The sequence below is a fragment of the Rhodococcus sp. Leaf225 genome (genome assembly GCF_001426145.1).
Taxonomy (GTDB): Bacteria; Actinomycetota; Actinomycetes; order Mycobacteriales; family Mycobacteriaceae; genus Rhodococcoides.
In genome coordinates, this window is the sequence record NZ_LMRN01000012.1 from 294 (window position 1) to 81,107 (window position 80,814).

The 80,814-nt window shown below is 69.3% G+C and carries 74 protein-coding genes, 1 tRNA gene, 1 pseudogene and 1 riboswitch; of the genes and pseudogenes, 55 read left to right on the top strand and 21 right to left on the bottom strand.

The genetic code is table 11. The annotated features are described in order from the left end of the window. The first annotated feature begins 132 nt into the window (after positions 1-132). From ASG69_RS22120 to ASG69_RS09860, 24 genes are all read left to right on the top strand, one after another. On the top strand, positions 133-1,152 hold the full coding sequence (locus tag ASG69_RS22120) for a hypothetical protein (RefSeq protein ID WP_373425223.1): 1,020 nt from the start codon (positions 133-135) through the stop codon (positions 1,150-1,152). Continuing rightward, complete coding sequence (locus tag ASG69_RS09750) at positions 1,149-2,153, top strand: HAD-IIA family hydrolase (RefSeq protein WP_056444384.1); 1,005 nt, start codon at positions 1,149-1,151, stop codon at positions 2,151-2,153. Before ASG69_RS22120 ends, ASG69_RS09750 begins: the two co-directional genes overlap by 4 nt. Positions 2,154-2,212: 59 nt before the next feature. Further along, on the top strand, positions 2,213-2,467 hold the full coding sequence (locus ASG69_RS09755) for a hypothetical protein (protein ID WP_082544496.1): 255 nt from the start codon (positions 2,213-2,215) through the stop codon (positions 2,465-2,467). 1 nt (position 2,468) lies between these two features. Beyond that, on the top strand, positions 2,469-3,302 hold the full coding sequence (locus ASG69_RS09760) for a TlyA family RNA methyltransferase (RefSeq protein WP_056444390.1): 834 nt from the start codon (positions 2,469-2,471) through the stop codon (positions 3,300-3,302). After that, complete coding sequence (locus ASG69_RS09765; RefSeq protein ID WP_027505467.1) at positions 3,299-4,243, top strand: NAD kinase; 945 nt, start codon at positions 3,299-3,301, stop codon at positions 4,241-4,243. The genes ASG69_RS09760 and ASG69_RS09765 overlap by 4 nt, the downstream gene beginning before the upstream one ends. Before the next feature lie 5 nt (positions 4,244-4,248). Further along, entirely contained in the window at positions 4,249-6,018 is a 1,770-nt protein-coding gene (recN, locus tag ASG69_RS09770) for a DNA repair protein RecN (RefSeq protein ID WP_056444393.1), read from the top strand. A gap of 94 nt (positions 6,019-6,112) precedes the next feature. Further along, on the top strand, positions 6,113-7,297 hold the full coding sequence (gene steA / locus ASG69_RS09775) for a putative cytokinetic ring protein SteA (RefSeq protein WP_027505465.1): 1,185 nt from the start codon (positions 6,113-6,115) through the stop codon (positions 7,295-7,297). Beyond that, on the top strand, positions 7,294-8,241 hold the full coding sequence (locus ASG69_RS09780; protein ID WP_027505464.1) for a copper transporter: 948 nt from the start codon (positions 7,294-7,296) through the stop codon (positions 8,239-8,241). Before steA ends, ASG69_RS09780 begins: the two co-directional genes overlap by 4 nt. Positions 8,242-8,391: 150 nt before the next feature. Continuing rightward, positions 8,392-10,128 (top strand): CTP synthase, encoded by a 1,737-nt coding sequence (locus ASG69_RS09785; protein WP_056444396.1) that lies wholly within the window; start codon positions 8,392-8,394, stop codon positions 10,126-10,128. Further along, entirely contained in the window at positions 10,125-10,763 is a 639-nt protein-coding gene (locus tag ASG69_RS09790; RefSeq protein WP_056444399.1) for an NUDIX domain-containing protein, read from the top strand. The genes ASG69_RS09785 and ASG69_RS09790 overlap by 4 nt, the downstream gene beginning before the upstream one ends. Next, complete coding sequence (gene xerD, locus ASG69_RS09795; RefSeq protein WP_056444402.1) at positions 10,753-11,679, top strand: site-specific tyrosine recombinase XerD; 927 nt, start codon at positions 10,753-10,755, stop codon at positions 11,677-11,679. The genes ASG69_RS09790 and xerD overlap by 11 nt, the downstream gene beginning before the upstream one ends. Before the next feature lie 106 nt (positions 11,680-11,785). Beyond that, on the top strand, positions 11,786-12,685 hold the full coding sequence (locus tag ASG69_RS09800) for a ParA family protein (protein ID WP_051613290.1): 900 nt from the start codon (positions 11,786-11,788) through the stop codon (positions 12,683-12,685). Beyond that, a complete protein-coding gene (locus ASG69_RS09805; RefSeq protein ID WP_056444405.1) occupies positions 12,682-13,530 on the top strand; it encodes a segregation and condensation protein A in 849 nt (282 codons plus the stop codon). The genes ASG69_RS09800 and ASG69_RS09805 overlap by 4 nt, the downstream gene beginning before the upstream one ends. Further along, the gene (scpB, locus tag ASG69_RS09810) at positions 13,527-14,201 is read left to right on the top strand and encodes an SMC-Scp complex subunit ScpB (RefSeq protein WP_051613243.1); all 675 of its coding nucleotides are present in this window, start codon (positions 13,527-13,529) and stop codon (positions 14,199-14,201) included. Before ASG69_RS09805 ends, scpB begins: the two co-directional genes overlap by 4 nt. 9 nt (positions 14,202-14,210) lie before the next feature. After that, positions 14,211-15,248 (top strand): pseudouridine synthase, encoded by a 1,038-nt coding sequence (locus ASG69_RS09815; protein ID WP_081821205.1) that lies wholly within the window; start codon positions 14,211-14,213, stop codon positions 15,246-15,248. 29 nt (positions 15,249-15,277) lie between these two features. After that, positions 15,278-15,970: a (d)CMP kinase gene (gene cmk, locus ASG69_RS09820; protein WP_056445100.1), complete on the top strand. Its 693-nt coding sequence runs from the start codon at positions 15,278-15,280 to the stop codon at positions 15,968-15,970. After that, complete coding sequence (der, locus tag ASG69_RS09825) at positions 15,967-17,412, top strand: ribosome biogenesis GTPase Der (protein ID WP_056444408.1); 1,446 nt, start codon at positions 15,967-15,969, stop codon at positions 17,410-17,412. The genes cmk and der overlap by 4 nt, the downstream gene beginning before the upstream one ends. A 106-nt stretch (positions 17,413-17,518) precedes the next feature. Beyond that, positions 17,519-17,592, top strand: a tRNA-Pro gene (locus ASG69_RS09830). Between the two features lie 187 nt (positions 17,593-17,779). Next, complete coding sequence (locus ASG69_RS09835) at positions 17,780-18,382, top strand: TetR/AcrR family transcriptional regulator (protein ID WP_162246763.1); 603 nt, start codon at positions 17,780-17,782, stop codon at positions 18,380-18,382. A gap of 83 nt (positions 18,383-18,465) precedes the next feature. Further along, positions 18,466-18,834 carry a hypothetical protein gene (locus ASG69_RS22760; protein ID WP_056444414.1) on the top strand — a complete coding sequence of 123 codons (369 nt, stop codon included), beginning with the start codon at positions 18,466-18,468 and terminating at the stop codon, positions 18,832-18,834. Continuing rightward, positions 18,827-20,338 carry a sensor histidine kinase gene (locus ASG69_RS09845; protein WP_056445102.1) on the top strand — a complete coding sequence of 504 codons (1,512 nt, stop codon included), beginning with the start codon at positions 18,827-18,829 and terminating at the stop codon, positions 20,336-20,338. Before ASG69_RS22760 ends, ASG69_RS09845 begins: the two co-directional genes overlap by 8 nt. After that, positions 20,335-20,994, top strand: a complete 660-nt coding sequence (locus tag ASG69_RS09850) for a response regulator transcription factor (RefSeq protein ID WP_056444417.1) — start codon at positions 20,335-20,337, stop codon at positions 20,992-20,994. Before ASG69_RS09845 ends, ASG69_RS09850 begins: the two co-directional genes overlap by 4 nt. Beyond that, on the top strand, positions 20,991-22,496 hold the full coding sequence (locus ASG69_RS09855) for an SLC13 family permease (protein WP_056444421.1): 1,506 nt from the start codon (positions 20,991-20,993) through the stop codon (positions 22,494-22,496). The genes ASG69_RS09850 and ASG69_RS09855 overlap by 4 nt, the downstream gene beginning before the upstream one ends. Before the next feature lie 28 nt (positions 22,497-22,524). Next, positions 22,525-23,745, top strand: a complete 1,221-nt coding sequence (locus ASG69_RS09860) for a glycerate kinase family protein (RefSeq protein ID WP_056444424.1) — start codon at positions 22,525-22,527, stop codon at positions 23,743-23,745. A gap of 18 nt (positions 23,746-23,763) precedes the next feature. Here the strand turns inward: ASG69_RS09860 and ASG69_RS09865 are convergent, their stop codons facing one another. Beyond that, positions 23,764-24,549, bottom strand: a complete 786-nt coding sequence (locus ASG69_RS09865) for a hypothetical protein (protein ID WP_056444429.1) — start codon at positions 24,547-24,549, stop codon at positions 23,764-23,766. Between the two features lie 234 nt (positions 24,550-24,783). On the opposite strand from ASG69_RS09865, the gene ASG69_RS09870 reads away from it, so the two are divergent. Beyond that, positions 24,784-25,080 carry a DUF3263 domain-containing protein gene (locus ASG69_RS09870; RefSeq protein ID WP_156380489.1) on the top strand — a complete coding sequence of 99 codons (297 nt, stop codon included), beginning with the start codon at positions 24,784-24,786 and terminating at the stop codon, positions 25,078-25,080. Positions 25,081-25,173: 93 nt separating this feature from the next. Here ASG69_RS09870 and ASG69_RS09875 read toward each other — a convergent pair whose 3' ends face one another. Continuing rightward, positions 25,174-27,009, bottom strand: a complete 1,836-nt coding sequence (locus ASG69_RS09875; RefSeq protein WP_056444431.1) for an NAD(P)/FAD-dependent oxidoreductase — start codon at positions 27,007-27,009, stop codon at positions 25,174-25,176. Between the two features lie 193 nt (positions 27,010-27,202). On the opposite strand from ASG69_RS09875, the gene ASG69_RS09880 reads away from it, so the two are divergent. The 11 genes from ASG69_RS09880 to gcvP all read left to right on the top strand — a co-directional run bounded on the left by ASG69_RS09880 (position 27,203) and on the right by gcvP (position 37,693). Beyond that, complete coding sequence (locus tag ASG69_RS09880; protein WP_056074975.1) at positions 27,203-28,249, top strand: 2,3-butanediol dehydrogenase; 1,047 nt, start codon at positions 27,203-27,205, stop codon at positions 28,247-28,249. Further along, positions 28,236-28,472 carry an SDR family oxidoreductase gene (locus ASG69_RS22125; protein WP_268788566.1) on the top strand — a complete coding sequence of 79 codons (237 nt, stop codon included), beginning with the start codon at positions 28,236-28,238 and terminating at the stop codon, positions 28,470-28,472. Before ASG69_RS09880 ends, ASG69_RS22125 begins: the two co-directional genes overlap by 14 nt. 58 nt (positions 28,473-28,530) lie before the next feature. After that, positions 28,531-29,835, top strand: a complete 1,305-nt coding sequence (locus ASG69_RS09885) for a GAF domain-containing protein (RefSeq protein WP_056444434.1) — start codon at positions 28,531-28,533, stop codon at positions 29,833-29,835. Positions 29,836-29,854: 19 nt separating this feature from the next. After that, positions 29,855-30,463, top strand: coding sequence for an NUDIX hydrolase (locus ASG69_RS09890; RefSeq protein ID WP_056444437.1), 609 nt, complete (start codon positions 29,855-29,857; stop codon positions 30,461-30,463). Positions 30,464-30,509: 46 nt separating this feature from the next. After that, positions 30,510-31,130, top strand: a complete 621-nt coding sequence (locus tag ASG69_RS09895; protein WP_056444439.1) for a CDP-alcohol phosphatidyltransferase family protein — start codon at positions 30,510-30,512, stop codon at positions 31,128-31,130. A 109-nt stretch (positions 31,131-31,239) separates the two neighbouring features. Continuing rightward, positions 31,240-31,644 carry a glycine cleavage system protein GcvH gene (gene gcvH / locus ASG69_RS09900; RefSeq protein WP_027505442.1) on the top strand — a complete coding sequence of 135 codons (405 nt, stop codon included), beginning with the start codon at positions 31,240-31,242 and terminating at the stop codon, positions 31,642-31,644. 185 nt (positions 31,645-31,829) lie between these two features. Next, positions 31,830-32,330 carry a glycogen accumulation regulator GarA gene (gene garA, locus ASG69_RS09905; protein WP_027505441.1) on the top strand — a complete coding sequence of 167 codons (501 nt, stop codon included), beginning with the start codon at positions 31,830-31,832 and terminating at the stop codon, positions 32,328-32,330. Next, complete coding sequence (gene ftsR, locus ASG69_RS09910; RefSeq protein ID WP_027505440.1) at positions 32,330-33,073, top strand: transcriptional regulator FtsR; 744 nt, start codon at positions 32,330-32,332, stop codon at positions 33,071-33,073. The genes garA and ftsR overlap by 1 nt, the downstream gene beginning before the upstream one ends. A gap of 124 nt (positions 33,074-33,197) precedes the next feature. Continuing rightward, positions 33,198-33,671, top strand: a complete 474-nt coding sequence (locus ASG69_RS09915) for a bifunctional nuclease family protein (RefSeq protein ID WP_027505439.1) — start codon at positions 33,198-33,200, stop codon at positions 33,669-33,671. 264 nt (positions 33,672-33,935) lie between these two features. Beyond that, the gene (locus ASG69_RS09920; RefSeq protein ID WP_231476295.1) at positions 33,936-34,508 is read left to right on the top strand and encodes a MerR family transcriptional regulator; all 573 of its coding nucleotides are present in this window, start codon (positions 33,936-33,938) and stop codon (positions 34,506-34,508) included. A gap of 36 nt (positions 34,509-34,544) precedes the next feature. After that, positions 34,545-34,663: riboswitch (glycine riboswitch) on the top strand. Between the two features lie 168 nt (positions 34,664-34,831). Beyond that, on the top strand, positions 34,832-37,693 hold the full coding sequence (gene gcvP, locus ASG69_RS09925; RefSeq protein ID WP_056445108.1) for an aminomethyl-transferring glycine dehydrogenase: 2,862 nt from the start codon (positions 34,832-34,834) through the stop codon (positions 37,691-37,693). An 18-nt stretch (positions 37,694-37,711) separates the two neighbouring features. On the opposite strand, the gene ASG69_RS09930 is transcribed toward gcvP, so the two are convergent. The 3 genes from ASG69_RS09930 to ASG69_RS09940 all read right to left on the bottom strand — a co-directional run bounded on the left by ASG69_RS09930 (position 37,712) and on the right by ASG69_RS09940 (position 42,887). Next, on the bottom strand, positions 37,712-38,854 hold the full coding sequence (locus ASG69_RS09930) for a metallophosphoesterase (protein WP_056445111.1): 1,143 nt from the start codon (positions 38,852-38,854) through the stop codon (positions 37,712-37,714). 31 nt (positions 38,855-38,885) lie between these two features. Beyond that, positions 38,886-40,616, bottom strand: a complete 1,731-nt coding sequence (locus ASG69_RS09935; RefSeq protein ID WP_235578913.1) for a VWA domain-containing protein — start codon at positions 40,614-40,616, stop codon at positions 38,886-38,888. Between the two features lie 90 nt (positions 40,617-40,706). Continuing rightward, complete coding sequence (locus tag ASG69_RS09940; protein WP_056444444.1) at positions 40,707-42,887, bottom strand: malate synthase G; 2,181 nt, start codon at positions 42,885-42,887, stop codon at positions 40,707-40,709. A gap of 152 nt (positions 42,888-43,039) precedes the next feature. Here ASG69_RS09940 and ASG69_RS09945 point away from each other — a divergent pair, with 152 nt between their 5' ends. After that, complete coding sequence (locus ASG69_RS09945) at positions 43,040-43,915, top strand: aldo/keto reductase (RefSeq protein WP_056444447.1); 876 nt, start codon at positions 43,040-43,042, stop codon at positions 43,913-43,915. Positions 43,916-43,924: 9 nt separating this feature from the next. On the opposite strand, the gene ASG69_RS09950 is transcribed toward ASG69_RS09945, so the two are convergent. From ASG69_RS09950 to ASG69_RS09990, 9 genes are all read right to left on the bottom strand, one after another. Beyond that, positions 43,925-44,818 (bottom strand): 3-methyladenine DNA glycosylase, encoded by an 894-nt coding sequence (locus ASG69_RS09950; protein WP_373428293.1) that lies wholly within the window; start codon positions 44,816-44,818, stop codon positions 43,925-43,927. After that, positions 44,815-45,903, bottom strand: a complete 1,089-nt coding sequence (locus tag ASG69_RS09955; RefSeq protein ID WP_056444450.1) for a hemolysin family protein — start codon at positions 45,901-45,903, stop codon at positions 44,815-44,817. Before ASG69_RS09955 ends, ASG69_RS09950 begins: the two co-directional genes overlap by 4 nt. Beyond that, a complete protein-coding gene (locus ASG69_RS09960; protein ID WP_056445121.1) occupies positions 45,896-47,293 on the bottom strand; it encodes a hemolysin family protein in 1,398 nt (465 codons plus the stop codon). Before ASG69_RS09960 ends, ASG69_RS09955 begins: the two co-directional genes overlap by 8 nt. Before the next feature lie 356 nt (positions 47,294-47,649). Further along, positions 47,650-49,086: a GuaB1 family IMP dehydrogenase-related protein gene (locus tag ASG69_RS09965; RefSeq protein ID WP_056444452.1), complete on the bottom strand. Its 1,437-nt coding sequence runs from the start codon at positions 49,084-49,086 to the stop codon at positions 47,650-47,652. 58 nt (positions 49,087-49,144) lie between these two features. Further along, the gene (locus ASG69_RS09970) at positions 49,145-50,008 is read right to left on the bottom strand and encodes a DMT family transporter (protein WP_231476281.1); all 864 of its coding nucleotides are present in this window, start codon (positions 50,006-50,008) and stop codon (positions 49,145-49,147) included. A gap of 8 nt (positions 50,009-50,016) precedes the next feature. Beyond that, on the bottom strand, positions 50,017-51,465 hold the full coding sequence (gene gndA / locus ASG69_RS09975) for an NADP-dependent phosphogluconate dehydrogenase (protein ID WP_056444455.1): 1,449 nt from the start codon (positions 51,463-51,465) through the stop codon (positions 50,017-50,019). Between the two features lie 64 nt (positions 51,466-51,529). Beyond that, positions 51,530-53,071, bottom strand: a complete 1,542-nt coding sequence (locus tag ASG69_RS09980) for a DEAD/DEAH box helicase (RefSeq protein WP_051613283.1) — start codon at positions 53,069-53,071, stop codon at positions 51,530-51,532. Positions 53,072-53,355: 284 nt separating this feature from the next. Then, on the bottom strand, positions 53,356-54,309 hold the full coding sequence (locus tag ASG69_RS09985; RefSeq protein ID WP_027505428.1) for a M56 family metallopeptidase: 954 nt from the start codon (positions 54,307-54,309) through the stop codon (positions 53,356-53,358). A 42-nt stretch (positions 54,310-54,351) separates the two neighbouring features. Beyond that, the gene (locus ASG69_RS09990; protein ID WP_027505427.1) at positions 54,352-54,741 is read right to left on the bottom strand and encodes a BlaI/MecI/CopY family transcriptional regulator; all 390 of its coding nucleotides are present in this window, start codon (positions 54,739-54,741) and stop codon (positions 54,352-54,354) included. A gap of 130 nt (positions 54,742-54,871) precedes the next feature. Between ASG69_RS09990 and ASG69_RS09995 the strand changes: the two genes are divergently transcribed. Then, entirely contained in the window at positions 54,872-56,170 is a 1,299-nt protein-coding gene (locus ASG69_RS09995) for an alpha/beta hydrolase (RefSeq protein WP_056445124.1), read from the top strand. Positions 56,171-56,229: 59 nt separating this feature from the next. Then, positions 56,230-58,770, top strand: a complete 2,541-nt coding sequence (locus ASG69_RS10000) for a bifunctional lysylphosphatidylglycerol flippase/synthetase MprF (protein WP_414891611.1) — start codon at positions 56,230-56,232, stop codon at positions 58,768-58,770. 3 nt (positions 58,771-58,773) lie between these two features. On the opposite strand, the gene ASG69_RS10005 is transcribed toward ASG69_RS10000, so the two are convergent. The 3 genes from ASG69_RS10005 to ASG69_RS22130 form a co-directional block, all read right to left on the bottom strand. Next, positions 58,774-59,631 carry an ABC transporter ATP-binding protein gene (locus tag ASG69_RS10005; RefSeq protein WP_056444458.1) on the bottom strand — a complete coding sequence of 286 codons (858 nt, stop codon included), beginning with the start codon at positions 59,629-59,631 and terminating at the stop codon, positions 58,774-58,776. Continuing rightward, on the bottom strand, positions 59,628-60,656 hold the full coding sequence (locus ASG69_RS10010) for a FecCD family ABC transporter permease (protein ID WP_081821226.1): 1,029 nt from the start codon (positions 60,654-60,656) through the stop codon (positions 59,628-59,630). The genes ASG69_RS10005 and ASG69_RS10010 overlap by 4 nt, the downstream gene beginning before the upstream one ends. A gap of 65 nt (positions 60,657-60,721) precedes the next feature. Beyond that, positions 60,722-62,257, bottom strand: a complete 1,536-nt coding sequence (locus tag ASG69_RS22130; protein WP_082544459.1) for a FecCD family ABC transporter permease — start codon at positions 62,255-62,257, stop codon at positions 60,722-60,724. A 172-nt stretch (positions 62,258-62,429) separates the two neighbouring features. Between ASG69_RS22130 and ASG69_RS10020 the strand changes: the two genes are divergently transcribed. The 8 genes from ASG69_RS10020 (at position 62,430) to ASG69_RS10055 (ending at position 68,338) form a co-directional block, all read left to right on the top strand. Further along, positions 62,430-63,143 carry a hypothetical protein gene (locus ASG69_RS10020; protein WP_156380490.1) on the top strand — a complete coding sequence of 238 codons (714 nt, stop codon included), beginning with the start codon at positions 62,430-62,432 and terminating at the stop codon, positions 63,141-63,143. A gap of 159 nt (positions 63,144-63,302) precedes the next feature. Beyond that, complete coding sequence (locus ASG69_RS10025; protein WP_027505420.1) at positions 63,303-63,740, top strand: PaaI family thioesterase; 438 nt, start codon at positions 63,303-63,305, stop codon at positions 63,738-63,740. A gap of 81 nt (positions 63,741-63,821) precedes the next feature. Then, on the top strand, positions 63,822-64,124 hold the full coding sequence (locus ASG69_RS10030) for an urease subunit gamma (RefSeq protein ID WP_027505419.1): 303 nt from the start codon (positions 63,822-63,824) through the stop codon (positions 64,122-64,124). Positions 64,125-64,134: 10 nt separating this feature from the next. Continuing rightward, entirely contained in the window at positions 64,135-64,467 is a 333-nt protein-coding gene (locus tag ASG69_RS10035) for an urease subunit beta (protein WP_027505418.1), read from the top strand. After that, positions 64,467-66,188 carry an urease subunit alpha gene (locus tag ASG69_RS10040; RefSeq protein WP_027505417.1) on the top strand — a complete coding sequence of 574 codons (1,722 nt, stop codon included), beginning with the start codon at positions 64,467-64,469 and terminating at the stop codon, positions 66,186-66,188. The genes ASG69_RS10035 and ASG69_RS10040 overlap by 1 nt, the downstream gene beginning before the upstream one ends. Beyond that, positions 66,188-66,850 carry an urease accessory protein UreF gene (locus tag ASG69_RS10045; RefSeq protein ID WP_056444460.1) on the top strand — a complete coding sequence of 221 codons (663 nt, stop codon included), beginning with the start codon at positions 66,188-66,190 and terminating at the stop codon, positions 66,848-66,850. Before ASG69_RS10040 ends, ASG69_RS10045 begins: the two co-directional genes overlap by 1 nt. 26 nt (positions 66,851-66,876) lie before the next feature. Then, the gene (ureG, locus tag ASG69_RS10050; RefSeq protein ID WP_027505415.1) at positions 66,877-67,557 is read left to right on the top strand and encodes an urease accessory protein UreG; all 681 of its coding nucleotides are present in this window, start codon (positions 66,877-66,879) and stop codon (positions 67,555-67,557) included. 1 nt (position 67,558) lies between these two features. Beyond that, positions 67,559-68,338 carry an urease accessory protein UreD gene (locus tag ASG69_RS10055; RefSeq protein ID WP_321163704.1) on the top strand — a complete coding sequence of 260 codons (780 nt, stop codon included), beginning with the start codon at positions 67,559-67,561 and terminating at the stop codon, positions 68,336-68,338. Between the two features lie 169 nt (positions 68,339-68,507). Here the strand turns inward: ASG69_RS10055 and ASG69_RS10060 are convergent. Together ASG69_RS10060 and ASG69_RS10065 are read right to left on the bottom strand one after the other, a co-directional pair. After that, positions 68,508-69,846, bottom strand: a pseudogene (locus ASG69_RS10060) (NAD(P)/FAD-dependent oxidoreductase); the annotation flags it as partial. A gap of 78 nt (positions 69,847-69,924) precedes the next feature. Further along, entirely contained in the window at positions 69,925-70,860 is a 936-nt protein-coding gene (locus tag ASG69_RS10065; protein WP_056444463.1) for an NADP-dependent oxidoreductase, read from the bottom strand. A gap of 105 nt (positions 70,861-70,965) precedes the next feature. Between ASG69_RS10065 and ASG69_RS10070 the strand changes: the two genes are divergently transcribed. Then, complete coding sequence (locus ASG69_RS10070; protein WP_056445133.1) at positions 70,966-71,841, top strand: LLM class F420-dependent oxidoreductase; 876 nt, start codon at positions 70,966-70,968, stop codon at positions 71,839-71,841. A 1-nt stretch (position 71,842) separates the two neighbouring features. Then, positions 71,843-72,520, top strand: coding sequence for an SDR family NAD(P)-dependent oxidoreductase (locus ASG69_RS10075; protein ID WP_056444466.1), 678 nt, complete (start codon positions 71,843-71,845; stop codon positions 72,518-72,520). Positions 72,521-72,526: 6 nt separating this feature from the next. On the opposite strand, the gene ASG69_RS10080 is transcribed toward ASG69_RS10075, so the two are convergent. Next, positions 72,527-73,531 carry an AraC family transcriptional regulator gene (locus ASG69_RS10080; protein ID WP_056444469.1) on the bottom strand — a complete coding sequence of 335 codons (1,005 nt, stop codon included), beginning with the start codon at positions 73,529-73,531 and terminating at the stop codon, positions 72,527-72,529. A gap of 90 nt (positions 73,532-73,621) precedes the next feature. Here ASG69_RS10080 and ASG69_RS10085 point away from each other — a divergent pair, with 90 nt between their 5' ends. Next, complete coding sequence (locus ASG69_RS10085; protein ID WP_056444472.1) at positions 73,622-75,151, top strand: flavin-containing monooxygenase; 1,530 nt, start codon at positions 73,622-73,624, stop codon at positions 75,149-75,151. A 72-nt stretch (positions 75,152-75,223) separates the two neighbouring features. Beyond that, a complete protein-coding gene (locus ASG69_RS10090) occupies positions 75,224-75,943 on the top strand; it encodes a Clp protease N-terminal domain-containing protein (protein ID WP_056444475.1) in 720 nt (239 codons plus the stop codon). A gap of 17 nt (positions 75,944-75,960) precedes the next feature. Here the strand turns inward: ASG69_RS10090 and ASG69_RS10095 are convergent, their stop codons facing one another. Continuing rightward, complete coding sequence (locus tag ASG69_RS10095; protein WP_037185420.1) at positions 75,961-76,785, bottom strand: SDR family NAD(P)-dependent oxidoreductase; 825 nt, start codon at positions 76,783-76,785, stop codon at positions 75,961-75,963. Positions 76,786-76,911: 126 nt separating this feature from the next. Here ASG69_RS10095 and ASG69_RS10100 point away from each other — a divergent pair, with 126 nt between their 5' ends. The 4 genes from ASG69_RS10100 to ASG69_RS10115 are packed head-to-tail and all read left to right on the top strand — an operon-like array spanning position 76,912 to position 80,782. Then, positions 76,912-77,406, top strand: coding sequence for an SRPBCC family protein (locus tag ASG69_RS10100; protein WP_056444477.1), 495 nt, complete (start codon positions 76,912-76,914; stop codon positions 77,404-77,406). 27 nt (positions 77,407-77,433) lie between these two features. Beyond that, the gene (locus ASG69_RS10105; protein WP_056444480.1) at positions 77,434-78,348 is read left to right on the top strand and encodes a TIGR03620 family F420-dependent LLM class oxidoreductase; all 915 of its coding nucleotides are present in this window, start codon (positions 77,434-77,436) and stop codon (positions 78,346-78,348) included. A 56-nt stretch (positions 78,349-78,404) separates the two neighbouring features. Then, positions 78,405-79,394 (top strand): ABC transporter substrate-binding protein, encoded by a 990-nt coding sequence (locus ASG69_RS10110; protein WP_056444483.1) that lies wholly within the window; start codon positions 78,405-78,407, stop codon positions 79,392-79,394. 59 nt (positions 79,395-79,453) lie between these two features. Beyond that, entirely contained in the window at positions 79,454-80,782 is a 1,329-nt protein-coding gene (locus ASG69_RS10115) for a lipase family protein (RefSeq protein ID WP_056444486.1), read from the top strand. The last annotated feature ends 32 nt before the right edge of the window (positions 80,783-80,814 follow it).

Genomic DNA, 80,814 nt, shown 5'->3' on the forward strand with positions numbered 1-80,814 from the left:
TCCGTTCCGAAAGGGGACCCATTCATATGGGTCCCCTTTCGTGTTTCTGCACTCCGATCGTGAGTGCGGCATGATGACACCACCGGTGACGAGCGGGAGAGCTCGGTCGCCGATCGATCGAAAGGAACCACCGTGCCGGAAGAGCCGTCATCGGAAGGTCGTACGTCCGATTCGGACCGCCGGCCGCCCGCGCGCGACAACCGGGCACCTCGCCGCGACAGCGCGGGGGAACGCGGGTCGTTCCGATCATCGGCCCCTCGCTCCGGTGACCGTTCCGGGAGCCAGGACGAACGTCGCCACACCGGCGACCGTGGGCGCTCCGGGGATCGATCGACGTCCGGCGACCGTCGGCAGGGTTCCGGCAGGGGCCAGGCACCCGACCGCACTCGAGGACAGGGTGCACCTCCCCGTCGTCGCGGCGGTGAAGGGAGCGCAGGTCCGCGCGCCGGCGGTGGGCGAGGCCCTGATTCTCGCGCTCCTCGTCCGGTCGAGCCCGATCTGCCGGACGACGTCGACGCGAAAGATCTCGAACCCGGGGTCCGTCGAGACCTGTTGAGCCTCGACAAGAGCAACGCGGAAGCTGTTGCACGACACATGGTCATGGTCAGTCAGCTGATCGGAGACGATCCCGCCGCAGCACTGCTGCACGCGCGAGCGGCGCGGCAGCGTGCCGGCCGCATCGCCGTGGTCCGAGAGACGGCCGGCATCGCCGCGTATCACGCAGGAGAGTGGGCGGAGGCTCTGTCCGAGCTCCGCGCCGCCCGCCGTATGGCCGGTGGGCCAGGCCTGCTGTCCGTCATGGCTGATTGTGAGCGGGGCCTCGGTCGGCCGGAGCGCGCCATCGAGCTCGGACGCAGCGACGAGGCTCGCCAGCTGACGGGTGACGATGCGTCCGAACTGCGCATCGTCGTCGCGGGTGCCCGCATGGACATGGGGCAGTACGACCAGGCGGTGGTGACGCTGCAGACTCCGGATCTCGAGGGAGATCGCACGGGGTCGGCTGCAGCACGGCTGTACTACGCCTACGCCGACGCTCTCGTGGCCGCCGGTCGAGCGGACGACGGGGTGCAGTGGTTCCTCCGTGCCGCCGCCGCCGACGTCGAGGGTGAGACGGACGCCGAGGACCGAGTCGACGAACTGACCGGTCAGTGACCCGTCTGACCGACGCTCACGACGCCCTGCTGCTCGATCTCGACGGGACTCTGTACCGGGGTCCCGATCCGATCGACGGTGCCGTCGACATTCTCCGCGAGTGCTCCTCTCAGCTCTGCTACGTCACCAACAACGCCAGTCGGTCTCCCGCTCAGGTGGCCGAGCACCTACGCGATCTCGGTTTCCGTGCGCCCGACGAGTCGGTGGTGACGAGTTCCCAGGCGGCGGGGCGGCTTCTCGCTGGTCTCCTGCCCGCAGGTGCGTCCGTGCTGGTCGTCGGAACCGAGGCCCTCGAGGCAGAGGTGTCCGCCGCCGGCCTGGTGCCGGTTCGTACAGCGGACCCCACTCCGGCCGCGGTCGTCCAGGGACATTCCCCCGAGACGGGGTGGGCGAACATCGCCGAGGCGACCTACGCGGTCCGTGCCGGCGCACGCTGGGTGGCCACGAATGCCGACACCAGCCTGCCGACGCCTCGCGGTCTCGGGCCGGGAAACGGTGCCATGGTCGCGGCGGTCGCCGCAGCGACGGGGGCCACCCCGATCGTGGCGGGCAAGCCCGAGGCACCTCTCATGAAGGACGCGCTCGAGCGCAGCGGGTCGACCACGCCGCTGGTGGTGGGTGACCGTCTGGACACGGACATCGCGGGAGCCAACGAGGTGGGTGTGCCGTCACTCCTCGTGCTCACCGGAGTGAGCACCGTGCACGACGTGCTCACTGCCGTCCCGCACGAGCGCCCCACGTACCTTGCGTCGTCCCTGTCGGCTCTGCTCGAGGAGCCGGCCGCGTCTCTCGTTCCCTCCGAGCCTTCCGACACCTGGTCGGTGTCGCTGTCCGGTTCCGTGCTGCGAGTCGAGACCACGGGCGACGTCGACGCCGACGGCGACCTCTGGATCGAGGCACTGCGCGAAGTTCTCCCCGCGGTCTGGGCGCTCGGCGGCTTCGACACCGTCGAGGGCGCGTCCGGTGCGGCTGCGGATGTCGTCGCGCGGTGGACCGCCTGACACTGACGGTCACCACCGCCGACCGACGTCGTCGGGGGTATCGGCTAGCGTTGTCCGCGATGAGCACGCCCGTTCCCCGCCCCGGTCAGCACTTGCCGTCGCACTCCGATGTCGAGGGCACGTCCGTCGATCCCGACGCCGTCGTCTCGGCTGTCGACGCGCTGGTCGCCGAGGCGGACGTGGCGGCGTCGGCGCCGTTCGGCGAGGGTACGGACGACCCGCACGGCCTGGTCACGCTGACGCAGCAGGCCCGCATCCTCGACCGCGCGCACGAGGTACTCGTCGACGCGCTCGAGTCCGTGGACAAGAACTGACATGGCTCGTCGCGCTCGGGTGGACGCCGAACTCGTCCGCCGCGGTCTGGCCCGATCTCGGGACCACGCCTCGGAGCTCATCTCGGACGGTCGAGTGCTGATCGCCGGCACCGTGGCCACGAAGCCCGCCACCGCGGTCGAGCCCGGCACGGCGCTACGGGTCACCGAGGTCTCCGACGAGGTGTCGTGGGCCTCTCGAGGTGCACACAAGCTACTGGGCGCGCTCGCCGCCTTCGAGCCACGCGGTGTCACGGTGGAGGGCGCGCGGTGTCTCGACGCGGGTGCGTCCACCGGTGGGTTCACCGACGTGCTGTTGTCCAAGGGTGCACGCGAGGTCGTGGCGGTCGACGTCGGCTACGGACAGTTGGTGTGGCGGCTACGGACCGACGAGCGGGTGCGAGTCCTCGACCGTACGAACGTCCGTGGCATCGATGCCGAGGCCATCGGCGGGCCGGTCGACCTCGTGGTCGCCGACCTGTCCTTCATCTCGTTGGCTCTCGTACTCCCGGCGTTCGCCGCGTGTGCCCGTCCGGGTGCCAGCATCCTCCCGATGGTCAAGCCCCAGTTCGAGGTCGGCAAGGATCGCGTCGGTGCAGGGGGAGTGGTCCGCGATCCCGCCCTGCGCGCAGATGCGGTGCTGGGAGTCGCGCGCGCCGCGGCCGACCTGGGCCTGGTCACGTCCGGTGTGGAGCCGAGCCCACTGCCCGGTCCGTCCGGCAACGTCGAGTACTTCCTGTGGCTCACCGTTCCGGGTCCGGACGACGATCCCAGCACAGCCCAGTCGACGTCCGTCGAGCAACTGGTGTCCGACGCCGTGGAGAAGGGGCCTCAGTGAGCGAGTCGACCGTGCCCGAGCGCACCATCCTGCTCGTCGCGCATCCGGGTCGCCCGGACATCGAGCAGACGGCTCTGCGCGCGGCGAAGGTGTTCCACGATCACGGGATCGCCCTGCGCGTGCTCGTCGACGAGCACGACACGTCGCGGTTGGAGTCGACGTCGGGGATCGACGCGCTCTCCACACCGCAGTCCGACGTCTCCGTCGTGGAGTTCGGTCCGTCGGCGGCGGTGGGCTGCGAGCTCGTCCTGGTCCTCGGCGGCGACGGAACCTTCCTGCGCGCTGCGGAACTCGCGCGGGTGGCGTCCATCCCGGTGCTCGGCGTGAACCTGGGACGCATCGGATTCCTCGCCGAGGCGGAGGCCGACGATCTCGAGGAGACCCTGGCCATCGTGGTGCGCCGCGAGTACCGCATCGAACCGCGGATGACGCTGGACATCACCGTGCACGTCGACGGCGAGATCATCGAACGTGGGTGGGCGCTGAACGAGGCCAGTATCGAGAACGGGTCGCGGCTCGGGGTGCTCGAGGTGGTGCTCGAGGTGGACGACCGTCCGGTGTCCTCGTTCGGGTGCGACGGTGTTCTGCTGTCGACCCCCACCGGGTCCACCGCCTATGCGTTCTCGGCCGGTGGTCCGGTCGTGTGGCCGGAGCTCGAGGCGATCCTCGTCATCCCCAGTAACGCCCACGCGCTGTTCGCGCGGCCGCTGGTGACCAGTCCCGAGTCACACATCGCCATCGAGACCTTCGACGGTGGACACGACGCGGTGGTCTTCTGCGACGGCAGGCGCACCCTGCGCCTGCCCGCCGGTGCTCGCGTCGAGGTGGTGCGAGGATGTGAGCCGATCAAGTGGATCCGGCTCGACTCCGCGCCGTTCGCCGATCGACTCGTACACAAGTTCGCCTTGCCGGTCACCGGCTGGCGGGGGAGGGTGACGTAACCGACGTGTTGTCCGAAATTCGTATCGACGGCCTGGGAGTCATCGCCGAGGCGACGGCGTCGTTCTCGGAGGGTCTGACGGTGCTCACCGGTGAGACCGGTGCCGGCAAGACGATGGTCGTCACCAGCCTGCATCTGCTCTCCGGCGCGCGCGCGGACGCCGGGCGTGTCCGTGTCGGCGCCGACCGCGCGGTGGTCGAGGGTCGTTTCACCACCGACCACGTCACCGACAAGGTCCGCGGCGACGTGGAGCAGTTGCTCGAGTCCACCGGCGGTCGGCGCGACGAGGACGACAGCATCATCGCCCTCCGGACGGTCGGCAGCGACGGCCGATCACGTGCTCATCTCGGCGGCCGCAGTGTGCCCGCAGGCGTCCTGTCGGAGTTCACCGGATCGTTGCTCACGGTGCACGGACAGAACGATCAATTGCGTCTGCAACGCAGTGATCAGCAGTTGGCCGCTCTGGACCGCTTCGCTGCGGACGCCATCGGGCCGCTGCTCGAGACGTACCGCACTCGCCGCTCGCAGTGGGTCGCTGCGGTGACCGAACTGCGGGAGCGGACGGAGAAGGCTCGCGAACTCGCGCGCGAGGCGGACCAGCTCACGTTCGCCCTGAACGAGATCGACGCGGTCGCACCGGCACCGCACGAGGACACCGACATCGCGGCGACCGTCCGGCGGCTCAGCGATCTCGACTCGCTCCGCGATGCGGCGTCCGCCGCGCACACGGCGCTCACCGGTGGCGACGACCCCGGCGACGTGTCCGTTATGGCGCTGTTGGGCGAGGCCCGCGATCGACTCGCCTCGACCGACGACGAGATTCTCTCGGCCGTCGGCCCACGACTCGCCGAGGCTATCGCGGTGGTGACCGACGTCGGAGCCGAGCTCACCTCGTACCTCGAGGATCTGCCCGCCGATCCGGAGTCACTGGACACGCTGCTCTCGCGTCAAGCGGAGCTCAAGAGTCTGACTCGCAAGTACGCCGCCGACGTGGACGGAGTGCTCGCGTGGGCGGAGGACGCACGAACCCGCCTGACGGGACTGGACGTCTCCGCCGACGCCGTGGCAGCGCTGACCGAGCGCGTCTCCACCACCGGTGCAGCGACCGCCGAGGTCGCACGCAAGCTGTCGGCCGCGCGGGTGAAGGCTGCGGCGAAACTGTCCAAGGCGGTCAGCGCCGAACTCGCCGGCCTGGCGATGGGCAAGGCCAAGCTGGACGTCGAGGTGCGCCCCCGCGCTGCGGGTGCGGACGATCGGTCGGCGCTGTCCGTCGACGGAACCGCGCTGCACGCCGGGTCGACCGGCACCGACGAGATCGAGTTCCGTCTGTCCGCGCACAGCGGTGCGCAGTCGCTGCCGCTCAACAAGAGCGCGTCCGGCGGAGAGCTCTCCCGCGTGATGTTGGCGCTCGAGGTGGTCCTCGCGCGATCGGATGCCGGAGCGACCATGGTCTTCGACGAGGTCGATGCCGGCGTGGGTGGTCGCGCCGCCGTGGAGATCGGCAAGCGGCTGGCACGCCTGGCCAGGACGCATCAGGTCATCGTCGTGACGCACCTCCCGCAGGTCGCGGCGTTCGCCGACACGCACCTGGTGGTGAACAAGACCGACGGAAAACGTGGCGGCCCCAACAGTGGTGTGCGCACTTTGACGGATTCCGAGCGTGTCGTGGAACTCGCGCGCATGCTCGCCGGGCTCGACGACACCGAGACCGGCCGGGCACATGCCGAGGAGCTGTTGCGCACCGCGACGGCGGAACGGGAGTCCGCGACCGCCTGAGAGCGATGTGCTGGTGTGACTGATGTGAATGATGTGGTAGTTGTTTCGGCGCGCCTCCGCCGATGCTGCCGTGTTGTTGTCCATCATCGTGTGCATGAAGATGCCGGCTCTGCTCTCGCGTAGTCATGACTCACTTCCCGGAGTCACGGGAATCGCTCGGGTCGATCGCTCCACGGCCAAGCTCCTGCGCCGTGTCGGTCCCGGAGACATCGTCGTTCTCGACGAACTCGACCTCGACCGGATCACCGCCGACCTGCTGGTACAGGCCGGCGTGACGGCCGTGGTCAACGCCTCCGCCTCGATCTCGGGGCGCTACCCCAATCTCGGTCCGGAGGTGCTCGTCGCCAACGGCATCGAGCTCATCGACGAGGTGGGCTCCGACGTCTTCAAGAAGGTCAAGGACGGTTCGAAGATCCGCCTGCACGACGGCAACGTGTACGCCGGGGAGCGACGTCTCGCCACCGGCACCGAGCAGTCCGAGGCCGACATCTCCGACCGCATGATCGAGGCCAAGTCTGGTCTGATCGATCACCTGGAAGCGTTCTCGGGCAACACGATCGAGTTCATCCGCACCGAGTCGCCGCTGCTGATCGACGGCGTCGGAGTGCCCGAGGTGGACGTCGACATGAACGGTCGTCACGTCGTGGTCGTCGCCGAGGGCACCGACCACGTGGCCGATCTCAAGTCGCTCAAGCCGTTCATCAAGGAGTACTCGCCGATCCTCATCGGTGTCGGCGCCGGCGCCGACACGCTGTCGGAGGCGGGATACCGCCCCGACCTGATCGTCGGCGACCCGGACGACGTGAGCAGCCGCACGCTGAAGTCCGGCGCCGAGGTGGTGCTCCCCGCCGATTCCGACGGCCACGCCAAAGGCCTCGAGCGCATCCAGGACCTGGGCATCGGAGCCATGACGTTCCCGGCCACGGGCACCCCGGCGGACCTCGCACTCCTGCTCGCCGACCACCACGGCGCCTCACTCATCGTCACGGTCGGATGTGCCGCGTCGCTCGACGAGTTCTTCGACGCCAGCAAGCGCGCGGACACACCGTCGACGTTCATGACCCGACTCAAGGTCGGTCCGAAACTGGTGGACGCCAAGGCCATGGCGACGTTGTACCGCAGCCGGGTCTCCGGTGGCGCGGTGGCGCTGCTCGTCCTCGCAGCCCTCATCGCCGTCATCGCGGCGCTCGTCGTGACCAACGGCAGCGGTGCGACTCTGGACTGGGCGATCGAGACCTGGAACAGCTTCGCCCTGTGGGTGCAGGGGCTGCTTCAGTGATTTCGCTTCGTCAGCACACCATCTCGTTGATCGCGGTGTTCCTGGCGCTCGCGGTCGGAGTCGTCCTCGGCTCCGGCCTGCTGTCCGGTCGAGTGCTGTCCGGACTGCGCGACGACCGGGACGATCTGCAGACCGAGGTGAACGACCTGCAGTCGGCGAACAACGCACTCGGTGAGCAACTCAACGCCGCCGACGGTTTCGACGCGGCCGTCGCGACCCGGGTGGTCGCGGGAGCGCTGGCCGACCGCACCGTCGTGCTGGTCACCACGCCCGACGCAGACCCCGCCGACGTGGAGGGTGTGCAGCGCACCATCGCCGACGCGGGCGGGTCGGTGACCGGACGAGTGGGGCTCACCGAGGCGTTCGTGTCCGCCGCCAGCGGCGACGATCTCCGCACGCGCCTCACCAACGTGGTTCCCGCAGGCGCGCAACTGCGTACGGGATCGGTGGATCAGGGCAGCCTCGCCGGCGATCTGCTCGGTACGGTGCTGTTGCTGAACGCACAGACCGCCCAACCGCAGAGCACGCCGGAGGAACTGGGCCTGGCCCTCGACACCCTGCGCGGCGGCGGCTTCATCACGTACGACGACGGTGCCGTGGCACCGGCACAGCTCGCGGTGGTGGTCTCCGGACAGGCCGCCGACTCGGGTGAGGACGGCAACCGCGGCGCGATCGTGGCTCGCTTCGCCGGCGCTCTGGACGGACGCGGAGCCGGAACCGTGCTCGCGGGCCGTGCCGGTTCGGCCGAGGGCAGCGGTCCCATCGCGGTGGTGCGGTCGGATTCCGCCCTCGCAGCCGGGACCAGCACCGTCGACGACGTCGATCGCACGTCGGGGCGCATCACCGTCGCCTTGGCACTCGGTGAGCAGCTCGCCGGTGGTACGGGTCGGTACGGAACGGGTCCTGCCGCGACGGCCGTGACGGTCGGGGCGACCCCGAGCTAGGTACTCAAGCCGTCGTCGCCCGCGTGGTGTCGACCGAACTCGCGTGAAGGTGTTACCGTGAAGTCCCGTGGGTCGGCCAGGTTCCGAACCACTCGATGTTGAGCGATTCGCTCGCTGTCACCATCGGGTCGCACCGTCACGGGAGTCTCTTTGCAGTCACGCATTCACACGCGGGCCGACATCAAGCACATCTTCGTCAGCGGCGGCGTCGCGTCGTCGCTCGGCAAGGGGCTCACGGCCTCGAGCCTCGGTCAGCTTCTCACCTCACGTGGCCTTCGCGTCACGATGCAGAAGCTCGATCCCTACCTCAACGTCGATCCCGGAACGATGAACCCGTTCCAGCACGGCGAGGTCTTCGTCACCGAGGACGGCGCGGAGACCGACCTCGACGTCGGCCACTACGAGCGGTTCCTCGATCGGGATCTCTCCGGATACGCCAACGTGACCACCGGCCAGGTGTACTCCACGGTGATCGCCAAGGAGCGTCGCGGCGAGTACCTCGGCGACACCGTCCAGGTCATCCCGCACATCACCGACGAGATCAAGGCCCGCATCCTCGCGATGCGCGGACCGGATCTGCAGGGCCAGGAGCCCGACGTCGTCATCACCGAGATCGGTGGCACCGTCGGCGACATCGAGTCGCAGCCCTTCCTCGAAGCGGCGCGTCAGGTCCGCCACGACGTGGGCCGGGAGAACGTCTTCTTCCTCCACGTCTCGCTCGTTCCGTTCCTCGCGCCCTCGGGTGAGCTCAAGACCAAGCCGACGCAGCACTCGGTGGCGGCGTTGCGCAGCATCGGTATTCAGCCCGACGCGCTGATCCTGCGATCCGACCGCGACGTGCCGCAGGCCCTCAAGGCGAAGATCGCGCTCATGTGCGACGTGGACGTCGACGGGTGCATCTCCACCCCCGACGCGCCCTCCATCTACGACATCCCGCGCGTGCTGCACGGCGAGGGTCTCGACGCGTATGTCGTGCGGCAGCTCGGACTGCCGTTCCGGGACGTCGACTGGACCGTGTGGGGAACCCTCCTCGAGCGAGTGCACCAGCCTCGCGAGACGGTGCGCGTCGCCCTGGTCGGCAAGTACGTCGATCTGCCCGACGCCTACCTGTCGGTGACCGAGGCGCTGCGGGCCGGCGGTTTCGCCAACCGCGCGAAGGTCGAACTCGTGTGGGTGCAGTCCGACGACTGCGACACCGCGGCCGGCGCCAAGCTGGCGCTCGCCGACATCGACGCCGTGGTGATTCCCGGCGGCTTCGGCATCCGCGGTATCGAGGGCAAGCTCGGCGCGATCACCCACGCCCGGACGCACAAGATCCCGACGCTCGGGCTCTGCCTGGGTCTGCAGTGCATGGTCATCGAGGCGGCGCGGTCCGTCGGTCTCACCGATGCGAACTCGGCCGAGTTCGAGCCCGAGACGACACAGCCGGTCATCTCGACGATGGCGGACCAGGAGCAGGCGGTCGCCGGCGAGGCGGACCTGGGCGGCACGATGCGCCTCGGGGCCTACCCCGCCACGCTCACCAAGGGGTCGGTGGTGTCGCAGGCCTACGGCAGCGAGTCCGTCTCCGAGCGTCACCGCCATCGCTACGAGGTCAACAACAGCTACCGCGACCGCATCGCGGAGAGTGGACTGCAGTTCAGCGGCACGTCCCCGGACGGCCACCTGGTCGAGTTCGTCGAACTGCCGCGGAGCGCGCATCCGTTCTTCGTCGGCACGCAGGCGCATCCCGAACTCAAGAGCCGGCCGACGCGGCCGCACCCGCTCTTCGCGTCGCTGATCTCCGCTGCGCTCTCGTACAAGTCCGAGGAGCGGCTGCCCGTCGACGTCCACGGTGACGAGTCCGTCACGGCGCAGCCGGCCGAACCCGCCGCGACGAAGGCCTGACCATGGCCGATCGTCACGAGTTCGAGATCCTCGAATCGTCCGTCGAGTACCAGGGTGCGATTCTCGCGCTCCGGCTCGACCAGGTGACGATGCCCGGCGGTCGTCGGGCCGAACGTGAGGTCGTCGAGCATCACGGTGCGGTCGCCGTGGTCGCGCTGGACGACGACGAGCGCATCGTGCTGATCAGCCAGTACCGGCATCCTCTGGGGCGTCGCCTGCTCGAGCTTCCCGCGGGTCTGTTGGACGAGCCGGGGGAGGATCCCGTCGAGGCCGCGAAGCGTGAGCTGACCGAGGAGACGGGGCTCGCCGCGGCGTCCTTGTCGTTGCTGGTCGACGTGGCGGCGTCACCCGGGTTCACGGACGAGACCGTGCGGATCTACCTGGCCGACGAGGTGACCGAGGTCGATCGACCGGAGGCTCACGACGAGGAAGCCGACATCGAGCTCGTCCGCGTCCCGGTGGACGAGGCGGTGTCGCGCGTGTTCAGCGGCGAGATCGTGAACGCGTCGGCGGTGGCGGGAATCCTGGCGCTGGCGGCGGTGCGGTCACGCTCGGTTCCGTTGCGGCCGAGCGATGCACCCTGGCGTGATCGACCCACCGCGTTCGAGAAGCGCAAGGGCGCGCATGGCAGCTGACTCGCCGGGCGAGGTGATCGCGACCTATCTCGATCACCTCGCCGTCGAGCGCGGGTCAGCTCGCAACACCATCACCTCGTACCGCCGCGACCTCTCGCGCTACGCCAGCCATCTGGGTGAACTCGACCGGAACAGTCTCCGCGACGTCACCGAGGTGGACGTCGCGGAGTTCGTGACGGCCCTCCGGTCCGGCAACGAGCTGTTCCCGCCGCTCGCGGCGAGCAGCGCCGCGCGCACGGTCATCGCGGTTCGCGGAGTCCACCGCTTCGCGCTGGCCGAGGGCATCGTCGACGTCGACGTCGCTGCCGGGGTCAAACCGCCGGCGCCGGGCCGCCGGCTCCCGAAGTCGCTCTCCGTCGAGCAGGTGTTCGCGCTCCTCGATGCCGTCGCCGGGGAGGCCGCGGACACCCCGCGCGGTCTTCGCGACCGGGCGCTGCTCGAGCTCCTCTACTCCACCGGTGCGCGCATCTCCGAGGCCGTGGGACTCGACGTCGACGACATCGACTCCGACTCGCGGTCCGTGGTCCTGCACGGCAAGGGCGGCAAGGAGCGCATCGTGCCCATCGGCCGTCCCGCACTCGACGCCGTCGACGCGTACCTCGTCCGTGGTCGACCCGCACTGGTGTCACAGGGCACGCCCGCGCTTCTGCTGAACGTGCGGGGCGGCCGGTTGTCACGCCAGAGCGCGTGGCAGGTCCTGCAGACCGCGGCGAAGCGCGCCGGGATCGGAGCCAGCGTCTCCCCGCACACGTTGCGGCACTCCTTCGCGACCCACCTGCTCGACGGCGGCGCGGACGTACGTGTGGTGCAGGAACTTCTGGGTCACGCCTCGGTGACCACCACGCAGATCTACACACTGGTCACCGTCACGACGTTGCGCGAAGTGTGGGCCGAGGCGCATCCGCGCGCACGGTAGCGTGTCCGCACGAAGCTGCACCCGACACGCGGTAGCGTTCAGGGGAACTGCAGCACGAGGTGAGGATGGAGGTCCGGTGGTGTCAGCGGCGCACGACGACGGAGCACTGTTCCGCACTCGTCAGCCCGAACCGGAACATCCGACCCTGGCCCACCCGTCGGGCATGGGTCCGACGGGGCGCCCGTATCGCGACATCCCGGATCCGCAGCCGCTGTCCTCGCACGGACCGGCGACGGTCATCGCGATGTGCAACCAGAAGGGCGGCGTCGGCAAGACCACGTCGACCATCAATCTGGGTGCGTCGCTGGCCGAGTACGGACGCCGAGTCCTGCTGGTCGACCTCGATCCGCAGGGCGCGCTCTCCGCGGGTCTCGGTGTGCCACACCACGAGTTGGACCTCACGGTGCACAACCTGCTGGTGGAGCCGCGGGTAGCGATCGACGACGTCCTCATGCGTACGCGGGTGGACGGGATGGACCTGCTCCCCAGCAACATCGATCTCTCCGCGGCCGAGATCCAACTGGTCACCGAGGTCGGCCGCGAACAGACTTTGGGACGCGTGCTGCACCCGATCCTCGATCGCTACGACTACGTCCTCATCGACTGCCAGCCGTCGCTCGGCCTGTTGACGGTCAATGCCCTCGCGTGCGCCGATTCCGTGCTCATCCCGATGGAGTGCGAGTACTTCAGTCTGCGCGGACTCGCGTTGCTCAACGACACCGTCGACAAGGTGCGCGATCGTCTCAATCCGCGGCTGAAGCTCGAGGGCATCGTGGTCACGATGTTCGACGCCCGCACGCTGCACTCGCGAGAGGTCATGAATCGCGTGGTCGAGGTGTTCGGCGACGTCGTCTTCGACACCGTCATCACGCGCACCGTGCGTTTCCCGGAGACGAGCGTCGCCGGCGAGCCGATCACCACGTGGGCGCCGAAGTCCGCGGGTGCCGACGCGTACCGGTCGTTGGCCCGCGAGGTCATCCACCGGGACACCGCACCCCAGTCTTGACCGACGGGACGGTCGTGACGGACACGACGGTCGGGGACGCGCCGACGCCCACCGGATTCCAAGTGCGGCTCACCAACTTCGAAGGCCCGTTCGACCTGTTGCTGACCCTGATCGGACAGCACCGACTCGACGTCACCGAGGTCGCACTGCACACCGTCACCGACGACTTCATCGCGTACACCCGCGCGATGGGCGCGGAGATGGGTCTCGACCAGACCACCGAGTTCCTGGTGGTCGCGGCGACCCTGCTGGACCTCAAGGCCGCCCGCCTCCTGCCGTCGGGCGAGGTGGACGACGCCGAGGACCTGGCGCTGCTCGAGGTGCGGGACCTGCTGTTCGCCCGGCTGCTGCAGTATCGGGCCTACAAACAGGCGGCTCAGTTGTTCGGCGAACTGGAGAACGCCGCGCTGCGGCGCTATCCGCGATCGGTCTCGCTCGAGGACTCGTTCGCGTCGCTGCTGCCGGAGGTGTTGCTCGGTGTGGATCCGCGCCGCTTCGCCGAGATCGCCGCGGCGGCGTTCACCCCGCGCGAGGTGCCGACGGTCGGTCTCGGCCATCTCCACGCGTCCGCGGTGTCGGTCCCGGAACACGCGCGGGCGATCCTGGCGATGCTGCGCGACCGCGGAGTGGGTGAGTGGGCGACGTTCGCCGACCTGGTCCGCGACTGCGAGGTCACCGTCGAGGTGGTCGCACGGTTCCTCGCGCTGCTCGAGCTGTATCGCGAGAAGGTCGTCGCGTTCGAACAACCCGAGGCGCTGGGCGATCTCGCGGTCACCTGGACCGGCGACGACGACGCTGCCGACATCGACCGGATGGACGTCTCGAGGATGGAGGACTACGGATGACAGCGAGCGAGGACGCTCCCGACGCCCTGTCGGACGCCGAGGTGCGCGCGGCGCTCGAGTCGGTGCTGCTCGTCGTCGACACCCCGGCATCCGTCCCGCAGCTCGCCTCCGCCCTGGACTGTGACGAAACGCGCATCCGGCAGGCGCTGACCGCCATGGCCGCCGACCTCACCGCCCGCGGCAGTGGCATCGACCTGCGGTTCGCCGGCGACGGGTGGCGTTTCTACACCCGCACCGAGTACGCGCCCTATGTCGAACGGCTCCTCCTCGACGGTGCGCGGTCCAAGCTCACCCGAGCGGCACTGGAAACCCTCGCTGTGATCGCCTATCGTCAACCGGTTACCCGCGCACGAGTCAGTGCTGTGCGCGGAGTGAACGTGGACGGCGTGATGCGCACTCTCCTCGCGAGAGGTCTCATCGCCGAGGCGGGTCCCGACCCGGACTCTGCGGCGACGCAGTACGTCACCACGGAAATGTTCCTCGAACGGTTGGGGTTGGCGTCACTGTCCGACCTCCCCGAACTTGCTCCGCTGCTTCCGGGCGTGGACATGATCGACGACATCAGCGACAGCATGGACTCCGATCCGCGGGTCCTGCGTGCCGAGCGTCGACGAGAGAACACCGAGTCGAACTCGACCACCGAGTTCGGCACCGACACCACAGACGAATAGGTAAGAAACGTGAACGACTCCGCTCGCCGTGATGGCACACCGGACCGGGACGGCGCATCCGACGCCTCCACTCCCGAACGACAGAAGAAGCGCCCCAACAAGAAGGTCGCCGCTGCTGCGTACAGCAAGCGCACCGAGAGCCGTAAGCCCGGCGGCAAGTCCGGGTACCCCCGGGTGGCTCCCAAGAACAGCGGCTCCAAGCCCGGCAAGTCGCCGAAGCCGGAGCGCAAGACGACGGCTGCTCCGACCATCAGCAACGCCAAGCCCGCCCGCCACCAGCACACCGACGGCCCGCGGCCGCACGTGGCTCCTGAGGACGGTGTGCGCTTGCAGAAGGTGCTCGCCCAGGCAGGTGTCGCGTCGCGTCGCGCCGCCGAGCAGCTCATCGACGAGGGACGCGTCGAGGTCGACGGCCGCATCGTCACCGAGCAGGGTGTCCGCGTCGACCCCGAGGTCGCGGTCGTGCGGGTGGACGGCACCCGTGTCGTCATCAAGGCCGATCTGGTCCACATCGCGCTGAACAAGCCGCGCGGATGGCAGTCCACGATGTCGGACGACCTCGGTCGGCCCTGCATCGGCGACATCGTCTCGGAGCGGGTCCAGGCAGGACAGCGGCTCTTCCACGTCGGCCGACTCGATGCCGACACCGAAGGCTTGATCCTGCTCACCAACGACGGCGATCTGGCCCACCGGCTGATGCATCCCTCCTTCGAGGTGTCCAAGACGTACCTCGCCACGGTGCAGGGTGTCCTGGACCGCGACGCGGGCAAGAAGCTGCGTTCCGGAGTCGAACTCGACGACGGACCGGCGAAGGTGGACTCCTACGCGGTGCTCGACGTGAACGAGGGCAAGACGCTCGTGAAGGTCGTGCTGCACGAGGGTCGCAAGCACATCGTGCGCCGACTGTTCGACTCGGTCGGGTTCCCGGTGAAACGCCTGGTGCGCACCGACATCGGGGCCGTCGCCCTCGGCGACCAGCGCCCCGGCACGCTGCGGGTGCTCGGTCGCGGCGAGGTCGGCAGTCTGTACGGGGCGGTCGGCCTGTGACCGCGTCGGAGGATCGACTGATCGTCGCGATGGACGGCCCGTCCGGTACCGGCAAGTCGTCCGTCTCCCGCCTGTTGGCGACCCGGCTCGGTGCGTCCTACCTCGACACCGGTGCGATGTACCGCGCGGCGACGGCATGGGTGCTGACGAACGACGTCGATCCCGGAGACGCGGACGCCGTCGCTGCGCTCACCGAGTCCATCGACCTCTCCATCGGCACCGATCCCACGGGGGAGCGGGTCGAGGTGTCGGGCGAGGACGTCACCGGTCCGATCCGCGGGTCCGCCGTGACGGCGGCCGTCTCCGCGGTGTCCGCCGTTCCCGCAGTGCGCGAGAAACTCGTTGCGCTGCAACGAGAGATCGCGGACTCTGCCGGTCGGATCGTCGTGGAGGGTCGCGACATCGGCACCGTCGTCCTCACCGACGCACACATCAAGATCTATCTGACCGCGTCCGCGGAGACGCGCGCCACGCGTCGTAACGACCAGAACATCGCCGAGGGCCGCGGGGACGACTACGACGCCGTGCTCGCCGACGTCCAGCGTCGGGACCACGCGGACTCCACACGTGCCACGTCCCCGCTGCGTCCCGCGGACGATGCGGTCACCGTGGACACCAGCGACCTCGACAGGGACGCGGTGATCGACGAACTGATGCGTCTGGTCACGGAGCGTCTGGACATCGGGCGTCCGACTCATGCCCCGGAAGGAGCACGCTCATGAGCGACAACACATTCGACACGCTCGACGCGACCGAGGTCTACGCCTCGGACGGCATCTGGTCCGAGGAGTCGGACTGGGAGGACATCGACTTCGAGGGTGACGGCGAGGCCGAGGCCGAGGTCGCCGTTCCCACCCTCGCCGTCGTCGGTCGGCCCAACGTCGGCAAGTCCACGCTCGTCAACCGCATCATCGGCCGCCGCGAGGCCGTGGTGGAGGACGTTCCCGGCGTCACCCGCGACCGTGTCTCGTACGAGGCCAACTGGTCCGGACGTCGATTCATGGTGCAGGACACCGGCGGTTGGGAGCCCGACGCCAAGGGGATGCAGCAGTCGATCGCCCGGCAGGCCGAGATGGCGATGCAGACGGCGGACGCCATCCTGCTCGTCGTCGACGCCGTCGTCGGTGCGACGGCGACGGACGAGGCCGTGGCACGAGTCCTGCGTCGGTCGAAGACGCCGGTCATCCTGGTGGCCAACAAGGTCGACGACGAGCGCACGGAATCCGAAGCGGCACTGCTGTGGTCGCTGGGTCTCGGTGAGCCCCGTCCGGTCAGTGCGACGCACGGCCGCGGTACCGGCGATCTGCTCGACGACGTCCTGGCAGTCCTGCCCGAGACGCCCCGCGAGGGAACCGGTGTCGCCGGCCCTCGTCGTGTCGCCCTGGTCGGCAAGCCGAACGTGGGCAAGTCCAGCCTGCTGAACAAGCTCACCGGTGACGAGCGATCGGTCGTGCACGACGTCGCCGGCACCACCGTCGATCCGGTCGACTCACTGGTGGAACTGGGCGGCAAGGTGTGGCGTTTCGTCGACACCGCGGGGTTGCGCAAACGCGTCAGTCACGCCAGCGGCGCCGAGTTCTACGCCTCGCTCCGCACCAAGGGCGCCATCGACGCGGCCGAGGTCGCGATCCTGCTGCTCGACGCGTCCGAGGTCATCTCCGAGCAGGACCTGCGGGTGCTCTCGATGGTCGCCGACGCCGGCCGCGCACTGGTCATCGCGTTCAACAAGTGGGACCTCGTCGACGACGACCGTCGTGGCCAGCTCGAGAAGGAGATCGACCGGGACCTGATGCGCGTGCCGTGGGCGCAGCGCGTCAACGTCTCGGCCAAGACCGGTCGTGCGGTGCAGAAGCTCGTGCCCGCTCTGGAGACGTCGCTCGCGTCGTGGGACAAGCGCATCTCGACCGGTCAGCTGAACTCCTGGCTCAAGGAGGTCGTGGCCGCGACGCCGCCGCCGATGCGTGGTGGTCGACTGCCCCGCGTCATGTTCGCCACGCAGGCGAGCACGCGCCCGCCGACGTTCGTGCTGTTCACCACCGGTTTCCTCGAGGCCGGGTACCGCCGGTTCCTCGAGCGCCGACTGCGTGAGGAGTTCAACTTCGACGGCAGTCCGGTGCGGATCTCGGTGCGTATCCGGGAGAAGCGGGACCGCAAGAAGAAGTAGGCGACTGCCCCGGTGGTGCTGCTGAGGCGATTGGCGTCCAGCGTCGCCACTGGGGTAGTGTTTGCTCGTTCCCTTCGGGGCACACACGATCCCTTTCGAGGGATCGCGGGCTGTGGCGCAGCTTGGTAGCGCACCTGACTGGGGGTCAGGTGGTCGCAGGTTCAAATCCTGTCAGCCCGACACAGAAATGGCTCCGGACCGTTGTCCGGGGCCATTTTTCATGTTCGCGTCCGGTGTGGCGGGCGCACCGCACGTCGCGGAGGCCGCGCCCGTGGTCGTCGACTTCCTCGGCAGCTCAGAGAGCCTGCCGTGGGACAATGACGGGTGTACATCACCCGTCAGGAGAGCGCGAAGGAGGGCAGCGGCGGTGTCTTCCTCCCCGGCGATGAGTCGTCGAGAACGGAACAAGCAGGACAAGCTCGACCGCATCACCACGGCGGCACGCGACCTCTTCGCCGAGTACGGCGTGAGTGAGGTGACCACACAACAGGTCGCCGACCGCGCCGACGTGGGAACCGGAACCGTCTTCCTGTACGCGAAGAACAAGGGTGAACTGCTTCTTCTGGTGCAGAACTCGGATTATGCGCGCGCGCTCGAGCGGGGCATCGCCGCGGCCGCCCACGTCGTGGACCCGGTCGAGGCCGTCATGGCCGTCCTCAGGCCGGTCGTCGAGTGCAACCGCAAGCAGATCGAGAACGGCCGGACCTATCAGCGAGAGGTCGTGTTCGGTGACGACACGGAACCTCATCGTCGTGAAGCGTTGTCACTCGCCGCGCGGACCGAGGCGGTCGTCGCGGAGATTCTCGGCCGCGACGACGACGCGACGCACCACTCGGACCGGCAGGTGCAGGCCCACATCGTCTCCGCCATCCTGTTTCTCAGCATGGCTCTGACGGCGAACGCGACCAAGAGTGTCGCGGACGTGGCGGCAGAGATCGAGATGCAGATCGGCGTCCTGCTCGGCCGTTGACGCCACTCGCGGCGTGTCGAACATGAAGGAACCTTCATCGTCGTCTCATGGGACGGTCATGGACCCCCGGCATAGTTGCTGTCATGCGCTCCTCCCGCCCACTCGCCGCGGCCGCCGTCCTGGTGGCCATCGCGTGCGTTCTCGTCGCCGGGGTCCTGGTGACGCAATCACCGGCGCCACGCCTCGACCCCTCGCCCGTCGTGGTGAGTGTGGCGCCGGAGCCGACGCCCGAGGTGATCGCTCCCACACTTGATGTCCCGTCTGCCTCTCCCGCGCCCGCGCCGGCCGCTCCCGCTCCGATCACACCGCCGCCAGTTCAGGCCCCAGTGCAGGCACCGCCGATCGTCGACTTCTCCGAGGACGACGCGGACGACGGCGATGACGGCGCCGACGGCGCCGACGACGTCGACGACGTCGACGACGTCGACGGCGGTGACGACGATGATGAGTGACGCCGCCGGTGTCTCGGCTCGCCGTGGATCGGCACTTCCGGCACGGTGGAAGATCACCGCCTGGATCATGTTGACGACCCTTCTTCTGTTGGTGGTCGTGCTGGTGACCGCCCGCAATCTGCTGTTGCGCGACGTCGACGTGCGCGCCAACGGGGACGTCGCGCAGGAAGCCGAGGAGTTCCGGACCTTCGCGTCCGAGGGGGTCGATCCCACGACGACGCAGCCGTTCGTCTCGGTGGAGCGGCTTCTCGAGGTGTACCTCGCCCGGCAGTCGGCCGGCACGGGTGAAGTGATGTTCGGCGTCGTGGGCGACTCGGTACTGACTCAGCCCGGCGTCGATGTGCCGACCGTGCTCGCACCGGGGTCACCGATCCTGACGACGGTCGTGCAGTCGGCCGAACCCGCCGGAGTGCTGGACACCGACAACGGCGAGATGCGGTGGGGGCACGTCGTCATCGACGACGCGACCGGCCGCGCCGGCACGTTCGTCGTCACGGCGTTCACCGGTGCGAACCGTGATCTCGTCGATCGGACCATGCGAACCATGGCAGTGGTCGGCGCCGTCGGACTGCTGCTGACGACTGGAATCGCGTATCTCGTCGCCGGTCGCATTCTCGCTCCCGTCCGCACGGTGCGCACGGTCGCGGCCGAGATCGGGGAGACGGATCTGACCGCGCGCGTCCCGGTCCACGGGCGCGACGACATCTCCGATCTCGCCGAGACGTTCAATGCGATGCTCGACCGGCTGGAGCAGGCGTACGTCACCCAGCGACAGTTCGTCGACGATGCCGGACACGAACTGCGCACGCCGATCACGATCGTCCGGGGGCATCTCGAGCTCATGTCGGAGGACCCGGAGGAGCGGCGGCGTACGTTGGCGCTCGTCGACAGCGAGCTCGCCCGCATGGGGCGGATCGTCAGCGATCTGCTCATGTTGGCCAAGGCCGAGCAGCCCGATTTCGTCGTGCCCGCCCCCGTCGATGCGGCGCAACTCGTCCTCGATATTGAGTCGAAGGTGCAGACGCTCGGCGATCGGCAGTGGTTGCTGATGCAGGTCGCGGAGGGCTCGTGTGTTCTGGACGCCCAGCGCGTCACGCAGGCCATGGTCCAGCTCGCGGCCAACGCCGTCGGACACACCGAGGACGGGAGCCGCATCCGGCTCGGATCGACCTTCCACGACGACGGGGACGCTCGACGGTTGTCGCTGTGGATCGCCGACGACGGGCCCGGTGTCCGCCCCGAGGACGCGCCCGTCATCTTCGACCGTTTCCAACGCGGATCGCCCGCCGACCGGACGTCACCGGCAGCGCGGTCGGGAGCCGGCCTCGGACTCGCCATCGTCCGTGCCATCGCCGACGCCCACGGCGGCTCCGCCTGGGTGCGCAGTGTGCACGGCGAGGGGGCGACGTTCGGCCTCGACCTCCCGGCTCCGGGCCATAGCCCGCGGTCCGAGACCGGCCCGGCGCTCACGACAGACGATGCACTCACGAAGGAGATCCGATGAGCCGAATCCTGATCGCGGAGGACGACATCCACATCGCCTCCTTCGTCGGCAAGGGTCTGCGGGCCGCCGGGTACACCACCGAGCACGTCGCCGACGGCGAGACCGCGCTCATGATGGCGCGTGGCGGTGGCTTCGACATGGTGGTGCTCGACATCGGCCTGCCGGCGATGGACGGGTTCACGGTGCTCCGACAGTTGCGCGGCGAGGGTGTGTCGACACCCGTGGTGGTCCTGACCGCTCGGGACAGCGTGCGCGACACCGTTGCCGGGCTCGAGGGCGGCGCCAACGACTACATGACCAAGCCCTTCCAGTTCGCCGAGCTCCTCGCACGGGTACGCCTGCGGTTGCAGGACGACACCGCAGGTTCGGCGGACAACTCGCTGACCTCGGGGGACCTTCGTCTCGATCTGCGGTCACGCCGTGTGCACGTGGGGGAGTCGGTCGTCGATCTGACGGCGCGCGAGTTCGCTCTGCTCGAGACGTTCCTGCGCCACCCCGACCAGGTGCTGTCCCGTGAGCAGATCCTCGGGCAGGTGTGGGGATACGACTTCGATCCGGCCTCGAACGTGGTCGACGTCTACGTGCGTGCGTTGCGCGCGAAGATCGGCGCCGAGCGCGTGGAGACCGTGCGCGGGATGGGATACCGCGTCCGATGACCGTCACCGAGTTCGCGACGACGCCGCCCGGGCGGCGTACTCCCACCAGTCCTGTCCCGACCCGGACGCCGCGGCGAGTTCCGACGCCGTCGCCGCGGACCCTCGTCAGTGCCGTCATTCTCGCGGTGCTCGCCGTCGGTGTCGTCCTGGCAGGAGTGGCCGGCGATCTGACCGCACACGGGACCATCACGGTGCTGGTCTTCCTCGTCGCGGTGTGGATGTGGATCTTCTCGCCCCTCGACGACACCCACGTCGCTCTGGGCGCCGCTCTGACGTTGGTGATCCTGGGTCCCGTGTCCACCGAGACCTTCACGCGCACACTGGGTGACACCGTGATCTGGCTGTTGGTCGGGTCGTTCGTCATCGCCGCGGCGGTGACGGCCAGCGGCCTGTCCGCTCGGGTTGCGGCACGCGTGCTGTCGGTCGCCCGGTCGCCGCGGCAGCTCGTCCATCTGGTCACCCTCGTGCTGCTCCTGACGACCTTCGCGATCCCGTCGACGTCGGGCCGGGCTGCGCTCGCGCTGCCGGTGTTCCTCGCTCTGGCGACCGTTCTGCGTGAACGGCCCCGAGTGGTGCTGACGCTGTCCCTGGTCTTCCCCGCGGTGATCCTCTGCTCCGCGGTCGGGTCGCTGCTGGGGGCCGGCGCGCACCTCATCACCAGCGAGATCGTGCGCACGACGACCGGATCGGGCATCGGGTTCCTGCAGTGGGCGATCCTCGGACTGCCGCTCGCGATCGTGTGGTCGCATCTCGCGGCGGAGATCGCGCTGTCCCTGTTCACCGATCGAGCGGAGCGACGCCGACCGCTCTCGGTGACACGCGACGCGTTCGGCGGGTCCGCCGGACCACTCACCGTCCCGCAGAAGCGTGTCCTGCTCGTCCTGGTCGCCGTCGTGACCCTGTGGTGCACCGAGCCGGTGCACGGTGTCGAACCGGCCATCGTCGCGATGATCGGCGCACTGCTCGCGTCGGCACCGTTCGTCGGGGCCACCACGCTGCCTGCTGCCGTCCGCACCATCCCGTGGAGCCTGCTGCTCTTCATGGCCGGAACACTGTGTCTCGGAGTGGCGCTGACCACGACGGGTGCCGCCGAGTGGTTCGCCGACCTGGTCTTCGGGCCCATCAGCGCGCTCGGGTCGTCCGCCGCGACCGTGTTCGTGGTCGTACTGGTGCTGGTGTCGCTGCTGTCCCACCTCGTGGTCCAGTCACGGTCCGCCCGCTCCGCGGTGCTCGTCCCCGTCGTCGTCGCCACTGCGCCGGTGCTCGGCATCGATCCCGCCGCGGCGGCGTTCGCTTCCACCGCTGCCGCCGGCTTTTGCCTCACCCTCACCAGTTCGGCCAAACCGGTGGCGATGTTCGCCGCGAGCGACTCCGTCCCGGGGTTCTCGGCAGGCCACCTTCTCCGCCTGTCCGCCGCAGTCGCCCCGGTGTCCGTCGCTCTCGTTCTCGTCTGCTCGGTATGGCTGTGGCCTGCCCTCGGTCTTCCGCTGTACCTGCCCTGACTGCTCCCACCCCTATCTCAGGAGAACCATGTCCACACGAGTTCCCCAGCGCATCCTCGTCGCCCCCAGCGGTTTCAAGGAGAGCCTCTGCGCCGAGTCCGTCGCGTCCGCCATCGCATCGGGGGTGCGGCGCGCACTACCCGGAGTTCGGGTCGACACCGCGCCCATCGCCGACGGCGGTGAGGGAACGGCACGCACACTGGCGGCCGCGACGCGCGGCACCGTCCACGAGACGACGGTCGTCGGACCGGTGGGGGAGCCGGTGCCCTCGCACTGGGCCCGACTCGGTGGCTCCGAGCGCTCCGTCGCCGTGGTGGAGATGGCGGCTGCGGCGGGGCTCTCCCTCGTACCGCACGATCGGCGCGATCCCGGCGCGACCACCACCTACGGTGTCGGCCAGCTCATGGCCGCGGCGCTCGACGCGGGCGCGGACACGATCCTGGTGGGTTGCGGCGATTCCGGCACCTGCGACGGGGGAGCCGGGGCACTGCAGGCGCTCGGCGCCAGGATCCTCGACGTGCAGGGCCATGAGATCGGCCGCGGCGGTCGAGAACTGATCCGGGCGCACCACCTCGATCTGACGGCGCTGCATCCCCGTCTCACCGAGGTCGACGTCGTGCTCGCGTGCAATCCGCACAACGTACTGTGCGGACCCAGCGGTGTCGCCCGCGTGTTCGGACCGCAGAAGGGGGCGTCCCCGGATCAGGTGGACGAACTCGCCGCCGCCCTGGACAACTGGGCGCGCGTCCTCGAGCAGGACGGTGTGGCCACCGGCGATGTGGCGACCGGAGCGGGCACGGGAGCGTCGGGCGGACTGGGTGCAGGACTCGCGGCCGGGGTCGGGGCGCAGTTGCGGTCCCGCTTCGATGCGTTGCTGGACTCGGGCCTGTCGGGAATCGACCTCGACCGCCGAATCCGCAAGGCGGACCTCGTCATCACTGCCGAAGGGTCCATCGACTTCCAGACCCCGCGTGGCAAGGTACCGGCGGAGGTGGCGCGGCGCTGCCAGCAGTTCGGCGTGCCGGTGATCGCGTTGGCGGGATCACTCGGTCGCGGAGCGCCGGCGGTGCACGACGTGGGCATCGCCGCCATCGCGTCCATCATCACGGTGCCGATGCCGTTGTCCGAGGCGGTCGCGAACGGCGAGCGGTTGCTCACCGACGCCGCCGAACGGACCATGCGCATGATCCTGCTCGGTGGTGCGGTCTCCGCTCGATCCGGTAATCGGAGTCGTAAGAAGTCGGCGTGAGGCCGGTCGATGTCGGTGTCAGCGAATGCCGAGGATGGCGTCCAGCAGCGACGGAACACTCGGCGCGGTCACGATCGTCGGGGTCGCCAGATCGAACGCCCCCAGCGCGGTGAGTACGTCGTCGCTCTGGGTCGCCGGGCCGCCGTAGGTGTTGGCCGCGACCGTGAAGTCGTCGCCGATGGAGGCCGAGGCGACGACGCTGGACCCGTCGTCCGCCCAGCCCCACTTCGTTCCGGTGGCGGCGGCGAGCCGACCGGTGCCCCAGTCCTGGACCGTGCCGTCGGCCGCGACCGGTAGCGCCGTGGTCATCCACGTGAGGACGGGGCTGCCGGGATCGGTGCGCTTCTTGGTGTCGAGGAAGCGCACGGTGTCGGCCGTGCTGGTGTAGGAGTCGCCCCAGAAGCTGCCTCGCGAGGTCGCGGTCAGTCCGTACTCGCGCGCCGCGGCGTCGATGGCGCCGGGGTACTTGCTGTCGAGCAGCGAGGCGGCCCAGTCGTCGCTCACCTGGATCATGCGAGCGGCGAGGTCGCGGTCCTCCGCGGACGAATCACCCTGTCGGAGCACGTGATCCGCCAGGTAGAGCTTGACCGTGGAGAGTCCCGGCCGTGCCTCGTTCTCGTTGGCAGTGCCGACGTGGACGCCCGTGGAGAGCGAGGTGTACGACAGGGAGGTCCGCTCCGGGACGCCGGAGAAGTCGCCCGGTGCGGGCGCGGCGCTCGCGGGGGCCGCGAGGGCGGTGACCAGTGCGACGCCCACTGCGGCGGTCGCGAACCAGGTGGCCGGTCGTCTGTGTCGAACGTTCATCGTGCTGCCCCTCCGGCGGTCGTGCCGCCGACGAACGACGAACACCGTCGAATCTATTGCCTCCGCTACCGGAACGGTGGACGACGCCGCGGTGGCGTGGTGGGGATCACATACCCGCGCGGCCCGGTGATCACGCTGTCCCGGAGTGAACAGCCGCTGAGAAATTGCTGTGACTCGTCGGCATGTTCACCGATCCGTCACCGCAGTGTCGGATCGATGGGCAATACTCGCGTCGTGACACGCACACCCTTCCCCGCAGCCTCCCGGTCGACGACGCCCGGCGCAGCACCCCTGTCCACCGATCCGACGGATCCGTCGGAGACCGACCTCGCGATGGTCGCCTTCCTGCGGCGGTGGTACGTCTACGGCGGCGGCCGCGCCGAGGACATCCTGGTGGAGTTCGGACTCACGCCCCACGAGTTCTTCGGTCGTGTGAAGGTGTTGCTGGAGAACGGCGTTCGGGTCACCGACCGCGCGCTGGTCGAGCCCATGCTCGCCGTCTGCCGGAAGCGGCTCTGGCTCGGTCAGTGACGACCGGCCTCACACCGACCGTGAAGTGACGTTCTCTCGCTCCGACGACCGCCGTGTGCGTGTCGAGGGACACGCACACGGCGCACGCGTCTGTCAGCGCAGGTGATGGACCTCCTGCAGCCCGTACACGGGGGTGTCCAGGCCTTCGTACCGAGCCTTCAGCTGTAGGCCGAGGTAGAGCGAGTAGTGCCGCGACTGGTGCAGGTTGCCGCCGTGGAACCACAGGTTGTCCTGCTGCGTCGGCTTCCACATGTTGCGCTGCTCGCCCTCCCACGGGCCGGGGTCCTTGGTGGTGTCGGAACCGAGACCCCAGCACTTGCCCACCTTGTCGGCCGTCTCCTGGTCCACCAGGTCGGCCACCCAGCCGTTCATCGATCCGTAGCCCGTCGCGTACACGACGAGATCGGCCTCGAGTTCCGTCCCGTCGGACAGCACCACCGAGTTCTCCGTCAGGTGGTCGACCTGGCCGCCGACGAGGTGGATGCTGCCGTCCGCCACCAGCTCCGAGGCGCCGACATCGATGTAGTAGCCGGAGCCGCGCCGCAGGTACTTCATGAAGAGTCCGGAGCCGTCGTCTCCGAAGTCGTGCTGGAAGCCGGCCTTCTCGAGGCGGTCGTAGAAGTCCCTGTCCTTCTCGGCGATCTGCTGGTACACCGGGATCTGGAACTCGTGCATGATGCGGTACGGCAGTGAGGCGAAGGTGAGATCCGCTTTCTGCGTGGTCATTCCGGATTCGACGGCGCGCTCGGAGTACAGGTCGCCCAGCGCGATCTCGCACAGCGAGTCGGACTTGACGATGTGAGTGGACGATCGCTGGAGCATCGTGACGTCGGCGCCCGTCTCGAACAGCGCCTTGCAGATGTCGTGCGCCGAGTTGTTCGAGCCCACCACCACGACCTTCTTGCCGACGTAGGCGTCCGGACCGGGATGCTGACTCGAGTGATGCTGCTCGCCTCGGAAGACGTCCATTCCCGGGAAGTCGGGGATGGAGGCCTTGCCGGACATGCCCGTCGCCATCACCAGCTGCTTCGGTCGCAGCGTCACCTCCTCGCCGTCACGATCGACCACCACGGTCCATTCCCCGGCCGCCTCGTCGAAGGTCGCCGACAGGGCGGTCGTCTTCGTCCAGTACGGCACCTCCATGACCTTCGTGTACATCTCCAGCCAGTCGCCGATCTTGTCCTTCGGGGCGAACACCGGCCAGTTGTCCGGGAACGGCAGGTAGGGGAGGTGGTCGTACCAGACCGGATCGTGGAGGCACAGCGACTTGTAGCGTCCTCGCCACTGATCACCGGGGCGCTCGCCGCGATCGACGACGATGGCCGGGACGCCCATCTGACGCAGGCGAGCGCCCAGAGCGATGCCACCCTGACCGCCGCCGACGACGAGGGCGTAGGGCTGGATGCCGTATCCCAGTTCCTTCTCCTCCGCCTCGCGTCGCTCGGCCCAGGTCTTCGTCTCCTTGTTCGAGCCGTGCACAGCCCCCATCGGTCGCGCGTGCCCGCGCGGTTCCTCGTACCCCTTCAGTTCCTGCATCGTCGTCAGCAAGGTCCAGGCGAGCGACTCACCGGACTCCGCGTCGGTGCGTAGCCGCAGATGTCCCTTGCCGCGTGCCGTCGCGGTCTCGAACTCGATCCATGCGGAGGTGACACCGTCGGCCTCGTCGGGTGTCTCGGTCGTGCGGAAACCCTGCGGACCGACGTCGGCGAGCCGTGCCGTCAGCATGTCGGCGATACCGTCGCGTCCCTCCACCGTCTTGAGGTTCCAGGTGAACGTCACCAGGTCGCGCCAGAAGCTGTCGACGGCGAACATCGCGACGACTCGATCGATGTCCCGCGCAGCGAGCCCCGCTTCGAAATCGGCCAACCATGCGTCGACCCGCTGCTGCGGCGAGATGCTCTGCGTGGGTGGCTCGAGGGTCTGGGTCATGACAACTCCGTCTTCGTCGTTCCGTGGTCGTGCTCGTGTGATGCACAGCACACGCCGTGGACGCGGTCCGAGGAAGAGTTGCAGCGGGTTGCAGTCGCAGGTGCAACCGACTGCAACCCTGTCGTGCTGTGCCGCGTGTCACATAGAACGGTGATCACGGCCGTCGCTGGGACGGCCGGTGAGGAGTCGAACGATGCGCGCAGCGGTGTACCACGGGCCCGGCAAGGTCGAGATCGCCGATGTCCCGGAGCCCCACCCGGGACCGGATCAAGTGAAGATCGCCGTCGGTGCCAACGGCATCTGCGGTACCGACCTGCACGAGTACTACGCCGGTCCGATCTTCATTCCCACCGAGCCGCACGCCCTGACCGGTCAGCAGATGCCGCTGATTCTCGGACACGAGTTCTCCGGCACCATCACCGAGCTCGGCGCGGGAGTGACGGGATGGTCGATCGGCGACCGTGTCGCCATCGAACCGCTGTACCGCTGCGGGCACTGTGGTCCGTGTCGAGCCGGCAACTACAACGTGTGCCAGTCGATCGGCTTCCACGGACTGATGTCCGACGGCGGTATGGCCGAGTACACGGTGGTGCCGACCGACATGCTGCACGCGCTGCCGGACTCCGTGTCCCTCGATCTGGGTGCGCTGGTGGAGCCGATGTCGGTGGCCTACCACGCGGCGACTCTGGGTGAGGTGCGCGAAGGCGACACCGCGATGGTGTTCGGGGCGGGACCGATCGGCATCGGACTCTGGTTCGCGCTGCGCGGCAAGGGGCTCGACGACATCCTCGTGGTGGAGCCGTCCGCGACCCGGCGGGCAGCGATCGAGGCGCTCGGTGCACGCACTCTCGACCCCACGTCCGTCGACGTCCCCGCTTTGGTGGCCGACGAGACCGACGGGCGCGGCGCCGACGCCGTGTACGACGCGGCCGGTGTCGCGCCGGCGGTGGCGACCGCGCTGGCGTGCGTCGGGTCCCGCAAGCCGATGGTCAGCGTGGCCATCTACGAGAAGCCGCTCACCACACCGCTTCTCGATCTGGTGATGAAGGAGGCCCGCATCCAGGGGTCGCTCTGCTACACCTCCGCCGACTACGACGCCGTCATCGCTCTGATGGCCGACGGCGTGTACGACCCCACCGGGTGGGTGTCGCGCATCGGGATGGACGCGGTGATCGACGACGGCTTCGAGGCACTGCATGCCGGCACGAAGATGAAGGTTCTCGTCGATCCGTCGCTCTGACCTCCGTCCCGGACGTCCACCATCACATGAAGGAGACACTCATGAGCATCGACGGACAGGTCGCACGGGCGCGACCTACGAGAAGTTCGTGGGCGGTATCGCGTCGGGCCGAGCCGAGACTCCCGACGACGTCGCGGGATACGTGTCCTACCTCGCCGGGCCCGACGCGGCGTACATGACCGGTCAGGCCGGTCTCATCGACGGCGGACTCGTCTACCGATGACCGATCGGGACAGACCCGGGGATGACGCGCACTGTGATGTGGAGCACAATCGGTGTCGATGACTCGAACCTCCGAACCCGAGCCCGCCGTCGCGGCAGGTGAGGACCCACGTCGGTACGCACAGCTGCTGTCCGCCGTGTACGACGCGACCATGTCGGGTGCCCGCGCGCCCGCTCGCCCCCGCGACGTCATCGGTGACTCGTGGCAGCGCGTGATGAACCTGGGTGTCGATCCGGAGAACCGCGGACCCGCCGATGCTGTCGACGCCGCGGCACTCGAGCAGATGCGTCGGGACTCGGGGCTCGTGGAGATCCTGCCGGAGTTGACCGGGAGCCTGCGTTCGGTTCTGCAGGACTCCGACAACCTACTGGTGGTCGCGGACCGGCTCGGGCGGGTGCTGTGGCGCAGCGGGGCACCCTCGGTGCTCGAACGCGCCGATCGGCTCGGCTTCGTCGAGGGGGCCGACTGGGCCGAGGACAGTGTGGGAACCAATGCCATCGGCACGGCACTGGTCTCGCGCTCGGCGGTGCAGATCTTCTCCGCCGAGCACTTCGTGCGCACTCACCACGCGTGGACCTGCGCGAGCAGTCCCATCAAGGATCCGCGTACCGGCCGGGTGCTGGGTCTCGTCGACGTCAGCGGACCCGCGAGTTCGGTGCACCCGACCACGCTGGCGCTGATCGATGCCGTGTCTCGACTCGCCGAAGCTCAACTGCGTGAACAGCATCGACGCACGCTCGACAACCTGCGCTCGGTGGCGGCGCCGATGCTGGCTCGGTCGGAGACGCCCGCGCTGGCCGTCGACGGGCACGGGTGGGTCGCGGCGGTGGCGTCGGTCCCGGTGCGCAATCGGGTGCTGCTCCCCGATGAGGTGGCGCCGGGCCGACTGTGGGTACCGACGCTCGGCGTGTGCGATCTGGAGCCGCTGCCCGGTGGCTGGATGGTGCGACCGGCGTCCTCGCAACGCGACGGAGTGGTCGACGGGGAGTCGACGCCGACGAACATCCGCATCGACGTGTCCGACCCCTCGCGCACCGTGGTCGAGGTGTCGAGTCCCTTCGGAACCTGGTCCCACGAGCCGACACCTCGGCACGCGGAGATCCTCTTCCTGCTCGCCGCGAGGAGAGACGGGCGCACCGCGGCAGAACTTGCGACGGAACTGTTCGGCGACAACGGCCGTGCCATCACGGTCCGGGCCGAGATGTCACGGCTGCGCAAGGCCTTCGCCGGCGTGGTGCTCGCGCAGCCGTACCGGATCGACGAGTCCGCTGTCGTGGAGCTGGCCCTTCCGGCGGATCGCTCGCGCATCCTGCCGTACTCGGCGGCGCCGGCCGTGCGCGCGCTGCGCGCACCGGCCCGGTGAGCCTGGCTACTGTCGCCTGATGGACACGCGCCTCGAACGTGCAGAGATCGTGCGGACGCTGGGCGGTTTCGAGAGTCGGCTCATCGAGGGCGGTGACGAACGGCGGGCATCGGTCGTGGTGGCCGTCGGCGGGGAGCCCGGCGATCGGCACGTGCTGCTGACGAAGCGGCCCTCCCGGATGCGCGCGCATCCGGGCCAGTTCGCGTTGCCTGGCGGGCATGTCGACGACGGCGAGACACCGGTCGATGCCGCCCTGCGCGAACTCGACGAGGAGGTCGGCATCCGAGTCGGCCCGGACTCCGTGCTCGGGACGCTCGACGACTATCGGACCCGCTCCGGCTACGTCATCCGTCCGTTCGTGGTGTGGATCGCGGACTGGACCGGGGACGCGGTGCCAAATCCTGACGAGGTGGAGTTCCTCTACCGCGTCACCGCGGACGAGCTCGACGTCGACGCCCGGTTCGTGTCGATCGCCGAGTCGCCGCGACCGGTGGTGCAGTGGCCTTTCCGCTCGAGCCTGGTGCACGCGCCCACGGGCGCGGTGGTGCACCAGTTCCGCGAGGTGGTGCTCGGTGGGCGGCACACCCGCGTGCACGACTACGAGCAGCCGGTCTTCGCCTGGCGGTAGCGGCTCGTCGGGTCCGGACGGCGCGCCCGTGTGGAAAGCTCGGGGGATGACCGATCCGGCGTCCGACAGCCCTCGCGACGTGGTCGCCGGTGTCGTCGGCGATCGCATCCTGACGGTGCCCAATGCTCTGAGTGTCGTTCGTCTGCTCGGGGTGCCGGTGTTCCTGTGGTTGTTGCTGGGGGAGCAGGCGTACGGCTGGGCGCTGCTGCTGCTCCTGCTCAGCGGGGCCACGGACTGGTTGGACGGCAAGCTCGCCCGGCTGCTCGACCAGTCGTCGGCCCTGGGTGCTCTGCTCGACCCGTTCGTCGATCGCCTGTACGTCGTCACCACACTCGTGGGGTTCGCCCTCGCGGGCATCCTCCCGTGGTGGGTGGCCGTGGTCCTGATCGCGCGGGACGGCATCCTCGCACTCACCCTGCTGCTCTACCGGCGGCGGGGACTCGCTCCGCCCGAAGTGATCTACCTCGGCAAGGCCGCGACGTTCGTCCTGATGAGCGCCCTGCCGTTCCTCCTCGCCGCGCGGGTGGACTGGGTCGGCGCCGACGTGATCGCGGTTCCCGCACAGGCCCTGCTGGTGTGGGGGACCGCGCTGTACCTCTACACGGGCGCGCTGTACCTCGGCCTGGCGCTCGGTCCGGTCCGACGCCTCCCGCTCACCGCACGATGAGCCGGGGAGCGCCCGCCTTGCGGAGGCGGAAAGCTCGCCAATACGCTCAGCGCGAGTGCGGTTCTCCTCGTCCGCACCGCGACAACGCCTGCGAAAGGACCCGGTTCACGTGAGCCAGACCGATATCCCCACCGAGTTGCGGTACACGGCCGAGCACGAATGGGTCCAGCGGACCGGCCCCACCACCGTGCGCGTGGGCGTCACCGACTACGCACAGTCGCAGCTCGGCGACGTCGTCTTCGTTCAGCTGCCCACCGAGGACGATGCGGTGTCGGCCGGTGAGTCGCTCGGCGAGGTGGAGTCCACCAAGAGCGTCTCCGACATCTACGCCCCGCTGTCGGCCAAAGTGGTTGCGGTGAACGGTGAACTGGACGGCGACCCCGAACTGGTGAACAGCGATCCGTACGGCGCCGGCTGGCTCGTGGACCTGTCCGTCGACTCCGAGAGCGATCTCGACGACGCCCTCGAGGCGATGATGGACGCCGAGGGGTACGCGTCGATCACGACCACGTAACAGCCGTGCCCGGCGGGCGGGCAAGCACGCCCGGGCGACGGTGTGTGCAAGGTACGGTCGGTAAGGTCCTCACGTGGTTCGGCGGCACCCCGGTCGGGGAACCGCGGAACCGTCAGACAAGCGTGACAAGAGAATGTGCTGAATCGCCTCGTGGGTGAGGGGCGATCAGATCGAGGAGGAGAAACGTGAGCGATAACGGCAACGACGGCGTCTACGGAGAGTCCCCCGCGGAGACCACCTCGGTCTTCCGAGCGGACTTCCTGAACGAGATCGATTCCGCAGCGGCGCCCCAGGGCTCCTCCGACGCACCGGTCTCCGGGGTCGAGGGTCTGCCCGTCGGTTCCGCCCTGCTCGTCGTCAAGCGGGGCCCCAACGCGGGCTCGCGCTTCCTGCTGGACCAGCCCACGACGTCCGCGGGACGCCACCCGGACAGCGACATCTTCCTCGACGACGTGACCGTGAGCCGTCGCCACGCGGAGTTCCGTCAGGACGACGAGGACTTCCAGGTCGTCGACGTCGGCAGCCTCAACGGCACCTACGTCAACCGTGAGCCCGTGGACTCCGCCGTTCTGGCGAACGGCGACGAGGTGCAGATCGGCAAGTTCCGCCTCGTGTTCCTGACCGGTCCGAAGGGCCAGTCCGCAGGCGGTCAGCTCGGCGAGACGTCTGCCGGCGCAGGTAGCTGATGACGGCAGTCGGACAGCAGTCCGGTGGCGGCATGTCGATCGGGTCCGTACTCGATCGACTGCGCCCGGACTTCCCCGACGTCACCATTTCGAAGATCCGTTTTCTCGAGGCCGAGGGACTGATCTCCCCGGAACGAACGGCGTCGGGTTACCGGAGGTTCTCCGTCGAGGACTGCGAGCGCCTGCGCTACGTCCTCACGGCGCAGCGTGATCACTACCTTCCGCTGAAGGTCATCAAGGAGCAGTTGGACGCGCTGGACAACGGCATCCGTTCCGTGGGTCCCGACGGTGTCGCCGCGGCGCCCAAGGGGCCTCGTGTCCTGGCTCTGGCGCCCGGAAGTGTCTCGCCCACCGAGTTTCTCGGGGAGCGGCGCGTTCGGATGAGTCGTGCCGACCTGCTCGAGCGTGCGGGCGTGGACGAGCCGTTCCTGCTCGAACTGCAGAAGAGCGGCCTCGTCTCGGCGGGTCCGGCCGGCTTCTACGACGAGGAAGCCGTGGTGCTCGTGCGCACGGCATGGGCGATGGCGCAGTACGGGCTCGAGGTGCGGCATCTGCGCGCGTTCAAGCTCGCCGCGGACCGCGAGGCGAACCTGCTGGCTCAGGTTGCCGGGCCGGTGGCACTGGGTCGTGACGCGGGCGCGCGCGACCGCGCCGAGGAGCTCGTCCGGGAGCTGGCCGCGTTGTCGCTGTCGCTCCACACGTCGTTGGTCAAGTCCGCGGTTCACGGGATACTGGACAAGTAGCCCCGAGGGCGTGCGTCGGCCGCTCGCACGGCCGGTCGTCGGCGCCGCGGGTCAATACACTGGAGAGCACGTCCGCCCCGTCGAGTGCGCGGGCGACGAGTCACAGCAGCTGGGAGGCGGCGCAATGGGCGAGATGCGCGTGATCGGTATCCGGGTGGAGCAGCCACAGAATCAACCTGTTCTGCTGTTGCGCGAGTCGGACGGGGAACGGTACCTGCCGATCTGGATCGGTCAGACGGAAGCCACGGCGATCGCACTGGAGCAGCAGGGCGTGCAACCGCCGCGTCCGCTGACCCACGATCTCATCGGTGACATCGTCACGGCCCTGGGGCGATCGTTGAAGGAGGTTCGCATCGTCGATCTCCAGGAGGGCACCTTCTACGCCGACCTGGTCTTCGACCAGGACGTGCGCGTCTCGGCACGCCCGTCGGACTCGGTCGCCATCGCCCTGCGAGCCGGCGTCCCCATCTTCGCGGAGGAGCCCGTCCTGGCCGAAGCGGGTCTGGTGATGCCGGACGAGCGCGAGGACGAGGTGGAGAAGTTCAAGGAATTCCTGGACACCATCTCGCCGGACGACTTCAAGGCGACCGACGGTTAGATAACGATCGAGTCTCACCCTTGAGTTGAGGTTGAGGCTTACCGCGTGGCGCGTTGCCTCACGGCTCCGCGGTCCATAGCGTTCGGGTCGATGAAGGACGTGCCGCTCACCGCGGCGAGGGCGTATTCTCGACCTCGCCGAGCGTCACGGATGTCATCGTCGTTCTCACCGCGCATGCCGAACAGGTTCGCGGACGAGGACTCCAGGCGGACCATCCGAGAGGGAGAGAAACACGTGGCAGATCAGCCGCAGGAGCCGGAGCAGATGAGCCTGCTGGCATCGAACGACGTGGACGAGGTGCAACCCGGTCTCTTCCCCGACGATTCGGTTCCGGACGAGTTGGTCGGCTACCGCGTTCCCAGTGCGTGCCAGATCGCCGGCATCACCTATCGGCAGCTCGACTACTGGGCCCGCACCGGCCTCGTGGTGCCGTCCATCCGCGGCGCGGCAGGATCCGGTAGCCAGCGGCTGTACTCCTTCAAGGACATCCTGGTCCTCAAGATCGTCAAGCGGCTCCTGGACACCGGCATCTCGCTCCAGAACATCCGTGTCGCCGTCGACCACCTCCGTCGTCGTGGCGTGGCGGATCTGGCCCGCATCACGCTGTTCTCGGACGGCACCACCGTCTACGAGTGCACGTCCGCCGAAGAGGTCGTCGACCTGCTGCAGGGCGGACAGGGCGTCTTCGGGATCGCGGTCAGCGGAGCCATGCGTGAACTGACCGGCGCCATCGCCGACTTCCCCGCCGAGCGTGCCGACGGCGGCGAGAGCCAGCCGACGCCCGAGGACGAGCTCGCCTCCCGCCGCAAGAATCGCGCGAGCCGCAAGACCGGCTGACCCGCCGACGCGCACTCCCATATACTGAGGAAGCGTCGACGCCGCACGGGAGAGCTTCGCCGGGACACGGTCCGTCACAGGACCGAGCCCGACGAGCGCCGAAGGAGCAGCACCTCTCCGTCAATCTCTCAGGCACCCGGGACCGTGCGGGCTCCGACGCCTCTGGAAAGTGGTGGAATCGTCCACCCGCCCACGGGGAAAGGCGCCGCACGCGGCGGCCGAATCTCTCAGGCGCCCGGTGGTCTCGGGCATCACGACAGAGGGAGAGGGGCGTCCCTCCCTGCGTGTGGGGCGTGCACCTCGCCACCACCACGGGAGATCACGTGACCGCCGAACCCCGCTCGACCTCCGGACTCCGTACCTTCGTCGACCGCCACATCGGGCCCGACACGGAGCAGACCGCGCGACTTCTCGACGTCATCGGTGTGGCGAGCCTGGACGATCTCGCTGCCGCCGCGGTTCCCGCCGACATACTCGACGCGGCCGTCGACGGCATCGCGGACGGTCTGGACGCTCTGCCCGCGCCGGTCTCCGAGCACGAGGCACTCGCCGAACTGGCCGCGCTGGCCGCGAGCAACACCGTCGCGACGTCCATGATCGGCCAGGGTTACAGCGCCACGCTCACCCCGCCCGTCCTGGTGCGCAACATCCTCGAGAACCCGGCCTGGTACACCGCGTACACGCCGTACCAGCCCGAGATCAGCCAGGGCCGACTCGAGGCACTGCTCAACTTCCAGACCATGGTGTCCGACCTGACGGGTATGGACATCGCCAACTCCTCGATGCTCGACGAGGGCACCGCCGCGGCGGAGGCCATGACGCTGCTGCGCCGTGCCGGCAAGTCGAAGTCGGCCCGCCTGGTCCTCGACACCGACCTGTTCCCGCAGACCCGCGCCGTCATCGCGACGCGCGCGGAGCCGCTCGGCATCGAGCTCGTCGACGCCGACCTCGCGGCGGGCCTGCCCGAGGGCGAGTTCTTCGGTGTCGTGTCGCAGACGCCGGGAGCATCGGGCCGCATCGTCGACCTCACGTCGGTGATCGCCGAGGCGCACGATCGGGGCGCCCTCGTGGCCGTCGGCGCGGACCTCCTCGCCGCCACTCTCGTCACCTCGCCCGGCGAGCAGGGGGCCGACGCGTGCTTCGGCACGTCGCAGCGGTTCGGCGTCCCGATGGGCTTCGGTGGACCCCATGCGGGATACCTGGCCGTGCGCACCTCCCACGCTCGTCAGTTGCCGGGCCGCCTCGTCGGCGTCTCCGTCGACGCCGACGGATCGCCCGCCTACCGCCTGGCTCTGCAGACACGTGAGCAGCACATCCGCCGCGAGAAGGCGACGTCCAACATCTGCACCGCGCAGGTGCTCCTCGCCGTCGTCGCCGCGATGTACGCGAGCTACCACGGTGCCGACGGGCTCACCGCCATCGCGCGGCGCGTCGCCGGCCACGCGGCCTCGCTGGGTGCCGCGCTGCGCGCCGGTGGCGTCACCGTGGTGCACGAGAACTACTTCGACACCGTCCTCGCCCGCGTACCCGGCCGCGCGGCCGAGGTGGTCGCCGCCGCGAAGACGACCGCCGCGATCAACCTCCGCTTCGTCGACGACGACCACGTCGGCATCTCCTGCGACGAGGCCACGATCGACGCTCATGTGGAGGCCGTGCTGCAGGCCTTCGGTGTCGAGCCGGCCTCCGGCTCCGCGCCGATCGCCGTTCCCGACGCCCTCTCCCGTACGTCGGAGTTCCTGACGCACCCGGCGTTCACGCGGTACCGCACCGAGACCGCCATGCTCCGGTACCTCCGCGCGCTGTCCGACAAGGACATCGCCCTCGACCGCAGCATGATCCCGTTGGGCTCGTGCACCATGAAGCTCAACGCCACCGCGGAGATGGAGCCCATCACGTGGCCGGGCTTCAACGCCCTGCACCCCTTCGCACCCGCGGACGATGCTCCCGGCATGGCGCGCATCATCAGCGACCTCGAGGAGTGGCTCGTCGCGGTCACCGGCTACGACGCGGTGTCCCTGCAGCCGAACGCGGGCAGCCAGGGCGAGTACGCAGGCCTGCTGGCGATCCGCAACTATCACCGCAGCCGCGGGGACGACGCACGCACCATCTGCCTCATCCCGTCCAGCGCCCACGGCACCAACGCGGCGTCCGCCGTGATGGCCGGGATGAAGGTCGTGGTGGTGGCGTGCCGCACCAACGGTGACGTGGACGTCGACGACCTGCGCGCCAAGGTGGCCGAGCACGCCGAGTCGCTGGCCGCCATCATGATCACCTACCCCTCGACGCACGGCGTCTACGAACACGAGATCGGCGACATCTGCGCCGCGGTGCACGACGCGGGTGGCCAGGTGTACGTCGACGGCGCGAACCTCAACGCTCTGGTCGGCGTGGCGCGCCCCGGTCGCTTCGGCGGCGACGTCAGCCACCTGAACCTGCACAAGACGTTCTGCATCCCGCACGGCGGCGGCGGCCCCGGCGTCGGTCCGATCGGCGTCCGGTCCCACCTCGCGCAGTTCCTGCCCGGACACCCGTTCGTGGAGGGTCTCGGTGAGACCGGTGCGATCTCGGCCGCACCGTACGGTTCGGCGTCCATCCTGCCGATCACGTGGGCCTACATCCGCATGATGGGTGCCGCCGGTCTACGGCGCGCGACCCTCACCGCGATCGCTTCGGCGAACTACATCGCCCGCCGACTCGACGAGTACTTCCCGGTGCTCTACACCGGCGATCGCTCGATGGTCGCGCACGAGTGCATCCTCGATCTGCGGCCCATCACGAAGCGGACCGGGGTGACGGTCGACGATGTCGCGAAGCGGTTGGCGGACTACGGTTTCCACGCACCGACGATGAGCTTCCCGGTGTCGGGCACCCTCATGATCGAGCCGACCGAGAGCGAGAATCTCGACGAGATCGACGCCTTCGTCGACGCCATGATCGCCATCCGCGCGGAGATCGAACGAGTGGCGTCGGGGGAGTGGACCGTGGACGACAACCCGCTCCGGGGCGCGCCGCACACGGCGCACTGCCTCGTCACGGACTGGACGCACCCGTACTCGCGCGAGGAGGCCGTCTACCCGGCCGGCACCTCGCGCGCCAAGGTGTGGCCGTCGGTGCGGCGGATCGACGGCGCACACGGCGATCGCAACCTCGTGTGCTCCTGCCCGCCGATCGAGGCCTTCGCCTGACCCACTGACGCGATGTGATCAGCGCGCCGTCCGGAGCTCCAGCAGAGAGATCTCGGGCGGCGCGCCGATGCGTACCGGGGGACCCCAGGCGCCGGCGCCGCGGGTGGTGTACAGCGTGGTGTCGCCGATGGTGTCGAGGCCCTGGACCGAGGGCTGTTGCAGCGGTACGAGATACACGATCGGCCAGATCTGTCCGCCGTGAGTGTGGCCGGAGACCTGCATGTCCACACCGAGATCGGACGCCTGCGTCGCCTGCTTGGGCTGGTGCGCCGAGAGCAGCTGGAAACGGGCCGGGTCGGTGCCCTCGAGGGCTGCCGCCAGATCCGGCTCGTACGGTTCCGGCGCCGTGAGGTCCTCGATGCCTACCAGGTCGATCGTGTCGACGCCGCGGGTGAGCGGGACCGTCTCGTTGCGCAGGACCCGCAGTCCCAGCGAGTCGTACAGGTCGAGCCACGCGCCGCCGTCGCCCGCGTAGAACTCGTGGTTGCCGCTGGTGACCACGACACCCAGCGGCGCCGACAGTTCGCTCAGCGGAGCCAGTGCCGGGCCCACGAGGTCCACGGTTCCGTCGACGAGGTCCCCGGCGATGATGACGAGATCCGGCTTCTCGGCCATGAGGGTGTCGACGACCCCCTGCACGAACGCCTCGCCGCGCGCCGGGCCGACGTGCAGGTCGGACACGAGTCCCACCCGCACACCGTCGAACGACGCGGGCAGTGCTGCGAGTTCGACTGTCGTCCGGGTCACCTTCGGGGTGGCGGCCGCGACGACTCCGTACGCGACAGCCACCACGGTGCCGAGGACGAGAACGGCGGTGGCGGGACGCACGAAGGTGCGCCGTGCGGACACCCCGTCGCGGTGGGCGACACGCGCTCCGATCCGCACCACCAGGGCGCCCACGGCGATCAGCAGGGAACCGAGGCAGAGGTACAGGAGTGCGGCGAGCCAGGTCAGACCCGGGTACGCGACGTAGCGGGCCCACGAGGGATCCAGTACCTCACCGCTGCCGATCCCGACCACCGCGGCGGCCCAGAACACCACGAGAACGGCATTTGCGGAGAGGCGCGCGGCGCCGGTGAGTCCGGTGGCCACCACCAGACGGCGGTGCAGGACGAACGTCACGATCGCCAGGAGCACGGCGAACGTCAGCATGCGAATCACGGGGAAGCCCTTCGGCATTCGGTGGAGATCGTCACCGGTCGGAGGACAATCGGTCGAGCGTGGCGGTGAGTGTGGGGTCGGAGGAGGACACCTCGACGAGGTCGCCTCCGGTCTGGCCCGCGAGGCTGCGCAGCGTCGCGATGTCCGAGTTCTGGGTCAGCGACACCACGTCGATGCGGACCGGACGCGCAGGGTCCGACGCGGCCGCGATCGACTGGAGGAAGGACGCGGCGGAGATCGAGGTGTCGTCGTTCGGGCCGTCGGTGACGAGAAGAACCGAGTTGGTCCCGTCGCCCGACCAGTTCTGCACCGCCGATTCGTAGGCCGCCTGCACGGAGGCGTAGGTCGAGGTGGCGGTGGCGGGAGACAGACCGGCGAGAGAGCTGTCCAGTGCGGCGCGGGACTCGGAGTTCGCCTCCGTGAGCGGTACCTCCACCCGGTACGGCCGTGATCCGTCCAGTGCCCGGCTGTACGTCCACAGGCCGATCCGGCTGGTGTCGGGAACCGCGCCGATCACCTGACGCAGGGCGGACGTCACGTTGGTCAGGCGCGTGGCGGACCCGTCGATCGACTCCATCGATCCCGACACGTCGAGCAGGACGGTGGTGCTCGACGGGCGGGTGGGTGACGCGAGGGTGTCGAGCACCGCCGTGCGCGCCGCCGGCTCGGGCGATGCGGCGGGCTGACCGATCGCCGGGAACGTCAGTCCCGCCACCGACGGAGGTGTCGCCTCGGTGGTTCCGTCGGCGGTGGGAACGCGGAATCCCTGTCGCAGGAACGCCTGCTGCTGATCGGCTCCGCGGGCGAACTCCGCGAACGCGGCCGCAGCCGCGCGTCCGGTCGCATCACCGTCCGAGAGCACCACTGCAGGATGGTCGGCACTCGGCGTCGAACCGGCCGGGCGGAAGGCGGCCAGCTGCTGGCCCTCCGTGATCCGGCCGTACAACTGCTGTTCGGTGACCGGGACGGCGTGGACCGGGGCGGCCGCGGGGTCGCCGCCCTGCACCATCGCATCGAGAGCGGCCGCAGCATCGGCGGGCGGTGTGGGAGACGCGTCCGTCGCCGCGCGGGAGAGCGCGGAGACCGCCGACACGACGGGCGCGGACGCAGCCTGATCGGCGGTCAACGACGCGGTGGAGGCGGTGGGATCGACGACCGCCGCAGCCACCGACACCAGAGCCGCGGTGGTGGTCGACCCCGCCGGCAGTGCCGGTCGCAGGGATCCCCAGCCCACGGCGCCGATGGCGTCGAGCGACCCGGGGGTGGCGGCGAGACGAGGCAGGTCGGCCCACCCCACGGCCGCCGCTCCCAGGGTGTCGGCGAGCGTCGGCGCGACGCCGAGGACGACGGGACTGGTGGCGAGAGACCGGGGGGTGCTGTCGACCCGCCGCGCGTCGATCAGCGGCGCCGCATCCGCCGAAGTCGCCGGGATCCACAGCGACGGACGAGGACCGGCCGCCGCGTCGGACGGATCGGCCGCGAGGGCCGCTGCCGCGACGTCCGACGCCGTCTCGGTCACCGTCGTGGTGACGCAGTGATCGCGCACCACCGGCGCCGTGGCGTCCCACGCCGCGGCGACCGTACGCACGGCGTCGGCGATGTCGGGATCGGCCGTGACGGCCAGCACGGCGTCACCCTCCACACAGGCCTTCGCGGCCTGCTCACCCTCGTCGGTGATGCGATCGCGCAGGGCGAACCAGCCCAGGACGGCCGCGACGAGCAGCACGAGAACGACGACGACCACGACGGGTCCGCGGCTCACACCGCGACGAACACCCGACGTGGACGCGGTGCGACGATGCTCTCCCACCCTCGGGACCCGTCCTCTCTCGTGCTGCTCCCGGCCTCCCCGTCAGGATGCCTGGTTCGCTGCCTTGTACTCGCGACGGCGCGCGTGGAGGATCGGCTCCGTGTACCCGTTCGGCTGCCGGGTTCCCTCGAGGATGAGGTCCTTGGCGGCGTTGAAGGCGATGTTGGAATCCGAGTTCTCGGCGAGCGGTCGGTAGGTCGGGTCGTCGGCGTTCTGCCGATCGACCACCGGCGCCATGCGCGTCAGCGAGGCGACGACGTCCTGCTCGGTCACGATGCCGTGACGGACCCAGTTGGCCAGCAACTGGCTCGAGATGCGCAGCGTCGCACGGTCCTCCATGAGCGCGACGTCCTCGATGTCCGGAACCTTGGAGCAGCCGACGCCGTGGTCGATCCACCGGACGACGTATCCCAGGATCGACTGGCAGTTGTTGTCGAGCTCACGCTGCTTGTCCTCGTCGCTCCAGGAGGTGTCGGCGGCCAGTGGGATCTCGAGGATGTCGTCGACCGTGGCGCGGCGAGCCTTCGCGATCTCCTCCTGGCGGGCGAAGACGTCGACCTGGTGGTAATGGGTGGCGTGCAGCGTGGCCGCGGTGGGCGACGGGACCCACGCGGTGTTCGCACCCGCGCGCGGGTGACCGATCTTCTGCTCGAGCATGTCGTGCATGAGATCGGGCATCGCCCACATTCCCTTGCCGATCTGCGCCTTGCCCTCGAGGCCCGCCGCGAGACCGGTGTCGACGTTCCAGTCCTCGTAGGCGGCGATCCACTTCTGCTTCTTCATCTCGGCCTTGCGCACGACGGCTCCGGCCTCCATGGAGGTGTGGATCTCGTCGCCGGTCCGGTCGAGGAAGCCGGTGTTGATGAACACGACGCGTTCCTTCGCCGCGAGGATGCAGGCCGCGAGGTTGACCGTCGTGCGACGCTCCTCGTCCATGATGCCGACCTTGAGGGTGTTGCGGGGGAGGCCCACGACGTCCTCGACCCGCGCGAACAGCTCGTTCGTGAAGGCGACCTCGTCGGGACCGTGCATCTTGGGCTTCACGATGTAGAGCGAGCCGGTGCGGCTGTTGCTCAGCGCGACGTCGTCTCGCAGGCTGTGCTTGCCCGTCAGGGACGTCATGACGGCATCGAGAATGCCTTCGGGGATCTCGTTGCCGTCCTTGTCGAGGATCGCATCGGTGGTCATCAGGTGCCCGACGTTGCGGACGAACAGAAGCGACCGGCCGTGCAGCACGAGTTCGGAGCCGTCCAGAGCGGTGTAGACGCGATCCGGATTCATGGTGCGGGTGAAAGTCTTCCCGTTCTTCGACACCTCCTCGGCGAGATCGCCGCGCATCAGACCGAGCCAGTTGTGGTAGCCGAGCACCTTGTCGTCGGCGTCCACGGCGGCGACGGAGTCCTCGAAGTCCATGATCGCGGTGACCGCGGACTCGAGCAGCACGTCCTTCACGCCCGCGGCGTCGGTGCTGCCGATGGGACTCTCGGCGTCGATCTGCAGTTCGAAGTGCAAGCCGTTGTGGACGAACAGGATTCCGGTCGGTGCGGACGGCTCACCCGTGTAGCCGAGCAGCGAGTCCGGTGACGCGAGACCGACGGTGTCGCCGGAGGACAGGGTGACCGCCAGGGCGGACCCGTCGACGACGTACGACGTGGCGTCCGCGTGCGAGCCGGACGTCAGCGGCACCGCGTCGTCGAGGAACGTGCGAGCCCACGCGATGACCTTGTCGCCGCGCACCTTGTTGTAGCTGGTGCCCTTCTCCGCGCCGCCGTCCTCGGAGATGGCGTCGGTGCCGTAGAGCGCGTCGTACAGCGAGCCCCACCGGGCGTTGGAGGCGTTGATGGCGAAGCGTGCGTTGAGGACGGGGACGACCAGCTGCGGGCCGGCCGTCGTGGTGATCTCGGTGTCGACGCCCTCGGTCGTGATCGCGAACGCGGCTGGCTCGTCCTGCAGGTACCCGATCTCCTTCAGGAACGCCTTGTACTGCGCGCGGTCGTAGCCGGCTCCGGGGTGCTCGGAGTGCCAGGCGTCGAGCTTGCCCTGGATCTCGTCGCGGGCCTCGAGGAGCGCCCGGTTACGGGGCGCGAGATCCTCGAGGAGGGACTGCACACCCGCCCAGAACGCATCCTGATCCACACCCGTGCCGGGCAGAGCCTGCTTCTCCACGAACTCGTGCAGCACTGCCGCCACCTGCAGATCGCCGACCTGGACGCGTTCCGTCATCACAGCCCCTCACTTGACTCTCGCCTGTCGCGGCGTCGTGCCGCGCTGGATCGCCCCGATGTTACCCAGTGGTAGTGCGGAGCCCACCGGTGGTGGCGCGCGGGACGATCACGAGCAGGAATACCTGCGACCCCCACGGCGTCGTACTCGCCATGACGACATCGACGACTTCCCGCCCCGCCGACGCGAGCGGCACCTTCCTGCTCGGTGGAGACCTCGAGATCACCCGGCTCGGTTACGGCACCATGCAGCTGCCCGGAGAAGGCGTCTGGGGGCCGCCGCGTGACCGCGACGAGGCGATCCGCGTGCTGCGGCGATCGGTCGAGTTGGGCGTGACTTTCTTCGACACCGCAGACAGCTACGGCCCCGAGGTGGCCGAGGACCTGCTCGCCGAGGCGCTGCGTCCCTACGCCGACGACATCGTGATCGCGACCAAGGCCGGGCTCACCCGGCAGGGCCCCGGGCAGTGGACCCCGGTCGGTCGTCCCGCATACCTCCGCCAGCAGGCGGAGTTGTCGCTGCGCCGTCTCGGTGTGGACCGCATCGACCTGTTCCAGCTGCACCGGATCGACCCGGACGTCGCGCTCGAGGATCAGGTCGGCGAACTGAAGGCGCTGCAGGACGAGGGCAAGATCCGGCACATCGGCCTCAGCCAGGTGTCCGTCGAGGAGGTGACACAGGCGCAGAGGATCGCTCCGATCGTGTCCGTCCAGAACCTCTTCAACCTCACGGACCGCTCCTTCGAGGAGCTCCTCGACTGGTCGACCGAGCAGAACATCGGCTTCATCCCGTGGTTCCCGCTCGCCACCGGAAAGCTCACCGGCGAGGGCAGCCCGCTGACGGAGCTGGCCCAGCGGCACGGCGTCTCCGCGTCGCAGCTCGCCCTCGCGTGGCTGTTGCGTCGATCCCCGGTGATGCTGCCGATTCCCGGAACGTCGTCGGTGTCCCACCTCGAGGACAACGTCGCCGCCGCGAGCATCGAGCTCATCGACGAGGAGTTCGCCGAACTCTCGGCCGTGGGCGTCTGACCCGAACCGTCAGCGCAGACCGGCGAGCAGGCCGCCGATCGCGACTCGCAGAGCGGCTCCTCGTTCCGCGATCGCCGACTGGGCGCGCACGTACTCGGCGCGCCCGGTCGGGGTCTCGACACGCACGGGGGAGTAGCCGTACGCCGTGAGGTCGTACGGGCTCGCCCGCATGTCCAGTTCGCGCGCCGTCATCGACAGCGCGAAGCAGTCGAGCAGCAGTTCGGACGGCAGCAGCGGTCCGAGCTTCGCCACCCACTTGTACAGATCCATCGAGGCGTGCAGGCAGCCCGGCTGTTCCGTCAGGAGCCGGTGCTCCGGCGTCAGCTCGAGCGCGTTCCGCGGGACCGCGTCCGGGGTGAAGAAACGGAACGCGTCGTAGTGGGTGCAGCGCAACGGCATCGACTCCACCACCGCGTCGGTGCCGTCGTGACCGAGGCGCAGCGGCACGTCGTGACGCAGAGCCTCGTCCCCGCCGCGGTAGACCATCGCCCACTCGTGCAGACCGAAGCAGCCCAGCTGCGCCGGGCGGGTGGCCGTCCGGCCGATCAGGGTGCTCACGAACTCGATCGCGGACGACCGCCGGTCGAGGAACTCGGACGACACCGTGACGCCGGGTCGCCCGCCCACGGCGACGTCCACGTACCCGGAGCGTCCGCGGTAGTCCTCGATGCCCGCCCCGGTCAGTACCGAGCCGTGACCAGGGTGCCACCGGCGCAGATGGCCCGGCTTGAGGCTGTAGTAGGTGAAGAGGAAGTCGAGCACCGGATGCGGCTCGCCGACCGCGCGCCGCTCCAGATAGGCACCGATCATCTCGTCCACCCGCTCGCCGTGAGCGTGCCGCCGAGGATGCCACGCGTCCGGTCCGAGAACGACGAGATCGGTGTCCGACACGACGGACGTCACGTCGCGTCGGGCCCGGGGACGACGTCCTCCACGAGGTGGGTGCCGTCACGCACCGTGCCGACGAACTCCTCGACGAGGTCCTCGAGAGCGACGATGCCGATGGTGCCCTTGCCCGTCTCCACCACGGCGCCGAGGTGACTGCGTCGGCGGCGGAGACCGGCCAACGCCTCGTCGAGAGGGGTGCGCGCGTCGATGATCGGCAGAAGGCGGACGTCCGAGCGCGGGATGATCGTCCCCGAGTCGGCCAGCGGGTCCGCCATCAGATCGAGGACGTCCTTGATGTGGAGATACCCGATCATGCCGTCGGTCTCGTCGCGGACCGGGTACCGCGAGAAACCGGTCTCGCGGACCGCCTCCTCGATCGCACCCAGCGTGGGTCCCTTGGGTCCGCAGACCACCGTGCGAGCCTTGTCCAGCGGGATGAGGACCTCCCGCACGGTGCGACCCGACGTCTCGAGAGCCTGCGTCAGCCGGCGGTGCTCCTCCTCGTCGATGAGTCCCTCCGAGCGGGACTCGCCGATCATGTCGGAGAGCTGGTCCGCCGACACCGACGAGTCCAGCTCGTCCTTCGGCTCGACGCGCAACAACCGCAGTGTGCCGTTGGCGCACAGGTTGTAGAACGAGATCAGCGGCTTCGCGACGCGCAACCACCACAGATGAACGGGCACCAGCAACATCGCCGTCGCTTCCGGTCCGGCGATCGCGATGTTCTTCGGCACCATCTCGCCGATGAGGATGTGCAGGATCACCACGATGCCCAGGGCGAGGGCGAACCCGATGGGGTGCAGCAGGGAGTCGGGTACGCCGAGCAGCTCGAACGGACGCTCGATCAGGTGGGCCACGGCGGGTTCCGCCACGCGCCCGAGCAGGATCGAACAGATGGTGATGCCGAGCTGCGCGGCCGCGAGCATCATCGACAGGTTCTGACCGGCCTCGATGACCGTCTGAGCCCGTTTCTTGCCCTGCACCACCAGACTCTCGAGGCGGTCGCGGCGTGCCGAGATCAGAGAGAACTCCGCACCGACGAAGAAGGCGTTGAGGAGCAGGAGGACGACCGCGAGGCCGACGGCGAGAAGGTCACCCATCGAGGGCCTCCCGGTCGTGCTCGCGGACGGTCTCGGCGCGCAGCCGGGTGATCTCGTCCTCCGCGGCCGGGCGAACGAGGATCCGGTCGATCCGGCGCCCGTCCATCGCGTCCACGCGCGCGACCCAGCCGCCCTCGTCGGACTCGAGGTCTCCGCTCGGGGGCGGCAGGATGACCTGGTCGCCGGCGTCGGGGATGCGTTCGAACTGCGTCAACACCAGGCCACCGAGGGTGTCGTACTCGCCCTCGGGTGCCGCGTACCCGGTGAACTCGGTGACCTCGTCGATGCGCAGGAGTCCGGAGCAGAGCCACCCGTCGGCGACGCGTTGGACGTCGACCTCGCGGGTGTCGTGCTCGTCGCGGACGTCGCCGACGATCTCCTCGATGAGGTCCTCCATGGTGACGATGCCCGCGGTGCCGCCGTACTCGTCCACCACGATGGCGACCTGCATGCCGTCGGCGCGCACCCGTTCCATGACGGTATCGCCGTCCAGGCTCGAGGGGACGTTGGGGACACGCTGCGCGAGGGAGCTGACCGTCGTTCCGGCGCGGCGCTCGGCGGGCACGGTGAACGCGTGCTTGATGTGAACGACGCCCACGGTGTCGTCGAGGTCACCGTTGACGACGGGGAACCGGGAGAACCCGGTGCGGGCCGCGGTGTCGATGAGGTCGGCGACCGTGTCGTCCGCGGCGAGGGTCTCGATCTTCACGCGGGGGGTCATCAACTCCTCCGCCGTGCGCTCGCCGAACTGCAGCGAGCGGTCGACGAGGAGAGCGGTGCGCTGGTCGATGGAGCCGTGTTCCGCGGAGGAGCGCACCAGCGACCCGAGTTCCTGGGGCGAGCGCGCCGAACGCAGTTCCTCCGCGGGCTCGACGCCGAGGCGGCGGACCACCCAGTTCGCGGAACCGTTGAGACCGTTGATGGCCCAGCGGAAGACGAGGGAGAATCCTGCCTGCAGGCCGGCCGTCGCCCGCGCCACCTTCATCGGATTGGAGATGGCCATGTTCTTGGGCACCAGCTCGCCGAACACCATCGACGCCGACGTGGCGATGACGAGCGCCAGCACCAGTGACACGGCGCCGGCGAGCGAGTCGGACGCACCGAGTGCCGTGGCGGCGGGGGTGATGAACCGCGCCAGCACCGGTTCGGCGATGTAGCCGGTGATCAGTGTGGTGATGGTGATGCCGAGCTGCGCACCGGAGAGCTGGAACGACAGCGTCCTGTGCGCGTGCTGGACCTGGCGGGAACGCATGTCACCGTCGCGGGCCGCCGCGTCGACGGTGCTGCGTTCGAGTGCGGTGAGGGAGAACTCCGCGGCGACGAAGATCGCCGTTCCCGCCGTCAGCGCGACGAAGCCCACGAGGGACAGGATCGGAACGAGAACGGTCACGAGGGACACACCTCGCTGCGACTCGAGGTGGTCGTCGGGAAAGCGCCGGGTGAGCCCGGCGACCTAGAGGAGCCCTCCGGAGAGAGACCGCCGGACGACTCCCCGTCGGGGGAGGGGCGGTCTCGGGACGGTCGGTCCGGGGACGGAGTTCCGGACCCGGGGGTCGGCGTCGTCGTGGGTGCCTCGGGCACCAGTGTCCTTCCTGTCGTGTGGCGTTCGCGTGGAGGCGACGCCTGCGCCGCAGAATCGGCGCGTGTCACAGCAGTACCCGCTCGGGGGCGCCGCTATCGCACACATCGTATCGTCGCCGACCCGGAATCACCGAGTCGGCGGCGTGAGCACGAGTGCGGCCGAGATCACCAGCCGGACGGGAGCGGCCGCCCCTCGGCGAAGCCCGCCGCAGACTGGATGCCGAGCACGGCATCCCGATGCAGCTCCTCGAGCGAGCGCGCACCGGCGTACGTGCAGGTGCTGCGCACACCCGCGCAGATGTGGTCGATGAGGTCCTCGACACCGGGCCGCTCCGGATCGAGGCGCATCCGCGAGCTGGAGATGCCTTCCTCGAACAGGCCCTTGCGCGCCTGGTCGAACGCGCTGTCCGCCGCGGTGCGTGCGGCCACGGCTCGCTTCGACGCCATGCCGAAGCTCTCCTTGTAGGCCACCCCGGCGGCGTCGACGCGGAGATCTCCGGGCGACTCGTGGGTGCCGGCGAACCAGGACCCGATCATGACGTTGGAGGCACCCGCAGCGACGGCGAGCGCGACGTCGCGGGGATGTCGGACCCCGCCGTCGGCCCACACGTGCTTGCCCAGCTCGCGCGCCGCGGCGGCGCACTCCTCGACGGCCGAGAACTGCGGGCGGCCCACGCCGGTCATCATGCGGGTGGTGCACATGGCGCCGGGGCCCACACCGACCTTGACGATGTCCGCGCCGGCCTCGATCAGGTCACGGGTACCCGCTGCGGACACGACGTTGCCGGCGACCAGGGGCACGCCCAGATCGAGCGCCGCGACGACGGCCAGCGCATCGAGCATCTTCTGCTGGTGGCCGTGGGCGGTGTCGAGCACCAGGACGTCGGCCCCGGCCTCGACCAGGGCGGCGGCCTTCGCGCCCACGTCACCATTGATGCCGACGGCGGCGGCGATGCGCAGGCGTCCGTCGGCGTCGGTGGCGGGCCGGTAGATGCCGGCGCGGAGCGCACCGGTGCGGGTGAGCGCTCCCGCGAGTGCGCCGTCCGGTCCGGTCAGCACGGCGAGGTTCTCGTGCCGGGCCTCGAGCTGCTCGAAGATCTCGCGGGGACTCGTGTCCACGGAGGCCGTCACGAAGTCCTTGTCCATCACCGTCGAGAGGCGCGCGAAGCGATCGACGTCCGTGCACGCCGCCTCGGAGACGATGCCCACGGCCGTGTCACCGTCCACGACCACGACGACGCCGTGGGCACGCTTGGGCATGAGGGCGAGAGCGTCGGAGACCGAGTCCTCCGCCGTCAACACGACCGGGGTGTCCGCCACCAGGTTCCGGCTCTTGACGAAGGAGACCGTCTCGGCGACGGCCGCGGTCGGCAGGTCCTGCGGGATGACGACGATGCCGCCGCGTCGCGCGACCGTCTCCGCCATCCGGCGGCCGGCCACGGCGGTCATGTTGGCGACGACGATGGGAATGGTGGTCCCGGAGCCGTCGACACTCGCCAGATCGACGTCGAAACGGGACGTGACCGTCGTGTGGTTCGGGACGAGGAACACGTCGTCGTACGTCAGGTCGTAGGGCGGGCGCTGGTCGCGAAGGAAATGCACGGGACGCCAGCGTACGCGACCGACGGATATATCTTGCGGCGGCGACGTCGAGGGTGGGTCAGACAACCGGGACGGCGTCGTCCGCACGCCCCTGCTCCCGCGAGAGAACCACGGTGGTCACGATCATGACGATCACGGCGGAGGCGACGACCACGCCGCGCAGTCCGTCGAGGCGGAGCCGTTCGTCGAGCACCACGATGCCGAGGAACACCGCCGCCAGCGGCTCGCACACGGTCACCGCCGGCAGCGACGCCGCGAGCGGACCTGCCTGGAACGCACGCTGCTGCAGGTAGAAGCCCGAGACTCCCGCGGCGATCAGCGCGTACGTCTGCCACGCGGTGAGGGCGCCGAGCAGATCGGACTCCACCAGGTCGGTGACGTACTTGGTGAACGCGACGGCAACGCCGAACAGCAGCCCACCGCCGACTCCGAGCAGCAGCGCCGCACGACCGGGCTCGCGCGTGAGCACACCGGCGACGGCGCCGACCAGCGCCACCGCCACCACGGCGGCCAACGGCAGTGCCCACACCGACAGCGGCGCGTCGGCGGTGCCCTCGGTGGGGTCGCCGACCGCGACGAACGCCACCAACGCGACCGTGAGACCCACGGCCGAGATCCAGGTGGCGCGCCGCATCCGCAGACCGGAGTACTTCGCGGCGAGGGGAAGCGCGAACAGGAGCATGCTGACGAGCAACGGCTGCACCACGGACACCGACCCGACGGCCAGGGCCGCCACCTGCACCAGGTATCCGCCCAGGTCGCCGACCACCCCGGCCCACCACCGCGGGCTGCGCACGAGACCCGAGATCAACGAGTCCCCGTCCGCGACCGCCGACGCCGCCGTCTGCTGAGCGACGGCGGCGCAGGCGAAGAGGAATGCCGCGACGAGCGAGAGCCCGACCGCGAGCACGGACGAACTCACGGCGGAGGTCAGGCCTCGATCTCGGACCGGTCCTCGCTCCACAGGGTGTGGAACTTGCCGTCGGCGTCGATGCGCTCGTAAGTGTGCGCTCCGAAGAAGTCGCGCAGACCCTGCGTCAGCGCGGCGGGCAGACGTTCGGCGCGCAGTCCGTCGTAGTACGACAGGGCGGAGGCGAAGCCGGGCACCGGGATTCCGAGGAGTGTCGCGGTGGACACGACGCGACGCCAGCTGTCGACGGCATTCTCGACGGCGTCACGGAAGTACGGCGCCAGCAACAGCGCGGGCAGTTCCGGGTTCTCGTCGTAGGCGTCCTTGATGCGGTTCAGGAACCGGGCCCGGATGATGCATCCTCCGCGCCAGATGGTGGCGAGATCGCCGGGGTGCAGATTCCAGTCGTACTCGGCCGAACCGGCGGCGATCTGATCGAAGCCCTGCGAGTAGGCGACGACCTTGGAAGCGTACAGCGCGGAACGGATGTCCTCGGTGAAGGTCTCGATGTCCTCGGGCTTCGCCGAGAGCGTTCCCGACGCCAGACCCTTGGACGCCTCGCGCTGGCCGCGCGCGCCCGAGAGTGCTCGGGCGAACACCGCCTCGGCGATGCCGGTGACGGGGACTCCGAGATCCAGCGCGGACTTGACGGTCCAGCGACCGGTGCCCTTCTGCTCGGCGGCGTCGACGATGACGTCGACCAGCGGCTTCCCGGTCTTCGCGTCCTTGTGGGCGAGCACCTGCGCGGTGATCTCGACGAGGTAGCTCTCGAGGTCGCCCTCGTTCCACTGGCGGAAGACGTCGGCGACCGCGTCCGGATCCATGCCCAGCGCGTCGCGTAGCAGGTTGTAGGCCTCACCGATGAGCTGCATGTCGGCGTACTCGATGCCGTTGTGCACCATCTTCACGAAGTGCCCGGACCCGTCGGGGCCGATGTGGGTGCAGCACGGGGTGCCGTCCACGTGTGCCGAGATCGACTCGAGCAGGGGCCCGACCGACTCGTACGACTTCGCGGGGCCGCCGGGCATGATCGAGGGGCCGTTGAGTGCACCCTCCTCGCCGCCGGAGATGCCGGCGCCGACGAAGAGAAGGCCGCGGTCCTTCAACGAGGACTCGCGGCGGATGGTGTCCGTGTAGAGGGCGTTGCCGCCGTCGATGATGATGTCGCCCTCGTCCATGACGCCGGCGAGTTCCTCGATGACCGCGTCCGTGGGATCGCCGGCCTTGACCATGATGACGACCTTGCGTGGCTTCTCGAGGCTGGCCACGAAGTCGTCGATGCTCTCGGACGCGACGAAGGTGCCGTCACTGCCGTGCGCGTCGAGCAGAGTCTGTGTCTTGGAGTAACTCCGGTTGTGCACCGCGACCACGTGTCCGTGGCGGGCGAAGTTCCGCGCCAGGTTGGACCCCATGACAGCGAGGCCGGTGACACCGATCTGGGCGAGAGGTGAAGAATCCGAGGAAGTCATTCCCCCAGCTTTCCCTGCCCGGCCCCGACGCGAAAGTCGGGGCCGGACAAGGACGGGAGAGCTGTCAGTCGCGCGCGGTGCCCGCAGCACGGCTGCGGAACCCGCCGGTGCGCGAAGCCGTTGCGCCCGTGCGGTTCTCGTCGCGGCCCTTGTAGCCACCGGTGGACTCGCCGCCGCGGTAGCCGCCGGTGCGGTTCTCGTCGCGGCCCTTGTAGCCACCGCTCGACTCACCGCCGCGGTACCCACCGGTGCGGTTCTCGTCGCGACCCCGGTATCCGCCGGAGTCGCCGCCGCGGTAGCCACCGGTGCGCGGGGATCCCGAGGCGCCGAAGCGCGAGGGGCCACTGGGACGCTCGCGACGCGGTGCCTCACGCACCGGCTCGCCGGACGGAGCCTTGGCTCCGGTGATGGAACCGAGCTCCACCGAACCGGGGGAGACGTCCACCGAGGTGACCTTCACCCCGGCCTGGCCGGTCAGCCGGCTGATGATGCGGCGCTGGTTGGGCAGCGCGATGGCGACGACGGTGCCCGCCGCACCGGCACGTGCCGTACGGCCGGCGCGGTGCATGTAGTCCTTGTGATCCGCGGGCGGATCGACGTGCACGACCAGGTCGATGCCGTCGACGTGGATGCCGCGTGCGGCGACGTCGGTGGCGACGAGCACGGGGGTGCGGCCGCTCTTGAAGCGGTCGAGCACGCGGGTGCGCTGGTTCTGAGCCTTGCCGCCGTGCAGCGACTCGGCGTGGATGCCGACGGCGCGAAGGCGATCGGTGATGCCGTCGCAGCCGAGCTTGGTGCGGGCGAACATGATGGTCCGGCCACCCTCGCGAGCGGCGATCTCGGACAGGACGATGTCCTTCTGTCCACGGCCGACATTGAGGATGTAGTGATCCATCGACTCGACGGCGGCCTTGCTGTCACCGGTCGAGTGCTGGACGTGGTCGGCCAGGAACTGGCGGACCAACGACTGGACCTCGCGATCCAGCGTGGCGGAGAACAGCATGCGCTGGCCACCGTTCGCGGTCTGTCCGAGGATGTCGCGCACCTCGGGCAGGAAGCCCATGTCGGCCATCTGGTCGGCCTCGTCGAGTGCGGTGATCTCCACTGCCTCGAGGACGCAGGTGCCCTGACGCAGGTGATCGCCGAGGCGTCCGGGGGTGGCGACGAGAACGTCGACACCGCGGCGGAGCTGATCGGCCTGACGACCGAACGGGGTGCCGCCGACGGCCGGACGCACGCTCAGTCCGAGGACGGTGGCGTAGGACTGCAGCGAGTCGACGACCTGGAAGGCGAGCTCGCGGGTGGGGACCAGCACCAGTGCGCGGGGACGCTTCGCGGCGGGCTTGGTACCGGTCGACGCCAGGCGGGCGAGCATCGGCAGACCGAACGCGAGCGTCTTGCCCGATCCGGTCTGTGCGCGGCCGAGAACGTTACGGCCGGCGAGGGCGTCGGTGATGGCCATCTTCTGGATGGGCGAGGGAACGGTGATGCCGTTCTTGGCGAGCGCCGCGACGATGGCCGCGGGAAGTCCGAGGTCGGAGAACGTGGTCTCGGACGCCTCGGGAGTGCTGGTGGCAGAAACAGAAACGGGGGTGGCGCTGGTCAACGCGGTGGTACCTCTCGGGGTTGCAGGCGCGTCGGTGCACAGCAACGATGAATCACCGCGCAGCGTGACGAGCCAGGGCACACATCACCTGGTCATCGATGCGCAAGCGGAGCTCGGGCGCAATGTGAGGTGTCTTGTCACCGGTACGACTCCGTGGCGTCCACGAGGGGACGGATCGGAGCGACGGCGAAATTTGTGCCATATCGACTAACGGATGGTTCTGATGAACCACGGGTAACACTACGCGACGAGTGGTGCCGATGCCGACTCGTGTGAGCCAGTAGTCACGAACCGTGTCGTGCGAGGCGCGTCAGCTCGGTCAACCACGGCACGGCGACGTAGATGGTCGGCACCACGAGGATGGCCGCCGACGCGAGATAGGCGAGAGTGGCGACACCCGGGGTGGAACCGGGAGTGGCCAACCGGCGCACCCGCACCAGCGTGCTCGGCCCACCCGCGGCCAGAGCTCCCCGCGGCGCCGACGATCCGGAGCAGGCCACGAGAGCGCGGGCGAGGGGACGAGGGCCCGTGACGCGCACCGCGGAATCGTCCGCGAGCAGCTCGACCAGCAGCTGCACCGACCCCAGCGCGGACCGGCTGCGCACGACGTGCGGGAACGCCTGGTTGACGGCCATGAACGCCTCGAGAACGAGATCGTGCCGCGCGCGCAGGTGGGAGCGTTCGTGGGTCAGGATGGCGGCCAGCTCGTCGTCGTCCAGGTTGGACAACGTGCCCTCGCTGACCACGACGCGTTGCCGCAGTCCGGGCAGGCAGTAGGCGATGGGGTCGAGGCTCTCGAGGACCCGCACGTCGGTTCCGTGGGCACTGGTCTCGCCCGCACTGCGATCGAGGATGTCGACCAGCGTGCGGTGTCGCGCACGCCGCCGTCGGGTCTTGATCGCCACCAGGGACGTGGCCCAGACGAGCCGCGCACCGATGACGAGGGTGATCGCGAGCACCGTCACGTAGAGGATCCACAGCGGGAGGCCGAGGGCGTCGATCTCGGCCGTCGGCGCCGTGGTGGGCCGGCCGTCCGGTCCGGGGACGAGCAGCTGGCTCGCGATCGCGAGACCGGAACTGAAGGCCGAGAGCACCGCGGCGAGTGCGATCGCCTGCCACAGCACCAGGGCGGCGCGCGGTGTCCGGTGCGGCCATGTCGCACGGGACAGCATCGCGGGAACCGGTCCCGTCAGGATCAACGCGAGTACCGCGAAGACCAGTGCTGTCGGTGCGTTCATGTCCTCACCGTCGTGTGGGAGGGAGCGTCGAGGGTCGAGAGGTCAGGCGTTGGAGGAACCGTCGTCCTGCGTCTCCAGTGCCGCGAGGGCCTCCCGGAGTGCGGCGGCCTCGTCGGCGCCGACCCGACCCACGAAGTGGACCAGGGCAGCAGCGCGTCCGCCGGAGCGGTCGGCCTGCTGGAGGGCGTCGACCATGAGGCTGGCGACAAGCTCTTCGCGCCCATGTACCGGAGCGTACCGATGCGCGCGGTCGTCCCGCTGCTGGGTGACGAGCTTCTTCTTCGCCAGACGCTGCAGGACCGTCATGACCGTCGTGTACGCGAGCTCACGCTTCGACGCCAGTGCCTCGTGGACCTGACGGACGGTCTGCGGCTCCGAACTCGACCACAAATGTTCCATCACTGCTCGTTCGAGATCGCCCAGGCCTGCCATTCGTCAGATGATACGGCCACTCCGACGCAAATGCGTACTACACGGTGTAGCAGCGGGTCGTCGCACGTCGGCGCGCGTCCACCGGCGCGGAAACACGCGTCGAGAACTACTGCGCGGCTACTGTTGCGCCGTGGCATTCGTCGACTCGTCGTTGGTCAGTGGACCGGTCCCGATCGTCGTCACGGTCGTCGGAGTGCTCGGGCTCGTCTGGCTCGTGCTCGCGCGGCGTCGGCGGCACCTCACCCGCGCCGTTTCGGTGGCCGTCGCGGTGGCGGCCGTCCTCACGGTGGCGGCGTGGTTCGGCATCGAGAAGATCTGGCGGGTCTTCCCCGATCCCGTCGAGACGTCGGTCTACGTCTGGGTCGGTCTCGGAGTCCTGGGTCTGTTCCTCCTCGTGCCGCGGATGCTGGCCGCGACACGGTGGTGGACCCGCGTGGTGACCGTGATCGCGACGGTGGCCGTGGTCGCGACGTCCGCGCTGCAGGTCAACCTGGTCTTCGATGCCTACCCCACCGTCGGTACCGCCCTGGGGATCTCGTCCGTGCAGGAGGTGGACGTCGACGACGTCACCGGCCGCACCGCCGACCCGATCACCGGTACACCTCTCGCGAGCGTGTGGACCGCCCCCGCCGACATGCCGACCGGTGGTCGCATCCTGGACACGCCGATCCCGGGCACGGAGTCGGGTTTCTCCGCTCGGAACGCGAAGGTCTACCTGCCGCCCGCGTACTTCACCGCACGCCGGCCGCTGCTGCCCGTCCTCGTGCTGCTCGCCGGCCAACCCGGAGCGCCCGACGACTGGCTCACCGGCGGCCGGTTGGTCCAGACGATGGACGCCTACGCCGCCGATCACGCAGGTCTCGCACCCGTCGTGGTGGTGGCGGACGCGACCGGGTCCACCATCGCCAATCCGCTCTGCGTCGACTCTCCGCTCGGCAACGTGGCGTCCTATCTGGCGAAGGACGTGCCGGCGTGGGTGAACGCGACCCTGCAGGTGGACACCGATCCGGCGCACTGGGCGATCGGCGGGCTCTCCTACGGCGGTACCTGCGCCATGCAGATGACCACCAACTACCCGCAGCTGTACCCGACCTTCCTCGTTCTCTCGGGGCAGCTCGAACCGACGTTGGGGGACAAGCAGCGCACGCTGGACGCGGCGTTCGGCGGAAGCGAGGCCGCATTCGAGGCCGTGAACCCGATGAACCTCATGGCCACACGCCAGTACCCCACCAGCGCCGGCGCCTTCGTCGTCGGCGCCAGTGATCCCGATTACCAGAACTCGGCGAAGCAGCTGCTCGCCGCCGCACAGAAAGCCGGAATGGACGTGCGTTATGCCGAGGTCGCGGGTGGACACAGTTACGAGACGTGGTCTGCGGGCCTGAAGCTGGAGCTGGACTGGCTCTGCACCCGGCTGGGGTTGACGTCGTGACCGATCCGTCCGTCGCAGGATCTCCCGCGCAGGGTCCGGTCGCCCGTGCGCGGACCGACATCGCCGCGTGGTGGGGACGAACCCGTCGCCAGGGCGCACGGTTGTGGTCCACGATCGCCTACGGCGCCAAGGGGGCTCCGGTCAGCCTGGCACTGCTGGCCGTCATGTGGGTGGGGCTGGTCGTGCTCTCCCTCACCACGCGCAGCTATCGCAGCTTCCTCGACCACCACACCGCGCTGGGCATCGTTCCGATCGAGAACCTGCGGCTCTGGACCCCCGTCACGTCGGGGCTGTTCGCCGTGGGGGTGGCCGCCTTCGTCGTCGCCACCGCGTTGTTCCTCGTCGTGGCCGCGCCGATCGAGCACCGGATGGGTACCCGGCGCTTCGCGGTCGCCGTCCTGGTGACCCAGGTGGGCGGCTCGCTGCTGGGTCTCGCGCTGGCCGCTCTCGGGCAGTTGCTCGACGAGGGGTGGGGCTTCCAGCTTCATCTCGGCGTCACCTCGGGCCCCACGGCCTGGATCCTCGGCACGCTGATGGTGGCCAGCGCGAACATGGGAACGCTCTGGCGTCGGCGGGTGCGGGTGGGCCTCGTGGCGCTGACCGTCGTGATGGCCCTGTTCGGTGGCCATCTCGCCGACATCACCGCGCTCGGCTCGGTCGTGGTCGGCGCAGTGGCGGGTCCGTTGATCGTCGGACGATCCTCTCGCGCGACCCATCTCGCCGGTACCCGCCGCGAGGGTCGGGTGCTGGTGGCCCTCATCGTCGCGGCGTCCGCGATCGGCCCGATGATCGCTGCCTTCTCGCCCAATGCGGTGGGCCCGTTCGCCGTGCTGCGCGAACTGTTCCGCAGCCAGGAGTGGACGCTCGACGAGGTGAACCTGGTCTGTGGTGCAGATCCGGGGTCCACCGACTGCCGACGCGGGCTGCTCGATCTCCGACTCGGCGGAGTGGGACCGGTGCTGGCCAGCGCCATGCCCTCGGTCTATCTGCTGGTCCTCAGCGACGGACTGCGCCGCGGGCGTCGGTTCGCCTGGATCGGTGCGATGGTCTCGCAGGTCGTGCTCCTGGCCCTGGCGCTCGCCAACTACCTGATCCGCTTCGCCGATCTGGACAACGGCGACACGCTGTTCTACGGCGTCGCAGATCCGACGCTCTACCGCACCGCCGTCCCGTTCGTCGTCCCCCTGGCGGTCATGGCACTGCTGGTGGTCACGCGCACGAACTTCGACGTGTCCGCGCCTGCCGGTACGTACACGCGACTGTGGGCCACCGTGGTCGGGGCCGGCGCGGTTCTGGCCGTTCTCTACGTCGCCGTCGGCGCGCTGATCCGGTCCGGCTTCGACGGCAGCCCGGGAGTGCTGACGCTGCTCGGCGACTTCCCGCAGCGGCTCGTGCCCCCGGTTCTGCTGCAGTGGTTCGACCCGCCCTTCCTGCCGACGAGCTGGCTCGCCACCGTGCTCTACGAATGGACCGGCATCGTGTTCTGGGCGGTGCTGGTCGTCGCGACCGCGGGGTCGTTCGTGAGACCGGCGTACGGCGTGGAGACCGACGCCACCGAGCGCGCCCGGGCGGTGCTGACGAGCAGCAGCGGCAGCGCCCTGTCCTGGATGACGACGTGGCGCGGCAACCGGTACTGGTTCTCGCCCGACGGTCACAGTTATGTCGCGTTCCGGGTGATCTCGGGCATCGCCCTCACCACCGGCGATCCGGTGGGTCCGCCCGCGGACCGGGAGGCGGCCATCGTCGGCTTCTCCGAGTACGCCGCCGCGAACGGATGGTCGCCCTGCTTCTACTCGGTGACGCCGGACGTCGCGGCGATCACCGGCGCTCTGGGTTGGGAGAGCATCCAGGTGGGGGAGGAGACCGTGCTCCCGCTCGCGGATCTCGCCTTCACGGGCAAGAAGTTCCAGGACGTCCGCACCGCGGTGAACCGGGCGAAGAAGGCCGGTGTCGAGGCCGAGTGGATCTCGTTCCCGACGGCGCCGCTGGCGATCACGGACCAGATCACCGCGATCTCCGAGGAATGGGTCGCCGACAAGGGCATGCCCGAGATGGGCTTCACGCTCGGCGGCCTGGACGAGGTCGACGATCCGCAGGTCCGGTGCCTCATCGCTGTGGACGAGCAGCGCACCGTGCACGGCATCACCTCGTGGATGCCGGTGTACCGCGACGGCGTCGTCGTGGGCTGGACCCTGGACTTCATGCGCCGTCGGTCCGAGGGCTTCCGGCCCGCGATGGAATTTCTCATCGCGTCCGCCGCACTGTCCCTGCAGGAGGAGGGCGCGCAGTTCCTCAGTCTGTCGGGAGCGCCGCTGGCCAAGGTGGGCGATCCGACCGAGGACACGGCGCAGACGTCGACACTCTCGGGGATGCTCGAGCGTCTGCTCGACGTCGTGGGCCGCACGCTCGAACCGGTCTACGGCTTCCGGTCGTTGCTGGCGTTCAAGTCGAAGTTCCAGCCGGTGTACGAGCCGATGTACATGACGTTCCCCGATCCGGCTGCGCTACCGAGCATCGGCAACGCCATCGGACGGGCCTACCTGCCGGACGTGTCCTTCGGTCAGAGTGTCCGGCTCGTGAAGACGATGATCGACCGCTGACCGTCAGGCCGGTCGGATGCCGGCGCCCGCCCGGACGTGGCGGGTGCCGATGGGCACGATCAGCGGACGATCGGAGACCGGGTCGTCGATGACGGCCGCGGACAGGCCGAAGACGTCGAAGAGCATCTTCTCGGAGATGACCTCGGACGGCGTACCGCTGGCGACGATCGCTCCCTCGTGCATGACCACGAGACGGTCGCTGTAGCGGACGGCCAGGTTGAGGTCGTGCAGCACCATCACCACGGTCCGGCCCATCTCGTCGTGCATCCGATCCACCAGGTCGAGGACCTCGATGGAGTGCGCCAGATCGAGGTAGGTGGTCGGCTCGTCGAGGAGCAGGACGTCGGTGCCCTGCGCCAGTGCCATGGAGATCCAGGCACGCTGGCGCTGTCCTCCCGAGAGCTGGTCGACGGGACGTTCGGCGAGATCCTCGATACCGGTGAGCTTCAGCGCACGCGCCACCTCGGACTCGTCGTCGCGGGACCACTGCCGGATCCAGGACTGGTGGGGATGGCGGCCTCGTGCCACCAGGTCCGCCACCGTCAGCCCCTCCGGGGCGATCGGCGACTGCGGGAGCACCCCGAGAGTGCGCGCGACGTCGCGGGTCTTCATGTGGCCGATCGCCTTGCCGTCCAGCGTCACCTGGCCCTGGCGCGGGGACAGCAGGCGGCCGAGGGCGCGCAGCAGAGTCGACTTGCCGCAGCCGTTGGGTCCGATGACCGTCGTGACGACGCCGGTGTGGATCTCGAGGTCGAGCCCCTCGATGATGATGCGGTCGCCGTAGCCGACCGAGATGTTCTCCGCGGCGAGACGGTGCGGAGGTGTGGCTCCGGTGATCTCCGGATGCGCGTGCACGCTCATACTGTCGCCTTTCGGTTGACTCGGACCAGCAGATAGAGGAGGAAGGGTCCGCCGAGGACGGACGTGACGATGCCGACGGGGAGCTCGACCGGCAGAATCGTGCGCGCCACCAGGTCGGACCCCACCACGGTGACGGCGCCGGTGAGGGCCGAGGCGATCAGCGGAGGCTCGGCGCACCGGGTCAGCCGCAGGGCGATCTGCGGCGCGGCGAGGGCCACGAATCCGATCGGGCCGGCGACGCTCGTGGCGATGGCGGCCATCGCGACCGAGATGACGAGCAGGACGGCCTGGGACCGCTGCACGTCCACGCCCAGCGAGCGGGCGGTGTCCGGCCCGAGCCGCATGGCGGACAGTCGGAACGACATGATCACCGAGCCCGCTCCGAGAACGACCACGGCGGCGGTGACGGGCCACACCTGCGACCACGTGGCACCGGACAGCGTCCCGGTGAGCCACAGCTGGGCGCGGGTGACGTCGGTGATGTCGGCATTGACCAACATCCAGCCGATCAGCGCGACCATCATGGCGTTGATCGCGATGCCCACGAGCACCAGCCGCATGCCCTGCACTCCGCCCCGCCACGACAACAGGTACACCAGCGCTGCGGTGAGCAGCCCGCCGACGAGGGCGGCGAGGGTCACGCCGAGCGTGGCGAACAGGCCCACGGCCGTACTGGTGCCGCTCAGGACGATCAGCGAGATGGCGGCGACGCTCGCGCCGGACGTGATGCCGAGAATGTCCGGGCTCGCGAGTGAGTTGCGGGTGATCGACTGCATCAACGCGCCGGAGACAGCGAGCGCCGCTCCTACGAGCGCGCCCGTGAGGGCACGCGGCAGGCGGAGGTCCATGACGACGAAACGCTCGATCCGCGAGCCGCCGCCCACCAACACATTCACGACGTCCGGGATCGACAGCGGGTAGTCGCCGCGCCCGACGTTCAGACAGAACACGAGGAACAGCACGATCGCGAGGGCGAGGGTGACGAGCACCCTGGCGGGGCGACGCACTGTCGACAGCGGTCCCATGCGGAAGGCCGGGCGACCCGCCACCGACGGCGCGGTCGCCGCGGAACGGACGGTCGGGTGGGCGGTCACAGCGACACCAACGTCCGACGGCGTACCAGGGCGATGAAGAACGGCGCGCCGATCAGCGCGAGCACGATGCCGACCTGCAGTTCACCGGGCCGCACGACGACGCGACCGATGACGTCGGCGAGCACGAGCAGGACACCGCCCAGCGCGCCGGCGAACGGGAGCAGCCAGCGATAGTCCGGGCCGGTGATGGCACGCGCGATGTGGGGCACCACCAGTCCGACGAAGGCCACGGGCCCACACGCAGCGGTCGCCGCGCCGGTCAGAAGTGTGATGGCCACGATGCCGACGACGCGCGTGAGGGTGATGTTGGTGCCCAGTGAGCGGGCGACGTCGTCACCGAGGCTGATCGTGTTGAGGGCGGGCGTGCCCGCGACGGCGATGATCAGCCCGATGACGATGAACGGGAGCACGGTCCAGAAGATGTCCGGCCCGCGTCCCGAGACGGAGCCGACGACCCAGAACCGGTAGCTGTCGAGGGTGGTCTGATCGAGCAGCACCACCGCGTTGGTCATGGCCTGCAGGAAGAACGCGATCGCGGCTCCCGCGAGGGCCAACGACAGCGGGTTGGCCCGCGCCCCGCCCAGAGACGCGGTACCGAACACGACGATGCTGGCCGCGGCAGCGCCGGCGAAGGCGAACCAGAGGTAGCCACCGGGGGACGTGATGCCGAAGAGGTAGATCGCCATGACGACGAAGAAGGCGGCACCGGCGTTGAGGCCGAGCAACCCGGCATCGGCGAGCGGATTGCGGGTGTGGCCCTGGATCAGGGCGCCGGCGACGCCGAGTGCGATGCCCACGACGAGTCCGAGGATCGTGCGGGGGAGGCGTAGCGACCGGACGATCACGTCGGTGTCGGTCCCGGTGGCGGAGAACAGCGCATGGAAGATCTCGGCGAAGGTGAGCGGCCGCGCACCGACGGCCACGCTCATGAGCGCGACGAGCACGATGGCGGCGACGAGGATGATCAGTCCGGAGGTTCGGCGTCGACGGGTCGCTGCCGAGGAGGTGTCCGGAGCGACCGGTTCGAAGTCCTCCGCGACCGCGACGGTGAGCCGGACCGTCTCGACACCGGGCTTCCGACTCAGCGTCAGAGCAGGTCGGACGCCCACCGCGTCACCGGTCTCGGCGTCCCGCAGCACGAGGGCGAACAGGGACTTTCCGACGCTCTGTCCGGCGCGACCGTCCCGGAACCCCCGGTTCCACACCAGCACACCCGCGGCCGCGAGCACCGCGATGACGCCGAAGACCGCGCGGTCGACCTGGCCGCCGCCGTTGTCGTCGGCGAGCGATCGGACGACGACGAGGCCGAGCACGAGGGGGAGCAGGACGACACCGACGTCGACCGCCGAGGCTGCCGCGACGGTCACCCGGCCGGGCGCCCGCCGATCCGCGTCGGCGATCGAGTAGTCGCGATCGGGACGAACCGTGGTGCCGGGCTCGGGGAGGTCGTTCGGGCCGGGGTGAGATGCGAGAGGTCCGGACGCGGTGTCGGTCACGCGGTCCTCCTCGATCGGTGTGGTGGTGTCTCTCATGGAAGGTTACGCAAGCCTAAGCAGTCGTGTGGCGGCGCGGTCTCGCGGTGATGCGAACCACACCCGGTTGTCTTCGATGTATTGGTTAGGCTTACCTTATGACTCGACCGGTCGCCTCGACCGGTCGGTGCGTGTCACCGTCCGGGCACCTGCAGACGAGGAGTTCCATCCGATGACAGTCACGATCGACACCGTCGTCTCACCGCACGATCGTCGCGCCGCGGTGTCCACGGCCTTCCGGCACACCATGACCGCTCTGCGACACCTCGATCCGGAGGCCCCCCGCGTGTACGCCGTCGCGGACATGGCCGAGCAGAGCAAGCGTCGCTGGTGGTCGTTCGCCACCGGGCTCGAGTCGGGCCGCTTCGAGGCCCTGCTGCGCAGGTCGTCGCTCGACCATCCGGACCCGCGTCGTGCGGTGGACCAGGTGGCGGCCGCACTCGTGCACGCTGTCGTGGGACGGTCGGCCGCGGCGTTCGTCGGATGCGGACGGGTGTGGGATCCCGGCCCCGAGAATCTCTGGATCCATCTCGACAGCGACGTGGGCATCGACTGGGCGGGCGTGCGGGACACGGCGCTGCGCTCGGTGTCCGGCTCGGGCGCGACCGCGGGAACGGTGGTCATGCCGTGCGACGAGGCGCTCGCGGCCTGGACCGCGCATCGCGCTGCTCGCTCGCTCGAGGTCGCCGCGGCAGGGTTGTCCGCGCTCGGTCCTCTGGACGCCACGCAGATGAGCCGCATCGTGGGCGAGTCGGTCCTCGGCGCCTCGGCACGAGTTCCGTTGCTGGGTGGCGTGTCTCGTGACGGCGGCTGGCGCAGGGGGCAGATGCTCCTCGATGCGTTCGTCGACGCGGGGTGGCGCGTTCGGTTACGGCGACCTGCGTGACTTAGGCAAGGCTATCCTGTATAGTCCGAGCCACACGAACTTCGGATCGTGCCGACGTCCTGAGGGCTGCAGCGACGTCGGCGTCCGTGCCCCGGCGGGCCTCGCGACACACTGCGAGGCCCGCCGCTTCGTGTCCGTCCACGTGATTCACTGAACGCCATGAACGATGTGTCACCGTCGGTGTCGGACGAACTTCGAGAGCAGCTGGACAGCGGTTTCGGGAAGGTGCTGGGTCTGCAGTTCCGCGAACTGGGGCCCGATCGGGTCACCGCGGAGTGGACCGTGCGCCCGGAGCTCCTGCAGCCGTTCGGGATCGTGCACGGCGGCGTGCACTGCGCCGTCGTCGAGTCGCTGGCGAGCACGGCGGGCGCCCTGTGGTTGGGGGATCGCGGCCACGTCGTCGGAGTCAACAACACCACCGATTTCATCCGCGCCGCCCGCGAGGGCGTGCTCTCCGCCGAGGCACTGCCCGTGCACCGCGGGCGGACCCAGCAGATCTGGACCGTCACCATCACCGATGCCGCGGACCGTCTCATCGCCCGCGGCCAGGTCCGACTGCAGAACATCGAGGACACGGGGCGGATCGGCGCGTCCTGACGCGCGTCCGGCGAGCGCGACGGCCGAGGTCGTGCCAGCATTGCCTGTCGCCGTCGTTCGCCGCGAAGGGAAGTGTCCCCCATGAGATTGTCTCCGCACGAGCAGGAGAGGTTGCTGCTCAGCTACGCCGCGGAACTGGCGCGTCGCCGGCAGCAGCGCGGACTCCGGTTGAACCATCCGGAGGCGATCGCGCTGATCACCGACCACCTGCTCGAGGGCGCACGCGACGGGCGGTCCGTGGCGGAACTGATGTCGTCGGGCCGTGAGGTGCTGACCCGCGCCGACGTGATGGACGGCATCCCGGAGATGCTGCACGAGGTGCAGGTGGAGGCCACGTTCCCGGACGGCACCAAGCTCATCACCGTTCATGACCCGATCTCGTGAAGGAGTACGCGTGATTCCCGGAGAGATCATCACCGAGGACGGGTCGATCGAGCTCAACGCCGGTCGTGCGTCGCTCACTCTCGACGTCGTGAACGACGGCGATCGGCCGGTGCAGGTGGGAAGTCACGTCCATCTCCCGCAGGCCAACGCCGCGCTGACGTTCGATCGCGTCGCCGCGCACGGGAAGCGCCTCGACATCCCGGCGGGCACCGCGGTGCGGTTCGAACCGGGTATCGCTCAGGAGGTCGTGCTCGTCGACATCGGCGGTCTCCGCGAGGTTCACGGCATCTCGCTCACCCCGCCCGGCGCACTGGACGACACGACACCCCGGGACGGTCACTGATGGCGTACCTCGATCGTTCGCGCTACGCGGAGCTGTACGGACCCACCACGGGTGACCGGATCCGCCTGGCAGACACCGATCTGCTGATCGAGATCACCGAGGACCGCAGCGGTGGGCCGGGTCTCGCCGGCGACGAGGCCGTGTTCGGCGGCGGCAAGGTGATCCGCGAGTCGATGGGACAATCGCGGGCCACGCGGGCCGACGGTGCGCCCGACACCGTCATCACCGGTGTCGTGGTGCTCGACCACTGGGGCGTGATCAAGGCCGACGTCGGACTGCGTGACGGACGGATCGTGGCGCTGGGCAAGGCCGGGAACCCGGACACCATGCCGGGAGTGCATCCCGGTCTCGTCATCGGGCCGTCCACCGAGATCATCGCCGGCAACGGCAAGATCCTGACCGCCGGCGCCATCGACTGCCACGTGCACCTCATCGCCCCCCAGCTCATGGAGGAGGCGCTCGGCGGTGGCATCACCACCATCATCGCCGGCGGCACCGGCCCCGCCGAGGGCACGAAGGCGACCACCGTGACCCCGGGTGCCTGGCATCTGGCGCGGATGCTCGAGGCCATGGACGGGTGGCCGCTGAACGTGGCGCTGCTGGGCAAGGGCAACACCGTCTCACCCGACGCGATGTGGGAGCAGTTACGTTCCGGCGCATCGGGATTCAAGCTGCACGAGGACTGGGGCTCGACCCCGGCCGCCATCGACGCGTGCCTGCGGGTCTGCGACGAGGCCGGTGTGCAGGCGGCGCTCCACTCGGACACTCTGAACGAGGCGGGCTTCGTCGAGGACACCCTCGGCGCGATCGCCGGTCGCGGCATCCACTCGTACCACACGGAGGGTGCGGGCGGCGGGCACGCGCCGGACATCATCACGGTCGCCTCGCAGCCCCACGTGCTCCCCAGTTCGACCAACCCGACTCGGCCGCACACGGTCAACACTCTCGACGAGCATCTCGACATGCTGATGGTCTGTCATCACCTCAGCCCGTCCATTCCCGAGGACCTCGCGTTCGCCGAGAGCCGCATCCGCCCCTCGACCATCGCGGCCGAGGATCTGTTGCACGACATGGGTGCCATCTCGATGATCGGCAGCGACTCGCAGGCCATGGGACGCATCGGTGAGGTGGTCATGCGGACGTGGCAGACGGCCCACGTGATGAAGAAGCGTCGTGGCTTCCTCGCCGGTGACTACCGTGCGGACAACAACCGCGCGATGCGGTACGTCGCGAAGTACACGATCTGCCCGGCCGTGGCGCACGGACTCGACGGCGAGGTCGGATCCGTCGAGCCCGGCAAGTTGGCCGACCTCGTGCTGTGGGAGCCGGCGTTCTTCGGTGTCCGGCCGCATCTGGTGATCAAGGGCGGCATGATCGCGTGGGCCACCATGGGCGACGCCAACGCCTCGATACCGACACCGCAGCCGGAACTGCCGCGACCGATGTTCGGTGCGGCACCCAAGGCGGCGGCCGCCACGTCCGTGCACTTCGTCGCGCCCCAGGCGCTCGACGACGGGCTGGCCGATCGCCTCGACGTCGCGCGTCGACTCGTTCCGGTCGGGAACGTCCGCGGCATCGGGAAGGCACAGATGGTGAACAACGACGCGGTTCCCCGCATCGAGGTCGATCCGGACACCTTCACCGTCCGCATCGACGGCGACGTCTGGACCGAGCAGCCGGCGACGGAGCTGCCGATGGCGCAGCGGTACTTCCTGTTCTGATGACGATTCCGCATTCCGGTGTCGGCCTCGCCACGTTGCTCACCCTCGCCGACTCACGGCTCCCGATCGGTGGGCACGTGCACTCGGGGGGAGTCGAGGAGGCGATCGCCGAGGGACTCGTCCGGGACCTGCCGACGCTCGAGGCGTATCTGCTGCGGCGTATGCGCATCAGCGGCGCCGTGGCGGCGTCGATCGCTGCCGCTGTGGCCGCCGGTGTCCTGCCCGCGGACGCCGCCGATCGCGAGACCGACGCCCGCACGCCCTCTCCTGCGGCTCGCGCCGCGTCCCGCGCCCAGGGGAGGGGGCTGCGTCGCCTCGCCGAGACGGTGTGGCCGGACCACGACTGGACGGCGGTCGGACGGCGCCCGCACCTACCCGTCGTGGCGGGAGTCGTCGGTACAGTCACCGGCGCGGGACCGTACGAGACGGCGTCCGTGCAGATCTACACGGCCATGACGGGCGCCGCCATCGCCGCCCAGCGACTTCTCGCGTTGGACCCGGGCGCCGTGGCGGGATGCACCGTAGCGCTCGCGGCCGAGTGCGACCGGATCGCGGCCTCGGTCGCACGCGCGCTCCCGGCTCTGTCCGACGAATCGGATCCGCTGCTGGACCACCTCGGCGAACGTCACGTCCGGCGCGAACGCCCCCTCTTCGTCTCCTGATCACCCCACAGAAAGAGAGAACACCCATGCCTCCGCATCTCATCGACGGCGAGCCCCACTCCCACGCCCTGGACCGGCCCAAGCGCGTCCGCACACCCGGGGAAGCGCTGCGAGTGGGTATCGGCGGTCCCGTCGGATCCGGCAAGACCGCACTGGTGGCGGCGCTGTGCCGCCAGCTGCGCGAAGAACTGTCGCTGGCCGTGCTGACCAACGACATCTACACGACGGAGGATGCCGACTTCCTGCGCCGTCACGCAGTTCTGCCGGACGAGCGCATCACGGCCGTGCAGACCGGCGGCTGCCCGCACACGGCGATCCGTGACGACATCACGGCGAACCTGGACGCCATCGACGACCTGGTCGACGCCAATCCGCCACTCGATCTGATCCTCGTCGAGTCGGGCGGCGACAACCTCACCGCGACCTTCTCGTCCGGGCTGATCGACGTGCAGATCTTCGTCGTGGACGTCGCCGGCGGTGACAAGGTGCCGCGCAAGGGCGGTCCCGGCGTGACGTTCTCGGATCTGCTCGTGATCAACAAGACCGATCTCGCCCCCATGGTGGGTGCCGACCTCACGGTCATGGAGAACGACGCGGTGCGGGTGCGTGAGGGTCGTCCCACCGCTCTGATCTCGCTCACGGAGGATCCTGCCGCGACGGTGGTGCTCACCTGGGTGCGCGAGCAGCTCGCTGCCGTCGCCGCCTGACGTGACGACGCACGGCGCCCTGCGCTCGACGGTGCTCGTCGTGGCGTCGCGGAGCAGGTCACCGCGCATCGAGGCGGTGGGTGGGCTCGCCGTGCGCCGGACCGGTGTCGACCGCGTCCACCTCGTCGGCTCGGCCGCGACCCCGCTGGGTGGGGACACCATCGACGTCCGGATCGTGGTCGAGGCGGGGGCGCGGCTGCACGTGTGCAGTGTCGCCGCCTCGGTGGCGTTGCCCGGGCGCTCGACCGTCGTGTCACACGCGTCGTGGACCGTGGACGTCGAGGACGGTGCCGAGGTGATCGTGGACCCGGAACCCACCATCGTCGCCGGGTCGGCGGACCACCGATCGTCGGTGTCGCTGCATCTCGGCGACCGGGTACGCGCCGCCGTGCGCGAACGAATCCAGATCGGCCGCACCGGGGAACTGGACGGCCGGTGGTCGGGTCTCTTTCGAGTCGACGGCGTGGCCGGTCCGGTGCTCCGCCACCGACTCGACCTGGGCAGGGGCGCCGCAGGGCACGACGCGCTCTTCGCGCCGACCGCGTCGATCAGTACGTTGACCTGGCCGGAGTGCTTGGCGGACAGTCCCTCCGGAGACGCCGTGGCCGGTCTGGAGACGACGATGCCGATGGCCGGAGGCGGAACACTGTCCACCTGGCTCGGCCATCGGCTCCCGGTCACCCGGCCGGTCGCTGCGCTCTCGGCGCGGGGAGATCAGCCTGCGCGCTTGGCCTCCGCGGTCTCCGCCGCTCCGTCGTTCGCGGAGGGCTCCTCGCCCTGACGCTCCGCCGGTGTGGGTGAGGCACCGGAGGCGGCCCGCTTCTCCGTGCTGTCGAGCTGCTTGCTCTGTTCCGCTGCGTCGGCCGTGGCACCGGACTCGCGGTCCGCCGCCTTCGAGGTCGCCTCGACCGTGCGGGTAGGGATCGCCACGCCGTCGACGCGGTTCTCCTGCTCGAGCGTGTGGAGTTGCTCGATCGCGAGGCGCGCGAACACCTGCTGTTCGGTGGACGCCATCTGCGCCCGACCCTTGCCCAGGAAGGTGACGAACCAGGAGATCACCGTCGTCAGACGGTTCCGGTATCCCACCTGGTAGAAGAGGTGGAGTCCGAGCCATGCGACCCAGGCGATGAATCCGCCGAACTCCAGCTTGCCGACCTTGCACACGGCGCTGAATCGCGACACGGTGGCCATCGACCCCTTGTCGAAGTACGAGAACGGCTTGCGCTCGGACGAGTTCTGTCCGTCGAGTGAGGCCTTGATCTGCTTCACCGCGTACTTGGCGCCCTGGATCGCGCCCTGCGCCATACCCGGGACGTCCTTGACCGACATCATGTCGCCGACCACGAACACGTTGGGGTGTCCCTTGACGGTCAGATCCGGCTCCACCACGACACGGCCCGCGCGGTCGACCTCGGTGCCGTCCGACTGGTCGGCGAGCTGCTTGCCCAGCGGGCTGGCCTGCACGCCGGCGGACCAGACCTTGCACTGCGCCTCGATGCGGCGTTCGGTGCCGTCCTTGTCCTTGACGGTGAGACCGTCGTTGTCGACGCCGGTGACCATCGCGTTGAGCTGGATGTCGACACCGAGCTTGGTGAGGCGCTTCGCGGCCTTCTCGCCCAGCTTCTTGCCCATCGGGGGGAGCACGGCGGGCGCCGCGTCGAGCAGCACCACCTTCGCGTCCTTGGCGTCGATGTTGCGGAAGGCTCCGTCGAGCGTGCGCGTCGCGAGCTCGGAGATCTGCCCCGCGAGCTCGACGCCGGTGGGGCCTGCGCCGACCACGACGAACGTCATCAGGCGCTCGCGCTCGGCCGGATCGGTGGACAACTCGGCCTGCTCGAACGCGCCGAGGATGCGTCCGCGCAGTTCCAGGGCGTCGTCGATCGTCTTCATGCCAGGTGCGAACTCGGCGAAGTGGTCGTTGCCGAAGTAGGACTGCTGGGCGCCCGCAGCCACGATGAGGCTGTCGAACGGCGTCACGGTCTCGCGCTCGAGCAGCCGCGAGGTGACGGTCTTGTTCGTCAGGTCGATGGTCTCGACGTCACCCATCAGAACCTCGGCGTTCTTCTGCTTGCGCAGGATGACGCGGGTCGCGGGGGCGATCTCGCCGACCGAGAGGATGCCCGTGGCCACCTGGTAGAGCAGTGGCTGGAACAGGTGGTGGGTGGTCCGCGCGATGAGCGTGACGTCCACATCGGCTCGCTTGAGGGCCTGTGTGCCGAAGAGGCCACCAAAGCCGGACCCGATGACGACGACGCGGTGGCGCTTCTTCTCGTTCGTCTCGACGCTCATGTATCCGCTCCTAGATGTCTATGCGTTCTGAGCTCAACGGTAGTCTCCCCACCCCCGCGCGTCTTCGCGAGGCCGTCGTCAGGGGACGAGGACGTACTTGCCGCGCGGGTGGTGCGTCTGCAGTTCGCGGTGGGCGGTGGCCGCCTCCGCGAGGGGAAACGTCCCGGCCACCGTCACGGTGATCACCGATCCGGCCAACTCGAGCAGAGGTAGACGCGCCTCCTTGCGCCGTGCGGCGCTCTCGTTGTTCCCGCCGCCCGCGGACCGGAAACCCTCGTCGACTGCCCGACCGAAGGCAGTGATGGTCACGATGCGCGTCCGGTCCTGCACCACCGCCAGGGACACGTCGATCGCCTCGTCGGTGCCGGCCGTGTCCAGCGCGGCATCCACGCCGTCGGGCGCCGCGGTGCGTACCCGGTCGAGCAGACCGTCGCCGTACGCGACTGCGACGGCGCCGAGGGCGCGCACCGCGTCGAGGTTGCGGGGACTCGCGGTGCCGATCACCTCTGCTCCGCGGTGCAGGGCGAGCTGGACCGCCTGCGAGCCGACGGCGCCGGATGCTCCGTGGATCAGGACGCAGTCGCCCTCCTCGACGCTCGCGAGCTCCGCCATGTCGTAGGCGGTGGCCGCAGTGAGGGAGTACCCGGCCGCTTCCTCCCAGCCGAGCGCCTGCGGTTTCGGCAGCACCGCGTCGGCATCGACGAGAAGGCGATCGGCGTAGGCACCGTCTGCCAGAACAATGACCTCGTCGCCGACACGGACGGGACCCGCCGGTCCGACGGCGTCGCGCCCCACCGCGGACACCACGCCCGACGCCTCGCTGCCGAGGTGCAGCGGGAGTGTGCTCTCGTCCGTCCCGAATGCGCCGCTGTAGAGCTTGTGATCGAACGGATTGACGCCGGCGGCGCGAATGTCCACGACGACCTGTCCGGGACCCGGTTCGTCGACCACCTCGTCGCGGATCGCCAGGACGTCGGGTCCACCGAAGGCCGTGGCGACCACGGTGCGTGTCATTCTCGAACCAGTCATACGAGGACCAACGGTGCCCGGTGCTCCGAATGTTCCCCGGGAGTGCACCGCGTCGGCGGAGTGCTGATCCGACCATCGAGGAGAACCATCGTGCAGTTGGCAGTCCACTATCCCTACTTCACCCTTCCGGGTGGCTCCGCGGCCACGGCGGGACTGCTCTCCGACTCCGCGCGCGCTGCGGAGGACGGCGGGTGCACGCTGTTCACGCTCATGGACCACTGGTTCCAGATGGAGAATCTGGCGACCGCGCAGGACCCCATGCTCGAGGGCTACACCTCGCTGGGCTTCCTCGCGGGCCGGACCGAGAGCATCCGCCTGGGCCTGCTCGTCACGGGCGTGACCTATCGGCATCCGGGGCTCCTGGCGAAGACGGTCACGACCCTGGACGTGCTCTCCGGCGGTCGAGCGATGCTCGGCATCGGTGCGGCCTGGTACGAGCGCGAGCACCGCGGCCTCGGTGTGCCGTTCCCGTCGACGGCCGAGCGGTTCGAGCGTCTCGAGGAGACGTTGCGCATCTGCAGACAGATGTGGAGCGACGACGACGGACCCTTCGAGGGCACGCACTACTCGCTGGCCGAGACGCTCTGCGAGCCGAGGCCGCTGCAGAGTCCGGGTCCGCCCATCATGGTCGGCGGGTCGGGGGAGAAGAAGACACTCGCGTTCGTCGCGCGGTACGCCTCGCTGTGCAACCTCTTCGCCCCCGACCAGGAGACCGTGGCACACAAGCTCGACGTGCTGCGCGGTCACTGCGAGCGCGAGAACCGCGACTACGCGGAGATCGAGAAGACCATCATCACCTCGCTCGACCCGGTGGCCGACGAGGCCGGATTCCTCCGGGAGATGGAAGGGTTCGCCGCGCTCGGAGTCGACACCGTGTGCGTGAGCCCGCAGGGACAGGACCCGGTGACCTGGACCCGGTCCGCCACCGCAGCCGTGGTCGACACACTCGCCGGATTGGAGAACTGACATGGACCTCCCGGGCAAGCACTTCCTGGTGACCGGCGCTTCCGGCGCTATCGGATCGCGCATCACTCGCCGCCTGCTCGACGCCGGCGCCACCGTCACCGCGTCCGGCCGCTCGGAGCAGACGCTGGCCGGTGTCGACCTGGGCAGCGCGCACCTCGTGGCGTCGGACCTGACCCACCCCGCGGCCCCGGCCGACCTGATCGCGGCGGCCAAGAGCCACACCGGAACGCTCGACGGCGTCGTGATCGCCTCGGGCGTGGTGGCGTTCGGACCCGCGGCCGAGGTGGACGACGACACCGTCGACGATCTCCTGCTGGTGGATCTGCTGGCGCCACTGCGGCTGGTGCGATCGGCACTCACCGAGGTGGAGTCCGGGGGCGTCGTCGTCAGCATCAGTGGGGTGATCGCGGAGAAGCCCGTCGGCGGGATGGCTGCGTACTGCGCGGCGAAGGCCGGGATCAGCGCGTTCGTCGAGGCGGCTCGACCGGAAGCGCGTCGGCGCAAGCTGCGGGTCGTGGACGTACGTCCGCCGCACACCGAGACCGGTCTGGCCGGGCGCGCGATCGCGGGCACGGCGCCCACCATGCCGGACGGTCTCGATCCGGACGCTGTCGCCGACCGGATCGTCAAGGCCATCGTGGACGACGAGAAGGATCTGGCGTCGACCGACTTCAGTTGAGTCGGGTCAGAGAGCGCCGCGGCGGACGGTGGTGGGCGTCGCGTTCCACCACCGTCGGCACGCACGAGTGAAGGCGGACTGCTCGGACAGTCCCACAGCGGCCGCGATCTGACTCATCGGCAGCGACGTCGTCGTGAGGTACCGATGGGCCTCCGTGCGGCGCACCTCGTCGACGATCGCCGCGAACGACGTTCCCTCCCCGGCCAATCGGCGTTGCAACGTCCGCGGGTGCAGGTTCAGCAGATGTGCGGCACCGTCGATGTGCGGTGGGGTGGTGCCGAGGGACTGCTGCAGGATGGTGCGCACCCGCGGCGCCACCTCGGTGGTGGGTCCGGCACCTTGTCGGGCGAGGAAGGCGAGGGCCAAACGTTTGAGGTTCGAGTCCCCGCCGTGGAGCGGTCGGTTCTGGAGTGTGGCCGGGACCCGGAGGACGGCGGCGGGACGGCCGACGCTGACCGCGACGCCGAAGAAGTTCTCGTAGACCGACACCGGAGCCGCCGGCACGTAGGGGAGCTCGACCGAGCGGAGTCCGTACGACCCGCCGACCAGTGCGATGGTGGCGCGGTGGAGGAACCCCAGCCCCATGTCGGTGCCCTGGACGGGCGCGACGACCCCGGGCTTCGTTCCGTACCGCAGCGCGACGATCCCCGGCGTCCCGTACGGGTCGGGTTCGGCACGCAGGCTGAGCGACTGGGCATGGATGAACAGGTAGTGCTCGGTGCACTCGAGTGCCTCGCCCACGGTCGAGGAGTTCTGGATCGCGAGTGCGAGCGGCCCGAGCATGCCGAGATCCTGGCGCCGTGCGATCCGCAACCCCAGATCGGGGCACGCCAGCTCCGCCGCGGCGATCTCGAGAACCGCGGCCATGGCGACGTCCTCGACGAGGAGGTCGTCGGCGTCGAGCGCGTCCACGGGCAGCCCCGCCGCGAGGGCGTACGCCTCGGCGTCCCCGCCCAGTTCGGCCACGGTCGCGCGGAAGCCGCGGAGACCGGCGGAGCGGATGGCGGGCACAGCGCTCACCTTGGGCCAGTTGTCGTCTGAAGTCAACTAGTTGTCGTGAGGTGTCAAGCCATCGGGTGGTGGCACGAGGACACTGGAGTCATGACGTCCACCACCGATCGACTCGACTCGTCCCCGACCGACACCACCCTCGAGCATCTCGACGTGATCGTCGTCGGCGCCGGGCTCTCCGGCGTCGGTGCGGGCTACCGCCTGTCGACGGAGCATCCCGGCAAGTCGTGGGCCATCCTCGAGGCGCGGTCCTCGATGGGCGGCACCTGGGATCTGTTCCGCTACCCCGGTGTGCGCTCGGATTCCGACATGTACACGCTCGGCTACCAGTTCAAGCCGTGGCGCGAAGCGAAGTCCATCGCCGACGGGCACTCGATTCTGAAGTACATCGAGGAGACCGCTGCGGAGTTCGGGATCGACGAGCACATCCGGTACGGGACCCGCGTCGTCGGCGCGGATTTCTCCACCGCGGAGGCTCGCTGGACCCTGACTCTCGACGTGACCGACGAGTCGGGAACCTCGCAGCAGCAGATGACGTGCGGCTTCCTGTACTGCTGCTCGGGCTACTACGACTACGCCAAGGGCTACAACCCCGACATCCCGGGACTCGACACGTTCGAGGGCACCGTGGTGCATCCCCAGTTCTGGCCCGACGATCTGGACTACGCCGGCAAGAACGTCGTCGTGATCGGCAGTGGCGCCACCGCAGTGACCCTCGTGCCGTCGATGGCGCGCGACGCCGGTCACGTCACGATGCTGCAGCGTTCACCCACCTGGATCAGCGCGGTCCCCGGACGTGACAAGCAGGCGGACAAGATTCGTGATCTTCTCCCGGCTGGCCTGGCGCACAGCGTGATCCGGGTCAAGAACATTCTGTTCAGCACCGGCTTCTATCAGTTCTGCCGGCGTCGTCCGCAGGCGGCACGGCGACTCCTCACCAACCTCTCGACCAAGATCCTGGGCGACGAGAAGCTGGTGGCCGAACACTTCACGCCCGAGTACAACCCGTGGGATCAGCGACTGTGCGCCGTCCCCGACGCCGATCTGTTCAAGGCGATGAAGAAGGGGAAGGCGTCGGTGGTCACCGACCGCATCGCCTCCGTGCGCCCCGACGGCATCGACCTGCATTCGGGCGCCTCGTTGCCCGCCGACGTGATCGTCACGGCGACGGGGCTGCAACTGCTCGCCTTCGGCGGCATCGAGCCCAAGGTGGACGGCGTGACCGTCGATCTGTCGAAGCAGTTCGTGTGGCAGGGCGCCATGATGACAGGTGTCCCGAACTTCGCCATCTGCATCGGATACACCAACGCGTCGTGGACTCTGCGCGCCGATCTGACGTCGCGTCTCGTGTGCCGCGTGCTCGGCTACATGGACGACAAGGACTTCGCGTCCATCGTCCCGCAGCCCGACGGCCCGCTCGAGGAGCGTCCGCTGCTGGACCTGCAGTCCGGCTACGTCCAGCGCTCGATCGACGCCTTTCCCCGGCAGGGCGATCACGGCCCGTGGCTGGTGCGTCAGAACTACATTCTCGACTCCATCACCACACTGCGGGGCGACCTCGGCAAGACCCTCTCGGGGACGCCGCGTCGGTCGGTGCGACGCGCCGCCGGAGTCGCCTGACCCGCAACGCACAGGACCACCCATCGTCAACTCAGGGTTGACGATGGGTGGTCGTCATTCTACGGTCGACGCATGACCGACACCGACCCCGCGCCCGGTGTGCGCCTCGACGATCTGATCGTCGCTGTCTCCCGCACCGACACCGACCCTCTGATCCAGCTCTCGCGAGCCGTCGTCGCCGCCGAGCGCCTCGGCGACGTGGCCGACCACCTCGTCGGACACTTCGTCGACCAGGCACGTCGGTCCGGGGCGTCCTGGACCGACATCGGCCGCAGTATGGGAGTGAGCAAACAGGCCGTGCAGAAGAAGTTCGTGGCCAGGCCGCACGCCGACGAGGCGTTGAACGCGAGCCAGGGTTTCGCTCGTTTCACAGAGCGCGCGAAGAACATCGTGGTGGCGGCGCAGACCGAGGCCCGAGCGCAACGGGTGTCGTCGATCACTCCCGACCATCTCGTGATCGGACTGGTGCAAGACCCCGACTCGTTCGGCACCCGTCTGCTCGCGACACAATCGGTGACGCCCGACGACGTACGCGCCGCCGTCTCGGCACGAGGTTCGTCCGCGGGGGAGCACGGTGAGCCGCCGGCACTCGTTCCGTTCGATGCTGCGACGGCGAAAATTCTGGAACTGACGTTCCGCGAGGCGCTGCGCCTCGGCCACGACTACGTCGGCACCGAACACGTGCTGCTCGCGATGCTGGAGTTCGAGAACGGGACGGGGCTGCTCAGTGGTCTCGGCGTGACGAGGGACCAGGTGGAGACCGACCTCGCTGCCGCTCTCGATCTGTCCTGAGAGCGGCAGCGCGTCCGTCACATGCCGCGGCGCATCACGGCGTAGTAGGCGGACGGGAACACGCGGGCGAGGATGTCGACGGTGTGGGCACTCGCGGCGATGAGGACCCGTCCCTTGCGCTTCTCGACCCCATCGAGGATGCGGAGTGCAGCCTTGTCCGCGGGATAGGTGAGCAGTTTGGCGAAGGTGGCCTTGCCGTCCGCGATCTCCTTGTCCGTCGCTCCGGCGGCCGAACCGGCCGTCTCGGCGATGCGGGTCTTGATGCCGCCGGGGTGCACCGACGTCACGCCGATCGTCGGCGCCAGTTCGTGGCGCAGGCACTCGGTGAACCCGCGGATGGCGAACTTCGACGACGAGTAGGCCGACTGCCCCGGAGGCGCCACGATGCCGAACAAGCTCGACACGTTGACGATGTGCGCGCCCGTGGATCGGCGCATCGTCGGCAGCAGACGTCGGGTGATGTCCACCGGCGCATGGAAGTTGATGGTCATCACCGAGTCGAAGTCCTTGGCGGTGAGTTGCTCGAACGAGCCGCCGAACGCGATACCGGCGTTGTTGATCAGCAGGTCGATGCGCTCGTGCCGCTCGATCACACCGTCGATGACCACGCCGAGCGCGTCGAGGTCGGAGAGGTCCGCGACGACGACGTCGACGCTGCGTGCCGGTGAGGCGGACTCGATGGCGCGTGCGACGTCGGCGAGCCGATCGGCGTCCCGGTCGAGCAGGATCAGATCGGTGCCCCGTCGCGCGAGCTCGTGGGCCATCTGCTCACCCATGCCACTGGCGGCGCCGGTGACGAGCGCGGTGGCGCCGGGAAAGCGGAAGGGGGGCAAGGACGACATGACAACTCCTGAGCTCGGCGGTACCAACGTCTCGATCATCGCGGACGGCGGGCCGTCGTTCTTGACTTCAGGCGACACCGTCGTCGATCGCCCGTATCGAGGCTGTCGGGTCGCTACGGTGCACCGGTGACGCCTGACTCGACCGCTCCGCTCGCGTCCGGATCCGTGACGGTCCGCGCCGATGCCGAGGACGTGTACGCCCTCCTGACCGATCTCGACCGACTCGCCGATCTGGCGGACGAGACGCACTCGATGCGGTGGGTGGGGAGCTCCGGCGCCCGTCCGGGTGCGTCCTTCGTCGGTCGGAACCGCAACGGTCTGCATCGATGGTCGACCACATGCACCGTGACCGCCGCCGACCCCGGAGCAACCTTCGCCTTCGACGTGCACTACGGCCCGTTCTCGCTGCCGATCGCGCACTGGCGCTACGACATCGACGGCGGTGGCGACGGCGGCGAGACCACGGTGACCGAGCGGATGTGGGACCGGCGTCCGCGGTGGTTCGTCGGCGTCGGCGGACTGGCGACGGGTGTCCGCGACCGCGCCACGGTCAACGGCGACCACATCGCGGCCACCCTCGAACGGCTCCGGCAGACCGTCGACGGTCCCCCGGATTCGTAGGGTGCGAGTGCGGGCACACTGGACGCCATGACGGCACACGCGACGATCGGCATCTGGACCGGAACGCTCGACGGGGTCTCCGCCTCCGCGGTTCCCGACGTGGTGGGGGAGGTGGAGTCGCAGGGCTGGCACTCGCTCTGGTTCGGCGAGGCCTACGGCCGCGAGGCGCTCACCGCCGCGCAGATGTACCTCGGCGCCTCGTCGTCGCTGATCGTCGGTACCGGCATCGCGAGCATCTACGCCCGCGACGCCGTGGCGACCGCATCGGCGGCACGTACCCTGCATGCCGTCTCGGGTGGTCGGTTCGTCCTGGGACTCGGCGTGTCGCACGCTCCGCTGGTCGAGCGCATGCGCGGTCACAACTACGGCAAGCCCGTCGCGGCGATGCGGGAGTATCTCGACGCACTCGACAACGCACCCGCGGCAGTGGCGGGGGAAGAGCAGAACCCACCACGACTGCTGGCGGCGCTGGGTCCGAAGATGCTCGAGCTGTCCCGCGATCGCACCGCGGGGGCGCATCCGTACCTCGTCACACCGGAGCACACGGCGACGGCCCGCGAGATCCTCGATGCCGGAGACGGCGAGAAGCGCCCGGAACTGGTCGTCGAGCAGGCGGCGGTGGTGGACCCGGTCGCCGACACCGACGCGGAGGTGTGGGCCGAACGCGCGCACGCGCATCTGAACATCTACACCGGGCTGCCCAACTACCGGAACAACTGGGAGCGTCTGGGTTTCGGGCAGGACGATTTCGTCCGCGGCGGCAGCGAGAAGCTCGCCGAGGCGATGGTGACGCGCGGACTCGACGCGACTGTGGCCCGAGTGCGCGAGCACATCGAGGCGGGAGCCACCAGCGTCCTCGTCCAGGTCCTCGGATCCGCGATGAACGTTCCGCCGGTGGACGACTGGCGTCGACTCGGTGAGGCCCTCGAGCTTCCCCGTTGAGCTGAGGGTAGCCTTACCGCAAGCCTGCTCCACCAGTCGTCCCCGAAAGGTTCTTCATGCGCGTCTCCGTCGGTGTGTCCTTCGCGGCCACCGTTCTTCTGCTCGGAACGGCGGCGTGCAGCTCGTCGGACACGGACTCGGCGCCGGCCGCGGACGCGTCGGGAGCCTTCCCGGCCGAGGTCACCGACAAGTTCGGGACCGTGACGGTCGAGGGTGCGCCGGAGCGTCTGGTGACCGCCGGGTACAACGACCAGGACTTCGCGCTCGCTCTCGGTGTCACACCCGTGGCCACCCGCGGATTCACGGGGTACGACTACACCACCCGACCGTGGGCCCAGCAGCAGCTGAACGGTGCCACGATTCCCGAGGTGGGAAGCGACACACTCGATCTCGAAGGTGTCGCGGCCGCGGAGCCCGACCTCATCATGGCGACGTACGCCTATCTGGAGGAGCCCGAGTACCAGCAGCTCGGACAGATCGCCACGACGGTCGGCGACATCCCCGGCTCGGACGGGTCGGAGACCCCGTCGTGGCGAGACCAGTTGACCGCGTACGGAACCGCCCTGGGCAAGACGGCCGAGGCAGAGACCGTGCGTGACGAGGTCGACGCGACGTTCGTAGACGCCACGACCCAGAACCCGTCCTTCGCCGGCCGCACCGCTGCGGTCGCGCTCTATCTCGACGGCACCTTCTACATCCTCGACAGCGGTGACCCGCGGAACAGGTTCTTCACCGACCTCGGCTTCGCGACGCCCGAGACCACCGGAACGGTGAGCCCGGAGCGCTACGACCTGCTCGATCAGCAGACTCTCGTGCTGCTGGGCGTCACTCCCGAGGACGTCGCCGGTGATCCGCTGCTGCAGAGCCTGAACGTGGTGAAGGAGGATCGCACCGTCTACGTCGGCGAATTCGGGACCACCGTGCCGGCCGCTCTCGGTTTCGCCAGCCCCCTCAGCCTTCCGTACGCGGTGGACGCGCTCGTCCCGGTGCTCGCACGGGCCTCGGACGACGATCCGGCCACCCGCGTCGGCACCGTCGAGGGCTGATCGGTCCTGCTCACGGGTCGGAAGGTTAGTGTGACCCGACGACAGGGGTAACCGTGGGCATGAGCATCGAGCAGTACGACAGGGACGGGGGCGGCCCGCCCGAGACCGAGCACTGGTCCGAGGGCCCGGTCACCACCCCGGAGCGAGACCCGTTCTACGCCGCGCCCGACGGTTTCGAGAGTGCCGCGTGCGGCGACGTCCTGCGCACCAGACCCGTGCGCATCGGTGTGTTCGGTAGGGTGCGGCAGCGCGTGCAGGCCTGGCAGCTGCTGTATCGCACCGAGGATCTCGAGCGCGTGCCACGCGTGAGTGTCACCACGGTCTTGCTGCCCGCCGGAGCCGTCCCCGACGCGACGCGACCACTCCTGTCGTATCAGTGCGCCATAGACGCCGTCTCCGGTCGATCGTTCCCGTCGTACGCGCTCCGGCTGGGGTCACGTGCGCGCGGCACGGTGCCGCAGTACGAGTTTTTGCTCGTCCTGCACGCCCTGCGTCTGGGTTGGGCGGTCTCGATCCCGGATCACGAAGGCGCCGAGGGGCATTGGGGTGCGCCGCTCGAGCCCGGGTACTGCACTCTCGACGCCGTCCGGGCCGCGCTCTCGTTCGACGAGCTCGGTCTCGACACGACCACACCGGTCGGACTGTGGGGATACTCGGGTGGCGGGCTCGCGTCGTCCTGGGCGGCGGAGGCCGCGGGGGAGTACGCACCCGAGATCGATGTCGTCGGAGCCGTACTCGGGTCGCCGGTGGGTGATCCGGCGTCGGCGTTCTTCCGGCTGAACGCCACCCGCTACGCCGCGCTGCCGACTCTCGTCATCGAGGGTCTGCGGCGTACCTACCCGGCCCTGGACGACGTCATGCAGGAGTTCGTCACCGAGGAGGGTCTCGAGCTGCTGGCGTCGACGAACAAGATGACCACGATGCAGGCCATCATCGCGCTCCGCGGGTTCGACCTCGACGCCTACTCGACCATTCCCATCGCCGACGTCATGGCTCGTCCGGAGATGGTGACGATCTTCGAGGAGATCCAGCCGGGCCGCTCGGCGCCCGGATTCCCGCTGCTCGTCCTGCAGGCGACGCACGATCAGATCATCGCCGTGGACGACGTCGACGGGCAGGTGACGCGCTATCGAGACGCGGGTGCCGAGGTCGAGTACGTCCGCGATCGCACGAGCGAGCACATCACGCTGCTGCCGCTGTCGGTCCCGCTGACGCTCCGATGGCTCGACGACCGGTTCGCCGGGCGCCGACCGGGACCCGCGGCCACCAGGACCGTCTTCTCGGTGGCGGCGTCGTGGCGCAGCGCCGCGGGCTATCTGGCCATGGCAGGCTCGGCGGCGAGAGCGCTGACCGGGCTCCCCATCTCCGTCCGCCGCACCCGACGCTGAGACGACACCACCCCCGCACCGAGGACTCGGTG

Coding starts and splice junctions, on each gene's coding strand:
- ASG69_RS09755 (WP_082544496.1), top strand. CDS start 2,213: ATGAGCACGCCCGTTCCCCGCCCCGGTCAGCACTTGCCGTCGCACTCC.
- ASG69_RS09760 (WP_056444390.1), top strand. CDS start 2,469: ATGGCTCGTCGCGCTCGGGTGGACGCCGAACTCGTCCGCCGCGGTCTG.
- steA (WP_027505465.1), top strand. CDS start 6,113: ATGAAGATGCCGGCTCTGCTCTCGCGTAGTCATGACTCACTTCCCGGA.
- xerD (WP_056444402.1), top strand. CDS start 10,753: ATGGCAGCTGACTCGCCGGGCGAGGTGATCGCGACCTATCTCGATCAC.
- scpB (WP_051613243.1), top strand. CDS start 13,527: ATGACAGCGAGCGAGGACGCTCCCGACGCCCTGTCGGACGCCGAGGTG.
- cmk (WP_056445100.1), top strand. CDS start 15,278: ATGGACGGCCCGTCCGGTACCGGCAAGTCGTCCGTCTCCCGCCTGTTG.
- der (WP_056444408.1), top strand. CDS start 15,967: ATGAGCGACAACACATTCGACACGCTCGACGCGACCGAGGTCTACGCC.
- ASG69_RS22760 (WP_056444414.1), top strand. CDS start 18,466: ATGCGCTCCTCCCGCCCACTCGCCGCGGCCGCCGTCCTGGTGGCCATC.
- ASG69_RS09845 (WP_056445102.1), top strand. CDS start 18,827: ATGAGTGACGCCGCCGGTGTCTCGGCTCGCCGTGGATCGGCACTTCCG.
- ASG69_RS09850 (WP_056444417.1), top strand. CDS start 20,335: ATGAGCCGAATCCTGATCGCGGAGGACGACATCCACATCGCCTCCTTC.
- ASG69_RS09855 (WP_056444421.1), top strand. CDS start 20,991: ATGACCGTCACCGAGTTCGCGACGACGCCGCCCGGGCGGCGTACTCCC.
- ASG69_RS09860 (WP_056444424.1), top strand. CDS start 22,525: ATGTCCACACGAGTTCCCCAGCGCATCCTCGTCGCCCCCAGCGGTTTC.
- ASG69_RS09865 (WP_056444429.1), bottom strand. CDS start 24,549: ATGAACGTTCGACACAGACGACCGGCCACCTGGTTCGCGACCGCCGCA.
- ASG69_RS09875 (WP_056444431.1), bottom strand. CDS start 27,009: ATGACCCAGACCCTCGAGCCACCCACGCAGAGCATCTCGCCGCAGCAG.
- ASG69_RS09880 (WP_056074975.1), top strand. CDS start 27,203: ATGCGCGCAGCGGTGTACCACGGGCCCGGCAAGGTCGAGATCGCCGAT.
- ASG69_RS09885 (WP_056444434.1), top strand. CDS start 28,531: ATGACTCGAACCTCCGAACCCGAGCCCGCCGTCGCGGCAGGTGAGGAC.
- ASG69_RS09890 (WP_056444437.1), top strand. CDS start 29,855: ATGGACACGCGCCTCGAACGTGCAGAGATCGTGCGGACGCTGGGCGGT.
- ASG69_RS09895 (WP_056444439.1), top strand. CDS start 30,510: ATGACCGATCCGGCGTCCGACAGCCCTCGCGACGTGGTCGCCGGTGTC.
- ftsR (WP_027505440.1), top strand. CDS start 32,330: ATGACGGCAGTCGGACAGCAGTCCGGTGGCGGCATGTCGATCGGGTCC.
- ASG69_RS09915 (WP_027505439.1), top strand. CDS start 33,198: ATGGGCGAGATGCGCGTGATCGGTATCCGGGTGGAGCAGCCACAGAAT.
- ASG69_RS09920 (WP_231476295.1), top strand. CDS start 33,936: ATGAGCCTGCTGGCATCGAACGACGTGGACGAGGTGCAACCCGGTCTC.
- ASG69_RS09940 (WP_056444444.1), bottom strand. CDS start 42,887: ATGACGGAACGCGTCCAGGTCGGCGATCTGCAGGTGGCGGCAGTGCTG.
- ASG69_RS09945 (WP_056444447.1), top strand. CDS start 43,040: ATGACGACATCGACGACTTCCCGCCCCGCCGACGCGAGCGGCACCTTC.
- ASG69_RS09955 (WP_056444450.1), bottom strand. CDS start 45,903: ATGGGTGACCTTCTCGCCGTCGGCCTCGCGGTCGTCCTCCTGCTCCTC.
- gndA (WP_056444455.1), bottom strand. CDS start 51,465: ATGACTTCCTCGGATTCTTCACCTCTCGCCCAGATCGGTGTCACCGGC.
- ASG69_RS09985 (WP_027505428.1), bottom strand. CDS start 54,309: ATGAACGCACCGACAGCACTGGTCTTCGCGGTACTCGCGTTGATCCTG.
- ASG69_RS09990 (WP_027505427.1), bottom strand. CDS start 54,741: ATGGCAGGCCTGGGCGATCTCGAACGAGCAGTGATGGAACATTTGTGG.
- ASG69_RS10005 (WP_056444458.1), bottom strand. CDS start 59,631: ATGAGCGTGCACGCGCATCCGGAGATCACCGGAGCCACACCTCCGCAC.
- ASG69_RS10010 (WP_081821226.1), bottom strand. CDS start 60,656: ATGGGACCGCTGTCGACAGTGCGTCGCCCCGCCAGGGTGCTCGTCACC.
- ASG69_RS22130 (WP_082544459.1), bottom strand. CDS start 62,257: ATGAGAGACACCACCACACCGATCGAGGAGGACCGCGTGACCGACACC.
- ASG69_RS10020 (WP_156380490.1), top strand. CDS start 62,430: ATGACAGTCACGATCGACACCGTCGTCTCACCGCACGATCGTCGCGCC.
- ASG69_RS10025 (WP_027505420.1), top strand. CDS start 63,303: ATGAACGATGTGTCACCGTCGGTGTCGGACGAACTTCGAGAGCAGCTG.
- ASG69_RS10030 (WP_027505419.1), top strand. CDS start 63,822: ATGAGATTGTCTCCGCACGAGCAGGAGAGGTTGCTGCTCAGCTACGCC.
- ASG69_RS10040 (WP_027505417.1), top strand. CDS start 64,467: ATGGCGTACCTCGATCGTTCGCGCTACGCGGAGCTGTACGGACCCACC.
- ASG69_RS10045 (WP_056444460.1), top strand. CDS start 66,188: ATGACGATTCCGCATTCCGGTGTCGGCCTCGCCACGTTGCTCACCCTC.
- ureG (WP_027505415.1), top strand. CDS start 66,877: ATGCCTCCGCATCTCATCGACGGCGAGCCCCACTCCCACGCCCTGGAC.
- ASG69_RS10065 (WP_056444463.1), bottom strand. CDS start 70,860: ATGACACGCACCGTGGTCGCCACGGCCTTCGGTGGACCCGACGTCCTG.
- ASG69_RS10075 (WP_056444466.1), top strand. CDS start 71,843: ATGGACCTCCCGGGCAAGCACTTCCTGGTGACCGGCGCTTCCGGCGCT.
- ASG69_RS10085 (WP_056444472.1), top strand. CDS start 73,622: ATGACGTCCACCACCGATCGACTCGACTCGTCCCCGACCGACACCACC.
- ASG69_RS10090 (WP_056444475.1), top strand. CDS start 75,224: ATGACCGACACCGACCCCGCGCCCGGTGTGCGCCTCGACGATCTGATC.
- ASG69_RS10095 (WP_037185420.1), bottom strand. CDS start 76,785: ATGTCGTCCTTGCCCCCCTTCCGCTTTCCCGGCGCCACCGCGCTCGTC.
- ASG69_RS10105 (WP_056444480.1), top strand. CDS start 77,434: ATGACGGCACACGCGACGATCGGCATCTGGACCGGAACGCTCGACGGG.
- ASG69_RS10110 (WP_056444483.1), top strand. CDS start 78,405: ATGCGCGTCTCCGTCGGTGTGTCCTTCGCGGCCACCGTTCTTCTGCTC.
- ASG69_RS10115 (WP_056444486.1), top strand. CDS start 79,454: ATGAGCATCGAGCAGTACGACAGGGACGGGGGCGGCCCGCCCGAGACC.